We start from the raw sequence: 113,939 nt of genomic DNA, 5'->3' as shown, positions 1-113,939 counted from the left end.
CCGAGGTGTTGGCGCGGGCGCGCGACTGCGCTGCTTCGGCCTGGGCGGTGGTCATCTGCTGCGACAATTCGCTCAGCTGCGCCTGTTCGATATCGAACCGGCCGGCACCGACCAGCCCGCGCGCCTGCTGAAAACCGCTGAGGCGACGCTGCGCCTGTTCGAGCCGATCGCGCGCCTCGTTGATCTGCGACTGGAACCATTGCGAATAGACGCGGGCCGGGTCGATGCGCAGCTGCAGCTGCGTCTGGACATAGGCTTCGGCAAAGGCGGTGGCGAGCTGCGCCGCCTTTTCCGGGTCGGCGCTCTTGTAGTTCAGCGACAGCACGTTGGTCGACCGCGTCGTCACGACCTCGAGCGGGGCGACCAGCCGGCGGCCGATCCATTCGCGCAGGCCGATGCGCTGTTCGCCCGATTCGCGATAGCGCTGGATCAGGTCGGGATCCTTGTCATAGCCGAGCTTCTCGGCGACGCGCTGGGCGACGACGCCCGACCGGATGATGTCGACCTGCGTACCGAGCACCGATGCCGATGCCTTCGCAGCGCCACCGCCGCCCGCGACCGGATCGGCCTGTTGCAGGTCGAACAGCAGCGTCGACGACGCGGTGTAGGTGCGCGGCGACTGCCACGTCCAGATCGCGACGGCGAGGATGCACGCCAGCGCGACCAGCGCGATCAGCCGCCAGCGGCTCTTCAGCGACTCGAGATAGTCCCAGACGTTCATTGCATGGTTCCTTCGTCGGCGGCCGGCACGGGGGCAGCGCCCGTCCGCGTCGTCACGCACATCGACAGCAGCAATTGCGGCGCGAGCACGTCGTCGAACGCCAGGCGCTGCGACCCTTGCTGCATACGGCCGAGGGCAGGCGAAAAGCTGTCGATCAGGTCGGGCACCAGCGCCGGATCATGGCCGTCGCGGATCAGGGCGTCGGTCAGGTCGGCGACGGTGAATTCGAGATGGGTGGCACAGGCCCGCGCGAAGCTTTCAAGCAACGCGATCGGATAGCGGCGTGCGGCGAGCAGTTGCGAGAACAGTTCGTCGTCGCGCGGATTGGTCGTGCGCCAGATCGCCTGCGCGCGGCGCAGCCCCTCGGTCATCGCCGCATCGTCGACCTCCTGCTGTCCGCGGTCGATCGCGACCAGGCACGCCTGCAGGCTGAACAACCGCATATGATAGGGCGAACCGCAGGCGGCCCAGCGCAACGCTTCCAAGGCGTTCGGGGCGATGGTCAGGCCGATGGCGTTGCTGGTCAGGCGGATGAAGTTCTTCACCTCGGCATCGGCGATCGGCTTCAGACCGACCGCGGTCAGGTGGCGGCGGACCGAGGCGTGGACGTCGATCAGTTCGCTGACGTCGCCGGAAATGCCGACGAACAGCAGCCGCACGCGCGAGCGCATGTCGGACAGCAGTTTCAGCAGCAGCGCGAGCTGCGCCTTGGTCTCGGTGTCGTCGAGGCGGTCGAATTCGTCGAGGATGAAGACGACGTCGTCGCGGTCGGCACGGGCCAGCAGCGCGGCGACCGCACGCGGCGTCGGTGCCGCCGACAACAGGTCGATCGCCTTGCTATATTCGTCGCCGCGTAGCCCGAACGGGGCGGGGCCGAGTTCGTGGAGATAGGGCAGGATGACCTGTCCGAAATCGCCGGTGCCCGCGCACGACAGATAGATGATGGTGGCGCCGCGCGCATCGGCCATGTCGCCGAACACGCGGACCAGCGACGTCTTGCCGCTGCCGCGCGGGCCATGGATGACGGCGTGCATGCCCGATTCGAGCACCGCTTCGCGCAGCGTCCGCAATTCGGCTTCGCGCCCGAACAGGTCGCGCGGATTGTCGACCGGCTGATTCGCGCCGAACAGGCGGACGGCGAGCGCGCGGGTACGCTCGATCCGGCGTTCGGGCGACAATTCGGGGGCGGCGGTCCGGACCGGCGGCGTCGGCGCGCGCGGAACCGGCGGGCGCGACGCCTGTGCCGCGACCTTCAGCGGGCTGGGCAGCATCCGTCCGGTATCGCCATTGATCCTGCGCAGCAGCAGGCGGACATGCGCCATCAACCGATCGAACATTCCGCCTCCTTCCCCACGGGCCGGCCCCGGCCTGCCCGAACCTTGCATCGCATAAACGTCATCAATTGCCTATCGGTTCGAATGCGGTAGCGCGTGCCCCGGCAGAGCGGTGTCCGGATAGCGTTCGGGGTGCAGCAGCCGTTCGCCGATCCCGTCCCATGTGGGAAAGGCGCGCGGTGCCACGCTCCCCGCTGCCGCCAGCGCATCGCGTATTGCCGCGTGGATCGATACCGGGTCGTCGTTACGATATCCGAAACGCGATGCGATATCGCCTTGCGCGAAGTCGGGGCAAACCGCTGGCCGGCCCAGATATTCATACTGGGCGAGCTTCAGGCTCGACTCCGCCAGATATTCGACCCCTGCGGCACGGTGATAGGGCGCGAGGCCGATCGTCGCATGGCGCAGATAGGGCAGCGTCGCGCGGAACGGCATTTCGTCATGCAGGATCACGTTGGGCGGGCAATCGAACTTCGCGCCGCTGCCGATGACGTGGAACTGCACGTCGGGAAAGGCGGGGGCGGCGATGCGAAAGAAATTCTGGTCGAACAGCATCGCCCCGACCGACACGGCGTTGATCGTGCCGGGTGCATAGGGATTGGTGCCGTCGTCGACGAAATCGTCGGGATCGATGCCGAAGCCGATCCGGGTCAGCCGGTCGGTCGCCCAGCCGAAATCCTCGGCCATCACGCTGGAACGCAGGCTGACATGATGGACCAGCGCGCCATCCACCTCCAGCCGCTGCCGGACATAGGGGTGGGCGCCGACGGTATCGAGCCGGTCGGTCGCATAATAGATGATGCGCGCGGTGGGGTTGAGCCGGCGCATCCGCCGCAGCATGACCGCCGCGACCGTCGCCTCGACCACCAGATAATCGGCCTCGGCGAACATGCGGTCGACGTCGCGGTTGGGCAGTTCCGCATAGAGCGGGAACAGCGTCCCCATCACCTTGTCGCCGAGCGCCGAGCCGGTCGCGAAGGGGTGGAAGGCGGTACGCCACAGATAGCAGCGAATATTGTCGACCGTTTCGAACCGGTTGGCCCGATCCCACAGGAACAGCCGCGAATCACCCTTGCGCCGCGACAGCCGGCTGAACCGCGTCGACAGGAAGGTGACGTCATAGCCGGTATTGGCCAGCGCCTTGGCGATGGGGTGGATGCTCGCCCGCTTGGCGGTGCGATAATCGTGAAAGGCGGACACGAACACGACCCGTCCCTTGCTCATGTCGCGCTCCTTGTAGCGTGCTGCGCCTGTCATCGACCCGCGCCTCTGGCCACGCAATGGCTTGCCATTTGCGCGGGGTCAATGGTGCGGAGGCGAAATGATGCCGCAATGCAGCATAGGGATATACTTGTCGAGCCGCCGTGGTTAGTTACCCCCGTTCGTCGTGGTGACGGGACGCGGTCCGGCAGCGCCGGCAGGCGGATCGTAACGGGTGCGTCCGGGTTTTGACCGGGCCGCCGGAAAGTCATAGAGCAGAGGGCCGGATGCGCCGCATCCGACAGGGAGTTCGGGGAATGAAGGGTCCAGTCGCCATCGCCGCGACCGCTGGCGCAGTCGGCCTTGTCGTGGCCGCGGCCCCCGCACGGGCGCAGGAGAACAAGTTCGACCTGTCGCTGGCGGTGGTCGAAACCTATGACACCAACATCCTGCGTCTGGGCGAACAGCGCACCAACGGGCCGACCGACAATCTGTCGATGGCGCCGCGCGTGACGCTGGATTACAGCCGGCAACTGGCACGGCAGCGGATTTTCGCCAACGGCTATGCCGGCTATGTCTGGAACGACCGCTTCCGCTTTCTGAATCGGCAGGATATCGCGCTGATCGGCGGCGCGGACGTGCGGGTCGGGCCGAAATGCCGTGCGACGATCCAGGGCGGCTTTTTCCAGGCGCAGTCCGATCTCGAGGATCTGGGCGTCGTCATCAGCAACGTCGCGACGACCCAGGATTATTCGATCAACGCCAGCTGCCCGCGTCCGGCCGGCTTCTATCCGCTCGCCTCGGCCGGATATTTCAAGGTCGATAACCAGCGCCGGCAGGAGCGGAACCAGAACACCGTCGATGGTCGCGTCGGCATCGGGTACAGCCGCCCCAGCCTCGGCACGGCGCAACTGTTCGGTGCGTTCTCCACGATCCGGCGCGCGCGTGTGTTCACCACGCCGGAAGGGCCGATCCGCGACGTGACGCAGGTCCGCTCGGCCGGCCTGCGCCTCGCCCGCGACGTCGGTACCCGGATCAAGGCGAGTGCCGAGGTCGGCTACACCTCGGCAGATCCGGCATCGCCACAGGCGTCGCCCTTCAGCGGCATCACCTATGCGATCGACGCATCCTATACGCCGATCTCGCGATTCGTGCTGTCGGCGGGCTATGGCCGGTTGGTTTCGGCGCGCGGCAATCTGGGCACCAGCTATATCTTGCGCCGGCAGGCCGATTTCGGCGCGCGGCTGACGGTCAGCCGGAAGACGTCGTTCGGCGCCGGCGTCCAGTTGTCGGAGCGCGATTACCGGGGCGAGGATCCGCTGTTCCTGACGCAGCCGCGCGGCTCGGATACCCAGCTTACCGCGCAGGCCGATGTCCGCTACCGACTGGCACAGCCGATCACGCTGGAACTGGCGACCCGCTACCGGCAGCGTACCGCCGAGAATGATTTTTACGATTATGACAGCTTCTCCACGACATTACGGGCGTTGCTGCGCATTTGATGGGAAAGGATAAGGGGATGAAGGCGTTCGTCAGTCTGGCCATCGCGATCGCGATGCCGTGCGCCCTCGTGCAGCCCGCGGCGGCGCAGGCGACATGGGATGGATATCGGCTGGGGGCCGAGGACCAGATCGAGGTGTCGATCTATGGTCAGGGCGGTTCGGTGACCAAGACCCGGATCAAGTCCGACGGATCGATCACCCTGCCGCTGGTCGGCCGGGTCGAGGCATCGAATCGCACGACGCAGGCACTGGCCAGCGCGATCCAGGAACAGCTGCGCCGCGGCGGGTACGTCAACGATCCGATCGTCAACGTCGAGATCGTCGATTACGCCAGCCGCACCGTCACCGTGCTCGGCGAGTTCGCCAAGCCGGGGATCGTGCCGCTCGACCGTCCGACCCAGTTGAGCGAACTGGCGGCACGCGCCGGCGGCCTGCGCGAAGGTGGCTCGGACATCGTCGAGTTGCGGCGCGGCGGCAAGGTCACGACCTACAGCCTGACGCAGATCGCGCGCGGACAGCAGGCCGATATCGCGATGCAGCCGGGCGATGCGGTCTATGCGATCGCGGCGCCGCAATATTATGTCTACGGCCAGATCGGCAATGCCGGGGCGTTCGCGATCGCGCCGGGCATGACCATCCGCCAGGCACTGGCCCGCGCGGGCGGCCCGACGCTGTCGGGGTCGGAGCGCAAGGTGACGCTGTATCGCGGCGGGCGCGAGCTGGAGGCCGAACTGGCCGCGCCGGTCCTGCCTGACGACGTGCTGTTCGTCCGCGAGCGCATTTTCTGACCGGGACGGCGGACGTTCCCGGGGAGCGTCCGCCGGTTGGTTCGTACCGGCGCGGCGATCGATGAGCGACGACAGCCGCATCGAGGATCGCGATCCGGTGGCACGTGCCGGCCCGCCGGGGTCGATGAAGCGCACCCTCGCCGCCGGGGCAGGGTGGACCACCGCGCTGCAACTGACGTCGAAGGCGATCGAGCTGGGCTTCACCGCCGTGCTCGCCCGCATCCTGTTCCCGCATGATTTCGGCGTGATCGCCGGCGCCACGATCTTCATCGAACTGGCATTGCTGCTGGCCGAGGTCGGGATCGGCGCGACGATCGTACAGATGCCGGGGCTGACGCGCGACGATCTGCGCGTCGCCGGCACGCTCGTCGTCCTGAGCGGCATCGGCTATTTCCTGCTTGCCCAGCTTCTGGCGCCGCTGGCGGGCGATTTCCTCGATATCGACGGGGTGACCGACGTCCTGCGCGTGCTGGCGCTGGTATTCGTCATCCAGTCGTTCGGCATCGTGCCCGAAAATCTGCTGGTGCGGCAGCTCGATGTGCGGCGGGTGATGATCGCGCAGGTGCTGGGCCGAATCGTCGGCACCGGCGGGGTCGGCATCCTGCTCGCGTGGCGCGGCTGGGGCTATTGGGCTCTGGTGGCGGCGGCGCTGGTCGAAACCGCGTTCAAGGCGGGATGGCTGGTCGCGATCGTCCGCCCGCCGATGCGGCCGCTGCTGACGCGGGCGGGGTTCCGGCGATTGATGGGGCGCGGGGCCGGCTTTTCGCTGGCGCGCATCCTGAATTTCTTTGCGCTGCGCTCCAACAATCTGGTCGTCGGCCGGACGATGGATGCCGCCGCGCTCGGCATCTATTCGCGCGCCTTCAACCTGATGAGCGTGCCGTCCGAACTCTATACCCGCATCGCCGAACGGCTGGTGTTTCCCGCCATGGCACAGGTGCAGGACGATGCCGTGCGGCTGCGCGCCGCCTTTCTGCGCGGGACCGAACTGACCGCGGCGATCGGCATGCCGATGTCGGCGCTGCTGGCGGTGCTGGCCCCGGAGGTGATCGACATCATCCTCGGATCGCGCTGGGCGGCGGTGATCGGGCCGTTTGCGATCCTGTGTTCGGCAAGCTATTTTCGGCTGGGGTCGAAGATCGGCGGGTCGTTGCAGCGGGCGAGAGCGGCGACGGGGGCGATGATCTTCAACCAGATCGTGTATCTCGGCATGGTCGTCGGCGGGGCGTTGATCGCCTATCCTTATGGTATCGAGGCGGTTGCGCTGGCAGGGAGTATCGCGGTGGTGGCGTCCTATTGCATCATCAACGTCAACGCCTGTCGCATCGCCGGCGTCGACCTGCGCGCGTTCGCCGCCAGCCACGGCCATGGCCTGTTGCTGGCGGCGTTGAGCGTCGCGGTCGTGCTGCCGGTCGTGACGCTGTTGCGAAACGCGGCGGCGCCGGCGCTAGTGACGGTCAGCGTCTCGGGGGCGGCGCTGCTGGTCGTCGGGCTGATCCTGCTATGGCGGCGGCCGCGCTGGTTGCTGGGAGAATTTCTGGTGTCGCTGATCGATTCTGCCGCGCGCGCGATCGCCCGGCGGCGGGGGGCGGCGTCGTGAGGCGCGCGCCATGGCTGCTGGCCGAGATGCTGCTGGTCGCCGGGTGCAGCGGGCAGAGCGACGCCGAACCGAAGGACCCACCGCGCCGGCCGGCCCCGCCGCCGAAGTTCGGCGTCAACCTGTCGGGTGCGGAGGGCCGCGAGAATGACGCGGCGCGCCCGACGCTGGCGGATGTCCGCAACGCCGTCGATCGCCTGCGCTTCGGCCTGATCCGCTATCCGTTCCGACCCAGCCGGATGACCGCCGACCGGGTCGACGAACTGAAGGCGATCGCCGCCTTCACCCGCTCGCGCGGCGTGCCGCTGATCCTCGACAACCACAATTCGCGCTGGAACCCGGTGAGCGAGCAGATCGCCTTCTGGACCGATCTGGCGCGACAGTTCCCCGATGACGGGTCGGTGATGATCGATCTGGTCAACGAACCCGGCAACGTCGAATGGATGCAGTGGGCGAGCGAGGCCAAGGCGGTGATCGCCGGGCTGCGGCGGGCGGGCATCCGCCATCCGATCCTGCTGCAATGGCCCGGCTGGTCGGGCATCCAGCGCTTCGACAAGCATGAGTCGGCCGACGGCGCATGTCAAAGCGCCGGCTGCGCGCTCGACCGGACGCCGGGGCCGCTCGATCCGATCGACCGCACCTTCCTGAACGGCCATCGCTATTTCGATTCGGACAATTCGGGTACCAAGCGCGACTGCACCAACGACAAGGGCGAGCCGCGTACCGACAGCGGGTTCGACCGGTTCGCCCGACAACTGCGGCGGCGCGGCCTGCGCGGGTACATCACCGAATCGGCGTTCGGCAGCTATGCGGCGATCCCGACGGGCTGCATGGCCGTGGGCGCCGATGCCGTCGCGCAGCTACGCGCCAATAGCGACGTACTGCTTGGCGTCACCTGGTGGGGTGGGGGCCGGATGTGGCCCGACCGCTATCTGTTCAAGATCGAATGTCCCAAGGACCTTCGGTTCACCTGTCCTCCATCGGAGTATCAACGAATGCTGAATCCGGCCCTTTCGACCAGCCCCGGACCCATTGCCGGCCCCGACCCCCGCACCGGTCCGGTGGAGTCGCGCCCATGAGCGCCGACCGGCCGCTGTCGATCGTGCATGTCGTCCGCCAGTTCCATCCGGGGATCGGCGGCATGGAGGAATGCGTGCTGCAACTGGCGCGCTATCAGCAGCGCGACGGACATGGCGTGCGCGTGGTGACGCTCGACACCATCTTCGACGAAGCTACCGCGACCAAATTGCCGCACCACGATGCGATCGACGGGATCGAGATACGTCGCGTCGGCTGGAAGGGGTCGAAGCGCTACCCGGTCGCCCCCGGCGTGCTGCGCCACCTGCACGGCGCGGACATCGTCCATGTCCATGGCGTCGATTTCCTGTTCGATTACCTCGCGCTGACCAGGCCGATCCATGGCCGCACACTGGTGCTGTCGACGCATGGCGGATTCTTCCACACCCAGTTCGCCGGCAAGATGAAGCTGCGCTATTTCGCGACGGTCACCCGCACCGCGATGCGCGCCTATGCCGGGACCGGGGCGTCGAGCCAGCAGGATTATGACCGGTTCCTGCAAATCCGTCCGCGCAATTTGCGGCTGATCGAAAATGGCGTCAGCCTCGACAAGTTTCGCGGGCTGGCCGATCCGTCGGCGCGCACGATGCTGTATTTCGGGCGGCTCGCGCCGAACAAGGGCCTGTTCGACCTGCTGCCATGGTTCGCGCAGGCGCGTTCGATCGATCCGGCATGGCGGCTGGTGATCGCCGGCAAACCGATGGGCGTGGAGACGGGCGAATTGCGCGACCGTGCCGCCGCCGCCGGCATTGCCGACGCGGTCGAGGTGGTGGTGACGCCGAGCGACTCCGAAATTGCCGATATCGTCCGGCGCTCGTCGGTCTATGTGTCGGCATCGAGCTATGAAGGCTTCGGTCTGGCGGCGATCGAGGGGGCGTCGGCGCATCTCTATCCGGTGTTGAACGCCATTCCCGCCTTCGAACGGACGATCGAGACGATGGGGTTCGGCCGCATCGTCGATTTCACCGATCCCGCCTCGGGCGCGGCGTTCGCGCGCGACTGGCCGACGATCGCGCGGCCCGATTCGGCGGCACTGGACAGCCTGCTCGACGCGCGCTTTGGCTGGCGCGGGCATGTCGATGCGTTTTATGACTTGTATCGCGCTGCAGCGAAGTAAAGATGTGGTAACGCTTTTACCGTATCGCCGCTCGAACGGTCGCATCGCCCCGGACTTGCGCCGCAAGCGCAACTGATCCATGGACGCGCGGCGCACGTACGGGCTTCAAGACCAAGACCAACTATAGCCGTTACCGGCATATAACGGACATCGGGGATCAGGGTGACAGGAATACCAGCCGATTCCGGAACGGATATTGCTGGCGCGGCCAGAAGTTCGCGATTCTGGCTGACCCCGCATGCGCTGCGCCTGCGGCTTTATGTCACGTTGCTCGTGCTCGACATTACCGCGATCGCGTTCGGGTTCCTGTTGCCCAGCCATTTGCTGAAGTCCGACTTCAAACTGTTCGAGCTGCTGACGGTGACCGCGATCGTCTATACCGGCATCGCGTTCAATTCCGGCGCCTTCTCGCTGCGCTCGACGCAGGATGTGTCGGTGGACACCGCGCCAGCCGTCCGCGCGCTGCTGTTCACCTATGGCGTGCTGTTCCTGCTATCCTATTTCCTGAAGCTGGAACGCGATCTGTCGCGCCTGCTGATCGGCATCGCGATGGTCGTCGGCACGCTGACGCTGGTCGTGTTCCGGCAGATCGTCGCCATCTATGTCGAATCGAAGCTGCGCGACCGGTTGCTGGTGCAGATGCTGATCCTCGACGGTGCCGACATGGCGCCGCCGCCGGGATTCCGTGCGGTCCGCGCCAGCGATATCGGCCTCGTTCCCGACCTGCGCGACCCGGCGATGCTCAACGCCTTCGGCTCGCTGATCCGCGAATGCGAACGCGTGGTGGTCGCCTGTTCCGAAGCGCGCTGCCAGGACTGGGCGATGTTGCTGAAGGGGGCAAATGTTCGCGGAGACGTGGTCGTCGACACCATCGCCCACTTCGGCGCCCTCGGCGTGTCGCAGATCGGTGAACGCCCGACACTGACCGTGTCGGTCGGGCCGTTGTCGTTGCGCGATGCCTTTGCCAAGCGCGCCTTCGATCTTGCGGTGTGCGTGCCGGCACTGATCGCGCTGGCGCCGGCGCTGCTGCTGACGGCGCTGCTGATCAAGCTCGACAGCCCGGGGCCGGTGCTGTTCCGCCAGCGGCGCGTCGGGCGGGGCAACGAGTTCTTCGACATCCTCAAGTTCCGCAGCATGCGCGTCGAGCAATGCGATGCCGATGGCAACGTCTCGACCAGCCGCGACGACGACCGCATCACCCGCGTCGGCTATTTCATCCGCCGCACCAGCATCGACGAATTGCCGCAGCTGCTGAACGTGTTCTTCGGCCAGATGAGCATCGTCGGGCCGCGTCCGCACGCACTCGGCTCGCTGGCGGGCAATCACCTGTTCTGGGACGTCGACACCCGTTACTGGCACCGGCATGCGCTCAAGCCCGGCATTACCGGTCTGGCGCAGGTCCGTGGCTATCGCGGCGCGACCAACCATGTCGAGGACCTGACCCGCCGGCTGCAGGCCGATCTGGAATATGCAGCCAACTGGTCGTTCTGGCGCGACGTCACGATCCTGGCGATGACGGTGAAGGTCGTCGTCCACAAAAATACTTATTGAACCAATTCGGAGTAAATTCGTTCGTCGCCGATCGACGAAGGAATTGATTTGGGTTTGTTTTCTCGCGCGAAGCCGATCCTGCGGTTGTTGCTGCGGCTACGGCCGCTGGCGACGCTGTTCGCCAATCTCAGGACGCCGTTCCGGGTCATCCTTTACCGCCGGGCGCGCCTGTCGATCGCCGGGCCGCTGAGCGGCAAGGGACGGCTGGCGATCGGCAAATGCTGGCCGGGGCAGGTGTCGCGCGGAACCGAGGTCGCGGTGCGGCCGGGCGGCGCGATGTGCGTCGACGGCATCTTCGCGTTGCATCGCGGGGTCGAGATTCGCGTGAGCAAGGGCGGACAGCTCACGCTGGGCAGCGGCTATCTGGCCGACGATGTCCGCATCGATTGTCATCAGGCGGTGACGATCGGCCACCGCGTCGCGATCGCCGCGCGGACCGTCATCATGGACACCGATCATCACGACCTGACCGGCGCGCGGGCACGGACCGCACCGGTGGTGATCGGCGACGATGTCTGGATCGGCATGGGGGCGATGATCCTGAAGGGCGTGACGATCGGATCAGGTGCGGTGATCGCGGCCGGATCGATCGTGGTACGCGACGTCGCCCCGGGTATGCTGGTCGCCGGCAGTCCTGCACGCGATATTCGCGCGGTAACCTGGTCGATCTGATGGTTGCGAGATTTGGTGAACAATAAAGGCGCAATCATTTACCGCGCGTTTACCAACCATCCTTTAGTAACCATCATTCCGGTAGCTGCAGAAAAGCTTTGGTAAGACCTGATCCGCTATCTGGTGTGCAGCCAGATGGAGGATGCCATGAGTCTTCAGGCACGCATAATTGAAGAACAGCTTGTCGGTCGCCGCGAAGACGACCGTGTTTCGGTCGGTCGCGCGTGCGTGTTGCGCGTGTCGGGACGGCCGCCGGTGCATAGCGCGCTGCTCGACCTGACCCGGCATGGCTGCCGGATCCGGACCGGGCATCCCCTGGCCGTCGGCGAGGCGGTGCTGCTCGGCCTTGCCGGGGTCGGTACGGTCGAGGCGACGGTGGTGTGGGGCGAGGGCACCCAATATGGCTGCGAATTCATCACCACGCTGCGATCGGGCGCCGTGTCGGATGCCACGCGCGGCAACGTCGTCAGCTTCGACGTCACCCCCGCCGATCAGCCGTTCAAATGGTCGCCGCGCCAGCGGTTGCTGACCATGGCCGTCTATGCGGTGACGCCGTGGCTGGCGATCATGGCGGCGATCCACCTGTTCAGCGCGAACTGACCGGTCAACTGGCCGCGACCTGTCGTCGGGCCATGCGCTCGCGCGGGGTCAGCCGGTGCGCCTCCGCCTGCCGGCGCGCGGGGTCGTCGCGTGCCGGCATATAGGTCGCCCGGCAATAGCCGAGCAGTAGCCAAAGCAGCGGCGCCGACTTCATCGAGAAGGTGCCGGTGCCGCCGACCAGCAGCCAGACATAGACGTACAGCGCGGCGGCCCATGCTGCCCGGCGCGACGTGTCCGAATTCTGCGGCACGACGATGATGAAATAGGCCCAGTAGACGAACGCGCCGGCCAGTCCCATCGACGCGATGACGAAGCCATAGCCGGTATCGCCGGTCCGCGAGATCAGCGAGGGCACGCCGAACAGATAGTCGCCGGCATCATATTCGGTCAGATAGCGATAGGTCGTGCCCAGCCGCCCCACCGGATCGTCGCCGGTCCGCCACGGGATGAAGGCGAACAGCAGGAAGGTCGCGCCCAGCGACACGACCGGGACCAGCCCCTGCCAATAGCGCGGCAGGCGCGGGAACAGGAAATAGCCGATCAGGAACAGCGGCGCGAGCAGCGACGACATGCGCGCATTGTTGGTGACGACGATCAGGAACACGGTGGCCAGCGCCAATACCCGCTCGGCGATGCTCAGCCGCTGCCACAGGGTGCACAGATACACCATGATGACGATCGAGAAGCAGTTGATGCTGACCTGTTCGAGGAAGATCGACGAGGTGCGCGGCCCGTCATACAGACCGAAGGTGAAGCGCCCGCTGTATGAAATCGTCCCGATTGCCAGCGAGTTTTCGTCCATGAACTCCTTGGCGACGAAGCCGCGCGTCTTGATGAGATAGTTGGCCGGCTGGAAGATCGAGGCATAGGTGTCGACGCTGCTGATCTCCAGCAGCAACACGCCGAGCGCGATGACGCAGCTGACCGCGAAGGCGATGCGCACCATGCGTTCGTCGCAACGTATGCCGAGGATGGTGAAGGCGGCGATGATGAGCGCGTTGCGCACCCCTTCGATCATCGGCCGTTCGAACACCAGCGACCCGATCACCGCGACCACCACGATGCCGGCGACGAGCAGCAACGGCGCCACGTCCTCGCGGCGGATGCCGTCGCGAAGGAAGGACATGCCCATCGCGCCGAGGATGATCGCCAGTTCGGCGGCGATCACGATCACGTTGTTCATCGGCGCGCCGGCGGCGGCAGCGGCGGCGAAGATGCCGTTATAGGCGATGGCGACCGGCGGCAGCAGCGTCATCGCCCAGCGCAGCGCGGCCGAGTCGCGGCTGGTGCCGGCCTGAAGTGCGGCGCGGTTCACCGCGCCGCCGCGTGCTTGAGGCCAAACGTCACGGCGATCATTCCCTTCCCAGCGAAGCCCCGCCAATAGCAGAGCCTTGGCCGCTTTGCGAAGGGGGGAGGCACGATCCGTCCGTTCGACGCACCGTGCCTCCCGCAGCGATTATACGTCGACGCTGCCCAGCCCGACGCTCGATCCGACGGCGCTGTAGATATAGAAGCGCATGCCGTTCTGTTCGATCATCCCGTCGAACTCGAGCGCGCGCGTACCGGTGATCGTGACGGTGCCGCCCGCACCCGACAGGTCGAGGACGCCGTCGTTGAAGCGGATGATGCCGTCGTCATTGCCATCGAACAGTGCCGTGGTGGTGACGATCATGTCGCGCGCGGTGAAGGTCAGCGAATCATTGCCGAGGCCCGCGACCGGATTGGCGGTGTCGAAGAAGAAGATGTCGCTGATCTTGCTGTTGCTCGACGATTTGAGCACATCGTTGCCAAAGCCGCTTTCGGCGACCTGCTGGTTGCGGCCGGCGACCGGGCGGACGCGGGCGTCGCCATAATAGAAGACGCCGTCGACGCTGCCCAGCAGCCGCAGTCCGGCCGCGCCGTTCGCGCCGGCCAGCACGACCGCATCGCCATCGGTGGTGTCGAGTGCCACCGTGCTGCCACGCCAGGTGATGATGCCGTCGTTGTTGTTGTCGCGGATCGCCCGGTCGACCGCCAGCACGTCGCCGCGCTGCCAATCGGTGACGGTATCGACACCCGAAACACCCGAGGTGCGAAGTTCGAAGATATCGCGCCCCGCACCGCCGGTCAGCTTGTTGGCGACCTGGTTGCCGATCAGCCGGTCGTTGCCGCCGCCGCCGATCGCATTCTCGATCGTGACGCCATAGGCGATCGAGATATTGTCCTTGTACAGCCCGTTGGTCAGGCCCAGTTCCTCGCGCAGCGCGGTATAGGCGTCGAACGTCGCCTGGCTGCGCGGGGCGAGCCCCTGCGCCGCGCGATTGGCGTTGACCTGTTCGAGCGTCAGGAACGATTCGATCCCGCCGCCCGACGAGAAGGCGCCGGCGTTCAGGTCGATGACCGACGGCGTGTTCCAGCCCGAGAAATCGAGCGTGTCGTTGCCGCCCGCGTCATAGATGGCGACGATCGGCGCGGCATTCTTGGTAAAGTCCAGTTCGGCGCGATTGGCGGTCGAATTGAAGCCGTACACGGTGTCGCCGGTGCGGGTCGTCTTGTCAGCGCCATAGAGTTTCTGGATGGCGACGATGTCATGCACCATCGGCGTCGATGCATAGCCGAAGCGCAGATTGGCCCAGTCGATATGCTGCGCGCCGGTTTCGTACGCGTCGAAATAGCTCATGATCGAATATTGCGCCGAATCCTGCGCATAGGCGGCGTCGTTGGCATAGGTGATCGGATCGGGCACGCCGTCGCCGTCATCGTCGTCGAGCGCGTCGTAATCGCCCGGATGGCTGAGGCCCAGCGAGTGGCCCAGTTCGTGGACGATCGTCGTCTTGGCGTAGAAGCTGTCGCGTACCGGGAAGAAGTTGGAGCTGACGAAGCCGTCGATCCACACGTCGCCGCTCAGCCGGCCGTAATCCTCGAGATCGTAGAATTTGGCGAAAGCCGAATCGTCGAAGATGTTACCGAACGGCAGATAGGCATAGGCCTGCGCCCCGCCGGTGTTGGTGTTGCCGAAGGTGATGTCGGCATTGTACGACTTGGTTTCCTTGAACGTGATGGCGATCAGATCGTCCCACAGCGCGATCCCGGCGCGGGCCATCGCGCGCTGATCGGCATTGAACGCCGAAAAGGCGTCGGCATAAAAGGCTTCGTCGAGGGCGATGGTGCCGGTCGCGTTGACGTAATAGCTGTTGGCCAGCTCGGCATAGCTGTTCCAGAAGCCGAAGTTCAGGACGCCGTCGTTCAGTTCGCCATAGTTGTTGATATTCCAGCTGTAACCCGAACGCGTCAGGATGTTGCCGGCCTGGGTCGCCGTGGCGATCGGCTTGTTCGCATAGGTCTGCCCGGCGAACGGATCGAGCGACAGCGACTCGACGATGTCGTCGGCACCCCCCAACGGCCAGTCGCGTTCCACCGGCGTGCCGGGTACCAAAGTGCTGAGTTCCATATTCAATTCTCCCCTGTAAGTCGGTTGTTCGGTCGTGCGCCGCGCCATGGCAGCGCCTGGTCCAGCGCGCGTTCGGCAAGGGTCGCGAAATCCTCGCCCCTGCCGGCGATGACTGCCGGACCGATCCATTCCCCCTGTGCATCGTCCATCACGATCGATGGGCGCGCGGATAGTGCGATCGCCGGTCGCCCATCGACCGGCGCCAAATCGGCGGTGATCTGTACGCGCGCCCGATCGGCAGCGTCGAAGCCGTCGACCGGCACCGGCGCGCCCCGCTGCAGGATGGAAAGCAGCGTCGCGCATTGATCGGGCGTCGCGGCGATGCAGGTCAGCCCGACCGACCGGACTCCACGCCATAGCGGCGCGGCGATCGTGCGTTGCGACATGGTGGCGGCGAAGCTGGTCAGGGCGGGCGGCGGGGCATTCGGCAGATCGGGCATGCTACGCTCCCTGGACAACTGTCGCGATGATGCGCACGCCAAGAAAAAGCGCCAGACAATATTACCAAATTTTAACTAACCTGCCGCAACCGTTGCGAAAATGGCACAGGGCGTCCCAATGCGGGAATGAAGGCACATAATTCATGTCGCACTGCCGCAATCCAACTTGCATCGATACGCGTTTGTCGTAGATGCGAGCGAAGGGGAGCGGGGGGATTTCAATGTCCGAGAGGATCAACCGGCGAAACTGCGTAGCACGCTGCTGATGCCGAGGGCGGGGGCGATCCCGCCGGATATCGACCAAAAATCTGCGGAACAGGATGGCAGGCTTCTCGCAAAGCCGATCTGGCCATTCGCTCCGTCGCGTCCCGACGCGCCGATTCTAAAGTAACGGTATAATATTGATTCGCCCTCGTGTGCGCTCGATCCTCCGATCGTCGCTCCTCGGGGGCGGATCGTCGTGGGCCGTCCTAAAATACTTCATCCGCAGTAGAAAAAATCCGGGGACGGACGCGGGTTCCACTGCGGTCAACGGGTTTTGATGGTTAACGGCTGTCCTATTGCTGGAAAACATGGACGTCCGTTCATGATGGCTAATTGAGAATTCCTTGACGGTTCAAGAAATTGAACGTAAATGCCGCTTTAAGCATAGTGCGCCAGCAACGGCGGGCGTGCTGACGGAATGTTTTTCAATATTTTAGGAAGGAACGACGATGGCCGATCCGATTTTTCGCGATAACAGCAACCTGATCACCACCGCTTCGCGCGTTGACATCGCGCTGAACAACACCTCGGACGTCTATGACGCCAGCGGCGCGTCGACCGCGTTCGTGTTCAAGGAAGGCGATGCCGGCGACGACACGCTGACCGGCTTCGGCAGCAATGATTCGATCCTGAACTACAAGAAGATCTTCGACGGTAACGGCGACGGCTTCATCCAGTTCGGCGCGAACGGCGAACTCGACATCGACCGCACCAGCCGCAAGAAGGCCGGCAACGACCAGATCCAGGTCACCGGTGAAAACGGTCCGGTCACCGAACTGCGCTATCTCGGCAGCAAGGGCGCTCCGGGCGACCTGCACGTCTATGCCAACTCGGCGACGCTGAAGAATCTGTGGATTTCCGAGTTCGGCGGCCGTGCTAACGTCATGGAAGGCACCGTCGGCAACGACACGATCGATTTCGGCGGCGGTAACAAGACCCTGCTGATCGACAACGCGCTCGGCCTGAACCTCGGTCAGGACACCTTCACCAACTTCGGCGCCGGCGACAAGATCGTCACCACCGCGAAGCTGTTCGACAACACGATGAACAACGTCGTCGGCTTCGGCAAGAACTTCGTCCTCGACGTTTCGGGTGCGGCCGGCCCGCTGCCGACCGATCCGAAGACCGGCCCGGGTGGCCAGATCGACTTCGCGACCCCGGACGTTCAGCAGATCAAGTTCGTCGGTTCGGAAGTCCATGGCGGCGTGACCTACTACATCTACGAAGCGCCCGACGCTTCGACCCCGCCGCTCTAAGCTGACGGCAAACGGTCGCTTCTATTGCGATCGGAACGGGAGGCGCTGGCGAAAGCCGGCGCCTCTTTTTTTGTCCGTCGTGCCGAGCGATCGGGCGTTGGCCGACCCGTGCGGCCGCGGCTGGCCGGTCTGCCGGCCGGGCATTCCGACGTCGCCAGGTGCCTTCGGCCGGACGCGCCGGTGGATCGCGCCGTAGCTTGCGGCGCTCGGACTGGACGCAGCGGGCGACTGTCGGAGCGGCAGTACCCGCCGCCCCTCGAACGACCATAGTGGCGTAACGACCAATCTATCTTCGCGGTGAATGACGGCGGGTAGAGCCGTTGGTGTCGGGTAGGGGGAGCGTGTCGAAGACCCGCAGCGAAATACCTGCCTGTGACAATCCGTCGATCCGGCATTTCGACATGCGCAATGCCTGTCTCTGGCGACTGCCGCAGCCGGGCAGTCCAAGGGATTATTCAGGACGAACGGGGCAGACGCCATGTCGTCGTGCGCCGGACACGAAAAAGGGGACGGAACCGGCAATCCGGTCCCGCCCCCTCGATCATCGGCGAAGGCCGATCAGAGTAGCGTAAGCGCCTCGGCCGGATCGGTTGCCGACCCGACCATGCTGTAGATGTAATAGGCGACGCCGTTCTTCATCAGCATGCCGTCATATTCGATCTTCCGTACGCTCGATCCGTCGGCCGCCTCGATCGCGATCGAACCGCCCCCCGACAGGTCGAAGACCTTGTTGGAGCCGGCACCGATCAGCCCGTTCTTGTTATTGTCGCGCAGGCGGACGGTGGTGACGAGGAAATCCTCGGCCGAAAAGTCCTTGATCCGGTCCTTTCCGCCCGCGCCCGTCGCGTCGTAGAAAAATACGTCGCTGCCCGCGCCGCCCCACATGGTGTCGCTGCCCGCACCGCCGATCAACAGGTCGTTGCCGTCGCCCCCGAACAGCTGGTCGTTGCCGGCCAGCCCCTCGATCCGGTCGTTGCCGCCAAGCCCCTCGATCCGGTCGATGGCGGCGGTGCCGCGCAGCCGTTCGCCGAAATTGCGGAAATTGAACTGCGCGAGCGCAGGGTCATGGTCCGACAGCGCCGGGTTGGTGCCGCCTTGCGTGTTATAGCCGGTGTTGATGTGGACGACGTCATAGCTGGCGACCGCGCCCAGTTGCTGGTCGACGATGACATGGTCGATCGCCTGCGACCGTCCGTCGAACATATAGGTATAGCGTTCGGCCTCGGACAGTTTCGTCACGGTCAGATTGTCGAACCGCGCGCCGCCGGTGCGGGCATCGCCGTTCGCATCGACATAGCCGGTCGCTGCTTCCAGCGCCCGGTTGAAGTAGAATTCGTTCCAGTCGCCGCCCGCGACGATCCGGTTGTCGGCCGATGCCGACTGGATCGTGTCGAGCATGTGCCACACGTCTTCGGCGATGGCGTTGCGCTTCGCCCAGCCGTTATTGAGCGGCTGGCCGTTGTCGATATTCTGATCGAGCTGCCAGAAGCTGCCGGAACCGCCCTTCGACGGCAGATGGTTGGCGGCGACATAGACGCTGTTGCCGGCAAAGGTGAACTCGCCGAGCAGCGACTTGCGGGTATTGTCCCAGTCGGCGGCACTGATCTGGCCGGCGATTTCGCTGTCGTCATGGCCGATCCGGTCGCCGGCGTCGCGCACGCCGTCGCCGATCCGGTCGGTAAAGGCGCGGCGCTGTTCGATCGTCGCATCGGCGGCGAGGTCGCCGAGCTGCACGCGGTTGGTGTTGTAGAGGAAACCGACGCGGATATTGCCGCTCTGCTGCCCGCCCTCGGCATTATAGACCGGCAGTTCGTCGACCCATTGATAGCGCTGCCCGGTGGCGGCGTTGACCGCATCGACCAGCTTCTGCCACGTCAGCGACGCATCGGTCCCGGTCGACGAAGCGCCGTCGCCCGCCGCCGCGCCGTTATTGTCCTGTATTTCCTCGATCGTCAGGATGTCGGGCGCCTTCAGATTGACGGCGATGGCATCGGCGATCGCGGTGAAGCGGGCCGCCGGATCGGTCGCGGCCAGATTCTCGACGTTGAACGTGCCGATGGTCAGCGCACGCGAATCGGCGACGATGGTCGTCACCTCGCGCACCGGGGTCGTGTCCTCCTCGATCGTCACCGGATCGGTCACGAACAGCTTGAGGTCGGTGAAATCGAATTCGACGATGCCGGTCACGTCGCCCAGTCTGTCGCCGGCCGACGCCGAATCGATCAGTCCGGCCGGGGCCGCGGTCGCGAAATCGGTGAAGTCGAGTTCGAGAATGTCGGGATTGGTGTCGCCATCATGGATATAGCGGCCGCCGGCATGGACATCGTCGCGCGTATCGGCGGTGTCGGGCGGTGACAGCGCGGGATCGCCGGCGATCGTATAGCCGCCACGGCTGTTGATCTGGTCGGCATCGGCGTGGACGGTCGAATAGGCTTTCACGAACGGCTTGCCGCCCGACACGCCGACGAATCCGTCGGCGACGACCATGTCGGGCACGGTGACCCGCATCCCTTCGATCGTCTCGAAGAAGTCGAGCGCGTCATTGGCCGGGTCGAAGCCCGCGCCGCCGACCGAATCGAAATAATTGGGCACTTCGTCGGTCAGGATCGCGCTGGGAATGGCACGACCGGGCGCGCCGTCGAGGATCAGCGTCGGCAGGTCCTGGTTGCTAGCATCGATGGTGATGCCGCTGACGCCGGTCAGCACGGTGCGCGGCATGTTGGTGAACGCCTGATATTCCATCACCTGCGCGGTGACGGTCACGAGGTCGCCGACGCGCAGGTTCGGGGCGAGCGCCGCCAGCGTCGTGCCGGCGTTGCGATCGTCGCGAGTCATCACGAAGATGCCTTCGGAGGTCAGCGCGCTCGAATCCCAGTCGGCGGTTTCCTCGGTCAGGTAGAAGCCCTGGCGCGCGCCGCTGCCGTCGAGTGCGGTGACCACCGCCTGCACGGTTACGGTGGTGGTCGAGCGGATATTGAAGCCGCTGACGCCGTCGGCTGCCAGTACCGGGCTGAAGAAGGCGGCGCCCTGCACGTCGTGGATGCGGTACAGGTCGTCGTTGACGATCGTCGCCTCTCCCAGCGAATCGGTCAGCGTCGCGCCGTTGGTGGCATCGGACAGCGCGACATAGAATTTCTCGTTGCCCTCGCGGACGGTATCGCCGTTGACCGCGATCGAGACCGTCGCCGTTTCCTGGCCGGCGGCGAATTCCACCCGGCCGCTGGCGCCGACGAAATCGCTGCCGGCGGTGGCGGTGTTGCTCATCGTTTCATAGGCGACCGAGAAGGCATCGCTGCCGCCGGTGCGGGTGATGGTGAAGGTCGCCAGCATCTGGCCCGAATCGCCCTCGACCACCGAAACGTCGCCGATCGACACCGATGGCGGGGTGCCGTCGTCGTTCAGGATCGTGCCCGTAGCTTCCGCATCCGCGATGGTCGCGCCGCCGGTGGCGTTGGTCAACGTCAGCGCGATCGTCTCGTCCGATTCGCGCACGGTGTCGCCGGCCACGGTGATCGTCACCGTCTTGGCGGTCTCGCCCGCGGCAAAGGTCAGCGTACCGCTCGGCAGCGTGCCGACGATGTCGTCGGCATCGGCGGTGCCGAAGGTCGCGGCGAAATCGACGGTCGCCTCGCCGGTGCTGCCGCCGTCGCGGGTGATGGTGAAGGCCAGGTCAGCGGTGCCGGCATCGCCTTCGTCGACCGTCACGTCGTCGACGCTGAACGCACCGGCATTGCCGCCGCCGCCACCGACCGTGAAGCCCTTCGCATAGGCGACGCCGGCGGAATCGTCGTTGGTCCAGTTCGCCCTGTTGGCGATCGCGTCGAGGATTTCGGCGCGCGTGCCGGTGGTCGGGCCGGTATAGGCGCCGTTATCCTCGGCAAAGGCCAGCGCATCCTTGCCGGCGGTCAGGCCGGTCGGCACCGCGCTGGTGTTCGAATTGGTCGCATCGCCCGCGAACGCCGTCTTGCCGTCGGCGAAATTGAGCGCGAACAGGAAGGTCGGATTGGCGGCGGTGCCGCTATAGGCGAGGATCTGGTCGCCGCTGGTCGACGGATTGAACTGTCCGGTCAGGCCGGTGATCTCGAACACCGTCCCGATCTTCGCATCGGCGGGAATGGTATAGGCGACGGTGCCTTCATTGGCGCGGAACCCGCCCGCCGCCAGCCAGCCATTATCGGTGAAATAGATGGTCTGCCCGGCCAGATCGGCGAGCAATACGAACGCGAACGACTTCACCCCGGTATCGGCACCATAGCCGATCAACGCGATATCCCCAGCAACTGCCACGCTATTTCCCCTTTTCCGGTTTGATCGCCGGCTAGGGTGGTAACATGACAGCTATATTAATTACCCGTAACCATATCGTACGATCGCCCCTGGGTCGGTATGGTACCATCGTGTCGGCCGGTCCGGTCGATGTTCGTTGCGACTGCCCCGAACGACGACGACCGGATACGCGATCGCGCACCCGGTCGTCCTTCGTCGATCATCGCCGGGCCGATCTCGGTCGCCGCGGTTACGCGCTGAAACAGTCGTGCATGAATGGCGGGATCGTCTGCATCCACAGCTTCGCTGCGGGCGTCGCCGCCTCGCCATGTGCCGGGGCGATCGCGCCGAGCGCGAGCACCGCTTCGGCTATGGCGCGGACTTCGCTGGGCGCGAGGATTTCGCTGACCGGGTCGCCGCCCATCAGTTCGACCTCGGCAATGATGGCGCAAAGATTATCGAGATGCATGGCTTACCTCCCACCGATTCCCCATCGATAGCCTGTAAAGATGAAGAAAGGATGTGCCAAACTTGGGCGAGGCGTTTCGAAAAATTTTTAGCGACCGCAACATCGCCTGAACGACGAAACGCCGGCCCCGTCGGGACCGGCGTTCGTTTTCGGCGACAGGCTGGATCAGAAGCTCAGATCGCTCGCGTCGGTGCCGACCGAGCCGACCAGCGAGTAGACATAGTAGGTCAGTCCGCCGCGGACGACCGATCCGTCGAATTCGAGCGAGTCAATCGCGGCACCCTTGGTATCGCTGACCAGCAGCGAGCCGGTATCGCCGGGCAGCGCGAACTTGCCGTCGCTGGTGGTGATGATGCCGTCGTTATTGTCGTCGGCCAGCTTGGTGGTGGTCACGACCAGGTCGTGCTTGCCGAAATTGCCGATCGTGTCGTTGCCGAGGTCGAGCCCGTGGGCGGTGTCGAAGAAGAACACGTTCTTCGACTTGTTGCGGGCGTCGCCCATGAACGCGTCGTCGGCGGTGGTGCCTTCCTTCGCGCTCTTCGGCCGGGCGCTGGCATCGGCATAGACCGCATGGCCCGCATCGTCGGTGCCGAGGAAGCGCAGCTTCGACACACCTTCGATCACGACCGTGTCGCCGCCCTTGCCGCCATCGATCGACACCTTGCTCTTCGACAGGGCGATGATGCCGTCATTGTTGCCGTCATACAGCTTGGCATCGGTGACGAAGAGGTCGGTCTTGTCGAAGCCGACGATACGGTCCTGCCCGGTGCGTGCTGCGTTCGAGAAGTAGAAGACGTCCGAGCCGGCGGTGCCCTTCAGGATTTCGTTGGCGCTGTCATTGCCGTTGATGACCGATGCGGCCTGCAGCAGGTCGAGGAACGGATCGGCGGTTACCGGCGGGACGACGACCGGGCCAACGACCGGCGGCTGTTCGACGACCGGTTCCTCGACGACCGGGGCGGCCTCGATCGACAGATCGACGGTGGCGTTGGTCAGATGGACGCCATCCGATGCGGCATAGGTGAAGCTGTCCTCGCCGCTCCAGCCGGCATTCGGCGTGTAGATGAACGAACCGTCGTCCGAGAACTTGATGGTGCCGTGATCCGGGCCGTCGACCAGGCTCGCGGTCAGCTTCTTGCCCTCGGGGTCCTTGTCGTTCGACAGGACGTTGCCGGTCACCGCATTGTCCTGGTCGCCGTCGAACGCGTCGTCCACCGCCTCGGGGGCGAGGTTGACGACCGGCGGGGCGACGACCACCGGCGCCTTGCCGGCGTCGATTTCGCTGATGGTCGCCTTCAGATTGTCGGTGACGCCCATGTACAGCGTGATCTTGGTCGATTCGCCGGCCTTCAGCGTGCCGAGGCTAAAGGTCAGGTTCAGCGTCTGGTCGACGGTCTTGGCATAGCCCTTTGCCTGCGACGTATTGGCCGCGGCGAACGGATCGAGGTTGACGAAGCCGTAGAAGGAAGCGGTCGCCCGTTCGTCCTGCGAATAGAGGAAGAAGGGGGTGTCCTTCTGCAGCATCGCCGTCACCAGCGCGCCTTCGCCCTGTTCGATCTTGTTGGCGGTGTCGTACTTGCCAGCCTGATCGGGATCGGCGGTCCGCATGTAGCGGACGTCGTTCATCGTGGTCGACGAATTGTTGGTCAGGACCACGTCGATCTTGATGTACTTCGCGTCATCGGCCAGCGTGATGGTCTGCGCGATGCCCAGCTTGTCCTTGGTCGCACCGACCCACTCGGCCTTGCCTTCGGCGGCGTTGCTGGCATCGGTCAGCTCGCCCTTGATCTGGCGATAGCCGGTCAGCAGCTGGTTGCTCTGGACGACCTTGTTCGAACCGATCGTGTAGCCGACGTTGAAGCCTTCGATCGAGCGGCCCTGCAGCAGCACGTCGTCGAGGGTCGTTTCCTTGCCCTGGCCGAAGCCGTCGAGGTCGGCGACCATGCCGAGGCGCAGGAAGCCGCTGTCGGCGTCGGTGGCGAAGCCCTTGGGCGCGTTCTTCGTCGTGCCCAGATTGCCGTCGGCATTGATGCCGATGCTGAGATAGGTGCCCTGCAGATGAAGTTCGCCGTTGGCGATCGCGCTGTTGATGGTCATCGTTTTTCCCCGCCGAAAAGAACTGTAAAATCTCGTCGGAACTCGCGGCCTGCAGTGTTCGTCTGCTTCGCAAATCCTGGGACCATAAACACCGATTCCCTTTTCCGATGTTCTAAAGTACTAGGTTATAAGGATGTTTACCGAAGTTTGGCGGCCGGCTCGGTCGTGCCGAACCATCGGAGATTTGCGGGGAAGCTGGCAAGATTGCTCTTGTTTGCAGTCTATCCTGCGTCCCGCATCGAAACGGGAAATGGTAATTCGCCCGTTTACCCTGTTGCCAAAGTATAGCGATCGATGTCGTTCGTCGATGACACGACACTATTGATCGGCAGCGTAACGAAAACCGTGCGATCACGGGACGCGCGTCCCCTTATGGGACCGGCCGGCGCGGGCGATGCAATGCCCGCGCCGGGCGCCCGATTACAACGGATAGGATAGCAGTCGATTTCGTGCGGGATTGCCCGAATTCGTCGCGCCGTCATTCGCAACCAGCAGCGAATCGCCAAGAATTTGAACGCCTTCGATCGAATCGGCCCCGGTCAGCACGTCGATGCCGATCTGATTCGGCCCGCCATAATCACCGCTGCGCAGCCGCAGCACCGATCCGTTCGCGCCATTCGTACCGAAGCTTATCAGCAGGTCGCCGACGGCATGGTCGCCCTGCGCCGATTCGACGACAAAGCCATGGTCGCTATTCGCCGGCAATTCGATCGCGCCAGTACGCGGCCGGCCCTGCCGATCGTAAAGCACCAGCTCGTTCTGGTCGCGCACGATCCAGAAACCGTCGCGGCGCGCATCATAGGCGATGCCATTGTCGCCCGGCAGGACCTGGATCGGCGTGCCCGACAGCGCCCCGGCCGCCGGATCGAAACTTGCCAGATAGGTCTTGTCGCCGCCGCTGCCCGCCTGCTTCAGCAGGAACCAGATCCGCCCCGTCGTCCGGTCGCAGGTCATGCCCTGCACCGATCCCGCGAAATCGGCCGACAGGCCGAGGCGGGTCAGGTCGAACTCTTCGTCGATCGCCGACAGATCGGGCTTCATCCGCGTGAACAGCAACGTCGTTCGCGCCGCTCGGCCATTGCCCAGATACCAGCGCCCGGCAAGATCGCGGGTGACGCCGCTGACCGCCATGCCGCTGCCCACAGCGATCGGCGCCGACCCGTCGGGCAGGGCGGTCGCCTGCACCGGCGCCAGTGTCCGGCTGGTGACCGCGGGCAGGGGGGCGACGCCGACATCGCGCATATAGGTCGCGAGCGCGCCCGCCAGCGTCTGATGCTGCGCATCGGACAGCGTGCCGCCGGCGACGAAGGCGCAGAACTGCCCCTCTGCATAGATGTCGTTGGTCAGTCCCATGCCGACCGTCGCCGAAGCCGGAGCGGTCGATGATGCCGAATTGGTCGTGCCCGCCACCCGTCCGTTGATGATCTGGCGCAGCCGCGACGAACTGCTGCGGTCGACGGCGGTAAAGCCATAGCCGGAATCGACGGTACCGCCGCCGACCAGCGTCGATCCGTTCAGCCGGCCGGTGCTGGCGTTGCCGGTATTGCGCGGGTTGATCAGCAGCGAGCCGCCGGTGATCGTGCCGATCGGTGCGGCCGGGTTGCGCGCGTCCTTGCGCACCCACGCGCCGATCATCGCCGCGTTGCGCTGGAACTGCGTGGCCGAGACCGGCACCAATGCGGTGTCGATCCAGTCGTCCAGTCCGTCGCACCAATAGCCGCGATCGGCGACGAACACCGGCGCCCCGCCGCCGATCGCCGCGTCGCGCCGTCCGGTCCAGTTCAGCAGCGCCACCTTCGGCCCATGCGCGGCCAGAAGCAGCAGCGTATCGAGCCGGCTCCAGATATCGGCATCGATCAGCGCCCCGATCAGCCGGTCGATCTGCGCCGTTCGCTCGAACGACGGCGGCGGGTCCATTCGCGCGACCAGGTCGCGGGTCGGGCCGCGCCACGATGGCGTCGCCCTGCGCCGGGGGCGTATCCCGGCGATGTTCAATGCGAACCCCAGCATCAGCCGAGCGCCACGATCGCGGTGGCGGTGGTGCCGGTCGCCCGAACGAACTGCGCCCGCACCGGCAGCACGCTTCCCGCCGGCACCGCGCTCAATACCACATCGGCGGCACTGTCGACGCACCGCAACGTCACGTCACCGCCGCCGCCGATATAGAGCGCCTTGGGCAGACGGGGCAGGGCTGTGCTGTCGCTCGGCACTACCGCACTGGCGGTGCGCGCCGGACCGACCGGCGAATCGGTGAAGGACTGGAACGGATCGGACATGTACTTTCTCCCGCTGGCGATCCGGCTGGACCGTTCATGTTTCGTTCCATAAACGGCGGGCTGTAGGAAAGTGCTTTGTTGGGTGGCGGCGTGGGCGCGACGTTGGCACGTTTGTTCGGCGCGCGACCTTCTACACAGGCGCCTCTTGCCTCTCCCGCCGGGAGAGGGGGAGCGGCGTAGCCTCGGATGGGTGCGGGTGATCAACGGTCGTCGCGGGCATTGAAGAACCGATCGACCTTCGCGGCCCGAGCGGTGTCAACATACGTACCGTCGCCCGGTTCACGCCCGCATTGTAAATCAGATAAGCCAAGATTCCCCTCGCCCCTCGAAGAGGGGAGAGGGTTGCGCAGACTTGGTCTTTGCGGAGCAAAGGCTTATTCGGAGCTGGGTGAGGGGTGTTGCGCTCGCCGAAGCGAGCGCGCGAGCCTTTGGCTCGCCCCAGCCTCAGTCAAGCTGTACTAGCCAGCACGCTGGCAAGGTCCGCCTAGCGCTTTCCTACTGCCAACCCCAACGCCCGGTCAAACCCGCGACCGGACCCGAAGCCCGGGCGCGAACCGACCTCAATCCTCCTTGCGCACCGCCGCCGGGTTGCGCCGCGTCGAGGGCGGCGCGGCATCTTCGGGCGGCAGCGCGACCGCGCCCGGATCGCCGAGCATCGGCAGTCCGGTGCCGAGCGGACGGCCGGGCAGCGGGGCGGTCGGCGGCAGCAGGTTCGGCGGGCCGGCGACCGGCACTTCCGGCGGCGCCTTGGGATCGTCGGGCGCGCGCGCCAGCTTGTCGAGCACGCTGACGAAGGGCTGGAAGGGATCGATCTGCATCGCCTTCTGCTTCTTCAGGTTGCGCTCCATGTCATAGGTCGCGGCACCCGGATTGAGCAGCGCGGTTTCCAGCCGGCCGATATAGGTCAGCAGCGTCGCCTGCGAGCTGTAGCGCTGATATTCGGCATTCGCGACCAGCTGCTGCGCGTTCAGGAGCCGCTGTTCCGAATCGAGCACTTCGAAGTTCGACCGGAAGCCTTCCTGGAACCCGCGCCGGACACCCTCCAGCGCGCGGGCCGCCGCCTCGACGCTGCGCAGGCCGATGCTTTGCTGTTCGCCCGACGAGATCGTCTGGTTCCATGCCTGTTGCACCTGCGACGTCACGCCGCGCCGGGTCGCCTCGACGGTGAAGGCCTGTGCCTGCTGGTTGGCCAGCGCCGCCCGGACGCGCGAATCGACGACGCCACCGGTCAGCAGCGGCACGGTCAGCGTCGCCGATGCGCTCGCGCCGCGCCGCAGATTGTCGAATCCGATGCCGTTCGGGTCGTTGATCCCGATCGACGCATCGGCGCTGAGCACCGGATTGCGCTCCGCACGCTCGGCGGCGACGCGCGCCCGCGCACCGCGTTCGTTCAGGATCGCCTGCCACAGCGCCGGGCTTTCCTGTTCCGCACCGCGATAGGCGAGGTCGATCGAGGCCGGAATACCCGGCAGGATCGGCGGCGGAGTAAGATTGCCCGGATTGCGGCCGACCGCCGCGGCAAAACGTGCGCGGCTGCGCTGCAGATTCGCCTCGCCCTGCGCCAGCTGCGCCTGCACGAGGCCGAGTTGTGCCTGTGCCTGGTTGATGTCGGTCTGGGTCAGGTCGCCGGCACGTTCGCGCGCCTGTGCCTGATCGACCTGCCGCTGGTACGAATCGACCGAGCGGCGCTGGATCGCGATCAGCGTCTGGTCGCGCAGCACCGATGCATAGGCATCGACGACCTCGAACAGGATGAAGCTTTCGACCTCGCGCAGCCGTTCGCGCGCCGACAGCACGTCGGCTTCCGCCGCCGAGACCTGCGCGGCGGTGCGCCCGCCATTGAACAGGATCTGCGACGCGGTCAGCGACGCACCGGTCGCACGATTCCGGTTGGTGACGAGGTCGTTGAAGAAGATCTGGCGCTGGACCTGTTCCTGATAGCGTACCGTGCCGACCACGCTCGAGCGCAGGCGGTAGGGCGAGCTTGCCTGGATCACGGTCTCGTCGATCGCCCGCAGCTGGGCACGTTGTGCCTCGAGCTGGGGATTGTGGCGATAGGCATCGGCGACCGCCTCGGCCAGCGTCTCGGTCCGCGCAGTCGGGTCGGCCGGCAGCGTCGGCATTTCCAGCGATACCGGATCCGACCGCATCGCGGCCGGGGCGGGCGGCGTCGGCCGGGTGACCGGCCGCGTCGTCGGGCGCGCGACCTGCGCCATCGCCGGCGTGACTCCGGTCAGCGCGACCGACAGCAGCAGCATTGCTCGCGAACCAAATCCCGCCGGCATAAAATCCCCCTTGTCAGGACCATCCCCCGGCTTCCCTGTCCGGGCGGGCGGTCGTGTCGATGCCGCGATCCTTATCGCAGCGCCCGACGGATGTAACCATGATAAGTGCCGGACGCGGCGCGTTTGCGCGCGTCCGGCACGGTCGATCAACGCTCGTGCAGCGACCGGCGGAATGCCTCGGTCAGCGGATCGAGCATATATTGCAGCGCGGTGCGCGGACGCAGCTTGACCAGCACGCTGACCGGCACACCGGCGCGGATGCCGGTGTCGGCGCCACGCACTTCCTTCAGCATCGCGATCTGCGACTGCGGTACGACGATTTCGGCGGTGAAGTAGCTGCGGCCCGACTTTTCATCGACCAGGCTGTCCGCCGACACGTTGCGGATATTGCCGAGCAGGATCGGCAGATCGCGTTCGTGCAGGTTCAGGAACTTCACTTCGGCCTGACGCCCTTCATAGACGCCGTCGATGTCGCTCGGGTCGAAATTGGCGCGCACGACCAGCGGCGCGGCATCGGGAACGATGTCGAGGATCGGTTGCCCCGCCTGCACCACGCCGCCTTCGGAAAACACGCGCAGTTCAACGACGCGCCCCGATACCGGCGCGCGGATGACGGTGCGTTCCAGCTGTTCCTTGGCGGCCAGCCATTTCGGCATGACCTCGTTCAGCTGGAACTGCGTGTCGCGCAGCAGGGGCGCCGCGTCCTCGACATAGCGGCGCGACGTCGCGATCGACGATTCGCGGGCCTGCCCGACCTGTTCGCGCGCCGCGGCGGCACGCGATGCATAATCGGCATCGGCACCCTGCAACTGCTGGATCGAGCGTTCGATCTGGCGGACCGAGTTGCGCGACACATAGCCTTCATCGGCCAGCCGCTTGGTGCTGGCCAGCTGTTCCTCGAGCGAGCGACGCTGTTCGGCGGTGGCACGTGCCTGCGCCGAAAAACCGCCGATGCTCTGCGATGCTTCGGCCTGTTGCTGGCGGATCACGGCGCGGTTGGCCGCCAGCGCATTGTTGCGGGCGTTCTGCTGGGCAAGCTGCAACGTCTTGGCGCGTTCGACAAGGATGCGGTCGTCCCCGGTCGCCTGCGCGAAGCTCGCCGGCCACTGGATCGGCGTGCCGCGAATCTCCGATTCCAGCCGTGCGCGCTGCGCCTGCAGGTCGATCACGCTGCCCGCCAGCGCGCGCTCGGTCGCCTGGACCTCGGCACCGCGCAGGCGGATGATGACCTGCCCCTGCTTGACGTGCTGACCCTCGCGGACGTCGAGATGCTCGACATAGCCGCCGTCGCGATGCTGTACCGTCTGGCGGTTGCCCGACACCACGACCCGGCCATCGCCCGCCGCCGCCGCGTCGAGTCGGGCGAACGATGCCCAACCCAGCAGCACGACGAAGAACAGCACGGCGATGATGATGCCGGTGCGCAGCGCCTTGTTGGGCGAATCGTCGATTTCCAGCCGTTCGCGGATCGCTTGCGACACCGGTATGATATTCTGCCCCGACTGGGGGGCATTGACCAATTCGCCGCTCACGCTTCACCTCCATTGGCGCGGTTGCCGCCGGCCGCGGCATCCGTCCCGTCATTGCCCGGCAGCGGCGGGGCGGGCGGCGGGGTCGCCGGTCCCTTGCCTGCCGGGGGCGGGGTTGCGCCGCCCGGCGCACCCGCGCCCTGCTGTTCCATCTGCGGTGCCGCCGGGCGGATCACCTTGCTGCGATCGTCATAGATCTGGATCACGCCGTCGCGCAGCAGCATCACCTTGTCGACCGCCTGCAACAGGCCGGTGCGGTGCGTCGACACGACCACCGTCGCGCCGCGTTCGCGCAGATGGGCGAGCGTTTCCATCAACCGCCCCTCGGCACTGATGTCGAGATGCGCATTGGGTTCGTCGAGGAACAGGATGCGCGGCGACCCGAACAGCGCGCGCGCCAGCGCCACGACCTGCCGCTGCCCGGCGGACAGGCCGCCGCCCTCGCGCATCGCCAGCTGCGTGTCGTACCCGCGTTCGAACCGCAGGATCAGGTCGTGCGCCCCGGCCAGCTGCGCGGCGGTCACCACCTGCGCGTCCAGCTCCTGGCCGCTCAATCCTTCGAACTGGCGGAAGCGCGAGATGTTCGAATGGACCGTCGCCGGGAACAGTGTCGGCGTCTGCGGCATATAGCCCAGATGCCGGCCCAGCTCCTCGCGGTTCCAGTCGTTCAGGCTGGCGCCGTCGACGCGGATCTCGCCCTCGTCGGGGTCGATCGCTCCGGCCAGCGCGCGCAGCAGCGTCGACTTGCCGGCGCCCGACGGCCCGACCAGCGCGACGATCGTGCCCGGTTCGATGGTGAAGCTCAGCTTGTTGAGCAGCACCCGGTCCGATCCGGGAACGCGGACGGTCAGGTTGTCGACCTCGATCCGCCCGAGCGGATCGGGCAGCGACGTGCGCTGCACCGTCACGTCGGGCAGGCGGCAGAACTCGTTCAGACCCTTATAGGCGTTCTGCGCGCTGATGACGTTCTTCAGCGCGTTGAGGATCTGTTCGACCGGCTGCAGCGCGCGGCCGAGGATCAGCGACGCCGCAAAGATCGCGCCGCCCGAAATCTGCTGGTTGATCGCCAGATAGGCACCCAGCGCCAGCGCCATCGACTGCAGGAACAGGCGGAAGAATTTGGTGATCGCGAGGAAGATGCCCGACGTGCCGGCGATATCGCCCTGCGCCCGGACCAGATCGGCGCGTTCGACCAGATGGCGAGTGACCAGCGCGCTGCGCATGCCCAGCGCGCGGGCGACTTCGGACGCCTGGATCGAATAATCCTGCGAACGATACGCCATGTTGGTCCGCTGCCCGACCTCGTTCAGCCGCCCCTTGGTCGTCTTGTCGCTGAGCACCGCCAGCGTGATGAGCAGCGCCGAGCTGAGCAGCGCCAGCAATCCGATCAGCGGGTGGAGCAGGTACGAGATGATGATGTAGATCGGCGCCCATGGCGCGTCGAACATCGCGATGATCGCCGGCCCGGTCAGCGTGCCGCGCAGCGTGTCGAAATCGCGCATCGCCTGCGCCCGCTGCGCCGGCGTCGCGCCGTTGGCGCCGAGAATGCGGTGCAGGATGTTGCCCGCCGCCATCTTTTCCAGCCGCATGCTTGCCTGGAGCAGCAGCTTCATACGCACCGTGTCGAGTGCTGCGAAGACGATCAGCGATATCGCGAGGATCAGCGACAGGACCAGCAACGTCGCCGTGCCGCGCGTCGGCACGACCCGGTCGTACACCTGCAACATGAAGATCGAGGGCACGAGGTACAGGATGTTGATCAGCCCTGAAAAGATGCCGGTGGCGATGAAATGCCGCCGGCATTTGCGCAGGGCTGCCTGCAACGGGTTCGATTCGTAGGACATGGGAAGAAGCCGAATCCCTTTAAAACGGGCCAGTTATGTGCGCGCGTTATGAACCATGATAGGCAAGCGTAGCGTTAAGACTGCGCGCCTTCTCGAGAAATTTATCATAGCCGCGTTCGATCTGCCACGCATCGCTGATCCGTGTCTGTCCCGCGGCTTTCATACCAAGTAATGCCAGTGCCGCACCCGCGCGTAGATCGGCGGCGCGGACATCGGCCCCGACCAGCGTCTGCGTGCCGATGATATGCGCGGTGCCGTCGCGTACGAAGCTCTCGACCCCCATCCGCCCGAAATCGGGAAGATAGGCATAGCGCCCGGCGAACCGCAGGTCGACGATCCGCGATTCGCCGCGCGCACAGGCGCCGAGCGCCGCGAACAGCGGCTGCATGTCCGAATTGATCCCCGGATAGGGGCCGGTGCTGATTTCGACCGGATAGGGCCGGCCCGACCGGACGATCGCGACATTGCCGTCGCGAAAGATCCGCGCGCCGCTTTCGCGCAGGAAGATCAGTGGCACTTCGAGATCCTCGAACGGAAAGTCGCGGATCTCGACGTCGCCGCCGGTGATGACCGACCCGACCAGCCACGTCATCGCTTCCATATTGTCGGGCATCACCCGCCAACCGGTCCCGGCGAGGTCGGGCGCGCCGGTGATCTCGATGCTCTCCTGCCCGAATACCGTGATCGTCGCCCCCATCGTGCGCAGGAACGCGCACAGGTCGAGGATTTCGGGCCGGATATGCGGGTTCCACAACCGCGTCGTGCCCTTTGCCAGCGACGCGACCAGCAGCGCATTCTCGGTCGCGCCGGTCGATCGCAGCGGCAGCACGATTTCCGCGCCGGTCAGCCCGTCCGGCGCCTCGGCAAAGAGCCGACCATCCTTGCCCCACACCCGCGCGCCTAGCCGGGTCAGCACCAGTTCGTGCAGGTCATAGCCGCGCCCGCCCAGATCGCATCCGCCGGGCAGGGGGACGCTGCCGGCCCCGGTCCGTGCGACCAGCGCGCCGAGGATCAGCAATGTGTTGCGGATCGACCGCCCGTCCCACACCAGTTCGCTCGGCGGCGGCGCGGCTTCCTCGATGGTCAGCGCGCCGTGCGCGACGGTGCAGCGTTTGCCCAGCGCCTCCAGCATTCCGACATGAACCTGCGCGTCGAGCAGTCCTTGCGGATAATTGTCGAGCACGATCCGCTCGGGCGTCAGCAGCGACGCCGCCATCAGCCGCAACACGCTGTTCTTGGCGCCGCTCACCGTGACGATGCCTTCGAGCTGCGACGGCTCGACGGTCAGGATGCGGTCGGTCGGCTGGGCGGCGTCGAAAGGCTGGTCGGTCATGCAATGGCTCCCGGCAGCGCCCGGTCGCCGAGCAGTTCGGCCACTTCATGCGCGGGACGCATGACGCCGTCGGGGGCGAGGTGGCGGACTTCGGCGTCCATGGCAATGCCCGACAGGTCGGCGACCGATCGCCGTGCCAGCCGGATCAGCTGCAACACGTCCTCGGCCCGCGCGCCGCCGTTATTGACGATGAAATTGGCGTGGTCGGGCGAAATCTGCGCGCCGCCCGCCGCTACGCCCTTCAATCCCGCGCGTTCGATGGCGAGTCCGGGCGGGCCGATCTGCGCATAGAGCGCGGGATCGCTGACGAACACCGAACCGCAATTGGCGCGCACCCGCGGGAATTTGGCCCGCCGCGCGGCCAGGATCGACAACGCCTCGCGCCGCATTTCACGAGCGTCGCCGGGCGTGAAGCGCAACTGTGCCGACACGACGATCAGATCGCCGCGCTGCAATCGCGACGCGCGATAGCGATAGTCGAGCTGCTCCTGTGTCAGCCGGTGCATGCGACCCTGATGGTCGATCGCATCGACATGCACGACATTCTCGCCGATGCCCCGGCGCTGGCTGCCGCCGTTCATGGTGACGAGGCCGCCCAGGGTGCCCGGAATGCCGATCGCATGGACCGCGCCGGCCATGCCCCAATCGATCACCTGCCGTACGAACGCCGGCACCCACATGCCCGCGCCCGCCTCGACCGTCGCTTCGTCCAGCCGGCGGATGCCGCCCAGTCCGCGACCGATGCGCAGCACGACGCCGCGAAACCCGGCATCGTCGAACAACAGGTTCGACCCGTCGCCGATCACGATATGGCGTGCGTCGTGCGCGGCGATCATCGCCAATGCGGCGGCCAGCGTGTCGACCGATTGCGGCGTGACGACGATATCGGCCGGCCCACCGATCCCCCAGCGGCCGAGCGACGCCAGCGGCACGTCGGTCGCGACCGCAGCAGCGGGAAGCGCGTGCCGCAATGCGGCGAGGACGTCGGCATCGGGCGCATGGCCCCGCGGGGCGAGATCGGCAGCGAAAGTCATCCGTCCCTGTTCCCCGTTGGCCCGACGATCCCGGCACCTGCCGCGTTCGCCTTGTGCCGGCCCAGATCCCCTGGCGTTGCGGTGCCGGGCAAGGTCGTTGACCGGCAGTGCATTAGATCGTCCGGTCCGACAGGTCCAGCCCCGCCGCTCCGACCGCCCAAGTCCATGGAAAGGCGATAGCAAGACGACCATGCCAATTTATTAACGGCCCCCGGCATAGCTCGCTGTCCTGGCGACCATGCGACTTGCATGGCGGGGGATGGCCGATATGCTACGTGCTCCATTGTGTCTTCATGCGTATGCCGATGTTGCACCGCGGCACGATATCAACATGTTGCGGTAAAGGAAACGGACGATGCGCAACCTTGGACCGGGTCCGGCGACCCCGATCGTTCCATCGGCTCGCCTCGTGACGGGGCGCTGCTGATGTCAGTACCGATTCTGGTGACCGGCGCTGCCGGCTTTATCGGCCATGCCGTCGCCCATCGTCTGCTCGCGCGCGGCGAACGGGTGCTCGGCATCGACATCGTCAACGACTATTACGACGTGACGCTGAAGGAAGCGCGCCTCGCGACGTTCGACGGGGTCGACGGCTTCGCCTTTCACCGGATCGACGTCGCCGATGCCGATGCGGTCGCCGCGCTGGTCCGCGATCATGGCGTGCGCCGCGTCGTCCATCTGGCGGCGCAGGCGGGGGTCCGGCACAGCATCGACAACCCCTTCGCCTATGAACGCTCGAACGTCGGCGGCCATCTCGCCATCCTCGAGGCGTGCCGTCACGCCCCCGGCTTCGAACATCTGGTCTATGCCTCGTCCAGTTCGGTCTATGGCGACAAGCCGATGGGCGGGGAGGGGTTTCGCGAGGATGAACCGGCCAATCGCCCGGTCTCGCTCTATGCCGCGACCAAGCGCGCCTGCGAATTGATGAGCCAGTCGTACGCGCATCTGTATCGCATGCCGCAGACCGGCCTGCGCTTCTTCACCGTCTATGGCCCATGGGGCCGGCCCGACATGGCCTATTTCAGCTTCACGAACAAAATCGTCGCGGGAGCACCGATCGAGGTGTTCGGCGAAGGCCGCATGGCCCGCGATTTCACCTATATCGACGACATCGTCGACGGCATTGTCGGCGCGCTCGACCATCCGCCCGAGCCGGGCGGCCACCGCGTCCTCAATATCGGCGGCAGCCAGCCGGTCGGGCTGATGGACATGATCGAAACGCTCGAACACGCGATCGGGCGCGAGGCGGTGAAGATCATGAAGCCGATGCAACCCGGTGACGTCACCTCGACCTATGCCGATGTGTCGCAACTCCACGCGCTGACCGGCTATGAACCGAAAGTGCGGCTGGCCGAGGGGCTCGGCCGTTTCGCGCAGTGGTACAAGGGCTATTACAAGGTCAACTGACCGGGCTTCGTCACTCCCGCGCAGTCGAGACCTATATAACTGTCCGCTTTATCGTATCCCCGCGAAGGCGGGGATCCAGAGTCACACTCGCAAACCGTTGTCTTGCTTGGCCCTGGACCCCCGCCTGCGCGGGGGTACGGAAGGGTTTCAGGATGGGTGGAAAATTTTGGCAAAGGTCTCGGCTGCGCAGGAATGACGACGAGCGGGCCTACTCCCCCGCCAACGCCGCCCGCACGATATCGACATACACCGCCTCCAGCAGCCGCAAATCGTCGATCGCCACCGCCTCGTCCACCTTGTGCATCGTCGCGTTGAGCAGCCCGAACTCGACCGTCGGGCACAGCGCCGACAGGAAGCGTGCGTCGGACGTGCCCCCGGTCGTCGACAATTCCGGCGCCAGCCCGGTATGCTTGCCGATCGCATCGGCGATCAGCGTCGAGAACGCGCCCGGCGCGGTCAGGAACGCCTCGCCCGATACCCGTCCGACCACCTGCGCGTCCGGCGCATGCGACCGCACGATGCCTGTGATCCGCTCGACCAGCGCGTCGCCGCGCTGTTCGTCGTTGAACCGGATCGACAGCCGCGCCGCCGCATGGCCGGGAATGACATTGGTCGCCGGGTTGCCGACGGTCAGGTCGGTGATCTCGATGTTCGACGGCTGGAACCACGCATTGCCGCCATCGAGCACGATGCCCTCGATCTCGTGCAGCGCCGCGATCAACGGGGTGATCGGGTTGTCGGCCAGATGCGGATAGGCGACATGCCCCTGCCGCCCGGGCACGTCGATCCAGATATTGACCGACCCGCGCCGCCCAATCTTTATCATGTCGCCCAGCTGGTGCTGCGACGTCGGCTCGCCGACCAGGCACAAATCGGGTCTGATGCCACGCGTGGCCATGTGATCGATCAGCGCGCGGGTGCCATAGACCGCCGGTCCTTCCTCGTCGCCGGTGATGATCAGGCTGATCGTGCCCGCATCGACCGGTACTCGCGCCGCCGCCGCGACGAACGCCGCGACCGCGCCCTTCATGTCGACCGCGCCGCGCCCGAACACCAGCCCGTCGCGGATCGTGCCGCCGAACGGATCGCCCTGCCATCCGGTACCGGCGGGCACGACATCGACATGGCCGGCAAAGGCGAAATGCCGGCCGCCTGTCCCGCGTACCGCCAGCAAATTTTCGACCGGCCCGTCGGGCGCCTCGCCGACCGTGAACCGGTCGACCGCAAAGCCGATCGCCGTCAGTTCGGTCTCCAGCACGTCGAAGACGCTGCCGGTCGCCGGGGTCACGCTGTCACAGGCGATCAGGCGGCAGGTCAGGTCGACGACATCGGCAGGCATAACGGTCTCCACGCACATTTCGTCGCGGCTGTAGCGTCTGCGCGGGCAAACGCCACTGGCGCTTGGGGCATGGGACGCTACAGCCGGGGCGATGCGGGTTCTCTTCGTCCTATTCGCGGTGCTGCTGCTGGTCCCCGGCTGGAGCGGGTCCGAACGCCTGCCGCTCTATGCGAAGGTGCCGACGATCACCGCCGAACGGGTCGCGCTCTATCCCAAAAACTCGAAGCGGCGCGATCTGGGGCCGTTCACCTATCTCGGCGGCGTGGTCCTGCGCGGCAACGATCCGGCATTTGGCGGCTTTTCGTCGATGCATGTCGATGGCGACCGGTTCAGCCTGTTGTCCGACGGCGGATCGCTGGTGCAGTTCACCATGGGCGCCGACTGGACCCCGCGCGACGTCGCGGTGCGCGAGATCGCCGGGCCCGGCACCGGCTGGGAAAAACGCGACCGCGACACCGAATCGCTCGCGGTCCGCCCCGACGGGTCGGTGCTGGTCGGCTATGAACGCCATAACCAGATCTGGCGCTTCAACGCCGACCTGTCGCGTCCGCTATCGCATGCCGCCCCGCGCCTCATGGCCGAATGGTCGGCGAACAGCGGTGCGGAGGCGATGGCGCAACTGCACGACGGCAGCGTGATCGTGCTTAGCGAAAGCAACGGCAAGAAGGGGCGGCGCGGCTACAGCGCGATCCGCTTCCTCGGCGATCCTACCGATCCGCGGACGCCGCGCTACGGCTTCCGCTACGCGCCGCCCGCCAGTTTCGTGAACACCGACGCGGTGCAATTGCCCGACGGGCGGCTGCTGGTGCTGACCCGCCGGACGCGGCTGAAGGACTTCTTCACCACCGGCATCGAACTCGTCGACATCCGCGGCGTCCGTCCCGACCAGTCGCTACGCGGCCGTACGCTCGCCCGGCTCGCTCCGCCGACGTTGCACGACAATTTCGAGGCGATGGCTCTCACCCGCGAAAACGGCCGCCTGATCCTGTGGCTGGCGACCGACGACAACCAATCGATGCTGCAACGCTCGCTGCTGCTGAAATTCGCGGTCGGCCCGCTGCCCGAGTCGTGGAAGCCGAAGCCGAAGCGGAACCGCCGCTGACCCCATAGTGCCCGCGCGCAGGCGGGGGCCCGGAGCCAAGCGAAGCAACGGTCTAAGCCGATGACCTCGGCCCCGGCGTGTCAGGCGCACCTTGACGGCCATTCCCGAACGCGCCCCGCCGTCATCGACGACAAAACCCCCGGCGCCGCTGGGGCGCCGGGGGCATATCTCGCGTCACCCGAACCGCTTATGCGGCGGTGGCAACCTTCTTCGCGACGTCGCGCTTCAGGCGACGGGCGCGCAGCGACAGGTCGTCGTCGCGGGTCTTGAGCAGCCAGTTGTCGAGGCCGCCGACATGCTCGACCGAGCGCAGGCCGTGCGTCGACACGCGCAGGCGGATCGACCGCTCCAGCGCTTCCGACATCAGCGTCACATTCTGCAGGTTCGGCAGGAAGGTGCGCTTGGTCTTGTTGTTGGCGTGGGAAACATTGTGACCCACCTGCCGGCCCTTGCCGGTCAGCTCGCAGATGCGCGACATGATGTTGATCCTGATTCTGTGTCGGGACACATGCCCCGGAAAGACGGCGCGGATAGCGTCGAACGGCGCGGACGTCAACCGTCCGCCGCGCGTGCAACCCTCGCCGCCGCCGCCGCGTTGTTACGCCATCGATTCGGATAGTGGCAAGTCGCAAGGGAGTGGCGGAATGCGCGCAATATTGGTTCTGCTGGGCGTCGCGGCGCTGATCGTTGCCGCCCTGATGGCCTTTGGTTTCATCGGCATCGACCAGACGCGCCCGGCCTCGATGCCGCAGGTCAGGCTCGAGGGCGGGCAGGCGCCGAAGTTCGACGTCGATGTCGGCCGGGTCGATGTCGGCACCGTCAACCGCACGGTCGAGGTGCCCGCGATCAAGGTCGAGCGTCCCGCCAACGCGCAATAACCCGCTGGCCGCCGCCGGTCCCGGCTGGCAAGGGGATGCGCGATGTTCGACGCATCCCCCATGCAGGCGGCGCTCGCCGCCGCCCGTGCCGCGGCCGACGCCGGCGAGGTGCCGGTCGGCGCGGTCGTGCTGCGACAGGGCAGGGTGATCGCGACCGCCGCCAACGCGCCGCGCACGCTGAACGACCCGACCGCCCATGCCGAGATGCTCGCAATCCGCGCGGCTGCGCAGGCGCTGGGACGCGACCGGTTGGAAGACTGCGACCTTTGGGTCACGCTCGAACCCTGTGCGATGTGCGCCGGGGCCATCGCCCATGCTCGCATCGCCCGGCTCTATTATGGCGCCGATGATCCGAAGGGCGGGGCGGTCGCCCATGGCCCGCGCTTCTTCGGGCAGCCGACCTGCCACCACCGCCCCGACATCTATTCGGGGATCGGCGAGGTCGAGGCCGCGGCGCTGCTCCGCGACTTTTTCGGGCAGCGGCGATGCTGAGGCGGATCCAGCAAGGCTGGATCAATGCGGTGCCGGCCCGCTCCCCCACCCGGCCACCCATTCAGGATACACTGTGGGTGGTCGGGAGGGGGAGCGGGCCGGCACCGCTCCTATCCGGCTTTGCCGGATCAGGATCTAGCGCAGGTCGTTCTGCGCGATCGGCACGATCTTGATCTCGACCCGCCGGTTTTCCGACCGGCCTTCCTCGGTTTCGTTCGACGCGATCGGCTGCGTCTCGCCGAAGCCGCGCGTGCCGATCCGCGCCGATTGCACGCCCTGGCTGGTCAGATAGCTCGCGACGGCTCCCGCACGACGTTCCGACAGCGTCTGGTTGTACGCGTCCGATCCCGTCGAATCGGTATGGCCGTACACGTCGATATAGGTCTGGTTATATTCCTTCAGCACGTCCGCCACCTGATCCAGCGTCGGCCGGAACTGCGGCTGCACATTGGCACTGTCGGTCGCGAAGGTGATGCCCGAGGGCATGTTCAGCACCAGATCGTCGCCACGCCGCGTCACTTCGACATCGGTGCCGGCGGTGCGGGCGCGCAGGTCGCGCTCCTGCTTGTCCATATAGGCGCCGATGCCGGCCCCGGCCAAACCGCCGATGCCCGCACCGAGGATCTTTTCGGTGCGGTCGCGCCGGCCGCCGACGAGGTCGCCGAGCAGATAGCCGCCGACCGCGCCGCCGATGCCGCCGATCGCCGCGCGCGAGATGCTGCGCTGCCCGGTTTCGGGGTCGGTGACGCAGGCCGAGGTCAGCATCGCCGCCGACAGCGCGCCGGCCACCCACATTTTCGAACGAGCCGCCATCATATCCTCCATGGTATTCGATTTCATCGTCGCCCGGGAAAACCGGGCAGGCGGGTCGTTGTTCCGCAACCGTTTTGAACGGACGCTGACCGATGCGTTCATCAAATCGTGTCGCGGGCACGACTCGCCGGTTGTGCCGGACGCGGCATTGCGGCATGGGTGGGTCAGTTCGATGGAACCTCTCTCACCCTTCCCCTGGTTCGACGTCGTCATCATCCTCGCGCTGGTGGCGTTGAACGGCGTGTTCGCCATGTCCGAACTCGCCATCGTGTCCGCGCGCAAGGCCCGGCTGGAGGGACTGGCGCGCGCCGGCGGGCGCGGTGCCGCCACCGCGATGCGACTGGCCGACGATCCCGGCAAGTTCCTGTCGACCGTCCAGATCGGCATCACCCTCATCGGCATCCTGTCGGGCGCCTATTCGGGGGCCAGCCTCGGCGGGCCGGTCGGCGAACGGATGGTGCTGCTCGGCCTGCCGCCCTCGCTGGCCGAGAATGTCGGCTTCGGCGTGGTGATCGGCGTGACCACCTTCGCCAGCCTCGTCATCGGCGAACTGGTGCCCAAGCAGTTCGCATTGCGCAGCCCGGAGCCGATCGCGGTGCTGGTCGCACTGCCGATGCTGTGGCTGTCGCGGATCACCGCGCCGTTCGTCTGGCTGCTCGACACGACGTCGTCGCTGATCTTCAAGCTGCTGCGCATGAACCGTGAGTCCGAAAACCGGGTGACGGCGGAGGAACTGCACCTGCTGGTCGCCGAAGCCAGCAAATCGGGCGTGATCGAGGAACATGAACGCTCGATCATCTCGGGCGTCGTCCGCCTCGCCGACCGCCCGGTGCGCGAGGTCATGACGCCACGCACCGAGGTCGAATGGCTCGACGTCACCCTCGACGAAGCCGGCATCCGCGCGGCGATGGCGGCGACGCCGCACACCCGCCTGCCGATTGCCGAAGGATCGGTCGACGCGGTGATCGGCGTGGTGCAGGCGCGCGATATCGTCGCGGCGCTGTGCCGGGGCGAACCGCTCGACCTGCGCACGTTGCTCCACGAAGCGCCGGTGCTGCCCGATCAGGTCGACGCGATGGACGCGCTGCAGGCGATCCGCCGCGCCGCCGTGCCGATGGGCCTTGTCCACGACGAATATGGCCATTTCGAAGGGATCGTGACCCCCGCCGACCTGCTGCGCGCGATCGCCGGCGATTTCGCATCGGACGCGGAGGAGGGCGATCACCCGCATATCGTGCGCCGTGACGACGGGTCGCTGCTGGTCTCGGGCCAGACCCCGGCCGACCAGCTTGCCGAACGCATCGGCATCGACCTGCCCGAGGACCGCGACTATGCGACCGTCGCCGGCCTCGCGCTCGCCATCCTCAAGCATCTTCCGACCGAGGGCGAGCATTTCACCGAACAGGGCTGGCGCTTCGAAATCGTCGACATGGACGGGCGCAAGATCGACAAGCTGTTGGTCGAACAGGTCGAGTAGCGGATGTGGGTTGCGCGATCCTCACCTCTGCGATTGCTCGGCCTTCTAATTCTGCCACTCCTGTTCGCCGCGATCGGCGTTCTGATGATCATAGACGGCGACGTGATATTCGGCGTGGTCGGGCTGGTGGCCATTCTGGGGTTCGGAGCGGTCGGCCTGATCGTCCTCGGCCGCTTGCGCCGCGGTCGCGGAATCGAGATCGAGGTTTCGGGACACGGTATATGCTGGCGCGCGTGGAGCGACGACCTGATCGCATGGCAGGAGATACGCCATGCCGAAGTGCTTCGGCAGGGACGGCAACGGTATCTGTGTCTCTGGCTAAACCGGCAACCGGAATTCCGCACCCGCTTCGCCGTGCGCGGCGCAGCGCTGTCCAAATCCATGGGCTATGGCGACGTCGCACTGAACACGATTGGAACGGACCGAACGCTCGACGATCTGGTTGATGCCGTCAGGCGGCATATCCCCGTTCACTAAAACCCCTTGGGCGCGATTTGCCGCTTTCCATCGTGAGCCGGTTTTCCGTAGTGGGATTAGCCAGTTACGATCATCGATATCGACGGGAGCAAGATCGGCAAGCTGTTGGCCGAACAAGGCAAGTCGACCTTTGGACGATGCTGCGACGCGATGCGGATGTTGCGTTGCAATATGGCCGGATGGTAGTTTCCGGTCATGCAGATTTCATCGGAATATGCGGCGCTGGTACAGTGGATCCGCGACAACACCGATGCGTCGGACCCGGTGTTGCACATTCATGCCGGCATGGCCGTGCTGATTCTCGCGCGGCTCATTACCCGCTATCCGCTGTCGCATCCGGTCCCGTTGCTGATCGTCGTCCTCGTCGCGACGGCGAACGAGGTGCTGAACCGGCTGAATTTCGGGTCGTGGCGCTGGCCCGATACCATGGCCGACTTTACCTATTCGGTGTTCTGGCCGGCGATATTGTTCGTCGTGCTGGCGGCGAAACGGCGGCTGGAACGGCGACCGTCTCGGCGCAAGCCGGCATTCGCACGATCGCGCTGACGAATCGTCACGATCTGTCGCGCTCCCCCGTCACAATTTCCCGAACACCGCCTCGAACCCGGCGATATCGCCCGCCGCCAGATAGCGCGCTTGTTCGACCCAGCGATCCTTCGCCAAGCGCGGCGCGAAGGTCCCGAGCCGTGCCGCCACCGCGTCCGCCTCGCCCGGCTGCAACCGTGCCAGCGTCGCGATATCGGGAATGCCCTGTTCGACCAGCATCGCCGCGACCTTCGGACCCAGCCCCTTCAATCGCGTCAGATCGGTACCCGCCGGCGTGGCCGGCACCACCGGCGCGGCGGTCTCGACGAAGGGCGCCCGGGCGGGTTCGGCGGCAACGATGGGCGGTTCCGGCGGGACGACCGATTGTTCCAGCGGCGTCGTGACGGGTTCCGGCATGCCCTGCGCGACCGGTTCCTCTACGACCGGCGCGACCGGTTCCTGCACGACCGGCGCCACCGGTTCGACCCGCGTCGGCGCGGGCGGCGCAACCGGTTCGCTCGGCGCATCGCCGGTCCGCTCCAGATGCCCCGCATCCTCCAGTTCGCGCGTCGCCGCCCGTCGTTCGCGCGACAGCTTCATGCCATACAGGATGCCGATGATCGCCAGCACCGCCAGGATGGCGATGATGACGAAATGCACCGTGGTCAGCGCGCCCAGAAATCCCGGCGATTGCAACGGGGTCGTACCGCTATCCTGCATGGTTCAATCCTGCCTGTTCTCATTCTCACGTGCGACTTCGCGCCAGCCGATGTCGCGGCGGCAGAAGCCCGGAAAGTCGAGCGCATCGACACCGCGATACGCCGCGGCCTGTGCGGTGGTGACGGTCGCCCCGCGCGCGGTGACGGCCAGCACCCGGCCTCCGGCGGTGACAACGCCCGCATCGCCCATCCGGGTTCCGGCATGGAACACGGTCGTGCCCGCCGCTTCCGCCGCATCGATGCCGCCGATCGGACGGCCGGTCTCGGGCGTGCCGGGATATCCCGGCGCGGCCATGACCACCGTCAGCGCGCTATCGCTCGAAAAGACCGGCGCTTCCGCCTCGGCCAGCCGCCCTTCGGCCACCGCCAGCAACAGCGGCAACAGGTCGCTGTCGAGCCGCGCCATCAGCACCTGGCATTCGGGATCGCCGAACCGCGCATTATATTCGATCAGCTTGGGGCCGCGCTCGGTCAGCATCAGCCCGGCATAAAGCACCCCCGAATAGGGCGTGCCGCGCGCCGCCATCGCCGCGACGGTCGGGCGGACGATGGTATCGATCGCCAGCCGCTCCAGTTCGGGGGTTAGCACCGGCGCGGGCGAATAGGCGCCCATGCCGCCGGTATTCGGACCGGTATCGCCGTCGCCGACGCGCTTATGGTCCTGCGCCGATCCGAACGGCATCAGCGACACGCCATCGGTCAGCACGAACAGGCTGGCTTCCTCACCCGCCAGGAATTCCTCGATCACCGCCTCGCCGCCGGGCTTCTCGAAGATCGCGGCCAGTGCGTCCTCCGCTTCGGTCCGGTCCATGGCGATCGTCACGCCCTTGCCCGCCGCCAGCCCGTCGGCCTTGATGACGACGGGAAGCGAAAAGGGGGAGAGGGCGGCGATCGCGCTATCGAGATCGGTGACGCGGACATAGCCGGCGGTCGGGATATCGGCCTCGCGGCACAAATCCTTGGTGTACCCCTTCGATCCTTCGAGCTGCGCCGCCGCGGCCGACGGGCCGAAGGTCGCGATGCCGCTGCTGCGCAGATCGTCGGCCAGCCCCGCAACCAGCGGCGCTTCCGGTCCGACCACCACCAGCTTGACCGCCCGTTCGACGCAGAAGCGCACCACCGCGGCGTGATCGGCGACGTCGAGCGGCACCAGCGTGGCGACTTGCGCGATGCCGGGGTTGCCCGGTGCGGCATAAAGCGTACCTAGGAGCGGCGAACGCGCCAGCTTCCACGCCAGCGCATGTTCGCGCCCACCCGATCCGATCAACAGGACATTCATGGACGATCGCTTCCCCGGTTTTCAGTCGAGCCGGCTCGTAGCCGAGCAACAGCCCGGCGACAACGCCGCGCCCGAAAGCGTGTCCGAACTGGCCGGTCGCCTCAAACGCATGGTCGAGGGCGAATTCGGCCGCGTCCGCCTGCGCGGCGAGATTTCGGGCTATAAGCGCGCATCGTCGGGCCATGTCTATCTGTGCCTGAAGGACGATTCGGCGCTGATCGACGGGGTGATGTGGCGCGGATCGGCGGGCAGCCTGCCGTTCACCCCGCAGGACGGGGTCGAGGTGATCGCCAGCGGCAAGCTGACCACCTATCCCGGCCGTTCGCGCTACCAGATCGTGATCGACCGGATGGAACTGGCGGGCGAAGGCGCGCTGATGGCGCTGCTCGAGAAATTGAAGGCGAAGCTGGCGGGGGAGGGGCTGTTCGACCCGGCGAAGAAACGCCGCCTGCCATTCCTGCCGCGCACCATCGGCATCGTCACCTCGCCGACCGGCGCAGTGATCCGCGACATCTTGCACCGGCTGGAGGATCGCTGCCCGACCCATGTCATCGTCTGGCCGGTCAAGGTCCAGGGCGAAGGCTCGGCCGCGGAGATCGCGCGGGCGGTCCAAGGGTTCGGGACGTTGCCGGAGGACGGTCCGGTCCGCCGCCCCGACCTGCTGATCGTCGCGCGCGGCGGCGGGTCGATCGAGGATCTGTGGTCGTTCAACGAGGAGATCGTCGTCCGCGCCGTCGCCGCCTCGCCGATCCCGGTCATCTCGGCGGTCGGTCACGAAACCGATACGACGCTGTGCGATCACGCCGCCGACCTGCGCGCGCCGACCCCGACCGCCGCCGCCGAGATCGCGGTGCCGGTCCGCGCCGAACTGGCCCACAATATCGCTACCCTGTCGCTGCGCACCCAGCGCATCGTCCGCCGCTATCACCAGCGCGGCAGCGAGCAACTGGCGGCGCTGGTCCGCGTGATGCCCCGCCGCGACGCGTTGCTTGGGCCGCAGCGTCAGCGGCTCGACGACGTCGCCGCCCGCCTGTCGCTGGCGCTCGAACGCCGCGTCGCGACCGCGCGCCGCAATCTCGACCGCCACGGCCATGCGCTCCGCCCAGCGATGCTTACCCAGCGGCTGGCACAGGCGCGCGCGCAGTTCGAGGGGACGGCGCGGATGCTGGCGCAGGTCGATCCCGACAATCTGCTGCAGAAAGGCTATGTCCGCGTCACCGCCCGCACCAGCGGCAAGACGGTCACCTCCGCCGCCGAAGCCCGCTCGGCAGGCGCGCTGCAGCTCCATTTCGGCGACGGCATGCTCGAGGCGAAGGTTGAGCGCACCCCCGGCCGCGCCTATGTCGAACCGACCCAACCCACCTTGCTGTAGAACCGGACCCGATGCTGAAATCCGAAAGCCGCCCCGCGAAGCTGCAATATCTAACCAATAATTTCCGGGTGCTGGTCGATGGCGACTTCGTGACCTGCGCGGTCACCGGCGCGCGCATCCCGCTCGACGAACTGCGCTACTGGAGCGCGGATCGGCAGGAAGCCTATGTCGACGCCGAAGCATCGACAAAGGCGCTGGCCCCGCTGTGATCGCGCTCGCCGCCGCGCTGCTGCTGGCGGCGCAGCCCGCGATCACACTCGACGGCACGCCGGGGCAGGGCGCGGCGATGACCGGACGGGTCCCGCCCGGCACGACGCTGACCCTGAACGGACAGCCGGTCGCCGTCGCCCCCGACGGCGCGTTCCTGATCGCGTTCGATCGCGACGCCGGCCCCGCCGCCACGCTCCTCGCGACGTTGCCCGATGGCCGCCCGCTGGTCCGCACTCTCGCCATCGCCCCGCGCGCATGGCGGATCGAGCGGCTGCCGACCCTGCCGCGCGTGTCGCAACCCTCCGCCGAATTTCAGCGCCGCCGCGCCCCCGAACTGGCGCAGATCGCCGCCGCCCGTGACAAGGCGAGCGACGCGCAGGGCTGGCGGCAGCGCTTCGTCTGGCCCGCCAGCGGCCGCATCTCCGGCCTGTTCGGGTCGCAGCGCATCTATGCCGGCGAACCCGGCGCCTATCATTCCGGCGTCGACGTCGCCCGTCCGACCGGCACCCCCGTTGCCGCGCCCGCCGATGGCGTCGTCATCCTCGCTGCGTCCACGCCCTTCACCCTCGAAGGCAATTTGCTGATGATCGACCACGGCATGGGGTTGAACAGCGCCTTCCTCCACCTCTCGCGCATCGACGTGAAGCCCGGCGACCGCGTCGCCCAGGGCCAGGTCGTCGGCGCCATCGGCGCCACCGGCCGCGCCACCGGCCCGCATCTCCACTGGGGCATGAAGTGGCACGACGCGCGCATCGACCCGCTGCTGCTCGCCGGCGCGATGCCGCAATAAAGGAACCGCCGACCATCTCCGATCATTCCGTCACCAGATCAAAGGGGACTGCGACCATGCTGCGTGCCACCATCCTGACCGCCCTTGCCGCCACCGCGCTCGCCGGCTGCACCACCACCACCGGAGCCGGCGCCACCGCCGGCCGCAGCGCCACCGCACCGCTGCGCACCGCGACCGGCGCCGATGTCGGCACCGTCACCGCGACCGAAATGAATGGCGGCATCCAGATCCGCATCGATGCGCGCGGCATGCCCGTCGGCATCCACGGCGCGCATGTCCACACCACCGGCCGCTGCGACGCGCCCGATTTCACCACCGCCGGCGGCCATTGGAACCCCACGTCCAAGCAGCACGGCACGAGCAATCCGGCAGGCCCCCATGCCGGCGACGCACCCAATCTGACCATCGGCGCCGACGGCACCGGATCGGTCACGATCATGCTGCCCGCCGGCACGATCGACGGGATGCTCGACGCCGATGGTTCGGCCTTCGTCATCCATGCCAATGCCGATGACTATAAGACCGACCCGTCGGGCAATTCGGGCGGTCGCATCGCCTGCGGCGTGTTCGCCGCCGCCTGATTGCGCGCACGACCGGCCACGGGCATAGCGTCGGGATGACCACCCGACGCACGCTCCTGGCCGGCATGGCCGCCACCGCCACGCTCGCCGCCGTCCCCGCCCGCGCCCAGCGGGGCGGGATGGATCTGATCGCCGGCACCTATGCCCGGCCGGGCGGGCAGGGGCTCTACAAGCTGCCCGCGCGCGGTCGCGGCTGGAGCGTCGGCGCCGCCGACCCCGCGCTCAAGGACATCTCGTTCGGCGTCGGCCGCGGGTCGATGCGCTATCTGGTCCGTGAATCGGCGGCCGGGCGGCTGATCGCCACCGATCGCGACGGTCGCATCCTCGCCGATCTGCCGAGCGGCGGTGACGATCCCTGCCATGTCGCGCTCAACCATCGCGGCAACCTGCTCGCCGTCGCAAACTATTCTTCCGGAACCGTCGCGCTCTATCCGCTCGCCGCCGGCCTGCCCCAACCGCCGATCGTCCGCCAGCACAAGGGCACCGGCCCCAACAAGGATCGGCAGAGCGCCCCCCACGCGCATTGGGTCGGCTTCACCCCGAACGATCGCTTCTGCCATTCGGTCGACCTCGGCGCCGACACGATCTTCGCCTATCCGCTCGAGAGCGGCGAGATCGGCGATCCGGTCGTCGCGTGGCGCGCCCCCGCCGGGGCCGGCCCGCGCCACATGGCCTATCACCCGACGCTGCCGATCGGTTACGTCGTCACCGAACTCGCCAACACGCTGGTCACGCTCGACGCGCAGGCCGATGGCAGCTTCACCACCCGCGCCACCACCTCGCTGCTCCCGCCCGGCTGGGAAGGTCAGTCGCAGGCCGCGCATATCGCGATCGACAGCGCCGGCCGCCGCCTCTACGCCTCGAACCGCGGTCACAACAGCATCGCCATGTTCGACCTTGCCGAGGACGGCACCGCGACGCTCGCCCAGCATATCGACTGCGGCGGCAACTGGCCGCGCTTCTTCCTGCTGATCGAGGATAGCGGCCAGTTGCTGGTCGCCAACGAACGCAGCGGCGACGTGGCGGTGTTCACCGTCACCGTCGACGGCCCGATCCGCCCGACCCCGGCGCGGCTGAAGGTGCCAGGCGTGGTGTTCCTCGACCGGGCTTAGGCGCGAAGAAGGTTTTCGCGCAGAGGCGCGGAGGCGCAGAGGAGTTGCACCCGGGGCAAAGCGGCTGCGATCGGGAGGCGCTTCTCTCGGGAGCGGCAGGCTCAAAGGCCCGCTGGCGCGGGTGCTCTCTCCGGAAACACAACCTCTCCGCGCCTCCGCGCCTCTGCGCGAACCAATTTTCTTCTCTTCCTACCCCAACCGATCCACCGCCACCGCCAGCCGTTCGTCGAGCACCCCCAGCATCGCCGTCCACCCGCCCAGCGCCTCCAACTCGCCCGGCCCATCGGACACGCCGCGCAGCCCCATCACCGGCACCCCGAAACGCTGGCACGCGCGCAGCACCGCGAACGTCTCCATGTCGACCATATCCGCGTCGATCGCATCATAGTAGCTGCCGCCGACGATATTCGCCCCCGTCGACAGTCGCGCCACCGGCCAGTCGAGCGGCGTCGCCAGTGGCATCTCGGCGGGATGATCCGAAAACGGCGTCACGCCCTTCGCCACGCCGATCCGCGTCGCATCCATGTCGCGCCACGACACGCTGGCCACCTGCCAGATCGACCCGAGCGGCAGTCGCCGCGACCCCGCCGATCCGATCGACACGACCAGCTCGGGCAACTCCGCCATTCCCGCCAGCGCCTGCGTGGTCCCGATCGCCGCCTCGACCGGCCCGACCCCGGTGATGAGCGGCACGAAGCGTTCAGCCAGACAGGGTCCATATTCGTGGTCCGTCGCCATGACGAACGCGACCCGCCGCCCCCCGATCCGCGTCACCTGCATCGCCATTCCCCTGCTGTTCCGCGCCGCTGGTGGCGGCAGGGGCGGGCGCAGGCAAGGCTTTCCGTACGGCTTCGGCCTCCATCCGACGTCTCGCTGCCTTGATGTTGGCAATCAACATGGCGTCGGTTTCCGCCTGTGTCGCCATATGCGCGATAACCGGCTCCCCGTCGTCCCGCCGCCCATCGCCGATGCCGCGCGTCACCAGTAACCGCAACAGGCTGTCCGAATAGCGCCGCCGATGCCCGACGACCTTGCCGCCATGCCACACCGGCTCCTCCCACCCCAGCACGGCGCGTTCATATGCCGCCTGTTCGATCGTCGGCGCGACCTTGGCCAGCGCGCGCCGCCACGCCCGATCGAACGCCACCGACCGGTCGCGCATCCGATAGGCGGACGTCGTCGAAATCTGCGCCCGCGCACAAGCATCGCGCACCGACCCTGTCTCGCTCAACGCCCGCAGGAACGCCCGCTGCCGCTGTGGCGTCCACCCGTCATGCCGTACCCGATATGCCGTCATCCCCCGACCTCCCTGATGATGATGGAACGTTACGGGAACATGCAGCTTGTAGGAAAGCGGAAACCACTGGCAACGTCCTTCCCGCGCGAGACCTTTGCAAAAGTCCCCTGCGTCAGAGTACATTTGCCGTACCCCCGCGTAGGCGGGGGTCCAGAGCCACGCAAAACAAGGGCTTGCGTTTGAGGTCCTGGACCCCCGCCTGCGCGGGGGTACGCAATGAGGCTGATGATCGGGACCTGCGCAGGGGGCTCGCCTGCGCGTTAGGATGGCCGCTTGCGATCGCAAACCCCGCTCTACCCCGACAAAAACGGGTATTATCGCTATTGCAAAGCGAAAGCATTTATGTTGCACTAAAAGTCGGCGATCGTCCGGCCCGGAACCGGATTCACCCACTTCCCCCGGCTTTATACGGTTGCTAAGGCGCACCGGTACAGCTCGATAACCTCCCGCGGCGGCATGCACGTCGACGGCCCCCGGCCGATCGATCCCGCCCGCGACCAACTGGGAAGGATCCGCATGACCGCTATCGGCCAGGACACGCTCGGCACCCGCGACACGCTCGATGTCGGCGGCAAGACCTATTCTTACTATTCGCTGGCAAAGGCGTCGGCAAAGCTCGGCGACGTGTCGCGGCTGCCCTTCTCGATGAAGGTGCTGCTCGAGAACATGCTCCGCTTCGAGGACGGCGTGACCGTTACGCCCGAGGATGCGCAGGCGATCGTCGACTGGCAGAAGGATGCCCGCTCGGACCGCGAGATCCAGTATCGCCCGGCACGTGTGCTGATGCAGGACTTCACCGGCGTTCCCTGCGTCGTCGATCTGGCGGCGATGCGCGATGCGATCACCAAGCTCGGCGGCGACGCGGGCAAGATCAACCCGCAGGTTCCCGTCCACCTCGTCATCGACCACTCGGTCATGGTCGACGAATTCGGCACGCCGACCGCTGCCGAAGAGAATGTCGAGCTGGAATATCAGCGCAACATCGAACGCTATGAATTCCTGAAATGGGGTTCGAAGGCGCTCGACAATTTCTCGGTCGTTCCCCCTGGCACCGGCATCTGCCACCAGGTGAACCTCGAATATGTCGCGCAGGCGGTGTGGTCGTCGGAATCGACCGACGGTTCGGGCACGATCGCCTATCCCGACACGCTGGTCGGTACCGACAGCCACACGACGATGGTCAACGGCCTCGGCGTTCTCGGCTGGGGCGTGGGCGGCATCGAGGCGGAAGCGGCGATGCTGGGTCAGCCGGTGTCGATGCTCATCCCCGAAGTCGTCGGATTCAAGCTGACCGGCAAGCTGCAGGAAGGCATCACCGCCACCGACCTCGTGCTCACCGTCACGCAGATGCTGCGCGCGAAGGGCGTGGTCGGCCGCTTCGTCGAATTTTACGGTCCGGGCCTGTCGTCGATGACGCTCGCCGATCGCGCGACGATCGCCAACATGGCGCCCGAATATGGCGCGACCTGCGGTTTCTTCCCGATCGACGACAAGACGATCGACTATATGCGCCTGACCGCGCGTCCGGCCGAAGTGATCGCGCTGACCGAAGCCTATGCCAAGGCCAATGGCTTCTGGCGCGACGAGAATGCCGTCGACCCGATCTTCACCGACACGCTCGAACTCGACATGTCGACCGTCGTGCCGTCGCTCGCCGGGCCGAAGCGTCCGCAGGACCGCGTCGAACTGCCGAACGTCGACGACGTGTTCAACGGCGACCTGACCAAGGTCTACAAGAAGGACGCGCCGAAGCGCGTCGCGGTCGAAGGTGAAAATCACGACATCGGCGACGGCGACGTCGTCATCGCCGCGATCACCAGCTGCACCAACACGTCGAACCCGTCGGTGCTGGTCGCCGCCGGCCTCGTCGCGCGCAAGGCGAACAAGCTGGGCCTCAAGCCCAAGCCGTGGGTCAAGACCTCGCTGGCGCCCGGTTCGCAGGTCGTCACCGACTATCTCGACAAGGCGGGTCTGACCCAGGATCTCGACGCGGTCGGCTTCAACCTCGTCGGCTATGGCTGCACCACCTGCATCGGCAATTCGGGTCCGCTGGCGGCACCGATTTCGGCGGCGATCAACGGCAACGACATCGTCGCCGCCTCGGTCCTGTCGGGCAACCGCAACTTCGAAGGCCGCGTGTCGGCCGACGTCCGCGCCAACTTCCTCGCCTCGCCGCCGCTCGTCGTCGCCTATGCGCTGAAGGGCACCGTGACCGAGGATATGGTGTCGACCCCGATCGGGCAGGGCTCGGACGGGCAGGACGTGTATCTCAAGGACATCTGGCCGTCGAACGAGGAGGTCGCCGACCTCATGGCCGCCAACATCGACGACGGCATGTTCCGTTCGCGCTATGGCAACGTCTATGCCGGCGACAAGCATTGGGCCGGCATCTCGGTCGAGGGGTCGGATACCTACAACTGGCCGACGTCGAGCACCTACATCGCTAATCCGCCCTATTTCGAAGGGCTTACGATGACGCCGAACCCGACTGCGGACATTATCGAGGCGAAGCCGCTGGCGATCCTCGGCGACTCGATCACCACCGACCACATTTCGCCGGCCGGTTCGATCAAGGCGGACAGCCCGGCCGGAACTTTCCTGCAAGAACATCAGGTTAGCCGCCGCGACTTCAACAGCTACGGCGCCCGCCGCGGCAATCACGATGTCATGATGCGTGGCACCTTCGCCAACATCCGCATCAAGAACGAAATGGTCCCCGGCGTCGAAGGCGGCATGAGCCGCTACGACGGCGAAGTCATGCCGATCTATGACGCCGCCATGCGCCACAAGGCCGACGGCACGCCGCTGGTCGTCATCGCCGGCAAGGAATATGGCACCGGCTCGTCGCGTGACTGGGCGGCGAAGGGCACCAACCTGCTCGGCGTCCGCGCGGTCATCACCGAAAGCTTCGAGCGTATCCACCGTTCGAACCTTGTCGGCATGGGCGTGCTGCCACTGCAGTTCGCCGAAGGCGTGACCCGCCAGACGCTCGGCCTGACCGGCGACGAAACCTTCACGATCCAGGGCGTTGCCGGCCTGCGCCCGCGTCAGGACGTCGAGGTCATCATGGTCCGCGCCGACGGCACGACCGAAACCTTCCTGACCAAGTGTCGCATCGATACCGTCAACGAACTGGAATATTTCCTGAACGGCGGCATCCTGCAATATGTGCTGCGCAAGCTGGCCGCATAAGCGCGCCGCTTGATGGCTAGGGCGGGCCGCGTCTCCGACCGGAGGCGCGGCCCGTTTCGTTTGGAGGGGGCGGACCATGGCGAGCATCACGGTCATCACGGTGTTCCACAACCGCGCCCACCGGGTGCGCCCGTCGATCGAATCGCTGCTCGCGCAGGATTGCGAGGACGTGCGGATCGTCGCCATCGACGACGGATCGCGCGACGACACGCTCGCCGAACTGCGCGCGCTGTCGGCGCCGAACCTGACCGTCGTCGCCCAACCGAACCGGGGCTTCACCGCGACGATGGCGGCGGCCTGCGCGGCGGCCGACACCGACTTCATCGCGGTCCATGGTGCAGGCGACGAAAGCCTGCCCGGCCGACTCCGCGCGCAACGCGACTTCCTGCTCGCCCACCTGGACGTCGTCGCGGTCGGCTGCGCGATCGAGAATGTCGAGGAGGGCGGCAAGGGCTATGTCATTCGGCCGGCCGAGGCGATCCGCAAGGGGCCGATGATCGCCGGCTTCGGCATCTCGCACGGCGAAGTGATGTTCCGCCGCTCGGCCTATCTGGCCGCCGGCGGCTATCGCCCGTTCTTCCGCGTGGCACAGGCCACCGACCTGTTCCGGCGGATGAGCCGGATCGGCGACTTCGGCTATGTCGACCGGCTATTGTACCGCCGTTTCCTGTTCCGCGACGGCGTCAACGCCTCCGCGGCCAAGTTTGCCGAACACGAACTTTATTCGGCGATCGGCCATGACGCCTTTGTCGACGCCTTGGCACGCGACGCATCGGCCGACGTCATCGACCGGCATGGCGTGCTTGCGCCCTATTACATGCCGCGTTCGAAGAAGATCGCCGGCGGTCTCGCCCGCGCCGCGGTCGTCCACTGGCTGCAGGGCGACGACCGCATCGCCCGGCACCTCGCCCGCCGCTCGCTCGCCGAGAAACTGACGCTACGCGGCGGGATCGTCGCTGCGCAGTTGCTGCTATCGACCATCGGCCTGCGCGATGCGATGCAGCGGCTGGCGGTGAAGACCAATCGCGGGCGCAACGAATATGCGCTCTCCCGCTTCTACCGCCCGCCCGCCGGGAAATAGCGGATCAGCCGCCCCCGCTACGCAGCTTTCCTACAGCGAACGGCTCATCCTATCGTCGACGGCGCTCTTTCAAAGGTCCGTTCAAACCTCGGTCGACAGGGGGAAAGCGCCTCGCCGCGCAATGCTGCACGAGTGTGAACTTTGTGAACTTTGGGCCGCCAACCCCGCCCCGCGCGCGGCGGGGCAGGGGAGCGCGGTTACTTCTGACAGGCGACGATCGCCTCGATCACCGCCAGCGTTTCCTGCGGGTCGCGGATCTTGACCGTGTCCATGCCCGCCGCCTTCGGCGCATAATCATTGCCGCCGGGGAAGATCGCGTCGCCGATGAACAGCATGTCGTCGGTGGCGATGCCGCTGATATCGGCCAGCTTGGCAAGGCCGGTCGCCTTGTCGACGCCTTCCTTGGTGATGTCGATCGACGTCGCGCCGCCCATGTTGATCGACAGCTCGGGCAGGCGCTGCTTCAGATCGGCCTGGATGATCTTGCGCTTCTCGAACTTGGGGTCCCAATGTTCCTTGGCGTCGATCGGCGCCTGCTGGCCGAGCGCCGAGAAGGTGATCTGGCTGCCGCGATCCTCGATCCGCTCGCCCCAGGTCTGTTCGGGGACGAAGCCGGTCGCTTCTAGCGCCGCGTCGAACGCTGCGAGGATCTTCGCCTTGGTCGCGTCGTCGAACAGGTCGGCATAGACCGTGTTCCAGCGGCCATCGCCATGGGTGTAGAGCTTGGTCCCGCTGGTCGGCATCATCCACAGCCGCGACAGGTCGGCGCGTTCGGGCAGGCGGCTGGCGACCTGCTTTTCGAATTGCGGCCAGTCGCCGCCGGAGATGATCGCGACATGCGCGACGCCCAGCAGATCGGCCAGCGCTTCGCCCATCGCCTCGGTCAGTTGCTGTTTGCTTTCGGCCAGGGTTCCGTCGAGGTCGAAGGCTACGAGTTGCTTCATATTGTCACTCCGGCAGGGGGCGAGCGCCGGCGGGCGCCGGCGCGGGAAAGGTTGGCAGGATGGTCAGCGGCCGCCCTCGCGACGGGTCAGCGCGGCGACGCAGCTCGCCCGGTCGATCGGCGCGCCGTTGCGCTGGCGCGAATCGATATGGCGGACCACCGGCACGCCCCCGTCCTGCGGCGGGTAGAGATAGGCGTCGAGCACGCAGATGTTCGATCCGAATTGCAGCTTGCGGCCTGCCCCTTCGGTCAGGTCGAGCTGCGGCTGGCCGAACAGGCCGGTCAGCGCATTGGCGTTCTGCCCTAGCACGCGTTCGAGGCCGACGGTGCCATAGGTCGGTCTGGGCGGGACGGGCAGGGCGTTCTGGCGGACGACCGGCGCGGTCGACCCGGCACAGGCCGACAGGGTCAGCCCTGCGGCGACCGCGATGAAACCGCTACGCATGTCCGTCCCCCCTTGGGCGCCGCCGGTGAAACCGATGCGTCGCCATCGCCGCGCCGATCAGGGGCGCAACGAAATTCACAAACGGCACAAGCAGCAATCCGGTTCCGGCCAGCCCCAGCACGAAGCGCCGCCCGCCCGTGGCGGACCGTTCGGCGCGCATCGCGGATGGCGGCAGGTGCCGGGCGGCGACCATGTCGAACAGGTCGCGACCCAATAGCCAGCCATTGACGACGAAGAACACCGCCGCCGTCCCAATCCCGGTCGCCAGCAGCACGAGATAGAGCGGCAGGAAGAACAGATTGACCGCCAGCGCGCGCAGCGCCGACGTCGCGCTCATGCGCAACGACCGGCCGAGCGGTACCGGCCGTGCGGTGGCGAGGGCGGCGGGATAATGTTTCGCCTCGACCGCTTCGACCACTTCGTCGGCGAACAGGCCGATGACCGCGATCGCCACGATGCGGAACAACAGCCACGCGATTCCGATCGCGGCGATCGCCGCCGCCACCGCCGCCAGCGTACCGGCATCGTCGCCCAGCAGCAGGAAGTCGGCGGTCAGCCAGTGCGCTGCCCATGCCAGCACCGCCGCCAATGCGGCGAGGAGCACAAGGGTCAGCGTCAGCGACTTGGCCAGCACGCGCAGGAACGCGCGGTCGCCGAGTTGGCCTACGGACAGAAGAAAGCTCTCGATCATCGTCCGGGACGATGCGGGGCGCGCCGCCCGCCGTCAACGCCTTGCCTGCCCCCGCGCCGCTGGCTAACGCCGCTGGCAACGTCCGCGCCTATGCTGGCGGCGGATCGCTTGTTCGGAGACCTTATTTGACCCAACCCACGCTCGACGTCGTCGCGATCGGCAACGCCATCGTCGATATTCTCGCGCAGTCCGACGACGCCTTCCTGGCCAGCCAGGGCATGACCAAGGGGTCGATGCAGCTCGTCTTTTCTCCCGCCGATGCCGATGCGCTCTATGCGAAAATGGGTCCGGGCCGCGAAGTGTCGGGCGGGTCGGCGGCGAACACCGTCGCGGGCATCGCGGCGCTGGGCGGCAAGACCGGCTTTATCGGGCAGGTCGCCGATGATCAGCTGGGCGCGGTGTTCGCGCACGACATCCGCGCGGCGGGCGTCCGCTTCGACACGGCGGCACGCGCCGGCGAGCCGACCACCGCGCGCTGCCTGATCTTCGTCACGCCCGATGGGCAGCGGACGATGAACACCTTTCTCGGCGCGTCGCAATTCCTGCCCGAAGCCGCGCTCGACGCCGAACTGATCGCCAGCGGCGCGATCCTGTATCTCGAAGGCTATTTGTGGGATCCGGAGGAGCCGCGCGCCGCGATGCGTGCCGGCATCCGCATCGCCCGCGATGCGGGGCGCAAGGTCGCCTTCACCCTGTCGGACACCTTCTGCATTTCGCGCCACGGCGACGACTTCCGCGCGCTGATCGCCGAGGGGCAGGTGGACATCCTCTTCGCCAACGAGAGCGAGTTGCTGGCGCTGGCTATGCAGGAGGATTTTGACGCGGCGGTCGATCAGGTCAGCGCGCAGGTGCCGGTGTTGGTCGTGACCCGCGGCGAACATGGTGCGATCGCGGTGACCGGGGGTCAGCGCACCAGCGTTCCCGCCCAGCCGATCGAACGTGTCGTCGACACGACCGGCGCGGGCGACCTGTTCGCCGCCGGCTTTCTGCACGGCCAGTCGCATGGCTATGACATCGAACGCTCGCTGAAGCTCGGCGCGCTGTGTGCGGCCGAGATCATCTCGCACTATGGCGCGCGGCCCGAAGTCGACCTGACCAAGCTGATGGTCGAAAAGCTCGGCTGAACGCCGCGAACCCCTACACAATGAAAAGGGGGGAGGCCGACTGGTTCGGCCTCCCCCCTCTTTGTTTGCATCCGGTTCGATCAGTGCGAACCGGGCGTGCTGCGATGATCGTCCATTTCCGCGACCTCGACGATCCCGCGACCCAGATGGCTGCGGCGATAGCCATAGACGAAATAGATGATTAGACCGATCGCGCCCCATACCGGCAGCACCAGCTTGGCGTCTGGCGGCAGTGCCAGGAACAGGCCGACGCACCCGATCATCGTCGCTGGTGCGACCAGCCAAACGGCGGGGGTGCGGAACGGGCGATGGCGATGCGGATCGCGCTTGCGCAGCACCAGCACGCCGACCGCGACCATGAAGAAGGCGAACAACGTGCCCGCATTGGCAATGTCGGCCAGCTTGCCCACTGGCAGGAACGCCGCAGCGAAGGTCACGCCGATACCGGTGATCGCGGTGATGACGTGCGGCGTCTTCCACTTGGGGTGGATCGCCGACAGCTTCTCGGGCAGCAGGCCGTCACGCGACATGGTGAAGAAGATGCGGGTCTGGCCGAACAGCATCACGAGGATGACCGACGGCAGCGCGAGGAAGGCAGCGAGGCCGATCAGGTTGCCGATGTTCAGATAGCCGATCTCGCGCAGGACGTGCGCCAACGCTTCCTTCGAACAGGCCAGTGGTTCGCTGCCCATGCCGGCCAGTTCGGTGCAGCGTGCGCCGAGTGCCGTCGAACCGGGGGCCAGCCATTCGCCAAGCGCCGATGTCACCGGCTGCGACCCGAGCGGCGAACCGATCGCGCCCGCCGCTACCAGCATGTAGAACAGGGTGCAGATGCCGAGGCTGCCGATAAGGCCCAGCGGTACGTTGCGTTGCGGGTTCTTGGTCTCCTCCGCTGCGGTCGAAACCGCGTCGAAGCCGACATAGGCGAAGAAGATTGACGCCGCTGCACCGACAATGCCCTGCCCTTCGCTGCCGACCCAGCCATTGGGGGCGAAGGGTTCGAAATTCTCCATCCGCATGACCGGCAGCGCAAGGATGATGAACGCGGTCAGTGCCGTCACCTTGATCGCGACAAGCACCGCATTGACCTTCGCGCTCTCGCTGGTGCCGAGCATCAACAGCCCGGTGATGAGCAGCGCGATGGCAACGGCGGGCAGGTTGATGAAGCCGCCGGGCACGTACGGCCCGGTAATCAGCGCAGTCGGCAGCGTTATGCCGAACCATCCCTGCAACTGCCCGACGAAATAGCCGGACCAGCCGACCGACACCGCCGATGCGGCGACGGCATATTCGAGGACCAGCGCCCAGCCGACCATCCATGCCAGCAGTTCGCCGAGCACCGCATAGGTGTAGGTATAGGCCGATCCCGACACCGGGACCATCGATGCGAATTCGGAATAGCACAGCGCCGCGACCGCGCAGACGACTGCGGCGATGATGAACGAGACCATCATGCCCGGTCCCGCCTTTTGCGCGGCTTCGGACGTCAGCACGAAGATGCCGGTGCCGATAATGGCACCGACGCCGAGCATGGTCAGCTGAAACGCACCAAGGGTGCGGGTTAGCGATTTCTTTTCAGCGGTCGCGAGAATCGCGTCCAGTGGCTTGATACGGCCGAAAATCATGCAGGCCCCCCAAACACGGCGCCTTCTACCGAGGGCCGCGGATTACAAAGGCGTAAACCTACCCGCAAATCCGGCCCGTGCAATTCCTTTCGTGCAACAAAGCTGTCCTATCGTGAAGGCATCGGTCCGAGCGGCGCTCCGCCGAACAGGTGGACGTGCAGGTGCGGGACCTCCTGTCCGCCGTGCCCGCCGATGTTCGCCAGCAGGCGATAGCCGGGTTCGACCAGACCGTTGTCGCGCGCGATCCGTCCGACCGCACGCACGAAACCGGCGATTTCGACGTCGCTGCCGTGCGCGGAAAAATCGTCCCACGAGACATAGGCACCCTTGGGAATGACGAGGATATGGACCGGTGCCTGCGGGGCGATGTCGTGGAAGGCGAGGGCGAATTCGTCCTCATAGACCCGCTTGGCCGGAATCTCGCCGCGCAGGATCCGGGCGAAGATATTGTCGGGGTCGTAAGCCTGGGTGGCGTCGATCGGCATCAAATCACTCCTTGGGGCGGGCGGCCTTCTCGGCGATGCCGGAGCGGCCTTCGCGGGCGGTCAGTTCGGCGCGGACGTCGTCCAGCGTGATGCCGCGATCGGCGAGCAGCACGGTCAGGTGAAACATCAGGTCGGCTGCTTCGCCGATCAGACCGCTGCGGTCGTCCTGGCAAGCGGCGATGACGCATTCGACCGCTTCCTCGCCGACCTTCTGCGCGATCTTGGCCGTGCCGCGGGCGTGAAGCTTCGCGACATAGGATGAGGCGGGGTCGCCGCCGATGCGGCTGGCGATTACCGATTCGAGCCGGTCGAACGCGTCCATGTCAGTCCTTGCGCTTACGGTTGCGGATCGCGCGCCGTGCCAGCACCACCATGAACACGAACGCGGCGAAGGTCGCGACGTCGGACAGGGCAAAGCCTTCGCGGGGAGGAGCGACACCCGAATGGGCGGCGAGGGCGGCGGTCGGCATGGCGATGCTCTAGGCGGTTTGCCGGTCGCCGGGCAAGCACCGTACCGGGCGGAGCCTGACAGGAACCGCTGGCAACGCGCGATCGTTTTGTTCCATCATCCATCATCGGGCACTGCGACGTCGTCGCGTCGTTCAGCGACCCGCAGGAGCAATCGCATGTTCTATCGGCTGCGCGCGATCGTGCTGGCACTGGCGGCGGGGGCGGGCGTATCGGCCTGCGCCTATGGCGATTTCGGCTATGGCGGCGTGGGGGTCGGCGTCGGGTCGGGCTATTATGGCGGGGGCGGCTATGGCGGCTATGGCGGCTATTACGACCCGTACACCACCGGCTTCGGCGACCCCTATTGGGGATGGTTCGGCGACTATTATTATCCGGGTACCGGCTATTACGTCTATGACCGCTATCGTCGGCCGTTCCGCTGGAACGATCGCCAGCGTTATTACTGGCAGCAGCGGCGCGGCCAGTGGCGCGGCGGATGGGGCGACAACCGGCCGCGCTGGGACGGATGGGACCGGCCGGGATTCGACCGGCGTCCGGGTTTCGAGAATGTGCCGCGCGGCTCCAGCCAGTCGCCACTGCCCGGGCGTCCGGGTGGCTGGCGCGGGCGGAGCGATGCCCTGCCGGGTAACCCGCCGCGCCAGGGGTTCGAACGGCGCGGCTTCCAATATGTCCCCCGCGGCTCGACCCAGTCGCCCGTTCCGGGCCAGGCCGACGCTGCACCGGGCAGTGCGACGCGTCCGGGGTTCGAGCGGCGACGCGGGTTCGAAAATGTCCCGCGCGGGTCGAGCCAGTCGCCGCGACAGGGGGCAGGGGCGGTGCGGGGCTTCGATCGGCCGGAAGGGGTTCGGCCGGGCGGTGGCCGGTTCCGTGGTGCGGAAGGACGCGGACCAGGTCGGGGCGGACGACGCCCGGATTGAGGCGGCTGTCGCAGGAATCCGAAAGGCCCGTGACCTGGACGAACGGCGAACCTTCCTTGATATCGGAACCGGGTCCAGCCCCTTGCCGTGACTCGGCGAAGGCGGTCGAGAGGCTTCGGCGATAGCGTGGTGGTGGCAGCGCCTGCGGTTTCGGCCCGGCTGGCCGGCGATCCTAACCGGCGTCCTTACCGGACCGGGTCGCGATCAGCGCCTGCGAAATGAACGTCAGCACGACCTGATCGTCCTGATTGCGCACCGTCACCTGGCTCGCGACGCTGCCCATTTCGGGACGGCTGGTCGAAGGTCGCACCGACAGCACTTCGGTTTCGCACGACAGCGTGTCGCCCGGATAAACCGGTCGCCGCCAGCGCAGTTCGTCGATCCCTGCCGCTCCCAGGCTGGCGATGGGGTGCGCGGTCCAATGCTCGACCAGCATCGCCATCGTCATCGCACAGCTATGCCAGCCGCTCGCCGCCAATCGCCCGAAATGGGTCCGCGCGGCGGCGTCGTCGGACAGGTGGAAGGGCTGCGGATCATATTGCCGGGCGAAATCGATCACCGCGTCGCGATCGACCGGGTAGGAGCCGAAACGGGCGGTGTCGCCGACCGCGATGTCCTCGAAATAGCGCATCGCGCGGATTTCAGGCCGAAACCGGCCCGCTGGCAAGCGTTATCGCAACGCACGTCCCGCCATACCGTCATCGCCGTCAAGCGACGGGTCTGCGGGCAGGCCGAGCATGCGGCGCAACAGGGGGTGAATGGCAATGTTGCGGAATGGTGGCAGCGTCACACCCGAGCGAAAGGCAGGGCCGCCCGCGACGAACAGCGCCTGCATGTCGGGCGCGGCGTTGTCATAGCCGTGCGCCCCGCCGGTGACCGGGCGGGTCGGAGCGGTCGGTGCGATCATCCAGCCAATCTCCGCAAGGCACAGGAAGGACGGCGCGCGCGGGTTGGTGCCGTAGCGGAGCCGCGCCGGGACCTGCGCCTTGGGCCAGCATTGCATGTGCTGTTGCGGCTCGGCGAGGGCGGCGGCGAGTGCGGCTTGCTGCCCCGGCATCGGCTCGACCGCGGCATAGGGGCCGGTTTCGATCAGGCGGTAGCTGCCGGCGGGCGCGATGCGGTCGAACGGAATGACCCGGTCGGTGGCGATCGCGGCCATGCCATGGTCGGCGACGACGACGAGGTTGGCGGGCTGACCCAGCGCCGACAGGTCGCGCTGCAACCGGCCGATTGCGGCATCGACGCGGGTCATCGCCGCCAGCGTCTCGGGCGCGCCGGGGCCATGGTCATGGCCGGCGACGTCGACATCGTCGAAATAGACGGTGACGAAGCGCGGGCGGGTCGCCGCCGGGCGCCGCAGCCAGTCGATAACGCCGTCGACGCGCTGTTCGGCGGTGATCGCCTGATTGAATGCCTGCCAGTCCGATGCGTGACGTCCGCCGGCATAGACGCCGTGATCGGCCTTCCCGGTGCCGCCCCACGCGACCTCGCTGCCCGGCCAGAACAGCGTCGCGCTACGCACCCCGCCTTCCTCGGCAGCGAGCCAGATTGGCTTGGCGGTGTTCCACCAGAAAGGGTCGTCGCTGTCCATGGTGAAGGTTTCACCGGGGCGAGCGGCGTCCTCCATCCTGTTGCCGACGATGCCCGACTTGTCGGGGCGGACGCCGGTAGCGATCGTCCAGAAATTCGGGAAGGTCTTGGTCGGGAAACTCGGCTGCATCGACGCCGACACGCCGTCCGCCGCCAGCCGCGACAAGTTGGGCGCGATGGCGGGTGACAGATAGTCGGGACGGGCGCCGTCGACGCCGATCAGGATCGTGACCGGCGCCTTTGCCTCGGTGACCGCCGCGGCCGGCGGTGGGGCGACCGCCTCGCTATGGACGACGCAGCCCGACAGGCCGGCCAAGGCGACGAACAGGGTCGGGATACGCATGTCTAGCTCCCTATCGCCGGCGCGTGACGGGAATGCGGAGGGCGATCAGACGTTGAAACGGAACAGCATCACGTCGCCGTCCTGCACGACATATTCCTTGCCCTCGGCGCGCAGCTTGCCGGCATCGCGGGCGCCGCTTTCGCCCTTGCAGGCGATATAGTCGGCGAAGGCGATGGTCTCGGCGCGGATGAAGCCGCGTTCGAAATCGCTGTGGATCTCGCCCGCCGCCTGCGGTGCCTTGGCCCCGACCGACACGGTCCAGGCGCGGGCTTCCTTCGGGCCAACCGTGAAGAAGGTGAGCAGGTGGAGCAGCGAATAGCCGGCGCGGATGACGCGGGCGAGGCCGGTTTCCTCGAGGCCGAGGTCGGACAGGAATTCGGCGCGGTCGGCGGGGTCCATCGTCGCGATATCGGCCTCGATCGCGGCAGAGACGACGACCGCCTCGGCCCCTTCCGCCTTGGCCTTGGCAAAGACCTTGGCCGACAGTTCGTTGCCCTCGGCAGCGTCTTCCTCGTTGACGTTGCAGACGTAGAGGACCGGCTTGGCGGTCAGCAACTGTGCCTGCGCGAACAGCCGCTCCTCTTCCTCGTCCTTGATTTCGGTCAGGCGGGCGGGCTTGCCTTCGCGCAGCAGGTCGAGCGCACGGCCGAGCACGGCGGCGGCGACCTTCGCTTCCTTGTCGCCCTGCTGCCCCTTCTTGGCGAGGTTGGGGACGCGCTTTTCGAGGCTTTCGAGGTCGGAGAGCATCAGCTCGGTCTCGACCGTATCGGCGTCGGCGATCGGATCGACCCGGTCGTCGACATGCTGGATATCATCGTTTTCGAAACACCGCAGCACATGCACGATCGCATCGACCTCGCGGATATTGCCGAGGAACTGGTTGCCCAACCCTTCACCCTTCGACGCGCCACGGACCAGCCCGGCAATATCGACGAAGGCGAGCTGCGTTTCGATCTTCTTGGCCGATCCGGCGATCTCGGCCAGCTGGTCGAGGCGCGGGTCGGGGACCGCGACGTTGCCGACATTCGGTTCGATCGTGCAGAAGGGATAATTGGCCGCCTGCGCCGCCTGTGTCTGCGTCAATGCGTTGAACAGGGTGGACTTGCCGACATTCGGCAGGCCGACGATACCGCAGCGAAAACCCACTTGGCGCAATCCCGGTGATGATGGAAAGTCCGCCCCTTAGCGGCTGCGGCCGGGCTTTGCAAAAGCTACCAGCGATAGTTGAAGCTTACGCTGATCCGTTCGCCCTTGCCGGCGTGCGGCATGACCTCGTGCCGCAGCCAGCTTTCCCACAGCAGCAGCGTGCCGGGCCGGGGCGCGACCGTTTCGAACGTGCCGGGGCGGGTGGGGGCGGCCATCAGCATCGGCAGGCGCGGGTCCTCGAACCGGATGCCGCCCGCGCCGTCGGGCACCGCGACATAGACGGTGCCCGACACCACGCTGTGCGGGTGGAGATGCCCCGAATGGCCGCCGCCGGGCTTGAGCAGGTTGACCCACAGGCTGTCGAGCTTGAGCTTGCGTCCACCCAGTTCCATGCCGCAGGCGGCGGCGAACTTCGCGACATGGCGGTCGAGCACGCGCTTCAGATCGGCGAAGACCGGGTCGCGCAAGGGCAGATCGTTCAAGGAGGCGTAGGAGGTATAGCCGCGATAGCCATGCTCCTTCGACCAGCGGCGGCCGGCCAGGTCTTCTTCCGCTAGCGCGCGGACCGAGGCGTCGAGATCGGCGACCAGCGCTTCGTCGCCAAGGGCGGCTTCGTAGAGCTGGGTCGGGAAAAGGGTGCGGACGGTCATGGTGGCGGCTTGGCCGATCGGGCGCGCTTTGGGAAGGGTCAGCGGCGATGCCGCGACAGGAACGCCCAGAGCGCGTCGTTGTCGACGACCCAGCTATGCCCGCCGCCGACGGTCACCCGCCCTACCACGTCCGCGCCGTTCCTGCAGGCGGTGTAGCGTTCCTCATAGACCTTTGCCGCGACCCAGCGGGTTATGGGAGCGGCGGTGCAGCGGTTGAGCGCGGCCCAGCGCTGTTCGGCGGCGTGCATGGTGTAGGACCAGTATTTCGCGCCGCCGCCCTGGATCGGGTTGGTGGTGTCGGCGTCGCCGGCAAAGGCAATGACCGGCACGGGGCGCGAGGGGCGGCAGCTAGCCGGATCGGGACGGCTAGGGTCGCTGGCCAGCGGATTGCCGGCGCGCAGCCCGACGACCGGGGCGATGGCAGCGAAGCGGTCGGCGGCGACGCAGCCGAGCCACGACGTCATCCGCCCGCCGCCAGACAGGCCGGTGGCATAGACCCGGCTGGGATCGATGCAGCCGGCGCTTGCAAGCTGGTCGATCAGGGCGCCGATGAAGGCGACATCGTCGGGGGCATCGGGGCCGGGGATGGTGCCGGCGACGGTCGGCACGCCGGGAATGTTCCAGACGAAGCCCTTGTCATGCGGGATGCCGGCATCGGGGGCGGCGATGACGAAGCCGTGCTGGTCCGAAGCCGTGGCGAGATTCGAGTCGCGCAGCATCGCCGCGCCGGTGCCGCCGCTGCCGTGGAGGAGGATGACCAGCGGGGCGGGGCGTGCCGGATCGAAGCTCCGTGGCAGGTGCAGCAGCGCCGAGCGCGTGCCGCCCCCGATCGGGATCGTCTGTGTCGTTCCCGATGGACCGGCGACGCAGCGCGGCGCCGCCTGCGCAACGGTGCCGGTCAGCAGCAGGAACAAGAATGCGAGCCATTGCAACGGTTTGGGCATGGTCATTCTCTTACCGGACCGGCCGGCGACGGGGCAAGTCGGGCCCAAAGTTCACGAAGTTCACACTCGTACCATGTTTGTCGCCTTTCTATTCCATCTCCTCCGGACGACAGTGACGGGATGGGCGAAGAGACTGGCGACCGGAAAGCATGACGACCGCACTGTGTGTAGGAAAGCGGTTTCGCCGGCATCGGTGCGGTCGCTCCTGCGACCCTGCGCGTGCTAGCGTAACGGGAGGAACAGGTCGGTGATCGCTTCGGCCTCCGGCACGTCGGGGAAGAAGCTGATACGCTGGCAGAATAAAGGGAAGTCGCGCAGTTCCTCTCCGCTGTCCGGCAGCCAGTCTCGGTAGAGGTGGAGGGCGGCGGCCTCCAGATCGTCGCTGCGCTCGGTCACGCGCAGCACTGCGCAGCGACCGCCGGGGATGACCGACCGGGTCACGCCGTCGCCTTCGGGAAAGGTGCGATCAGTGCCGACGCACAGGTCGATGCGGACTGGCCCCGCCGCCGGGTCGGCGGGATCGCTGTGGAAGATATTGAAGGTTGGGCTGTCGGCGGGCGACAGGCGGTTGGCGCGACGCCAGACGATGAAGCGGCGGATGGTGTCGCCGATCGCCGCCATGTCGCCGTCATGCGGCATGACTGCGATCGGGGTGGCGGGGAAGGCGCGGACGGTGACGGAGGCGAAATGCTGCATCGTTCGGTTCCTCAGATCGTTGAGCGGCAGGAGCGCCGCGCGCCATGGCGCCCAGTCGGGCGCGGAACGGAAATCGGATGGAGACTGGCCGAAGCGCTTGCGGAAGGCGCGGGCAAAGGCGTCGGGCGCGTCATAGCCCGCGTCGATCGCGACGTCGGTGATCCGGTCGGCATCGCGATACACGAGTCGATACGAAGCGCGCTTCAACCGGGCGAGTTGGACATAGCGATGCACCGACAGGCCGAAGCACGCGGTGAATTGCCGGTGGAAATGATATTTGGAGAAGGCCGCGACCGCGCTGACGGTCGCAAGGTCGAGTTCGTCGTCGAGATGCCGGTCGATATGGTCGAGCGCGCGGCGCATGCGGTCGTGATAGTTTCGCTGTGCCGGCGTCATGTCCGTTCCTTGTGTGGCACTTGTGTATGCGCACGGGAAGGGTGGGGGTGCTCGACCGATCTTGCGGAAGTGGGTGCTCCCGGTGTCGCTCGTCGCTCCCGCGAAGGCGAGACCTTTGCGAATGTCGCTTGGTCGCCCGAACAATGCCGTACCCCGGCGAAGGCCGAGTTCCAGTTGGGAAGGCTTTTCCGTACCTTACCGACGTCCCCCAACTGGGCCCCGGCCTTCGCCGGGGTAGGAGGAGGAACTTTTGCAGAGGTCTCGCGAAGGCGGGCGTCTATAGACGCTGGCGTCGGCGATGACGCCGCGGCGTTGGCGTAAATGGATTCCCGCCTTCGCGGGAGTGACGAGGCGGCGGCAGCGCCCCTCACCCCATCCGCCGTGCGACCTCGTTCATGAAGCGGACGTCGTCGCCCGCCGCCAGCCATGGCGCCTCGGCAGCGACCGCGCCGAGCAGGTCGGTCAGGTCGTCCAGTTCGGCCTTGGCGAAATTGCCGAGAACATAGGGGCTGACCCGGTCCTTGTGCCCCGGATGGCCGATGCCGAGGCGGATGCGGCGGAAGTCGGGGCCGATATGCGCGTCGGTCGAGCGCAGGCCGTTATGCCCGGCATGGCCGCCGCCGGTCTTCACCTTCAGCTTGAACGGCGCGAGGTCGAGTTCGTCGTGGAAGACGGTGACGTCGGCGGGCGTCAGCTTGTAGAAGCGCATCGCTTCGCCGACCGAACGGCCGCTCTCGTTCATGTAGGTGCCGGGTTTCAGCAGCAGGATCTTCTGCGTGCCGATGCGCCCTTCCTGTATCCAGCCCTGGAAGGCGCGTTTCGGCGCGGCGAAGCCGTGGACCTCGGCAATGGCGTCGACAGCCATGAAGCCGATATTGTGGCGGTGCATCGCATATTGCGGGCCGGGATTGCCGAGGCCGGTCCAGAGTTGCATCGCTTGGGTCCTTCGGGATTGGTGGTGTCGGCGCTATAAAAGTCATTCGGGCGTAGGCGAGACCTCTGCGAAAGTCGCTCGATCGCCTGAAATTTGCCGTACCCCGGCGAAGGCCGGGGTCCAGTTGGGAAGGCTTTTCCATACCTTGCCGACGTCCCCCCAACTGGGCCCCGACCTTCGCCGGGGCACAAGAAGGGACTTTCGCAGAGGTCTCGCGCATGGGGGAATCCATATGCGCCGGCGTCGGGAAAAGAAGCGCAGGCGTTGCGTCTATGGATCCCCGCCTGCGTGGGGACGACGATGGGGAGGAGCGGGAAAGCCCCCAAACGCAAAGGAGCGGGACGACCTCGGCCATCCCGCTCCTTCGTAACGCCGGACAGGCGGGGCGGATCAGCCCTCGGCCTTGTCCCCGGCTTCGTCGGCCTCGGCAGCGGCTTCGGCCGACTGCGCTTCGGCGACTTCGGCGTCGAGCGCCTCGTCCTCGGCGGTCAGCGTGGTCGGCTGGGTGATGGTCGCGACGGTGACGCTGTCCTCGGCAGTCGCTTCGGCGCCGTTCGGCAGCGTCACGTCCGACAGGTGGATCGATTCGCCGACTTCGCGGCCGGTCAGGTCGACGACGATCTCGGTCGGAATGTTCGACGCTTCGACGGTCAGTTCGATCTCGTGGGTCACGACGTTGAGCACGCCGCCGTCACGCTTGATGCCGGGCGCGTCGTCTTCGTTGGTGAACACCACCGGCACGGCGACGGTCACGGTCGCGTCCTTGGCGATGCGCAGGAAGTCGACATGGATCGGCTGGTCGGTGACGACGTCGAACGCGACGTCCTTGGCCAGCGTGCGCACCTTGGTACCACCGACGTCGACCATGATGACCGAATTCATGAAGTGGCCGGTCATCAGCTGCTTCATGAGTTCACGGGCGTTCAGGTGGATGCCCTGCGGATCCTGCTTGTTGCCATAGATCACGGCGGGGACGCGGCCATCGCGACGCAGGGCACGGGAGGCTCCCTTGCCTGCCCGATCGCGCGTCTCGGCCGACAGGTGCAGCGTGTCGCTCATCATGTCTTCCTTAGAAACGGTGTTTGTGTGTCTTGCGCGGCCGGGCCTCCAGGGATGACCCCGGCACGAGCAAGCGCGGGCCCTTAGGGGAGTTCGGGGGGAAAGGCAAGGTGGGGGGGTAATTCCCGTTAGCCGATCCCGTTTGCTTCTTTCCCTATCCGTTTGCTTCGAGCGCAGGTTCGAGCTTGTCGAGAACCGTAGTCGAGAAGGGGGTGGCACGAACGAGGCGTTGTCGACGAGGGACAGGTGAACCATGCGGGGCATGGTTCACCTGTCCCTCTTCTCGACTTCGCTCGAAGCTGCTCGAACCAAACGGGATGAGTTGGGGGTGGGGGCGTCATTGAACTCGCTGCACCTCTACCCCCATCGCCTGCAACCGCGCCTGCACGCTGTCCGGCCCGGCCAGATGCCCCGCGCCGACCGCGACGAAGCGGGTGCCGGGCTGGCGCGTCCACTTGCCGATCGTCCGTGCCCATGCCGCATTGCGCCGGTCGAGAAGCGCGCCGCGCACCGCGGGACCGGCTGCATCCATGTCGTTCGCCAGCAACCGGTCGAGCGCGGTGACGTCCCCTCGGCCCCATGCCGCGACGATGCGGTCCATCGTCGGCACCGGATCAGGATCGTCGAGCACGCGCGTGAGCATCGCGCGCTGCGCCGGTTGCGGCAGCGCGGCGAAGATGCCGAGCTGGCCGTCGAGCGTCTCCAGCGGCTCGATCGCGGTGCCGCTGCGATCGGCGAGCCGTGCCAGCAGCGTTTCGGGGGCGGGGGCGGGGCTGTAGCCGGCGCGGGCGAGCGGCTGTGCGGCCAGCGTGGTGGCGGCGAACCAAGGATCGGTCGCGTCGAACGCTTGTGCCGGAAAGCCGAGTTCGTGCGCGCGCTTGCGCAGCCGCCTGTCGAGTTCGGGCGGCAGCGGGGCCGGTTTGACCGGGGTGACCGCGACCAGCGCCTGCGTCACTGCCTCGGGCGTGACCGGCGCGATTTCGAGGGTCAGCACGTCGCTTTCGGCGAACGCCTTCGCGACCGGACCGGTCAGCCATGGCGTACCCGCACGCAACTGATGCACCGTGCCGAACAGCCAGATGGTCGTGTCGCCATCGCGCGCGACCCACAAAGCCGGGGCGAGCGCGGCCGGGGCCGCGATCGGACTGGCCAGCAGCAGCCAGCACAGGAGGGCGAGGAGCGGGCGGGCGAACATTCCGTCGGCTTAGCGGGGCGGAGCGCCCGGCGGCAACCTTGACCCGCGCTCCACCCAAGGGCTAGGCGCGGTGGCTCTTGCACCGATAGGCGAAACCATGTCCGCCCCGCTCAGCTTCCAGAAAATGATCCTGACGCTCCATGACTATTGGAGCGATCGGGGCTGCGTCATCCTGCAACCCTATGACATGCGAATGGGGGCGGGGACGTTCCACCCGGCGACTACGCTGCGCGCGTTGGGGCCGGAGCCGTGGAATGCCGCGTTCGTCCAGCCTTCGCGCCGGCCGACCGACGGGCGCTATGGCGAGAACCCCAACCGGCTGCAGCATTATTACCAGTATCAGGTGATCCTGAAGCCATCGCCGCCCGATTTGCAGGAACTGTATCTGGGGTCGCTGGCGGCGATCGGGATCGACTTCACGCAGCACGACATCCGCTTCGTCGAGGATGACTGGGAATCGCCGACGCTGGGGGCATGGGGCCTTGGCTGGGAAGTATGGTGCGACGGGATGGAAGTCACCCAGTTCACTTACTTTCAGCAGATGGGCGGGTATGACTGCAAGCCGGTTGCGGGCGAGCTGACCTACGGGTTGGAGCGGCTGGCCATGTATATCCAGGACAAGGACAGCGTGTACGACCTGGCGTTCAACGATGCCGGCGTCACCTATGGCGACGTGTTCCTCGAAAACGAGCGGCAAATGTCGAAATGGAATTTCGAGGTCGCCGATACCGACGCTCTGTTCGACCTGTTCAAAAAGGCGGCGGCCGAGTGCGAGAATGCGCTGGCCAATGACGTGCCGATTGCGGCTTATGAACAGGCGATCGAGGCGAGCCATGTCTTCAACCTTCTGAACGCGCGCGGGGTGATCTCCGTCGCCGAGCGGCAGGCTTATATCGGGCGGGTGCGCGACCTGGCGAAGGCCAGTTGCGCGAAGTTCATCGAGACGCAGACGCCCCAGTGGCAGGCGAAGTATCCGGGGTGGGTGGCATGACCGATTTCCTGCTCGAACTGCGGTCGGAGGAAATTCCGGCGCGGATGCAGGCCCGCGCGCGGGAAGATTTGCAGAAACTGTTCGCGGGCGAACTGGGCAAGGCGGGAATCGCGGCGGGGCGGATCACGACCTATGCGACGCCCCGGCGGCTGGTGCTGATCGCGCATGACCTGCCCGAGCGGACCGAACCGGTGCGCGAAGAGGTGAAGGGGCCGCGCGCCTCCGCCCCGCCGCAGGCGCTGGAAGGGTTTTTGCGCAAGACCGGGCTGACGCGCGAGGCGTTGACCGAGCGTGACGGCGTGTTGTTCGCGGTGACCGAGGTGCCAGGGCGCGAGACGGCGGCGGTGCTGGCCGCTGCGATCCCGGCGATCGTGCGGGCGTTCCCGTGGCCCAAGTCGATGCGCTGGGGCGCGGCGTCGCTCAGCCCGGAGTCCCCACGTTGGGTACGGCCGTTGCAGGGCATCGTCGCGCTGTTCGGCAGCGACGTGGTGCCGTGCGATGTCGCGGGGGTGACGAGCGGGGCGGTGACGCTGGGCCATCGCTTCCATCATCCGGGTGCGATCACCATCGGGTCGGCGGCGGACTATGTCGAGAAGCTGCGCGCATGCCATGTGATCGTCGATCAGGACGAACGTGCGGCGATCATCGCGGTCGGCGCCAAGATGGCGGCGCAGGGTGCCGGCCTGACGCTGGTCGAGGATGAGGGGTTGCTGGCGGAGAATGCCGGGCTGACCGAATGGCCGGTACCGTTGATCGGTCGCTTCGACGAAGCATTCCTGGCGGTGCCGCCCGAGGTGATCCAGCTGACCGCGCGGGTGAACCAGAAATATTTCGTGTGCCGCGATGGCGATGGCAAGCTGGCGAACGCGTTCGTTTGTACCGCGAACATCGATGCGGCGGATGGCGGCGAGCGGATCGTCGCGGGCAATGCCAAGGTGCTGGCGGCGCGGCTGTCGGATGCGAAATTCTTCTACGAGACCGATTTGAAGACGCGACTGGAGGACCAGCTGCCGAAGCTCGAGAAGATCGTGTTTCACGAGAAGTTGGGCACGGTCGCCGACAAGGTGGAGCGGGTCGCGAAGCTGGCGCGGTGGTTGGTCGAGAGCGGAATTATCCTCCCCGGTACGGGGAGGGGGACCGCCGGCGCAGCCGGTGGTGGAGGGGGGCTTCCTTCTCCCGAAACGGCAGCGAATGCCGACACCCCCCTCCACCATCCTGCGGATGGTCCCCCTCCCCGTGCCGGGGAGGATATGGCGCTCGCCGACATGGCCGAGCGTGCCGCAAGGCTCGCCAAGGCCGATCTGGTAACCGGCATGGTCGGCGAGTTCCCCGAATTGCAGGGGCTGATGGGCGGCTATTACGCCGCCGCGCAGGGCGAGCGGGCAGAAGTCGCCGAGGCGGTGCGCGATCATTACAAGCCGGTCGGGCAGGGCGACGACGTGCCCACCGCCCCGGTGACGGTTGCGGTGGCGCTGGCCGACAAGCTGGACAGCATCGTCCAGTTCTTTGCGGTTGGGTTGAAGCCGAGCGGATCGAAGGACCCGTTCGCGCTGCGCCGGTCGGCACTGGGCGTGTTGGCCCTGCTGCTCGACAATGGCATTCGTGTGTCGTTGTCGAAGGCGACGGCGGCAGCGGGCGCGACGGCGCATGAGGATGTCCTCGACTTCTTCGCCGACCGGCTGAAGGTCCAGCAGCGCGAGGCGGGCGTGCGCCACGACCTGATCGACGCGGTGTTCGCGCTGGGTGGCGAGGATGATCTCGTCCGCCTGCTTTCCCGCGTCCATGCGTTGCAGGCGTTCGTCACGACCGAGGACGGGGCGAACCTGCTCGCCGGGTACAAGCGCGCGGCGAACATCCTCAAGAAGGAAGCACCCGGCACCAGCAAGCACATCCCCGAAACCGGCGAGGAGGATCCGCTGGCCGAGGTCGAGGATCCCGATTTCGCGCCGATCGTCGCCGAATATGCCCGGACCGAGCGTGAGAAGCGCGACTATGACCGCGAGCCGGCGGAAGCGGCGCTGATCACGGCGCTCGACGCGGCCGAACCGCAGGCTGCGGCGGCGATCGCGGCGGAGGATTTCGCCGGGGCGATGGCGGCGCTGGCGTCGCTGCGCGCGCCGATCGACGCGTTCTTTACCGACGTGACGGTCAACGATGCCGACCCGCACAAGCGCACCGCGCGCCTGTCGCTGCTGGCGCGGGTGCGCGATGCGGTACACCGGGTCGCCGATTTCTCGAAAATTGAGGGCTGACCTGTCGGTTTAACCCGTTTAACGGGACGTAAGGGCGATGCCCGATCGAATCAGATACCCCGACGCGGGACCACCCGCGCGGAGAGCATGGGGAACGAGCAATGACGCAATATGTCTATCGCTTCGGCGGCGGGGTTTCGGACGGCGGATCGGGCGACAAGGTGTTGCTGGGCGGCAAGGGCGCGAACCTCGCCGAAATGGCGTCGATCGGGTTGCCGGTGCCGCCGGGCTTCACCATCGCGACGACCATGTGCACGCGCTATTACGAGGAGGGCGAGACCTTTCCGGAGAGCGTCCGCGACGAGGTGAAGACCGGCATCGCTCATATCGAGGGTGTGACCGGCAAGCGTTTCGGTGACGCCACCGATCCGCTGCTGGTATCGGTCCGCTCGGGCGCGCGCATCTCGATGCCGGGCATGATGGACACGGTGCTGAACCTCGGCCTGAACGATCAGACGGTCGAGGGGCTGGCGACCGTGTCGGACGATGCGCGCTTCGCATGGGACAGCTATCGCCGTTTCATCCAGATGTATTCGGACGTGGTGCTCGAACTCGACCATGGCCGGTTCGAGGAAGCACTGGAAATCGCGAAGGAAGATCGCGGCTATTATCTCGACACCGACCTGACCGCCGATGACTGGCGCGCGCTGGTCGCGCAATACAAGGACATTGTCGTCGAACTGTGGGGCAAGCCGTTCCCGCAGGACGTCCATGACCAGCTATGGGGCGCGATCGGTGCGGTGTTCGGATCGTGGCAGGCGGACCGCGCGAAGGTCTATCGCCGGTTGAATGACATTCCGGGCGACTGGGGCACCGCGGTCAACGTGCAGGCGATGGTGTTCGGCAATATGGGCGACACGTCGGCCACCGGCGTCGCGTTCACGCGCGATCCGTCGACCGGCGACAATGCCTATTATGGCGAATTCCTCATCAACGCGCAGGGCGAGGACGTGGTCGCGGGCATCCGCACGCCGCAGTACCTGACCACCGCGGCGCGTGCGGCAGCGAACGCCAAGCCGCTGTCGATGGAAGAGGCGATGCCCGACGCGTACGCCGAACTGGCGGCGGTGTTCGACCGGCTGGAGCGGCATTACCGCGACATGCAGGACATCGAATTCACGGTGCAGCAGGGCAAGCTGTGGATGCTGCAGACCCGGTCGGGCAAGCGCACCGCCAAGGCCGCGCTGAAGATCGCGGTCGACATGGCCGAGGAAGGGCTGATTTCGCGCGAGGAAGCGATCGCCCGCGTCGATCCGCAGGCGCTCGACCAGTTGCTCCACCCGACGCTCGATCCCAAGGCGGCGCGCGACGTGCTGACCAAGGGGCTGCCGGCCTCGCCGGGTGCGGCCAGCGGCATCGCGGTGTTCGACAGCGATACGGCGGAACGGCGCGCCAATGCCGGCGACGCGGTGATCCTGATCCGCACCGAAACTTCGCCGGAGGATATTCACGGCATGCATGCGGCGCGCGGCATCCTGACCGCGCGCGGCGGCATGACCAGCCACGCGGCGGTCGTGGCGCGCGGCATGGGCCGCCCGTGCGTATCGGGCGCGGGCAGCATCTCGATCGATGCCAAGGCAGGCGTGATGAAGGTCGCCGGCCGCGAAATTCGCGAGGGCGATATCGTCACCATCGATGGTGCCACCGGTGAGGTGATGGCGGGTGCCGTCGCCACGGTGCAGCCCGAACTGGCCGGCGATTTCGGCACGCTGATGGAATGGGCCGATGGCGTCCGCCGCCTGAAGGTGCGGACCAACGCCGAAACCCCGCTCGACTGCCGCACCGCGCGCGATTTTGGCGCGGAAGGCATCGGGCTGTGTCGCACCGAGCATATGTTCTTCGAACAGTCGCGGATCACCGCCGTGCGGCAGATGATCCTGGCGGAGGATGAGGCCGGGCGGCGGGTGGCGCTCGACAAGCTGCTGCCCGAACAGCGCAGCGATTTCGTCGAGATTTTCGAGGTGATGGTCGGGCTGCCCTGCACCATCCGCCTGCTCGATCCGCCGCTTCACGAATTCCTGCCGCATGAAGAGGCCGAGTTCGCCGAAGTGGCGCAGGCGGCGGGGATCGAGGTCGAGCAGTTGAAGCGCCGCGCGGCCGAACTGCACGAATTCAACCCGATGCTCGGCCATCGCGGTTGCCGGCTGGGCGTGACCTATCCCGAAATCTACGAGATGCAGGCACGCGCGATCTTCGAAGCGGCGGTGATCGTCGCCGAGAAGTCGGGCGAGGCGCCGATCCCGGAGGTGATGATCCCGCTGGTCGGCACCAAGCGCGAGCTGGAACTGATGAAGACGGTCGTCGACAAGGCGGCGCAGGCGGTGTTCGCCGACAAGGGGCGGACGATCGAATATCTGGTCGGCACGATGATCGAACTGCCGCGCGCCGCGCTGAAGGCCGGGGAAATCGCCGAGGCCGGGCAGTTCTTCTCGTTCGGGACCAACGATTTGACCCAGACGACGCTGGGCGTCAGCCGCGACGATGCCAGCCGCTTCCTCGGCGCCTATGTCGAAAAGGGCATCTACGCGCGCGACCCGTTCGTCTCGCTCGATGTCGAGGGCGTGGGCGAACTGATCGAACTGGCCGCCGAGCGCGGGCGCAAGACGCGGCCCGAGATCAAGCTGGGGATTTGCGGCGAGCATGGCGGCGATCCGGCGTCGATCGCCTTCTGCGAAAAGGTCGGGCTCGACTATGTATCGGCCAGCCCGTACCGCGTGCCGATCGCCCGATTGGCGGCGGCACAGGCCGCATTGCAGAAGTGAGAAGCGTATGACGAACGATGCGGCACGGGTGACGAAGGACGGCTATGACCGGATCGGCCCGTTCCACCCGGCGTTCGTCTGGGGCGCGGTGATCGTGTTCGACCTGATCGTCGTGCTCGCGCTGCTGCTGGCACTCACCAAGATCGGCGACAAGGTCGAGGATGTGGTGTTCCCCGGCGGTCCGGAGTGGGTGACGTTCTGATCGCTACCCGCCCCGGCCGGAACCGGGGCGGGTGGCAACTTCAATAGGCGGCGGTGAAGCGGGCGCGGGGGTGGCGATGCGCCTCTAGTTCGTCGACCATTGCGATGGCATAGTCGGCGAAGCTGATCCGGCTGACCCCGGCATCGTCGGTGAGCAGCCTGTCGGTACCGAGCCGGTACTGGCCGGTGCGCTCGCCAGCCTCGAACAGCGCGGCGGGCGAGAAGAAGGTCCAGTCAATATCCTCGACCGACCGCAGCGCGTCGAGAAAGGCGATGCCGCCCATCGCGAACGTGCGCCATTCGGCCGGGAAGTCGGGCGAGTCGATCAGGCGAACGCCGGGTGCGACTTCGAGGCTGGCGGCGCCGCCGGTAACGAGCAGCCGACCGACCCCCGCCTGCCGCAACGCCGTAAGCAAGGTGTCGGCGGTGACGTCGAAATGCAGCGCACTGATGACGGCATCGGTGCCGGAGAGCAGCACCGCAAGCGCCGCGGGATCGTGCGCATCGCCCGCCATTCGCGTCACCTGCGGCAGATCGGGGATCGCGTCCGGCTTGCGCGCGATCGCGCGGACGTCATGCCCCCGACGCGCCAGTTCGCGGACGATTTCGGATCCCGCATTGCCGCTCGCGCCCAGTACCACAACTCTCATCTCTAGTCTCCTATGGTAACCGATGGATACTAGGTGCTATGTCGATACCAATGACGCAAGACGGTACTTTTCCGATACCCGGTATCCTGACGGAAACCGCCTTTCCGAAGGGCGACGTGTTCGCCGCCGATTGTCCGACGCGGCTGTTGCTCGACCGGGTCGGCGACAAATGGAGCGTGCTGGTACTGTTGTTGCTGGGCGAGCGGCCGTGGCGGTTCAACGACCTGAAGCGGCGGATTGCAGGCGTTTCGCAGAAGATGCTGAGCCAGACGTTGCGGACGCTGGAACGCGACGGGCTGGTGACGCGGCATGTCGTCGCCACCAAACCGGTCAGTGTCAGCTATGCGATCGCGCCGCTGGGCGGCGAACTGATCGATGCGTTGCGGGCGTTGATGACCTGGTCCGAACAACGCATCGGCGCAGTGACGGCTGCCCAGCAGGCCTATGACGCGCGTGAGGCGATGGCCGCGCAAAACTGCGCGGCACCGGACCAGTCGTAAAGGTACCGATGAATTCGGGTCGCTGGGCCTCAGCCCCAGCGGCCATGGTGATCGTCGTCGCGTCCTTCGCGCAGCATCGCCGCCTGTTCGCGCCAATGCTCGGCGTCGATGGTGCCGGGGCGCAGGCGTAGATCATCCTCCAGCGCGCGTTCGTCGGCTTCGCTCAAGCCCTCGATCGCGCGATAGGTCTTGATGCCGCGCTGGCCGAGGGCGTGTTCGAGGTCGGCGTCGATGCCGCGGATGCGCGACAGATTGTCGCGACCCCAGCCGAAGAAGCCGCTGCCATGGCCGGTGCTCGCTGCCGCCGCCCCGGTCGCCGCGGCTGCGGTGGAGGCGGTCGTCGCGGTGGTGCGGTCCTTGAGCAGACGGTCGCGTTCGGCCTCGACTTCCTGCAACCGCGCATCGCGGGTCTTGAGGTCGCTCGCGACCTCGGCGCGATACGCCTTGTGCGCTGCTTCCTCGTCGCGGAAGCGCTGCTTCCATTTCTTGCCGCCCGAAGAGGAGGCGAGGCCGAAGAACCAGCCGGCGAGAAGGACGAGCGCGAGAACCGCGAATTGGGTCGGCGTCTGGAACAGCATGTGCGGGCCCCTTCGGTGATTACGGGGCGACAACGGTCGGGCGGGGGCGGCGTTCCGCAGCTGCCCGGCCGCGCTATTTGCTGAACGCGTCGCTGATGCTGCAGGCGGCGGGGCCGAGGATGACGACGAACAGCGTCGGCAGGATGAACAGGATCAGCGGCACGGTCATGATCGCGGGCAGTCGAGCCGCCTTCTCCTCGGCGCGCATCATGCGTTCGTTGCGGAATTCGGCGGAGAGGACGCGTAGCGCGCTGGCGAGCGGGGTGCCGTATTTCTCGGTCTGGATCATGGTCGTCACCACGCCCTTCACCGCATCCAGATTGATGCGCAGCGCGAGGTTTTCGAACGCCTGGCGCCGTTCGGTCAGGAACCCCAGCTCGATTGCGGTGAGGGAGAATTCCTCGCCCAGTTCGGGATAGGCGCGACCCAGTTCGCGCGAGACGCGGGTGAAGGCGGCATCGACGGTCAACCCGGCCTCGGCACAGATGACCAGCAGGTCGAGCGCGTCGGGCAGCCCCTTGCGGATCGCGTCCGAGCGTTTGGTGATGCGGTTCTTGAGATAGATATCGGGCGCCTTGTAGGCGAGGATCAGCGTGCCGGCGACAAGGGCATAGGCCTTGAGCGGCGACCAGTCGGCGAAACTGTCGGTGCCATAGACGATATAGGTCATCGGCAGCCCGAACAGGATCGGCAGCATCAGCCGGCCGAAGATGACGGCGACCGCCCAGTCCTTCGACCGGATGCCGGCCTGCATCAGTTTGAGCTGCGCCGCCTTGAGCTGCGAATCCTGCAACACCTTCATCGAGACGAGCAGGTCGCGAATGCGATCGGTCGCCTCGTTCTTCTGCACCAGCTTGGCGCGACGCTTGCTGGTCGAGGCGGTGATGCCGGCCTTCAGCTGTTCGCGGCGGTCGTTCAGCGCCTTGACCCGGCGCGCCATCGGATCGCGGACCGATGTCGCGACATAGAGGGCGACCAGCATCGACAGGACGGCGATGCCCGACAGGATCGTCGCGACGCTGGCGGCGTCGAAACCCAACAGGGACGGGGCGGGGCCAGTCAGCATCGCATCAAATCTCGAAATTGACCATTCTGGACATGATGAACGCGCCGATCGCCATCCACAGCACGCCGCCGGCGCCGATCATCATCAGCCGCGGATCGACGAAGAAACTCTGCATGTAGCGGCCGTTGATGGTCCAGATCAGTGCGAAGACGATGAACGGCAGCGACCCGACGATATAGGCCGAAGCCTTGGATTCGGACGACATCGCCTTGATCTTCAGCTTCATCTGCGCGCGCTTGCGCAGCACGTCGGCGAGATTGGCGAGCGTTTCGGCAAGATTGCCGCCGGTTTCGCGCTGGATGGCGATGGTTATCATGAAGAACTGGAATTCGGGGGTGCCGAGCCGATCGGCGGTTTCCTGCAACGCGGCGTCGAGCGTGCGGCCAATCTTCATCCGGTCGCTGACCATGCGGAATTCCTCGCCGACCGGGCCATCGATCTCCTGACCGACGACGGTGATCGTCTCGGTGATCGGCAGGCCGGAGCGAAGTCCCCGGACCAGCAGTTCGATCGCATCGGGGAATTTCGCGGTGAAACGCGCGATGCGGCGCTTGATGAAATAGCTGACGACCAGATGCGGCAGGCCGAGCCCGACCGACAGCGCCATCAGCAACGCCATCAGGACCGGCAGTCCCTGGAACCACAGATAACCGAACAGGACGATGGTCACGCCCAGCGTCGCCTGTCCATATTGGGCGAGGGTCCAGTTGCGACCGGTGCGTTGCAGCCGCAGTTGCAGCCGTTCGACATTGGGGAGCAGTCGGGCGGCGGCGCGGTCGCCACGCGTGGCGTTGCGGTTGCCGATGCGGCGCATCTGCGCCTCCATCGCCGTCGTACTGGCGGAGGAGGAATGGCGTTCGCGCACGGCGAGCAGCCGGCGGTTGCGGGCGCGTTCGCCCGACGGACCGGAAAAGGCGAGCGCGAGCATCGCCAGCGCGAGCAGCGCGCCCATGCCCAGTAGCAGGATCGGCAGGATCGCCATCGCCGCGCCCGCGCCCCTATTTCTTCGCCTTGACCGGCAGGCGCGCGCGCAACTTGGCGAGCTTGCCGACCAGCGACGTACCACCCTTGCCCGGATCGGCGGCGGCGCCGTCGTCCTGGTCCTCGGTCAGGCGGCACAGATGTCGCGCCAGATCGGCCAGCGGCGCGATGGCGCGATTGCCCTTCGCCGCCTCGGCCAGCGGCTTGCCGAGCTTGGCCGACTGTGCCGCCAGCTTGCCGTCGAACGCCATGGCGAAGTCGAGCTTGCGTTCGATCGACCCCTCGAAATCCTTGCGGCTGATCTCCTGCGCGCCTGCGGGGTGGACGCGGTTGGCGAACAGCACGACCTTTACGTGCGGAGCGTTGGAGCGGAACCACGACAGCAACCGGATGGTGTCGCGCGCCGCCGCCAGCGTCATTTCGGTAACGATGACCGCGGTCTGCACTTCCTCGATCAGATGCGGATGGTTGACCAGCATCGTCCGCGGCAGATCGACGATCGTGCATTCGAACGCGTTCCGCATCTCCTCCTGCAACTGGTAGAAGGCGCTGCCGTCGGTTTCGATCGGGGCGTTGATCGGCGCTTCGGCCGACAGCACCGACAGCCGTTCGCCGGCGCGCACCATCGCGCGCTCGATGAACAGCCCGTCGATGCGGCTGGGATTTTCGATCGCGTCGGTGAGACCCCGACCGGGTTCGAGGTCGAGCGCCAGCGCGCCGGTGCCGAAGTGGACGTCGAGGTCGAGAAGCGCGGTGCTCCGCTTTTCCTGTTCGCCCATCAGCCACGCGAGCGAGGTCGCCACGGTCGATGCGCCCGCACCGCCCCGCGTGCCGATGACCGCCGTCGCGCAGTGCGGGCGTTCGACGGTCGCTTCGACGGCCTTCGGCGCGTTGAGCAGCGCATGCGCCTGCAGGATCGAATCGCGCACCATGTCGGGATGCAGCGGCTTCAGCAGATAATCATGAATGCCGCTGGCGACGAGGTCGCGGTACAGGCGGACGTCGTTGACCTGCCCGGTGGCGATCACGATCGTGCCGGGTTCGCACACTTCGGCCAGACCGTTGATGTCGTTCAGCGGATCGCCCGATTCGGACAGGTCGACGAACAGGACGTTGGGGCTGGTCGACACCGCCAGCGTCTGCACCGCGTTGCGCAGCCCGCCTTTCAGGACCTTTTCGATCGGCCAGCCATGTTCGGTGGCGACGGAGCGCAGCGTGTCGGCGGAGAATTCGTCGCAGACAAAGGCGACGAACGGCTCGCGCTGTGTCGTCTTGCCGAGGGAGAAGGGTGCGTTCATCAGTTGCTGCTCCCGCCCGATCCGCCGCTGCCGCCGCTGCCGCTAGCGCTGTTGGCGCTGCCGACGCTGTTGGTGACCTGTCCGCCATTGCCGCTGGGCGCGGCGCGGCGCAGTGCGCCCACCGCCTTGCTGTTGACCATCGTGTCGGTGGTGCCCGGCGCCGATTGACCGAGGACGAGGTCGCCGGGGCGGGCGACCATCGCCGCGAGGTTGGCATTGATGGCGCAGCCGAAATCGGACGAGGTATGGGCGTCGAAATTCGGCTGATAGGTACGCGAGTTGTCGGGGCAACCCGGTACCGATGCGGTCATGCGCGACACGACGACGCGCACGGTGCCCGGCGCAATCGCGCCCGGCGTCGGGGGAACGCTGTCGGCCAGCAACAGCCCGACCCGCGCGGCCTCCGCCGCGACATCGGCCTGTACCGCGCCATCGCCGCCATCGATGCCGATCTCGTCGCCATAGCGCAGCCGCATCGTTTCGAGCCAGCCGGCGAGGCGGGCACGTTCGCCAGGGGCGAGGCCGCCGGGACCGGCGGCGACGTCGAAGGCATAGGCGGCGCGAGTCACCACCGGCTGATGCACCGATTCGACGCCGCGATTGACGGTGCCGGAACAGCCGGCGACGGCGATGGCGGTGCCGAGTGCGAGGATGCGGAGGAGGGTCATCGAAGCGTGCCTCACTGGATGCTGAAGCCGGGGGCGACCGGTTCGGCCTTGCGGCTGCCCTTGCGCGGGGCGGGCGGGACGGGGTCGCCGGTTTCGGCGGCGGGCGTCACCGGCACCGGCGCGGTCAGGCCGATCGACGGCCGCGCCGCCGGCTGTGGCGCCATGGTCGGCACCGGACGCGGATCCGGGCGGCGCTGCCCCTGCAACTGGCCCACCAATACGCGTTCGATATCGCCGGGGGCGGAATAGGCATCGGTAGGCAGCGCGATGCGCGACTGGCTGTCGACCGGCTTCACCAGATAGGGGGTGATGACGATGACGAGTTCAGTTTCGTTGCGGCTGAAGCCGTTCGAACGGAACAGCGAGCCCAAGATCGGCAGATCGCCGAGGCCCGGCGCCTTCTCGATCGAATTGTCATGGCTGTTCGACAGCAGGCCGCCGATCATCATGCTCTGCCCCGATCCCAGTTCGACCGTGGTTTCGGCGCGGCGGGTGCTGAGCGCCGGGATGGTCGTACCGTTCAGCTGCACCGATCCGGCGGCCGAGAGCTGCGACACTTCGGGCCGGACGCGCAGCGAGATGCGGCCATCGGACAGGACGGTCGGGGTGTAGGCGAGGCTGACGCCATATTGCTTGTATTCGACCGATACCGCGCCCAGTCCCTGCGCGATCGGGATGGGGATTTCCCCGCCGGCGAGGAACGACCCGGTTTCCCCCGACAGGGCGGTCAGGTTCGGATTGGCGAGCGTCGTCACCTGTCCGATCCGTTCGCCGAGGTCGAGCGCACCGAGCAGTTCGAGACCGAGGAGGCGGCCGGCGAGGTTCAGGGTGGTGCCGGTCGCACCCTTGCTCGGGAAGCCGAACAGCGTGCTGCCTGGACGCGCGCCGTTGACGTCGACCGGTCCGGTGTTGGTCGGCGTGCCCGGAACGGTCGTGATCGTGCCCTGCCGCCCCTGGGCAACGCCGAACAGGAACCCGCCCGAACTGTCGCGCGAGGTCAGGTTGACGCCGATATTCTTAACGAAGCTGCGGCTGACCTCGGCGATGCGGACCTGCAGATTGACCTGCAACGGGGTCGCCAGCTTCAGCCGGTTGACGACGCCGATCTTCAGGAGCGCGTTCGGATCGGTGGTCGATACGCCCGGGTTGAGCAGGGTGAGCACTAGCCGCTCGGCCTGTGCGCTGTCGGCGGGCGAGGCGATGGTGCCGTTGAGCACCGCCAGCTGGCCGACGGTGGTCACGCGGATATCGGCCTCGGGCATCGCCGCCTTGAGCATCCGGTCGAGCGAGGTCAGGTTCTGGCCGACGCGGACATTGGCCGAATAGACGACCGCACCGCTGGCGTTGGTGGCGAAGACCGTCGCCTCGCCATCGGCCTTGCCGAACAGATGGATCTGTCGCGGGTTGCCGACATAGACGTCCGCGACCGCCGGATTCGATACCCACACATCGACGACGCTACCGGGAAGGGTAATGAGTTCACCCTGGCCGATCGAGAGCTGCACGTCGGTGGTCGGCCGCTGCGTGCCGGCGGCGGGCGTGCCGATGCGGGCGGCGCGGACGCCGCGCGCCTCGGGTGCCGGAGCGGCAGCGGCGGGCAGCGCGGGTCCGGCGACCAGCGCGATCGACAGCGTCGCCGCCAGCGATCGCTGGAACAGGCAGATGGCAGGCATTACTTGTTCCCCCCGACCGACACGTCGGTCACATCGTTGCCGCGGGTGATCCGCACCGTGGGACCGCGCGATATCGGCGCCGCGGATGGAGCGCCGGACGCGGGGCCGGCCGCGACGGTCATGGTGCCGCCCCCCGCGCTGTTGGCGTTGTCGGTGCCCTTGCCGGGAACCGAGCTGCGCTGGAACCGCGATACGTCGGCACCGGTCGAGAAGGTCGACGGGCCATCGAGCGGACGGCTGGCGATCCGGTCGAGCGCGGCCTTTTCCGCTTTCGCATCGCCATTGGCGGGCAGCTGGACGTCGCCGCTGGCGATCGCTTCCTCGAGTTCGGACTTGTTGTCGGCGATCGAGCGCAGCGACAGCGACAGCGTGCCCACGGTCTGCGCGACCGCGATCTTTTCGGCGATGCGCGGTGTCGCTTCGACGGTGACGGTCGAATAGGTCGATACGACAGTTTGGCCCTGATCGTCGCTGTTCTTGTCGGTGCGCTGGTCGGTCGCCAGCACGCGCAGGTTGCGCAGGAACGTCTCCGACGCCTTCAGCGGCGGGCCGTCGCCGCCGCCCTCCACCGTCTGGGTCAGTACGAGGTCGACCCGGTCGCCCGGAAAGACGAAGCCCGCGACCGCGCTTTGCGCCGATACCGGGACGGTCACCGCGCGCATGCCCGGCCCGAGTGCCGCCGCCAGGAACCCGCGGTCGCCGGGCTTCACCAGCGAACCCTGGGTGATCGGCTGTCCGGCGGGGATCGCGAAGCGGACGACGGTGCCGACCAGGCTGCGCGAGTCGGGCGAGGATTCGAGGAAATAGGCGTTCTCGACCAGTTCCTTCGGCCAAGGCTGAAACCGCAGCGCGGCGGCATCGATGATCGTGCCGACCGGCAGCGCCTTGGTCGCGACCAGTACGCGGGGACCATCGATCGGCGCTTCGGCAGGCGTGTTCGCAGCCGCGACCGGTGCCGCTGCCCCGGCCATCAGGCTGCGCGCCATCAACGCCGTCATCGCGGCGATGACCAGTGCGCCGGCCAACAGGAACAATTTGCGTGAGTCCATGACCTCGTTGGCCTTTCAGTTCGTCTGGCCGGTTTGATTCGTGGTCAAAGATGACCGGAATGGGTTAAGATCGGGTTCGCAACTGCCAGCATGCCCGCAAGGGCGATGGCGATACCGTAGGGAATTTCCGGTAGTTGGCGGTCGCGACGCCACCAGCGATCGATCAGGAACAGGATCGTCAGCGCACCGCCCAGCAGCGACATGACCAGCAGCATCGACAGCACGGCACCCGGCGGCAGCCACAGCGCCAGCGCGCCGATGAGCTTCACGTCGCCGCCGCCCATCTGTCCGGCGGCATAGGCCGCGACGAACAGGGCGAAGACGGCGAGCGCTACGCCCGCCTGCCACGCCATGTCGATGCCCGACAGGTCGTTGGCCCACCACCACAGGGGCGCGAGCAGCGCGATCGCCGCATTCTTCCAGTTGGCGATTTCGCGGGTGCGCGCATCCTCGATCCCCGCCGCTGCCAGCAGCAGGACGAGCGCGAAGGCCAGCCACGGAACGAGATTTCCCTCCATGTCGTTAAGACTAGACGTAAGGGGTTGCGAAACCGTAACCGAACCCATGGCCGCCCACGCCCTGTATCGTCGCGCGATTCCCGCCGCCGCCGCCATTACGACATGGCATGCCCCCGATGGCTGGGCGCATCGCCGGTTCGACTGGGGGGCGCCCCCCAATGTCCGGCCGCGCGGAGCCTTGCTGTTCCAGACGGGGCGCGGCGACGTGTTCGAGAAATATCTCGAGGCCTTCGCCCATTGGCATGTCCGCGGATGGAGCGTCACTGCCTTCGACTGGCGCGGGCAGGGTGGGTCGGGCCGCTGCACCCCGGCGGGCGATTGCGGCGATATCGACCGGTTCGAAACCTATCTCGACGACCTGACCGCCTTTTGGAACCAGTGGGATGCCACCGGGCCGCGCGCGATCATCGGCCATTCGATGGGCGGGCATCTGGCGCTGCGTGCCGTGGTCGAACGGCGGATCGATCCGGCGGCGTGCGTGCTGGTGGCGCCGATGCTGGGGCTGCGCTCGCCGATTGGGCCGCGCTTCGGCGAGCGGATGGCGCGGGTGCTGGGCGCGATGGGCAGCCCGTTCAGGCCGGCATGGAAGGGCAATGAACGCCCGCACACCATGCGTCCGCGCGAGGCGATGCTGACCCACGACCCGGCGCGCTATGCCGACGAATTGTGGTGGCACAGCGCCAATCCGTCGCACCATACCGGCCCGCCGAGCTGGCGTTGGGTGATCGATGCGTTCCGGTCGACCCGCGAACTGCGCAGCGACCCGCGGCTGGCGGAGACGCGGGTGCCGGTGCAGATGCTGGTCGCCGACACCGATGCGCTGGTCGATCCGCGCGCCGCGATCGAGATTGCCGGGCGACTGGCCGATATCGAACTGCTGCGCTTCGGTGCGGAGTCGGCGCACGAGATTTTGCGCGAGGCCGATCCGGTGCGCAGCAAAGCCATTGCGGCGATCGACACCTTCCTCGACGCCCGCGCGCCCGCGCCGCACCGGACGCATGCATGACGCGGCGGCGGGTGGCGATCATCGGCGCGGGGATGGCGGGAGCGAGCCTTGCTGCCGAACTGGCGCCGCACGACGATGTGGTGTTGCTGGAGGCGGAGGCACAGCCGGGTTATCACGCGACCGGACGTTCGGCGGCATTCTGGTCGGAAACCTATGGCGGGCCGCTGGTCCAGCCGCTGACGACCGCATCGGGGCCGCTGCTGCACGCCCCGCCCGCCGATTTCGCCGAACGGAGTTTCCTGCGAACGCGGGGCGAGTTGCTGCTGGCGCGCGATCCGGCGGTGCTGGACGCTCTGGCGCAGGATTTCGCGAACAGCGGCGTGCCGATCGAGCGGCGCGATCCGCACGGCGTGGTGCCGGGACTGCGCGGCCTGTGGCATGGGCTATGGTCGCCGGGCTGCGCCGATATCGATGTCGGCGCGTTGCACGCCGCCTATCTTGCCAAGGCGCGGCGCGGTGGCGTGAAGCTACGGTGCGATGCGCGGCTGACCGGGACGCGGAGGACCGGGGACGGCTGGGAACTCGACACGGCGGCGGGCGCGATCATTTCCGATATCGTTGTCAACGCCGCAGGGGCATGGGCGGACGAGGTTGCCGCGTTGTTCGGGGCGGTGCCGCTGGGCATCCGGCCCTATCGCCGGACGGTGGTGCAGGTGCGGGTCGATCCGCCGGCATCGCCGGACCTGCCGCTGGTGATCGACGCGGCGGGCGGTTTTTATTTCAAGCCCGAGCCGGGCGGGCGACTTTGGTTGTCGCCGCACGACGAGACGCCCGACCGTCCGCACGACGTCGCACCCGAAGAGATCGACGTCGCACTGGCGATCGACCGGTTCGAGGCAGCGGTCGACTGGCGGGTCGAGGCGGTCGAACGGCGCTGGGCCGGCTTGCGCAGCTTCGCGCCCGACCGGTTGCCGGTCTATGGCTTCGACAGGGACATTCCCGGCTTTTTCTGGTGCGCAGGGCAGGGCGGCTTCGGCATTCAGACCGCGCCCGCCGCCGCGCAGCTTTGCGCGGCGCTGCTCGGACGCGGCAATGTGCCGCAAGGGGTCGACCCGGCCGCTTATTCGCCGCATAGATTGTCGGAGTAATATGCGAGTCGCCTTTACGTTAGCGCTATCAATCCCTATCTCCCGCGCCAACGCTATCAGCCCAAGAGGATGCACATGACGATCACCGGCGAACTGTTCCTGGGATCCAAGCGGGTTGCCCGCGACGATCTGTTCCAGGCCTATGACCCCGCGACCGGCGCGCTGTTCGGCGAAGGTTTTTCGAAGGGTACCAAGGAAGACGCGGAAGAGGCCTGCGCCCGCGCGGCCGAAGCGTTCCCGATCTATGCCGCGCTGCCGCTCGAAGCGCGTGCCGGCTTCCTCGACGCGATCGCCGACGAGATCGAGGCGCTGGGCGACGAGCTGATCGAACGTGGCAGCCGCGAAACCGGCCTGCCGACCGCGCGCCTGACCGGCGAGCGTGGCCGTACCTGTGGCCAGCTCCGCCTGTTCGCCAAGGAAGTGCGCGACGGCGCGTGGCAGCAGCTGCGCATCGATCATGCCGACCCGGCGCGTGCCCCGGTGCCCAAGCCCGACCTGCGGCTGCGCACCATTCCGGTCGGCCCGGTGGTGGTGTTCGGCGCGTCGAACTTCCCGCTCGCCTTCTCGACCGCCGGTGGTGACACCGCGTCGGCACTGGCGGCCGGCTGTCCGGTGATCGTGAAGGCGCATCAGGCGCATCCGGGCACCGCCGAACTGGTCGCGCTGGCGATCATCCGCGCGGCGGAAAAGACCGGCATGCCCGATGGCGTGTTCTCGATGGTGTCGGGGTCGGGCCAGGTGATCGGCACGACGCTGGTCGCCGATCCGCGGGTGCAGGCGGTCGGCTTCACCGGCTCGCGCAGCGGCGGCACCGCGCTGATGAAGGTCGCGCAGGAACGCCCGCAGCCGATCCCGGTCTATGCCGAGATGTCCTCGATCAACCCGGTCGTGCTGATGCCCGAGGCGCTCAAGAACCGCGGCGAAGCATTGGCCAAGGGCTATGTCGGGTCGCTCAGCATGGGTGCGGGCCAGTTCTGCACCAATCCGGGCCTGGTGCTCGGCATCGACGGGCCGGAACTCGACGCGTTCCTCGACATCGCGGGTGACGCGCTGCTCGGCACGCCGGCACAGGTGATGCTGAGCGACGGCATCCACAAGGCGTTCGAGGAAGGCCGCGCCAAGCTGGCGTCGAGCCCGGCGGTGACGCTGGTCGGCGAAGGTCAGGCACCGGAAGGCCCGACCCGTGGCCGCGCGGCGATCTTCGCCGTGTCGGGCAAGGACTTCATCGCCGATCCGGCGCATGCGCACGAAGTGTTCGGCATGTCGTCGATGGTCGTGAAGTGCGCGAGCGCCGACGAACTGGTCGAGGTGCTGTCGAAGCTGGAAGGGCAGCTGACCGCGACGCTGCAGATCGACGAGGGCGATTATGAGGATGCGCGCAAGCTGATCCCGGTGCTGGAACGCACCGTCGGCCGCATCCTGTGCAATGGCTGGCCGACCGGCGTCGAAGTGGGCCATGCGATGGTCCATGGCGGGCCGTTCCCGGCGACGTCGGACGGGCGCACGACCTCGGTCGGCACGCTCGCCATCCACCGCTTCCTGCGGCCGGTGTCGTATCAGGACTTCCCGGAAGCGCTGCTGCCGGAAACCCTGCGCGAAGGGAACCAGCAGGGCGCGCTGGCACGGATCGACGGGGCGTGGACGGTCGGCTGATCGTTTCCGAGCTGGAAAGAACGGGGCGGCGGGTCGTTGATCCGCCGCCCCTTTTCGTTTTGGATAGCGTGATGGACGACGATACGATCATCGATACCCCCGAAGGCCCGAAGCGCTGGGGGGACTGGAAGAAGAAGAACCCGGTGCAGGTGCCTTCGCGGCGGACCAAGGGGAAGGACTTGCCGAACAAGGTGAAGATACGGACGGACGAGTGATCTGTTTTTGCGGTGCGGTCCGTTCGTCCTCAGTAACCATTGAGCTGTCGAAAGGGCGTATCGAAGGACGGTGTGGGGTCGGTGCTTCGATACGGGCCTTCGACTTCGCTTAGTCTATACTCAGCACGAACGGGTGAGGGTGTCGCTACCTCAACCCATTCCGTTCGGTTCGAGCAGCTTCGAGCTTGTCGAGAAGCGTCTGTCGAGAACGGGTTGCCTGGGACAGGCGGGTTCTCAACAGGCTCGGACCGAACGGAATTTGGTGTGGTAGAGAAAGCTTCTACCGCCGCCCGGCCAACCAGATCACATGCCGCGCGCCCTTGGTCCCCCGCGCCCGCACGACCTGTTCGTCCACCGCATAGCCGCTGTCCTTCAACCGCTTGGTGAACGCCGCATCGGCATAGGCCGACCAGATCGCCAGCACGCCACCGGCCCGGAGCGAACGCTGCGTGACCTGCAACCCACGCGCCGAATAGAGCTTGTCGTTGCCGGCATGGGTCAGCCCGTCGGGACCGTTGTCGACGTCGAGCAGGATCGCATCCCAGCCGCCATCCTCGATCGCCCACGCCACGTCGCCCACCGCGATCCGCACGCGCGGGTCGTCGAGACAGCCGTCGAAGATGTGCGCCAAGGGGCCTCGCGCCCATTCGACGATCTTGGGGACCAGTTCGGCGACGGCGACTTCGGCATCGGCGGGCAGTATCTTCAACGCCCGGCGCAGGGTAAAGCCCATGCCGAGGCCGCCGATCAGCACGCGTGCGCCTTTCCGTCCCTTCAGATGCGCGCAGCCGAGATCGGCCAGCGCCTCCTCCGACGCCGACATGCGGCTGCTCATCAATTCGTTGCGGTCGAGGACGATCATGAAATCGTCGCCGCGCTGGACGAGGCGCAGTTCGACATTGTCGCCGGGCACCTGCGCGGTGTCGATCAGGACGCGTGGGATCATTGCGCTAAGGCCGCGTCGCTGGCGAGCCGGTCGGCGCGCTCGTTATCGGGGTGGCCGGCATGGCCCTTGACCCACACCCATTCGATGCGGTGGGGCTTGGCGGCGGAAAGCAGTTCCTGCCACAATTCGGCGTTCTTGACCGGCTGTTTGGCGGCGGTCTTCCAGCCATTCTTCTGCCAGCCTTTGATCCATTTGGTCAGGCCGTCCATGACATAGCGGCTGTCGGTCGACAGGATCACGCGGCACGGGCGCTTGAGGGCCTTGAGCCCTTCGATCGCGGCCATCAATTCCATGCGGTTATTGGTGGTGACCTTTTCCCCGCCCGACAATTCGCGTTCGCGGCCGTCGGCTGCGCGCAGCACTGCGCCCCAGCCGCCGCGCCCGGGATTGCCCTTGCACGCGCCATCGGTCGCGATTTCGACGCGGGGGAGTTCGGGGGTGTCGGTCATGCGAAGGCGGTCGGGTTCGCGTCGTACCAGTCGAGCCGACGCAGATAGGCAAGCGGGTCCTTGCGCGTCACCAGCGCGTCGGCGGGCGTGTTGATCCAGTCCCATGCGCGGGTCAGCAGGAAGCGGATACAGGCACCCTTGGCAAGCAGCGGCAGCGCGGCGACCTCCGTGTCGGAGAGCGTCGCCTGCGTCCGGTACCCCGCCAGCAGCGCCTGGCCGATCGCGGGATCGAGCGGTTCGCCCTTCGCGTCGAAGCTCCATGCCGAATGGGTGATCGCGACGTCATAGGCGGTGATGTCGGTGCAGGCGAAATAGAAGTCGATCAGCCCGGTGACGCGGTCACCGAGCATCAGGACATTGTCGGGAAAGAGATCGGCATGGATCGCGCCGGTCGGCAGGCCGGTGGGCCATGCCGCGACGACCGCGTTGAGCGCCGACCCCACCCGTGCGCGCAGGCCCGTCTGGATCGAATCGAGTTGGGGGGCACAGTCGGCAAACAGTTTCGGCCACGCAGCGACGCCCATCGAATTGGCGCGCGTCGGTGCAAAGCCGGTCAGGCTGCGGTGCAGCGCGCCAAGCGCGGCCCCTGCAGCGTGCGCCTGTTCGACGGTCGGATGGCTGACCGACACGCCCGACAGGAACTCGATCAGACAGGCGGGGCGCCCCTCCAGCGTCTGGATCACCTGTCCCGCGCGATCGGGCAGCGCGCGGGGCACGGGATTGCCCGCGTCCGCCAACGCGTCGGTCATCGCGAAGAAGAAGGGGAGGTCGGCGAGATTTACCCGCTTCTCGTACAGCGTCAGGATGAAGCGGCCGGTGGTGGTATCGACCAGATAGTTGCTGTTCTCGACCCCTTCGGCAATGCCCTTGGCCGAGATCAGTTCGCCATGGTCGTAAGCAGACAGGAAGCGCGCGAGCGCCTCCGCCGACACCTGCGTATAGACGGCCATCAGGCGGCTTCGAGACCGCGCGGCAGTTTGAACGCGATCGTCTCGCGCGTCATCTCGACCTCGCGCTCGCTGACCTCGAACCGCTCGGCGATGCGGTCGACCAGTTCGCGGACGAGGATTTCGGGGGCGGAGGCACCGGCGGTGATGCCGAGCGTGCCGACTCCTTCGAGCCATGCGAAATCGAGCTCGGCGGCGCGCTGAATCAAGCGCGCACGGGTGCCCTCGCGCTCGGCGACCTCGACCAAGCGGACCGAGTTGGACGAATTGGGCGCGCCGATCACCAGCATCATGTCGCAGCTCTGCGCGATCGCCTTCACCGCATTCTGCCGGTTCGACGTGGCATAGCAGATATCGTCGGCCTTGGGCGCGACGATGGTCGGGAAACGGGCGATCGTCGCCTCGACGATGGCGCGGGTATCGTCGACCGACAGCGTCGTCTGGGTCAGGAAGGCGAGGTTGTCGGGGTCTTCGGGCTGGAGCGCGGCGACATCCTCGACCGTCTCGATCAGCGTCATCTGGCCTGGCGGAACCTGTCCGAAGGTGCCGATCACCTCCGGGTGGCCGGCATGGCCGACGAACAGGATGTGGCGGCCGCTGGCCACCAGCCGTTCGGCCTGACGATGGACCTTCGATACCAGCGGGCATGTCGCATCGAGATATTCGAGCCCGCGCTGGCTGGCCGCGGCAGGCACCGACTTGGGCACGCCGTGCGCGGAGAAGACGACCGGCACGCCGTCGGGCACCTGATCCAGTTCCTCGACGAACACCGCGCCCTTGGCACGCAGCGAGTCGACCACGAACTTGTTGTGGACGATCTCATGCCGGACATAGACCGGGGCGCCGTGCTTCTGGATCGCCAGCTCGACGATCTGGATGGCGCGGTCGACGCCGGCGCAGAAGCCGCGCGGGGCCGCGATCAGCAGTTCGATGACGGGGCGGTGGGTGTCGGTCATAGCCCAAGCGCTTACAGCTTGTTTGAAGGCACGCCAAGCCGTGCGCGGTTTGAGGAGCGGGCTGGTGTTGCCCACCTCGAAAGCGACTCGATTGCTTGCGCGCGCGAAAGCCGGTTCCTATGAAGCGTGCGATCAGGAGGCGCGGCATCGCCGCACCCGTGCATAAGGTATCGTGTTCCCGTGACCCTCCGCAAAACTGCCGCCATCGCCGCCGTCGCCGTCCTGGCCTTGAGCGGATGCAAGCGCACCGGCGAACTCGACGTGACGCAGGGCGTCGGCATTTCGGCGGTGCGATCGGCCTGTCCGGTGGCGGGCATACCGGCGGGGACCGGTGACATCACCCTGTTCGACCCGCCCGCCAGCCGCGAGGCGAAGGCGATCGACGTCGTCGCGACGCTGACCAATGTGCGCGCCAACTGCGCCGAGGGCACCGACACCATCAACAGCACGCTGACCTTCGACGTGCAGGCACGCCGCAACAATACGCAGGGCGCGCGGACGGTGACGCTGCCCTATTTCGTCTCGGTCGTGCGCGGCGGCACGCAGGTCGTGTCGAAGCGGGTGGGGCAGGTGACGCTGAACTTCGCCGATGGGCAGGCGCGCGCGCAGGCGCAGGGGCAGGGGAGCGCGATCGTCGACCGCGCCGCCGCGACGCTGCCGCAGGAGACCCGCAACCAGATCAACCGCCGGCGCAAGCCCGGGGATCAGGACGCGGCGGTCGACCCGCTGTCCGATCCGGCGGTGCGGCAGGCGGTACTCGCCGCGACCTTCGAAGCACTGGTCGGCTTCCAGCTGACCGACGAGCAGCTGAAGTACAACGTTACGCGGTGAATTCCGCACGGGCGGGCCGCCGCTTCGCCTTCGTCGTTCCCGCGCCGGCGGGAACCCATACACGCTGACGTCGCGGTAAAAGTCGCTGCCGTTGCGTCTATGGATTCCCGCCTGCGCGGGAATGACGGGGGTAAAGGTCTGACACGCCGGGTGCCGATAGCGCACCATCCCCGCTTTCCCGATTGACTAATCCCGGCCCCCGAGCCAGAGCTTTCGCCATCGACAGGCTTACAGCCGACGCCATGCGCGGGAGAGTGCGGAGCAGTCCGCCGCCGAAGGAGCAACCGCCCCGGAATCTCTCAGGCAACAGGGACCGCGCGGTGGCACAAGATACTCTGGAAAGCGTCGCGGCCGTAACGGCCGGACCACCGAAGGGGTAAGCCGGGCCAATCGTCCGTGCGAAAGCTCTCAGGTTCCGTGACAGAGGGGGCGACGAGCGAGCCGGCACAGTCGTGCCGTCCGGCGTCGTTGAACCGATTCACGAAGGACCTGGCGCATATGAGCGATACCGCCCCGAACAGCGAACCCGCCCACGAACTGCGCGCCGACGGCAGCGATCCCGTCGAGGAACTGCCGCCGCAGGCCCTGCCGCTCGATGCGTGGCACCGGGCGAAGGGCGGGCGGATGGTCCCGTTCGCGGGCTATACGATGCCGGTCCAGTATGAAGGCATCATGGCCGAGCATCTGTGGACGCGCGACAGCGCCGGGTTGTTCGACGTCAGCCATATGGGCCAGTTGCTGATCCACGGACCGGATGTGATCGCCGCGCTCGAAGCGTTGCTGCCCGGCGACCTGAAGATACTGAAGCCCGCCAAGATGCGCTATTCGCTGCTGCTCGACGAACAGGGCGGCATCCTCGACGATTTGATGGTCACGCGGCTGGGCACCGAGCAGCCGTTCGGCGAGGTTGAGAGCGGGGACGCCTTTTACATGGTCGTCAACGGCGCGACCAAATATGACGATATCGGCCATCTGCGCGAGCACCTCGCCGATGAGATCACGCTCAACCATCTCGACGACCGCGCGCTGCTGGCGTTGCAGGGGCCGAAGGCGGTCGATGCGCTCGATCGCCTCCTGCCGGGCGTCGCGGCGCTGACCTTCATGACCGCGGGCGCGTTCGACTGGAACGGCCATGCTTTGTGGGTCAGCCGCTCGGGCTATACCGGCGAGGACGGCTATGAGATTTCGCTGCCCGAGGATGCCGCCACCGCCTTTGCCGACGCGATCTGCGCCGAGCCGGAGGTGAAGCCGATCGGCCTTGGCGCGCGCGACTCGCTACGGCTGGAGGCGGGGTTGCCGCTCTATGGCCACGACCTTGGCCCCGATACCACGCCGGTCGCCGCCGATCTCGGCTTCGCGCTGTCGAAGCGCCGTCGCGAAGAGGGTGGCTTCCCCGGTGCCGAGCGCATCCTTGCCGAGCGCGCCGCCGGACCGGAATCGAAGCGGATCGGCCTGATCGTCGAAGGTCGCCAGCCGGTGCGCGAGGGTGCCGAGGTGATCGACGCGGATGGCAATGCCGTCGGCCGCGTCACCTCGGGCGGGTTCGCGCCGAGCGTGCAGGCGCCGATCGCCATGGCCTATTGTCCGCCGGCGCTGGCCGAGGCTGGTACCGTGATGCTGCGCCAGCGTGGCAAGGTGCATGCGGCACGCGTCGTGCCGATGCCCTTCGTCCCCCATCGTTACGTCCGCTAAAGGGAGCTTGTCGGATGAGCCGTTATTTCACGCAGGAACATGAATGGATCGAGGTCGACGGTGAAGTCGCGACCGTCGGCATCACCGAATATGCCGCCGGGCAGCTGGGCGACATCGTGTTCGTGGACGTGCCCGAAGAGGGCAAGCAGCTGACCAAGGGCGACGACGCCGCCGTCGTCGAATCGGTCAAGGCCGCGTCGGACGTCTACACCCCGGCATCGGGCACGGTCCTCGAGGGCAATGCCGCGCTGGCCGACAACCCTGCGCTGGTCAACGAGGACCCCGAAGGCGAGGGCTGGTTCTTCAAGCTGACGCTGCGCGACGACAGCGAGCTCGAAGAACTGATGGATGAGGACAAATACGCCGCCTACGTCGCGCGGCTGTAAGGACTGGCTGGTTCGACGGGAGACGTCGCCCCAGCGCAGGCTGGGGCATCATGCGGCTCCTGTCTCCCGGCTATTACCGAGAGATCCCAGCCTTCGCTGGGATGACGCAGGTTCCGGTGGCGGATCAGTCTCCAGCTTCCCGCGGACCAACAAGGACCATCATGCGCTATCTTCCCCTGACCCCGACCGACCGCGCCGACATGCTGGCCACGATCGGTGCCGACAGCATCGACGCCTTGTTCGTCGACGTCCCCGAATCCGCGCGGCTCGATGGGCCGGTGCCGGGGCTGCCCAACCATGCCAGCGAACTGGCGGTCGAGCGGCATCTGTCGGCGCTGGCCGCGAAGAATGTCGCGGCGGGGTCGGTGCCGTTCTTCCTCGGCTGTGGCGCGTACCGCCACCATGTGCCCGCTAGCGTCGATCACCTGATCCAGCGCGGCGAGTATCTGACCGCTTACACGCCGTACCAGCCGGAAATCGCGCAGGGCACGTTGCAGATGCTCTTCGAATTCCAGAGCCAGGTCGCGCGCATGCTCGGCTGCGACGTCGCCAACGCGTCGATGTACGACGGGTCGACCGCCTGCTGGGAAGCGGTGACGATGGCCCGCCGCGTGACGCGCAAGGTGAAGGCGGTGTTTTCGGGCGGCGTGCATCCGCACTATGTCTCGGTCGCGAAGACCATGGCGAAGTTCACCGGCGACGTGCTCGACACGACCCAGCCATGGCTGGTCGCCGAGACCGATGACGATCGGCTGATCGAGAAGATCGATGCCGATACCTCGTGCGTCGTCGTCCAGTATCCCGATATCCTCGGCCGCATTCCCGACCTGCAGCGCATCGCCGATGCGGCGCATGCGGTGAAAGCGCTGCTGATCGCGGTGGTGACCGAACCCGTCGCGTTGGGCGCGATCGAGGCGCCGGGCAATCTCGGCGCCGATATCGTGGTGGGCGAGGGCCAGTCGCTGGGCGTCGGGCTGCAATTCGGCGGTCCCTATGTCGGGCTGTTCGCCTGTTCGGAAAAGCTGGTGCGGCAGATGCCGGGCCGGCTGTGCGGCGAAACGGTCGATGCCGAGGGCAAGCGCGGCTTCGTGCTGACGCTTTCGACGCGCGAACAACATATCCGCCGCGAAAAGGCGACGTCGAACATCTGCACCAATTCGGGGCTGTGCGCGCTCGCCTTTTCGATCCACCTGACGCTGTTGGGGGAAAAGGGGCTGCGGCAGCTGGCCGAGGTCAACCATGCCAAGGCATGTGCAGCGGCCGAACGGCTGGCGCAAGTTCCGGGCGTCGAGCTGGTCAATGACAGCTTCTTCAACGAATTCACGCTGAAGCTGCCGACCGAGGCGCGGCCGGTGGTGCGCGAACTCGCCGATCGTGGCGTGCTGGCGGGCGTGTCGCTCGGCCGGCTCTATCCAGGCGAGGATGGCCTTGCCAACGGGCTGGTCGTGGCGGTGACCGAGACGGTGACCGAGGAAGATATCGAAGCGCTCGCCGCAGCGCTCACGGAGGTACTGGCATGAGCGTGAACCAGAGCGGCTGGCGTCCGGCCATGGGTGAGGCAACGGGCGGTGCGCAGGCGACCTTCACCGGCAACCGTGCGCTGATGCTCGAAGAAGCGCTGATCTTCGAGATCGGGTCGGCGGAAACGACCGGCGTCGATATCGACGAGGCACCGAAGGTTGCCTCGCGCCTCGGCAACCATGCGCGCAAGAGCGCAATCGGCCTGCCCGGCCTTTCGGAGCCGGAAGCGGTGCGCCACTATACGCGCCTGTCGCGGCAGAACTACGCGATCGACCTTGGCCTGTTCCCGCTGGGTTCGTGCACGATGAAGCACAATCCGCGCCTGAACGAGCGGATGGCGCGGCTGCCCGGGTTCGCCGATCTTCACCCGCTGGGTCCGATCGACACGGTGCAGGGTGCGCTGGAGGTGATCCATCAGTTGGCGCACTGGCTGGTCACGCTGACCAACATGGATTCGGTGGCGATGAGCCCGAAGGCCGGGGCGCATGGCGAGCTGTGCGGCATCCTCGCGATCAAGGCGGCGCTCGAGAAGCGCGGCGAGGGGCATCGCAAGGTCATCCTCGTCCCCGAAAGCGCGCACGGCACCAACCCTGCCACCGCCGCCTTCGCGGGCTTCACGGTCAAGGACATTCCGGCGACCGCCGACGGCCGCGTCGATACGCAGGCGCTGAAGGACCGGCTGGGACCCGACGTCGCGGGCGTGATGATTACCAACCCGAACACCTGCGGGCTGTTCGAGCGCGACCTGAAGGAAATCTCCGACGCGGTCCATGCGGCGGGTGGTTACGTCTATTGCGACGGCGCAAACTTCAACGCCATCGTCGGCCGGGTGCGGCCGGGTGACCTCGGCGTCGATGCGATGCACATCAACCTGCACAAGACCTTCTCGACCCCGCATGGCGGCGGCGGTCCGGGCTCGGGGCCGGTGGTGTTCTCGAAGGCGCTGACCCCGTTCGCGCCGCTGCCCTTCGTCGAGCAGCAGGACGGCCGCTTCGTCCTGGTCGAGGAAGAGACGGCGGGCGAGCATCATGCCGACAGCTTCGGCCGCATGGTCGCCTTCCACGGTCAGATGGGCATGTTCACCCGCGCGCTGTCGTACATCCTCAGCCATGGCGCGGACGGACTGAAGCAGGTGTCGGAAGATGCGGTGCTGAATGCCAATTACGTCCTGCGCAGCCTCGAGGGCACGCTTGACGCGCCGTTCGGCAGCAGCGGCCCGTGCATGCACGAGGCGCTGTTCAGCGATGCGAACCTGGCGCAAGGCTTCTCGACGCTCGACGTGGCCAAGGGGCTGATCGACGAGGGCTATCACCCGATGACAGTCTATTTCCCGCTGGTCGTTCACGGCGCGATGCTGGTCGAACCGACCGAGACCGAGAGCAAGGCGGCGCTCGACCAGTTCATCGGTGCTTTGAAGTCGGTCGGCGAACGCGCCAAGGCGGGCGACACCGCACTGAAATCCGCTCCGCATTTCGCACCGCGCCGTCGCCTCGACGAGACATTGGCTGCGCGCAAGCCGGTGCTGGCGTGGAAGGAACCGGTGGCTCCCGTCGCGGAAGCGGCGGAGTAGCCGGTCGGCATCGGGAACCGCCGCAACGACCGGCGGTTCCCAATGACCTATGGCCGACCCACAACCCGCTGCACCCGATACCGACGACGAAGAACAGAAGGTCGCGCTGAATCCCGAACAGGAGGAGGTGGTCGACGATCGCCGTGCCGCCTCTGCCCTGATCGTCCACGAAGTCGTGCGGCGACAGGGGATCGAGGAACTGGAACGCCCCGCCGCCTCACTCATGTGGTCGGGCATCACCGCGGGCATCGCGATCGGCCTGTCGCTGCTGGGCAAGGCGGTGATGGAAACCGCCGTTCCCGCCGGACCATGGACGCCGCTGCTCCAGTCGCTGGGCTATGCGATCGGGTTCGTCGTCGTGATCCTCGGGCGGATGCAGCTGTTCACCGAAAGCACCTTGTCGGCAGTCCTGCCGCTGGCGACCGATCCGTCGGCCCGCAATCTCGTACGGACGCTCCGGCTATGGGGTATCGTGCTGCTCGCCAACCTGATCGGCACCTTCGCCTTTGCCGGCTTCGCGATGCTCGGCGGTCTTGGCGTGGAACAGGCGCGCGAACTGGTCGAGGTCAGCGGCGTCGTGCTGGAGCATGTCGGGATGGAGGGCTTTCTGGCAGGCATCCCGTCGGGCATCCTGCTGGCAAGCGTCGTATGGTGCCTGCCCAGCGTCGAGGGGCAGAAAGTCACGCTGATCGTGCTGCTTACCGGGCTGATCGATCTTGGCGGCTTTGCGCATGTCGTCGCCGGATCGGCGGAAATGTGGGTGCTGGTGTTGCATGGCGACATGGGCGCCGGACAGGCGATGGCCTTTTTCCTTCCGGTGCTGTTCGGTAATATCGTCGGTGGCAGCGTGCTGTTCGCGTTGCTCGCCCATGCCCAGGTGCGTGGTGAGATCGAGGAGGGTTAATCCTCCTCGACCATCGATCGCACCTTCTGCCGGCCGAGGCGATGTTCGCGCCATACGATGAACAGCCCGCTCATGATGATGATCGGCGCGCCGGCCCAGGTCATCGGCGTCGGCAATACGCCGAACAGCAACCAGCCATAGACCGTCGCCCAGAGCAGCCCCGAATAGTCCATCGGCACCACCGCCGCGACGGGGGCCGAGCGCGATGCGGCGGTCAGCGCGATCTGTCCCATGCCGCCGACCATGCCGATCGCTATCAGGTTCGCCCAGGTAAGCCAGTCGTGCGAGCGGATGTTGAAGGCATAGGCCGTGGCGATGAACGGCAGCGTCAGCGTCGAGAACCAGAACACCGTGGTCCCCGCCGGTTCGTCACGCAACTGACGCAGCGCGATCGCAACCAGCGCGACGAACAGCGCCGCCATCAACCCGACAAACGCGCCGAACAACGGCACATGGGAACTGCCTGGCTGCGCCACGACCAGCACGCCGACAAAGCCCAGCAGCACCGCGCTCCACCGCTGCCACCCCGTCGGTTCGCGCAGGACCAGCGCCCCCAGCAGCGTCGCGAAGATCGGCACGGTGAACTGGAACGTCGTCGCTTCGGCAAGCGGCAGCAGCAGCACCGCGCCGAAGGTGAAGACCATGCCGACCAGCCCGATCATCGACCGGGTCAAATGCCCCTTGATCCGCGTCGTGCGCAGCGATCGCAACCCCGGTCCGGCGGCGACGAAGCCCAGCACGATCGGCAGCGCGCATAGCTGGCGATAGAACATCGTCTCGGGCAGCGAGGCGCCGCGCGTCTCGGCCAGCTTCACCAGTGCGGACATGGTGGACAGGAAGAAGATTGCGAGCAGGCGGAGCGCCAGCCCCTTGAGGATGCGGTCGCCGGGCATGAACGGGCACGTACAGACTGTGTCGCGCCGACGCCACCCCATGCGCACGCGCATGGAGTTTGCAGGGTATCTGCCTTCGCTGGGTGAGACAATTCGCTAACCATGGCGCGGATGCGGAGGGACCGGTGCCTGTACGTCGTCACCGGCGGCTGCGGTGGCTACGCGATTTGGCCGGTACACCCGTGCGCAGCGTAGCAAGGAACGCGGCGCTAAACGGATGGGACAGGATAGGATCGTCGGAGCGTAACCCATGAAGTACGAGAAGAATATCGATCGTTTGGCGGAAATCGAAGTCTTCCCGATCGAACGGATCGTGCGCCGCGCCGGCCGCGATCGCCTGCAACCGCGAACGACCTTGATGTTCTGGCTGGCCATCGCCATCGTGCCATGGATCGTCATCGTCGCCTTGGCATTGCGCCGCGGCTGAGCCGCGTATCGCCGCTTGGCGAACGGCCCCCTTTGCCGCTATCGCGCGCTGCATGAAGCACGCTCTCAACGTCACGCGCGAACAGGATTTCGCCGCCTGGTATCAAGCCGTCATCACCGAGGCCGATCTTGCCGAGGAATCCGGGGTACGCGGGTGCATGGTCATCCGGCCATGGGGCTATGGCATCTGGGAGCGGATCCAGCGGCTGCTCGACGACCGGATCAAGGCGACGGGGCACGAGAATTGCTATTTCCCGCTCTTCATCCCCTTGAGCTATTTCGAGAAGGAGGCCGAGCATGTCGACGGCTTCGCCAAGGAAATGGCGGTCGTCACGCACCATCGGCTGGTCGCGGACGGCAAGGGCGGGCTGGTGCCCGATCCGGAAGCGAAGCTTGAGGAACCGCTGGTCGTGCGTCCGACCAGCGAGACGGTGATCGGCACCGCCTTTTCGCGCTGGGTCCAGTCGTGGCGCGACCTGCCGGTGCTCATCAACCAATGGGCGAACGTCGTCCGCTGGGAAATGCGCACCCGCATGTTCCTGCGCACCGCCGAATTCCTGTGGCAGGAGGGACATACCGCGCACGCCACGGCGGAAGAGGCGCAGGGCGAGACGCTCAAGATGCTCGAAGTGTATCGCGAGTTCGCCGAGACCTGTCTCGGCCTGCACGTGATCGCGGGCGAGAAGCCGGAGAATGAACGCTTCCCCGGCGCGGTCGCGACCTACAGCATCGAAGCGATGATGCAGGACGGCAAGGCGCTGCAGGCCGGCACCTCGCACTTCCTCGGCACCAATTTCGCGCACGCGCAGAATATCCGCTTCCAGAATGCCGAAGGGCAGTTCGAGCACGCCAACACGACCAGCTGGGGCGTGTCGACGCGGATGATCGGCGGGGTCATCATGGTCCATGGCGACGATGACGGACTGCGCGTACCGCCCGCGATCGCGCCGTGGCAGGTGGTGATCGTGCCGATGCTGCGCGACGCGCCCGAGGACGAACCGCTGATCGCTTATTGCCGCGAATTGCAGGCGACACTGGCGCAGCAGAGTGCGCTGGGCGAGCCGGTCCGCGCGCTGCTCGACCTGAAACCCGCCAAGGCGGCGACCAAGCGCTGGGGCTGGGTCAAGAAGGGCGCGCCGGTGATCGTCGAGGTCGGCGGACGCGACATGGCGGGCGGCAATGTCTCGGTCGTGCGCCGCGACCGGCTGTACCGCGCTGATGGCAAGCTGGATTCGCAGGTAGTTGCGCGGGACGATTTCGCCGCTGCCATCGGCGAGACGCTGGCCGATATCCAGGCGACGCTGCTGGCACAGTCGACCGAGCGGCTGCGGGCGCAAATCGTGCCGGTCGACGACTGGGCGGGCGTCGAGGCACATTTCGCCGAGGGCATCAAGAACCCCGGCTGGGTCGATGTCCGCTGGTCGAAGCCGACCGGCGACGCACTCGAGAAGGTCGTGCAGCGGCTGAAGGCGTTGAAGCTCACGATCCGCAACGCCCCGCTCGGCCAGACCGGATGCGACGACGGACCGTGCGTGTTCACCGGAGAGCCTGCGGTCGAGCGCGTCCTGATCGGCCGGGCGTATTGAGAATACCGGTCCCTCTCCCCTGCAGGGGAGAGGGATGCGGAGATTTGGTCTTTGCCAAGCAAAGGCCTAGTCGCAGCTGGGGGAGGGCAGCGCTCGCCTGCGAGCGCGCGAGCCACAGGTTCGCTCTACCCACCCCCCCAAAAAAGCGTCAGTCCTTCAACGACCCCGGCACCTGCCCACCGGCCTTGCCGAGTTCCTGCAACACCGCGCGGTGCAGCCAGATGTTCATCTCGGCGCTGCCGTCCTTGGCGCCGGTATAGCCCAGTTCGGTCGCCAGTTCCTTGCGGTTGTCGAGGCTGGAATCGAGATCGAGCAGCTTCATCAAATCGACGATCGACGTCCGCCAGTTGAGCGCGGGATTGCCCTTCTGCTGTGCGATCCGCTCAATGGCGGTCATCGGATCAACCGGTTGCGGCGCGGCGGGCGCAGCGGGTGCCGGAGCGGCGGGGACTGCCGGTGCAGGGGCGGGGGCGGGGGCATGCTGCTGCGGCGCCGGAGCGGGGGCGGGCACCGGCTGCGGCGCGGGCGCTTCCTTCTTCTTGCCCAGATAGTTGTCGCCGAACGGGCCACCATCCTTGCCGAAGATCTGCGTCTTGATGCGTTCGAAGATTCCCATGGCCGTCTCCTCCTGTCCGATAGGGTTGGCGGCCCAACGGACGGCGGGCGGTTCGGGTCCGCCGACGATACGCCATTGGTCTGACGCCCCGCACACCCTATGTCGTGAGCGATGGTACGCACCAAGACGCCGCCCGGCCTGCCCACCCGCGAGCAGATTCTCGACTTCATCCAGACGTCCGACACCCCGGCGGGCAAGCGCGAGATCGCGCGCGCCTTTGGCCTGTCGGCGCAGCAGAAAATTACGTTAAAGGCGCTGCTGAAGGACATGGCCGATGAAGGGCTGATCGACAGCGCCCCCGGCCGCGCCTTCCACAAGATGGGCGGGCTGCCCAAGGTGACGGTGCTGCGCGTGGCGGACGTCGATGACGGGGGCAATGTCTGGGCCGTACCGGAGCGGTGGGAGGCGGAGACGCCGCCGCCGCGTGTCCGGGTGCGCGAACGCGGGCGGCGCAGCGCGTTGGGCGTCGGCGATCGCATCCTTGCGCGGACCGAGGAGGCCGGCAGCGGCTGGGCTGCCTATCCGATGAAGAAGCTCGACCGCGCCGCCGAAGCGGTGCTGGGCGTGTTGCGTGCCGAGGGCGACAAGCTGTGGCTGCAGGGTGTCGACAAGAGGGAGCGCCGCGAGGTGCCGGTGACCGATGCCGGCGGTGCCGCGCCCGGCGATCTGGTGCTGGCGGCGCTGGGCGGCCGTCCCCCGCGCATCACCGCGCGCGTGGTGGAACGGCTGGGCGATCCGTTCGAGGCGCGCAGCTTCTCGCTGATCGCGATCCACAAGCACGGCATTCCGGACGTGTTTTCGGAAGAAGTGCTGGCCGAGGCGAAGAAGGTTGCCGGGTATCCGCTCGGTGACGACCGCGAGGACCTGCGGCACCTGCCGATCGTCGCGATCGACCCGATCGACGCGCGCGACCATGACGATGCGGTCTGGGCCAGCCCCGACGACCGCGCCGACAATGAGGGCGGCTGGCGGGCGATCGTTGCGATCGCCGACGTGTCCTTCTATGTCCGCCCCGGGTCGGAGCTCGACAAATCGGCACGGTCGCGCGGCAACAGCGTCTATTTCCCCGACCGGGTCGTGCCGATGCTGCCCGAGATCCTGTCGGCCGACGTGTGTTCGCTGAAGGCCGGGCAGGACCGTGCGGCGCTGGTGTGTCACCTGACCGTCGCGAAGGACGGGAAGCTCAAGGATTGGCGCTTCACCCGCGCAGTGATCCGCGTTGCCGCCAACATCGCCTACGAACATGCGCAGGCGGCGATCGACGGCGTCGCCGACGCACCGGTAGTGCCGGAACTGATCGACGGCGCGCTCAAACCGCTCTGGGGCTGCTGGGCGGCGCTGGCCAAGGCGCGGGCGCATCGCGAGCCGCTCGACCTCGATCTGCCCGAACGGCGGATCGTACTCGACGAGAAGGGGCGCATCCTGTCGGTTGCGCCGCGCGAACGGTTGGATTCGATGCGGCTGATCGAGGATTTCATGATCGCCGCCAACGTAGCCGCCGCGAAAGCGCTGGAGGCGAAGAAGGCGCCGGTCATGTACCGGGTCCACGAACCGCCGACGCGCGAAAAGCTGATGGCGTTGAAGGACTATCTGGAGACGTTCGACGTGCCGTTCGCGCTGGGGCAGGTGATCCGGCCGGCGACGTTCAATCATGTGCTCGAACGCATCGGCGAGGCCGACTTCAAACCGCAGGTGATGGAGCAGATCCTCCGCACCCAGACCCAGGCATTCTACGGCCCGCAGAACCACGGCCATTTCGGCCTGAGCCTCGGCAGCTATGCGCATTTCACCTCGCCGATCCGCCGCTATGCCGATTTGATCGTCCATCGCTCGCTGGTCGGCAGCTATGGCCTTGGCGAAGGGGCGCTGCCGGCCGACGATGCCGCGAATATGGAGCGGGTCGGCGAAGCGATCAGCGGCCTCGAACGCCGCGCGATGGAGGCGGAGCGTGAGACGGTCGACCGTTATGTCGCCGCCTATCTCGCCGAACATGTCGGCACGGTGATGGAGGCGCGGATCACCGGCGTCGCCAGCTTCGGCTTCTTCGCGACGGTCGAGGGCGTGGGCGGCGACGGGCTGGTCCCGGCCCGCGACCTCGGCACCGAATATTTCCGGTTCGACGAAGCGTCGCAGTCGTTGATCGGCGATCATAGCGGCGAGACGTTCAGCGCCGGCCAGCGCCTGTCGCTCCGCCTTGCCGAAGCGAACCCGGTATCGGGCGCGCTCCGCTTCGAACTTCCCGATGGCAAGGGATCGGCGACCGGCAGCGGCCACGACCGGCGCAAGGGGTCGCCGCCGCGCGTGCTCAAGCGTCGCGGCCGACCCGCCAATATCCGTCATCAGGGGCGCAAGCGCTGACGACCGGAGAATTGCAAGAAAACCGGGCGTGTCATCACACTGTCACGCCCGGTTAGCTGCCGGTTTACCCTGTGGCACCTAGGTCGGGCGCGCAATGACCCGTCCTTCCCGCCTCGACCCCGGCATCACCGCCGACCACCTGACCATCGGGCAGGATGCGACGCTGACCGCGGTCGTCGAGCGGTTTCGGGCGCATCATGACCTGCGGCTGCTGGCGGTACTCGATCCGCAGCGCCGGCCGGTGGGGGTGTTGCGCGAGATCGATGTTCGCGAACTGCTGTTCAATCCGTTCGGTCACGCGCTGCTCGGCAATCCCAGCTTCGGCAACGGTATCGGGCGGTTGCTCCGCCGGGCGACGATCGCCGATTTCGATACGACGGTCCCCGAACTGGTCGGGTTGCACAGCGACGATGGCGTCGTACTGGTGCGCGGCGGCCAATTTGCCGGGCTGCTCGACGCGACACGGCTGCTGCGGATGGCGGCAGGCTGGCACGGCGATATGGCGGTGGCGGCACGCCGCCGTGCCGAGCGGATCGGGCAGGCGGCCAATGCCTTCGAAACCGGGATCACCCGGCTGTCGGGCGATATTGCCGCAGCCTGTACCGCGATCGGGCGGATGGCGGGCGATCTCGACCAGCGTGCCGCAGCGGCGCGGGGCGGGGCGATGTCGGTCGCGGCCGCCGCGCATCAGACCGCACGCGGCATGGTCGATATCGAACAGCGTGGCCACGCGCTTGCCGCGTCGTTCGAACGCATCACCCGCGATACCGAGCGCGCCGACCGGCTGCGCCGCGACGCCGGCGATCTGGTCGACCGCAATCGCGATCATGTCCAGTCGCTGTCCGACGTCGCCGCGACGATCGAAGCGATGCTCGACCTGATCCGCGGCCTTGCCAAACGGACCAACCTGCTGGCGCTCAATGCCGGGATCGAGGCGGCACGTGCCGGCGCGGCGGGGCAGGGCTTCGCCGTCGTCGCGGGCGAGGTAAAGTCCCTCGCGCGGCAGACCGAGCACGCGGCAAGCGATATCGCCGGTCGCGTCGACGCCGTCCGGGCGCTGCTGGACGACGTGGCCGGCGGTCAGCGTGCGGTCCAGTCGGCCATCGCCGCGATCGGATCGATCACCACGACCATCGCCACCGCCATCGCCGCCGAACGCGACACGATCCACGCCGTCGCGATCCGGGTCGAGGAGGCCCGCAGCGCCGGCGCCGATATCGATGCGCGCGCCAGCGGCATCGCGGCGGCCGCCGACGGCATCGGCGATCAGGCGGGTGCGCTGGCGCGACTGGTCGATGGATTGGGTGCCCTCAACACGCAGTTACAGGGGCGGGCGACCGAACTGGTCGCGGCGGTGGCGTAGGTTAGGAGCGCCAATCCGCCCCAGCCCTCGTCGAGAACGCGGGCGTTTTTGGCACCCCGTTCTCGACTGTGGCTCTCGGCAAGCTCGAACCTGCGCTCGAAGCGAACGGACGGGAAAGCCCCCTCAACCCGCTTCGTGAAACTGCAAATTCGCCAGCCGCGCATACAGCCCGCCCTGCGCGATCAACTCGCCATGCCGTCCGGTCTCGACGATCCGGCCATGGTCCATGACGATGATCCGCGACGCCGCGCGCACCGTCGCCAGCCGATGGGCGATGACCAGCGTCGTACGATCGGCCATCAACCGGTCGAGCGCGTCCTGCACCAGCCGCTCGCTCTCCGCATCCAGTGCCGAGGTCGCCTCGTCGAGCAGCAGGATCGGCGCGTCGCGCAACAGCGCGCGCGCGATCGCCACCCGCTGCCGCTGCCCGCCCGACAGCCGCGCCCCGCCTTCGCCGAGGAACGTGTCGAGCCCGTCTGGCAGTGCGCGCAGGAAGCTGGTGGCATTGGCTGCCTCGGCCGCCGTCCATAGCTGTTCGTCGCTCGCGTCCCAGCGGCCATAGCGCAGATTGTCGCGGGCCGAGGCGGCGAAGATCACCGTTTCCTGCGGCACCATCGCGATCCGCGCGCGCACCGCTTCGGGATCGGCATCGCGGACATCGACGCCGTCGACCGCGACCACGCCCGTTGCCGGATCGTAGAACCGCTCAACCAGCTGGAACAGCGTCGACTTTCCGGCGCCCGACGGACCGACCACCGCCACCGTTTCCCCCGGCGTGACGTCGAGCGTGAAGTCGGCCAGCGCCGCTACCTCCGGCCGGGTCGGATAGTGGAAGGTGACGCCCCGGAACGATACCGCGCCGCGCGCCGGTTCGGGCAGCGCCACCGGGCGGGCGGGCGCGGCGATCACCGGCCGCTGCGCCAGCAATTCGGCCAGCCGCCCGGCGGCACCGCTGGCGCGGATCAGGTCGCCATAGACTTCGGTCAGCGCGCCGAACGACCCGGTGACCAGCGCCGCGGTCAGGACGAAGGCGGTGATCGCGCCCCCCGTCGTCCGCCCCGCCGCCACGTCGCTGACCGCATCCCACATGATGAGGGTGATCGCGGCGAACAACATGCCGATGACGAATGCGGTCATGACCGCGCGGGTGGCGAAGCGCTTCTTGGCGGTTTCAAAGCCGCGATCGACGGCGGCCTCGAACCGGTCGCCTTCGCGGCCCTGCTGTCCGAACGCCTGCACGATCTTCATCGCGCCCAGTGTTTCCGATGCCACCGATCCGATATCGGCGATCCGGTCCTGGCTCGACCGCGACAATTTGCGCACCCGCCCGCCCAGCCACATGATCGGCAGCACGATCACCGGAATCCCGACGATCAGGTACAGCGTCAGCTTGGGCTGCAGCGTGAACAGGTACAGCACCCCGCCGATGCCGACCAGCAGGTTGCGCAGCGCGACCGATACCGTCGTGCTCACGATCCCCTCGACGATCGCGGTATCGGCGGTCAGTCGCGACGCGATTTCCGACGGGCGGTTCTCCTCGAAATAGCCCGGCGACAGCGTCAGAAGGTTGCGATGCACCGCCAGTCGCAGGTCGGCGACGGTCCGTTCGCCCAGCCACGACACGAAGTAGAAGCGCCCGGCGGTCGCGACCGCGAGGATCACGACCACGCCCAGCAGCCCTTCGAAATAGGTGCCGATCCGATCGGGGTTCGCGCCCATGGCGAAGCCGTTGTCGACGACCTTCTGAAAGGTTCGCGGAATCCACAGCGTCGCGAGCGCTGCGGTGATCAGCGACACCAGGGCGCCGACCAGTTGCAGCTTGTAGCGAATGGTGAATCGCCAGACCAGCCGGAGCGCCGGCAGCATCTTCGAACGGTCGGGGGCGGGGGCCGGATCTGCCATGGCGCGCGGCTTAGCGGTTGTGCGAACCGACCGCAAAGGGAACCTCTGTACCGCTTCGTTGCTTACACGTATCGAAGGATGCGGTGCTCCGTATCATCCATGCGCTTTCAGCGCAGGGTAATCTATGGCGTACGACGTTCGGAGCGTTGCTGACCGCAACGAATCGCTATATTTTTGCTGGTACGGGTGTTCCCCGTCAGACCAGGTTCGGGGTGCCCATGTTGTACGACACTTATGAATGGCAACGCTCGTTGCTCGCCGGCGCCAGCGCGATGGCCAATTTCGGCGCGGGCCTGCTGCAGAACCCGAGCAACCCCTTCGCCTATTTTGGCGGCGGTCCGGTGCTCGGATCGGCGCTGGCGGTGTTCGCCCATGCCGCTGCCCCGCGCGGCAAGCCGGCCTTCGGCCTTACCAGCACGACGGTCGATGGCAAGCAGGTGGCGGTGCGGGAGGAGATCGTGCTGCGGCGTCCCTTCGGTCAGCTCAAGCGCTTCGTTCGGGAAGGGGTCGAGGGCGGGCCGAAGCTGCTGATCGTCGCGCCGATGAGCGGCCATTATGCGACGTTGCTGCGCGGTACCGTCGAACGGATGTTGCCGACCGCCGATGTGTACATCACCGACTGGCGCGATGCGAAGCTGGTGCCGCTGTCGGCGGGGCGGTTCGACCTTGACGACTATATCGACTATGTCACGGCCTTCCTCGAAAAGATCGGCGAGGACGGCGACGCGCGTGCCCATGTGCTGGCGGTGTGCCAGCCCTCGGTCCCGGTCTATGCCGCGACCGCGCTGATGGGGGCGGACCGCCATCCCAACCGTCCGCGCACGCTGACCATGATGGGCGGACCGATCGATACGCGCGAGGCTCCGACCGCGGTCAACACGCTGGCGACCGAACGGCCGCATGCGTGGTTCGAACAGAATGTCATCGCCACCGTGCCGATGACCTATCCCGGCGCCGGCCGCCGCGTCTATCCGGGCTTCCTGCAACTTGCCGGTTTCATGAGCATGAACCTCGGCAGCCACATGATCTCTCACTGGGAGATGTTCAAGCATCTGGTGCAGGGCGATGGCGAAGGGGCGGGGACGACCCAGCGCTTCTACGAAGAATATCGCGCGGTGTGCGACATGACCGCCGAATTCTATCTGCAGACGATCGATCTGGTGTTCCAGACCCACGCACTGCCCGAGGGCACGATGAAGCATCGCGGGTGCCCGGTCGATCCGGGTGCGATCACCGATACGGCGGTTCTCGCGATCGAAGGGGAGCGCGACGATATTTCGGGGCTGGGGCAGACCCGCGCCGCGCTGACGCTGGCGACCGGCCTGTCGGACGAACTGAAGCAGTATCACATGGCGCCCGAAGTCGGCCATTACGGCATCTTCAACGGGTCGAAATGGCGCAATCGCATCGCGCCGGTGCTGGAGGAATGGATCGCGCGCCACGCCGGTTGACCGGACGGTTAGCGGAAAGGAAGAGGGCGGGGCGCGAACCCCCGCCCTCTTTCATATCAGACGTCGACCCTGGCGTGGCTACCGGCTTCGTCGCCGCCCTTGATCGTCTGGCCGGTGAACATCTTCAGCTTGCCGAGCAGCGACTGATCGGTTTCCCAGATTTCGGCGCTGTCGAGGTCGAACCGCAGCATCAGCAGCGACGGGTCCTGCCGGCCCTGTTCATACCAGGCTTCGACCTGCTTCGACCAATATTTGTCGATAATGGCGGGGTCGCTTTCCTCGGTCAGCCTGCCGGCGATGCAGGCGAACAGGTCATGGCCCTTGGCGACGAACTGCACCATCGCCGGACCGCCCTCGGCCGCGCGGTTGTCGCGCTTGGTGTAGAACCAGAATTCGCTGTCGGCTTCTTCGTCGAGCACGGCATACATCGGTTCGGAATGCTGGTGCTTGCCGGTCAGCCCGAGCATCACATAGGGGCTGGCGGCCATCGCCTTCCACATGGCTTCGCGGATTTCGGCGGGACTCTTGGTCGACATGCATGTTCCTTCCTGGCTGTGTTCCGCCTCAACGACCCAGCGCGTACAGGTTTCCCCACAAACCCGGTTGCACAACAACGACAATCCCCCTAGTGCCCCACCACCGCGCAACGCGCGGTTGCTGGGGCGTCGCCAAGCGGTAAGGCACCGGTTTTTGGTACCGGCATTCGTAGGTTCGAATCCTGCCGCCCCAGCCAATTCCTCGCCAAGTAATTGACTTCGCTGGCTAACCCCAGTCCGGTGACGCCCCAGTGTGCAGGTGACTGTGCCATGTGGCTGTCCGGGGAGGTCGTCCTTGGCGTCGCTTCAGCATGTTTTCCGCCGCGGCCACATTTTCTGGTGGCGCCGGGTTCATTATTCGTTCCATACTAAGCCCCTTGATGTCCGCCTGTCGCTCGGAACCCCCGACCGGCTGCAGGCGCGTAACCGTGGCGCGGTCCTGACCGCGTCCTATGATCGGGTGGTGTCCATGTTGAACGACCGTATCCGCGCCAATGGCGGCATGACCGAACGCGAGCTTCAGGCGATCGCCAGAGCGATGTACGAGGAGCGGCTGGCCGAGGTCTGCTTCGAGCAGCGTGCCACGCCCGACGACGCCGAATATCATTCGGCTACCAACCGCGCCTTCGTCGACTATTTCCAGCGCCTGACGTCGCGGGGCGGACATATGTCGTTTCTGCCGGAGGAGCAGAGCGCGCTCGAAGCGGACGGCTGGGACGCGCAGCGCATCGCCGACCTGAAGACCGTCATCGCGTTGCGCGAGAACAAGGGTGTCAGCCCGATCCGCAAAGACGAGATCGACCGCCATCTCGCCGCGGCCGGTTTCGCGATCGATGACCGGTTGCGCTGGATGGTCGAACTCGCGCTCTACCCGACGTATCGTGACGTCTATGCGGACGCGGAGAAGCAGTTGCGCACGCTGGCTGAGCCGAGCGATCCTATGGCGTGCGCCTCGTCACCGCCGCCTCCGTCCGCAGCCCCAACAGCTGCCAACGATGCATCGCCGGCGGATTCGCCCGCTGTTTCTGGTGTGCCGAAGGCGTGGCTGCACTGCGGTCCCGTTGAGGCCGCGGAGCGGATGATCGCGGAAACGCCTAGGCTGCTCGACCACCGGCGTCAGGGCAAGCGCGCTAGGGAAAGTGTCGATGAACACACCCTGCGGCAGATCCTGTGGGCGGCAACCTTGCTGCAAAAGTCGTTGCCGCCGGGGACGCCGCTCTGGAAGGTGACCAAGGAGGACATCCTCAAGCTTGACAAATATTTCGACAAACTGCCGATCCATTACGGCAAGTCCCCCCGTCATCGCGGGATGGCACAGACGCTTGAAGAGGCCGTGGCGCTGGCGGCAAAGGATGTCGCCGACGATAAGCTGAAGGCAGACCGCATCGGCTTTTCCACCGGAACGACAAACAAGCACTTTCACAAGCTGGCTCAGGTTCATGCCTTCGTGCGCAGCCAGGTCCCGTCCGCGCCTGTCATCGACTTTTCGGAGTTCACCACCGCGATCGACGAGGACGAACGCGAAGCCCGGAAGCGCTACACGCGCGAGCAGGGCGAGGCGTTGTTCAGCCTGCCGCCCTGGACCGGCTGTGCCGGCACCGGCGACAGGCTGAAGCCGGGCAAAAGTATCATCCACGACGGTCTTTTCTATCTGCTGCTGCTGGTCTGGTATACGGGCGCCCGCCGCGAGGAGTTGTGCAAGCTGATGATCGAAGATGTCGAACACCGGCACGGCATCGACTATCTGCTGATCCGCGCCACCGACACGGGACGCGTGAAGAACAAGTCGGCCCGCCGGGTGAACGTAATCGCGGACGAACTCGTCCGCCTCGGTTTTCTGCGCTATGTGGACGCCATGCGGGCGGCGGGCGAGCGGCTGCCCTTCCCCGAATTGGTGCCGGGCGGCGATACCAAGCGGAAGCTGGGCGACGTTTTCTACAAGCTGTGGTGGGTCTACATCGCGCCATTGGTCCCGGATCTGGCGCCGGGGCAGGCAATGCATTCGGCCCGTCACATGGTGTCGGACGAGTTGAAGGATCAGGAAGTCTTTCTCGAGTTCCGCAACGATCATCTTGGGCACCGGGGCAAGGGCGGGGAAGGCGAGACGCGCTATCCGTCGGCGGCATCGCTTCAGAAGCTCAAGTCCGTGGTCGAGAAGATCCCGGTCGTCACCGGCCATCTGCTGGAGCAGCGCGTCATCACACTGCTTCCAGTTGGCCTGCGGAAGCCCCGTCCCACGCGGCGTAAAGGTCAGTGTGACAACACGGTGACGTGACAGATGCGCTCAATTCCAGGCGTAGGGCGAAGCATGGCACGCCGAGCGGCAACGCCGCTCGCATATCCTGCTGGGCATGGTCGCCGAATACCCATAGGCCATTATGGCCGATGGCGGTGACTTCGCGGAAACCGATGCCGTCGCATTGAGCCACCTCCAGCAGAACATGGGCCGCTTCGCGGCGCGGATCGGTTGATGGGTGATGGCCATACCGGCGGAAGGCATTCGCGCCGTCCGTGATCTGCTGGACGAACGCGGTTGGCCTAGGTTCAGGACCCATTGATGGGAGGCGTGCGATCTGATTCAGGCTCCGAGAGGAGACTGAAATGAGCGACCTGTACTGGTTGACGGACGAGCAGATGGAACGGCTTCGGCCGTTCTTTCCCAAGAGCCACGGTAAGCCACGCGTGGACGATCGTCGGGTGCTGAGCGGTATCGTGTTCGTCAATCGAAACGGGCTGCGCTGGCGAGACGCGCCGAGTGCCTACGGCCCGCACAAGACGTTGTATAACCGTTGGAAGCGCTGGGGCGAGGCAGGCGTGTTCACGCGGATGATGGAGGGCTTGGCTGCGGCGGACGCCGAGCCGAAGACGGTCATGATCGACGCGACTTACCTGAAGGTGCACCGCACGGCATCGAGCCTGCGGGTTAAAAAGGGGATTTCGGCCGCCTGATCGGGCGCACCAAGGGCGGCATGAACACC

102 protein-coding genes, 1 tRNA gene, 1 pseudogene and 1 riboswitch (1 of these 105 running past the window's edge) are annotated in these 113,939 nt (G+C 66.7%); of the genes and pseudogenes, 48 read left to right on the top strand and 56 right to left on the bottom strand.

Annotated elements, in window-relative coordinates:
• From MF607_RS10085 to MF607_RS10075, 3 genes are all read right to left on the bottom strand, one after another.
• Positions 1-721: the 5' portion of a GNVR domain-containing protein gene (locus tag MF607_RS10085; protein ID WP_242118193.1), read on the bottom strand. 650 nt of this gene lie to the left of the window's left edge; only the first 721 of its 1,371 coding nucleotides appear in the window; the start codon lies at positions 719-721; its stop codon lies off the left edge, out of view.
• A complete protein-coding gene (locus MF607_RS10080) occupies positions 718-2,058 on the bottom strand; it encodes an AAA family ATPase (protein WP_242118191.1) in 1,341 nt (446 codons plus the stop codon). The genes MF607_RS10085 and MF607_RS10080 overlap by 4 nt, the downstream gene beginning before the upstream one ends.
• Before the next feature lie 69 nt (positions 2,059-2,127).
• Positions 2,128-3,279 carry a GumK N-terminal domain-containing glycosyltransferase gene (locus MF607_RS10075; protein WP_242118189.1) on the bottom strand — a complete coding sequence of 384 codons (1,152 nt, stop codon included), beginning with the start codon at positions 3,277-3,279 and terminating at the stop codon, positions 2,128-2,130.
• Positions 3,280-3,572: 293 nt separating this feature from the next.
• Here MF607_RS10075 and MF607_RS10070 point away from each other — a divergent pair, with 293 nt between their 5' ends.
• From MF607_RS10070 to MF607_RS10035, 8 genes are all read left to right on the top strand, one after another.
• The gene (locus tag MF607_RS10070; RefSeq protein ID WP_242118187.1) at positions 3,573-4,757 is read left to right on the top strand and encodes an outer membrane beta-barrel protein; all 1,185 of its coding nucleotides are present in this window, start codon (positions 3,573-3,575) and stop codon (positions 4,755-4,757) included.
• Between the two features lie 17 nt (positions 4,758-4,774).
• Positions 4,775-5,545, top strand: coding sequence for an SLBB domain-containing protein (locus MF607_RS10065; protein ID WP_242118185.1), 771 nt, complete (start codon positions 4,775-4,777; stop codon positions 5,543-5,545).
• A gap of 61 nt (positions 5,546-5,606) precedes the next feature.
• The gene (locus MF607_RS10060; RefSeq protein WP_242118182.1) at positions 5,607-7,145 is read left to right on the top strand and encodes a lipopolysaccharide biosynthesis protein; all 1,539 of its coding nucleotides are present in this window, start codon (positions 5,607-5,609) and stop codon (positions 7,143-7,145) included.
• On the top strand, positions 7,142-8,221 hold the full coding sequence (locus MF607_RS10055; RefSeq protein WP_242118180.1) for a cellulase family glycosylhydrolase: 1,080 nt from the start codon (positions 7,142-7,144) through the stop codon (positions 8,219-8,221). Before MF607_RS10060 ends, MF607_RS10055 begins: the two co-directional genes overlap by 4 nt.
• On the top strand, positions 8,218-9,336 hold the full coding sequence (locus MF607_RS10050) for a glycosyltransferase family 4 protein (RefSeq protein ID WP_242118177.1): 1,119 nt from the start codon (positions 8,218-8,220) through the stop codon (positions 9,334-9,336). Before MF607_RS10055 ends, MF607_RS10050 begins: the two co-directional genes overlap by 4 nt.
• A 273-nt stretch (positions 9,337-9,609) precedes the next feature.
• Positions 9,610-10,887 (top strand): exopolysaccharide biosynthesis polyprenyl glycosylphosphotransferase, encoded by a 1,278-nt coding sequence (locus MF607_RS10045; protein ID WP_242118174.1) that lies wholly within the window; start codon positions 9,610-9,612, stop codon positions 10,885-10,887.
• 48 nt (positions 10,888-10,935) lie between these two features.
• Positions 10,936-11,559 carry an acyltransferase gene (locus MF607_RS22705; protein WP_277925844.1) on the top strand — a complete coding sequence of 208 codons (624 nt, stop codon included), beginning with the start codon at positions 10,936-10,938 and terminating at the stop codon, positions 11,557-11,559.
• A 147-nt stretch (positions 11,560-11,706) separates the two neighbouring features.
• Positions 11,707-12,159: a PilZ domain-containing protein gene (locus MF607_RS10035; protein ID WP_242118172.1), complete on the top strand. Its 453-nt coding sequence runs from the start codon at positions 11,707-11,709 to the stop codon at positions 12,157-12,159.
• A 4-nt stretch (positions 12,160-12,163) separates the two neighbouring features.
• Here MF607_RS10035 and MF607_RS10030 read toward each other — a convergent pair whose 3' ends face one another.
• The 3 genes from MF607_RS10030 to MF607_RS10020 form a co-directional block, all read right to left on the bottom strand.
• Positions 12,164-13,474, bottom strand: a complete 1,311-nt coding sequence (locus MF607_RS10030; protein ID WP_242118170.1) for a hypothetical protein — start codon at positions 13,472-13,474, stop codon at positions 12,164-12,166.
• A 141-nt stretch (positions 13,475-13,615) separates the two neighbouring features.
• Positions 13,616-15,589 carry a M10 family metallopeptidase gene (locus MF607_RS10025; protein WP_242118168.1) on the bottom strand — a complete coding sequence of 658 codons (1,974 nt, stop codon included), beginning with the start codon at positions 15,587-15,589 and terminating at the stop codon, positions 13,616-13,618.
• Positions 15,590-15,591: 2 nt separating this feature from the next.
• The gene (locus tag MF607_RS10020; protein ID WP_242118165.1) at positions 15,592-16,029 is read right to left on the bottom strand and encodes a hypothetical protein; all 438 of its coding nucleotides are present in this window, start codon (positions 16,027-16,029) and stop codon (positions 15,592-15,594) included.
• 713 nt (positions 16,030-16,742) lie between these two features.
• Between MF607_RS10020 and MF607_RS10015 the strand changes: the two genes are divergently transcribed.
• Positions 16,743-17,549 (top strand): hypothetical protein, encoded by an 807-nt coding sequence (locus MF607_RS10015; RefSeq protein ID WP_242118163.1) that lies wholly within the window; start codon positions 16,743-16,745, stop codon positions 17,547-17,549.
• A gap of 558 nt (positions 17,550-18,107) precedes the next feature.
• Here MF607_RS10015 and MF607_RS10010 read toward each other — a convergent pair.
• The 10 genes from MF607_RS10010 to murB all read right to left on the bottom strand — a co-directional run bounded on the left by MF607_RS10010 (position 18,108) and on the right by murB (position 34,682).
• A complete protein-coding gene (locus MF607_RS10010) occupies positions 18,108-21,836 on the bottom strand; it encodes a Calx-beta domain-containing protein (protein WP_242118161.1) in 3,729 nt (1,242 codons plus the stop codon).
• A gap of 229 nt (positions 21,837-22,065) precedes the next feature.
• Entirely contained in the window at positions 22,066-22,284 is a 219-nt protein-coding gene (locus tag MF607_RS10005) for a hypothetical protein (RefSeq protein WP_242118159.1), read from the bottom strand.
• Between the two features lie 165 nt (positions 22,285-22,449).
• Positions 22,450-24,381: an Ig-like domain-containing protein gene (locus MF607_RS10000; protein WP_242118157.1), complete on the bottom strand. Its 1,932-nt coding sequence runs from the start codon at positions 24,379-24,381 to the stop codon at positions 22,450-22,452.
• A 420-nt stretch (positions 24,382-24,801) separates the two neighbouring features.
• The gene (locus MF607_RS09995; protein ID WP_242118154.1) at positions 24,802-26,391 is read right to left on the bottom strand and encodes a hypothetical protein; all 1,590 of its coding nucleotides are present in this window, start codon (positions 26,389-26,391) and stop codon (positions 24,802-24,804) included.
• Complete coding sequence (locus tag MF607_RS09990; RefSeq protein WP_242118152.1) at positions 26,391-26,657, bottom strand: spike base protein, RCAP_Rcc01079 family; 267 nt, start codon at positions 26,655-26,657, stop codon at positions 26,391-26,393. Before MF607_RS09990 ends, MF607_RS09995 begins: the two co-directional genes overlap by 1 nt.
• A gap of 560 nt (positions 26,658-27,217) precedes the next feature.
• Positions 27,218-28,915 (bottom strand): TolC family outer membrane protein, encoded by a 1,698-nt coding sequence (locus tag MF607_RS09985; RefSeq protein WP_242118150.1) that lies wholly within the window; start codon positions 28,913-28,915, stop codon positions 27,218-27,220.
• Between the two features lie 173 nt (positions 28,916-29,088).
• Positions 29,089-30,474: an HlyD family type I secretion periplasmic adaptor subunit gene (locus MF607_RS09980; protein ID WP_242118147.1), complete on the bottom strand. Its 1,386-nt coding sequence runs from the start codon at positions 30,472-30,474 to the stop codon at positions 29,089-29,091.
• On the bottom strand, positions 30,471-32,315 hold the full coding sequence (locus tag MF607_RS09975) for a type I secretion system permease/ATPase (RefSeq protein ID WP_242118145.1): 1,845 nt from the start codon (positions 32,313-32,315) through the stop codon (positions 30,471-30,473). Before MF607_RS09975 ends, MF607_RS09980 begins: the two co-directional genes overlap by 4 nt.
• A 46-nt stretch (positions 32,316-32,361) precedes the next feature.
• The gene (locus tag MF607_RS09970; RefSeq protein WP_242118143.1) at positions 32,362-33,648 is read right to left on the bottom strand and encodes a UDP-N-acetylglucosamine 1-carboxyvinyltransferase; all 1,287 of its coding nucleotides are present in this window, start codon (positions 33,646-33,648) and stop codon (positions 32,362-32,364) included.
• Entirely contained in the window at positions 33,645-34,682 is a 1,038-nt protein-coding gene (murB, locus tag MF607_RS09965) for a UDP-N-acetylmuramate dehydrogenase (protein WP_242118140.1), read from the bottom strand. The genes MF607_RS09970 and murB overlap by 4 nt, the downstream gene beginning before the upstream one ends.
• A gap of 426 nt (positions 34,683-35,108) precedes the next feature.
• Between murB and MF607_RS09960 the strand changes: the two genes are divergently transcribed.
• Positions 35,109-36,089, top strand: a complete 981-nt coding sequence (locus MF607_RS09960; protein ID WP_242118138.1) for an SDR family NAD(P)-dependent oxidoreductase — start codon at positions 35,109-35,111, stop codon at positions 36,087-36,089.
• Between the two features lie 208 nt (positions 36,090-36,297).
• Here MF607_RS09960 and dapE read toward each other — a convergent pair whose 3' ends face one another.
• Positions 36,298-37,428, bottom strand: coding sequence for a succinyl-diaminopimelate desuccinylase (dapE, locus tag MF607_RS09955; RefSeq protein ID WP_242118135.1), 1,131 nt, complete (start codon positions 37,426-37,428; stop codon positions 36,298-36,300).
• 91 nt (positions 37,429-37,519) lie between these two features.
• On the opposite strand from dapE, the gene MF607_RS09950 reads away from it, so the two are divergent.
• Positions 37,520-38,530 (top strand): esterase-like activity of phytase family protein, encoded by a 1,011-nt coding sequence (locus tag MF607_RS09950; RefSeq protein ID WP_242118132.1) that lies wholly within the window; start codon positions 37,520-37,522, stop codon positions 38,528-38,530.
• A gap of 187 nt (positions 38,531-38,717) precedes the next feature.
• On the opposite strand, the gene rpmB is transcribed toward MF607_RS09950, so the two are convergent.
• Complete coding sequence (rpmB, locus tag MF607_RS09945) at positions 38,718-39,008, bottom strand: 50S ribosomal protein L28 (protein ID WP_242118130.1); 291 nt, start codon at positions 39,006-39,008, stop codon at positions 38,718-38,720.
• On the opposite strand from rpmB, the gene MF607_RS09940 reads away from it, so the two are divergent.
• Together MF607_RS09940 and MF607_RS09935 are read left to right on the top strand one after the other, a co-directional pair.
• On the top strand, positions 38,998-39,408 hold the full coding sequence (locus MF607_RS09940; protein ID WP_242118128.1) for a hypothetical protein: 411 nt from the start codon (positions 38,998-39,000) through the stop codon (positions 39,406-39,408). The two genes, rpmB and MF607_RS09940, sit on opposite strands and share 11 nt — an antisense overlap.
• A gap of 60 nt (positions 39,409-39,468) precedes the next feature.
• A complete protein-coding gene (locus MF607_RS09935) occupies positions 39,469-39,900 on the top strand; it encodes a nucleoside deaminase (protein ID WP_242118484.1) in 432 nt (143 codons plus the stop codon).
• A 135-nt stretch (positions 39,901-40,035) separates the two neighbouring features.
• On the opposite strand, the gene MF607_RS09930 is transcribed toward MF607_RS09935, so the two are convergent.
• Entirely contained in the window at positions 40,036-40,713 is a 678-nt protein-coding gene (locus MF607_RS09930; RefSeq protein WP_242118125.1) for a YiaD family glycine zipper/OmpA-like lipoprotein, read from the bottom strand.
• A 172-nt stretch (positions 40,714-40,885) separates the two neighbouring features.
• Between MF607_RS09930 and MF607_RS09925 the strand changes: the two genes are divergently transcribed.
• From MF607_RS09925 to MF607_RS09915, 3 genes are all read left to right on the top strand, one after another.
• Positions 40,886-42,190, top strand: coding sequence for a hemolysin family protein (locus MF607_RS09925; protein WP_242118481.1), 1,305 nt, complete (start codon positions 40,886-40,888; stop codon positions 42,188-42,190).
• Between the two features lie 3 nt (positions 42,191-42,193).
• The gene (locus tag MF607_RS09920; RefSeq protein ID WP_347340878.1) at positions 42,194-42,667 is read left to right on the top strand and encodes an STM3941 family protein; all 474 of its coding nucleotides are present in this window, start codon (positions 42,194-42,196) and stop codon (positions 42,665-42,667) included.
• 195 nt (positions 42,668-42,862) lie between these two features.
• Entirely contained in the window at positions 42,863-43,213 is a 351-nt protein-coding gene (locus tag MF607_RS09915; protein WP_242118121.1) for a hypothetical protein, read from the top strand.
• A gap of 30 nt (positions 43,214-43,243) precedes the next feature.
• Here MF607_RS09915 and MF607_RS09910 read toward each other — a convergent pair whose 3' ends face one another.
• Positions 43,244-43,912 carry an NADH-quinone oxidoreductase subunit E gene (locus MF607_RS09910; protein WP_242118119.1) on the bottom strand — a complete coding sequence of 223 codons (669 nt, stop codon included), beginning with the start codon at positions 43,910-43,912 and terminating at the stop codon, positions 43,244-43,246.
• A gap of 3 nt (positions 43,913-43,915) precedes the next feature.
• Positions 43,916-45,190 carry a phosphoribosylamine--glycine ligase gene (gene purD, locus MF607_RS09905; protein ID WP_242118117.1) on the bottom strand — a complete coding sequence of 425 codons (1,275 nt, stop codon included), beginning with the start codon at positions 45,188-45,190 and terminating at the stop codon, positions 43,916-43,918.
• Here purD and xseA point away from each other — a divergent pair.
• Genes xseA through MF607_RS09880 form a run of 5 tightly spaced genes read left to right on the top strand, consistent with a single transcriptional unit; the run spans position 45,189 to position 49,255 of the window.
• Positions 45,189-46,562 carry an exodeoxyribonuclease VII large subunit gene (xseA, locus tag MF607_RS09900; RefSeq protein ID WP_242118114.1) on the top strand — a complete coding sequence of 458 codons (1,374 nt, stop codon included), beginning with the start codon at positions 45,189-45,191 and terminating at the stop codon, positions 46,560-46,562. The genes purD and xseA overlap by 2 nt on opposite strands.
• Positions 46,563-46,573: 11 nt before the next feature.
• On the top strand, positions 46,574-46,771 hold the full coding sequence (locus MF607_RS09895) for a DUF2093 domain-containing protein (RefSeq protein ID WP_242118111.1): 198 nt from the start codon (positions 46,574-46,576) through the stop codon (positions 46,769-46,771).
• Entirely contained in the window at positions 46,768-47,562 is a 795-nt protein-coding gene (locus tag MF607_RS09890) for a M23 family metallopeptidase (protein ID WP_431311925.1), read from the top strand. Before MF607_RS09895 ends, MF607_RS09890 begins: the two co-directional genes overlap by 4 nt.
• Positions 47,563-47,618: 56 nt before the next feature.
• On the top strand, positions 47,619-48,143 hold the full coding sequence (locus MF607_RS09885; protein ID WP_242118108.1) for a superoxide dismutase family protein: 525 nt from the start codon (positions 47,619-47,621) through the stop codon (positions 48,141-48,143).
• 35 nt (positions 48,144-48,178) lie between these two features.
• Complete coding sequence (locus MF607_RS09880; RefSeq protein WP_242118105.1) at positions 48,179-49,255, top strand: lactonase family protein; 1,077 nt, start codon at positions 48,179-48,181, stop codon at positions 49,253-49,255.
• A gap of 189 nt (positions 49,256-49,444) precedes the next feature.
• On the opposite strand, the gene MF607_RS09875 is transcribed toward MF607_RS09880, so the two are convergent.
• Both MF607_RS09875 and MF607_RS09870 read right to left on the bottom strand, forming a co-directional pair.
• On the bottom strand, positions 49,445-50,041 hold the full coding sequence (locus tag MF607_RS09875; protein ID WP_431311924.1) for a 5'-methylthioadenosine/S-adenosylhomocysteine nucleosidase: 597 nt from the start codon (positions 50,039-50,041) through the stop codon (positions 49,445-49,447).
• The gene (locus MF607_RS09870; RefSeq protein WP_242118098.1) at positions 49,956-50,552 is read right to left on the bottom strand and encodes a hypothetical protein; all 597 of its coding nucleotides are present in this window, start codon (positions 50,550-50,552) and stop codon (positions 49,956-49,958) included. The genes MF607_RS09875 and MF607_RS09870 overlap by 86 nt, the downstream gene beginning before the upstream one ends.
• A 516-nt stretch (positions 50,553-51,068) precedes the next feature.
• Here MF607_RS09870 and acnA point away from each other — a divergent pair.
• Both acnA and MF607_RS09860 read left to right on the top strand, forming a co-directional pair.
• The gene (gene acnA / locus MF607_RS09865; protein ID WP_242118096.1) at positions 51,069-53,744 is read left to right on the top strand and encodes an aconitate hydratase AcnA; all 2,676 of its coding nucleotides are present in this window, start codon (positions 51,069-51,071) and stop codon (positions 53,742-53,744) included.
• A gap of 76 nt (positions 53,745-53,820) precedes the next feature.
• Positions 53,821-54,825, top strand: a complete 1,005-nt coding sequence (locus MF607_RS09860) for a glycosyltransferase (protein ID WP_242118093.1) — start codon at positions 53,821-53,823, stop codon at positions 54,823-54,825.
• 197 nt (positions 54,826-55,022) lie between these two features.
• Here MF607_RS09860 and MF607_RS09855 read toward each other — a convergent pair whose 3' ends face one another.
• The 3 genes from MF607_RS09855 to MF607_RS09845 form a co-directional block, all read right to left on the bottom strand.
• Complete coding sequence (locus MF607_RS09855) at positions 55,023-55,769, bottom strand: HAD-IIB family hydrolase (RefSeq protein WP_242118091.1); 747 nt, start codon at positions 55,767-55,769, stop codon at positions 55,023-55,025.
• A gap of 63 nt (positions 55,770-55,832) precedes the next feature.
• Positions 55,833-56,213, bottom strand: a complete 381-nt coding sequence (locus tag MF607_RS09850) for a hypothetical protein (protein ID WP_056459369.1) — start codon at positions 56,211-56,213, stop codon at positions 55,833-55,835.
• Positions 56,206-56,904, bottom strand: a complete 699-nt coding sequence (locus MF607_RS09845; protein WP_242118089.1) for an EI24 domain-containing protein — start codon at positions 56,902-56,904, stop codon at positions 56,206-56,208. Before MF607_RS09845 ends, MF607_RS09850 begins: the two co-directional genes overlap by 8 nt.
• A gap of 125 nt (positions 56,905-57,029) precedes the next feature.
• Here MF607_RS09845 and MF607_RS09840 point away from each other — a divergent pair, with 125 nt between their 5' ends.
• On the top strand, positions 57,030-58,028 hold the full coding sequence (locus MF607_RS09840; protein ID WP_242118087.1) for an adenosine kinase: 999 nt from the start codon (positions 57,030-57,032) through the stop codon (positions 58,026-58,028).
• Between the two features lie 80 nt (positions 58,029-58,108).
• Here MF607_RS09840 and MF607_RS09835 read toward each other — a convergent pair whose 3' ends face one another.
• The 4 genes from MF607_RS09835 to MF607_RS09820 all read right to left on the bottom strand — a co-directional run bounded on the left by MF607_RS09835 (position 58,109) and on the right by MF607_RS09820 (position 60,608).
• Positions 58,109-59,653, bottom strand: coding sequence for an amino acid permease (locus MF607_RS09835; RefSeq protein ID WP_242118085.1), 1,545 nt, complete (start codon positions 59,651-59,653; stop codon positions 58,109-58,111).
• 107 nt (positions 59,654-59,760) lie between these two features.
• A complete protein-coding gene (locus MF607_RS09830; protein ID WP_242118082.1) occupies positions 59,761-60,138 on the bottom strand; it encodes a histidine triad nucleotide-binding protein in 378 nt (125 codons plus the stop codon).
• A 4-nt stretch (positions 60,139-60,142) separates the two neighbouring features.
• Positions 60,143-60,460, bottom strand: a complete 318-nt coding sequence (locus MF607_RS09825; protein ID WP_242118081.1) for a phosphoribosyl-ATP diphosphatase — start codon at positions 60,458-60,460, stop codon at positions 60,143-60,145.
• A 1-nt stretch (position 60,461) separates the two neighbouring features.
• A complete protein-coding gene (locus tag MF607_RS09820; protein WP_242118080.1) occupies positions 60,462-60,608 on the bottom strand; it encodes a hypothetical protein in 147 nt (48 codons plus the stop codon).
• 156 nt (positions 60,609-60,764) lie between these two features.
• Here MF607_RS09820 and MF607_RS09815 point away from each other — a divergent pair, with 156 nt between their 5' ends.
• The gene (locus MF607_RS09815; protein WP_242118079.1) at positions 60,765-61,526 is read left to right on the top strand and encodes a peptidase; all 762 of its coding nucleotides are present in this window, start codon (positions 60,765-60,767) and stop codon (positions 61,524-61,526) included.
• A 172-nt stretch (positions 61,527-61,698) separates the two neighbouring features.
• On the opposite strand, the gene MF607_RS09810 is transcribed toward MF607_RS09815, so the two are convergent.
• The 9 genes from MF607_RS09810 to MF607_RS09770 all read right to left on the bottom strand — a co-directional run bounded on the left by MF607_RS09810 (position 61,699) and on the right by MF607_RS09770 (position 70,479).
• Positions 61,699-62,157 carry a MaoC family dehydratase gene (locus MF607_RS09810; RefSeq protein WP_242118078.1) on the bottom strand — a complete coding sequence of 153 codons (459 nt, stop codon included), beginning with the start codon at positions 62,155-62,157 and terminating at the stop codon, positions 61,699-61,701.
• Positions 62,158-62,196: 39 nt separating this feature from the next.
• On the bottom strand, positions 62,197-63,459 hold the full coding sequence (locus tag MF607_RS09805) for an alkaline phosphatase family protein (protein WP_242118076.1): 1,263 nt from the start codon (positions 63,457-63,459) through the stop codon (positions 62,197-62,199).
• 45 nt (positions 63,460-63,504) lie between these two features.
• The gene (gene ychF, locus MF607_RS09800; RefSeq protein ID WP_242118073.1) at positions 63,505-64,605 is read right to left on the bottom strand and encodes a redox-regulated ATPase YchF; all 1,101 of its coding nucleotides are present in this window, start codon (positions 64,603-64,605) and stop codon (positions 63,505-63,507) included.
• A gap of 65 nt (positions 64,606-64,670) precedes the next feature.
• Complete coding sequence (locus tag MF607_RS09795) at positions 64,671-65,255, bottom strand: TIGR02466 family protein (RefSeq protein ID WP_242118070.1); 585 nt, start codon at positions 65,253-65,255, stop codon at positions 64,671-64,673.
• Between the two features lie 38 nt (positions 65,256-65,293).
• Positions 65,294-66,205 carry a CE1 family esterase gene (locus MF607_RS09790; protein WP_242118068.1) on the bottom strand — a complete coding sequence of 304 codons (912 nt, stop codon included), beginning with the start codon at positions 66,203-66,205 and terminating at the stop codon, positions 65,294-65,296.
• A 216-nt stretch (positions 66,206-66,421) separates the two neighbouring features.
• Positions 66,422-67,291, bottom strand: a complete 870-nt coding sequence (locus tag MF607_RS09785) for an AraC family transcriptional regulator (RefSeq protein WP_242118065.1) — start codon at positions 67,289-67,291, stop codon at positions 66,422-66,424.
• A gap of 367 nt (positions 67,292-67,658) precedes the next feature.
• Entirely contained in the window at positions 67,659-68,225 is a 567-nt protein-coding gene (gene pth / locus MF607_RS09780; RefSeq protein WP_242118063.1) for an aminoacyl-tRNA hydrolase, read from the bottom strand.
• Between the two features lie 390 nt (positions 68,226-68,615).
• Positions 68,616-69,284 carry a 50S ribosomal protein L25/general stress protein Ctc gene (locus MF607_RS09775; RefSeq protein WP_242118059.1) on the bottom strand — a complete coding sequence of 223 codons (669 nt, stop codon included), beginning with the start codon at positions 69,282-69,284 and terminating at the stop codon, positions 68,616-68,618.
• Positions 69,285-69,621: 337 nt separating this feature from the next.
• Entirely contained in the window at positions 69,622-70,479 is an 858-nt protein-coding gene (locus MF607_RS09770; protein ID WP_242118057.1) for a TraB/GumN family protein, read from the bottom strand.
• Between the two features lie 124 nt (positions 70,480-70,603).
• Between MF607_RS09770 and MF607_RS09765 the strand changes: the two genes are divergently transcribed.
• The 4 genes from MF607_RS09765 to MF607_RS09750 all read left to right on the top strand — a co-directional run bounded on the left by MF607_RS09765 (position 70,604) and on the right by MF607_RS09750 (position 76,686).
• Positions 70,604-71,470: a glycine--tRNA ligase subunit alpha gene (locus tag MF607_RS09765; protein ID WP_242118478.1), complete on the top strand. Its 867-nt coding sequence runs from the start codon at positions 70,604-70,606 to the stop codon at positions 71,468-71,470.
• The gene (gene glyS / locus MF607_RS09760; protein WP_242118054.1) at positions 71,467-73,722 is read left to right on the top strand and encodes a glycine--tRNA ligase subunit beta; all 2,256 of its coding nucleotides are present in this window, start codon (positions 71,467-71,469) and stop codon (positions 73,720-73,722) included. Before MF607_RS09765 ends, glyS begins: the two co-directional genes overlap by 4 nt.
• 101 nt (positions 73,723-73,823) lie before the next feature.
• Positions 73,824-76,484 (top strand): pyruvate, phosphate dikinase, encoded by a 2,661-nt coding sequence (ppdK, locus tag MF607_RS09755; protein WP_242118051.1) that lies wholly within the window; start codon positions 73,824-73,826, stop codon positions 76,482-76,484.
• 7 nt (positions 76,485-76,491) lie between these two features.
• Complete coding sequence (locus MF607_RS09750; protein WP_242118049.1) at positions 76,492-76,686, top strand: hypothetical protein; 195 nt, start codon at positions 76,492-76,494, stop codon at positions 76,684-76,686.
• Between the two features lie 40 nt (positions 76,687-76,726).
• Here MF607_RS09750 and MF607_RS09745 read toward each other — a convergent pair whose 3' ends face one another.
• Entirely contained in the window at positions 76,727-77,335 is a 609-nt protein-coding gene (locus MF607_RS09745; protein ID WP_242118047.1) for an NAD(P)-dependent oxidoreductase, read from the bottom strand.
• 50 nt (positions 77,336-77,385) lie between these two features.
• Here MF607_RS09745 and MF607_RS09740 point away from each other — a divergent pair, with 50 nt between their 5' ends.
• A complete protein-coding gene (locus MF607_RS09740; RefSeq protein WP_242118044.1) occupies positions 77,386-77,835 on the top strand; it encodes a winged helix-turn-helix transcriptional regulator in 450 nt (149 codons plus the stop codon).
• Positions 77,836-77,864: 29 nt separating this feature from the next.
• Here the strand turns inward: MF607_RS09740 and MF607_RS09735 are convergent, their stop codons facing one another.
• From MF607_RS09735 to MF607_RS09700, 8 genes are all read right to left on the bottom strand, one after another.
• Positions 77,865-78,413, bottom strand: a complete 549-nt coding sequence (locus MF607_RS09735) for a hypothetical protein (protein WP_242118042.1) — start codon at positions 78,411-78,413, stop codon at positions 77,865-77,867.
• A 73-nt stretch (positions 78,414-78,486) separates the two neighbouring features.
• Positions 78,487-79,479, bottom strand: a complete 993-nt coding sequence (locus MF607_RS09730) for a type II secretion system F family protein (RefSeq protein WP_242118040.1) — start codon at positions 79,477-79,479, stop codon at positions 78,487-78,489.
• Between the two features lie 4 nt (positions 79,480-79,483).
• Positions 79,484-80,461 carry a type II secretion system F family protein gene (locus tag MF607_RS09725; protein WP_242118039.1) on the bottom strand — a complete coding sequence of 326 codons (978 nt, stop codon included), beginning with the start codon at positions 80,459-80,461 and terminating at the stop codon, positions 79,484-79,486.
• Between the two features lie 16 nt (positions 80,462-80,477).
• Positions 80,478-81,758 (bottom strand): P-loop NTPase family protein, encoded by a 1,281-nt coding sequence (locus MF607_RS09720; RefSeq protein WP_242118036.1) that lies wholly within the window; start codon positions 81,756-81,758, stop codon positions 80,478-80,480.
• Positions 81,758-82,426 (bottom strand): CpaD family pilus assembly lipoprotein, encoded by a 669-nt coding sequence (locus MF607_RS09715; protein WP_242118035.1) that lies wholly within the window; start codon positions 82,424-82,426, stop codon positions 81,758-81,760. Before MF607_RS09715 ends, MF607_RS09720 begins: the two co-directional genes overlap by 1 nt.
• Before the next feature lie 11 nt (positions 82,427-82,437).
• Positions 82,438-84,099, bottom strand: coding sequence for a type II and III secretion system protein family protein (locus MF607_RS09710; RefSeq protein WP_242118033.1), 1,662 nt, complete (start codon positions 84,097-84,099; stop codon positions 82,438-82,440).
• A complete protein-coding gene (gene cpaB / locus MF607_RS09705; RefSeq protein WP_242118031.1) occupies positions 84,099-85,148 on the bottom strand; it encodes a Flp pilus assembly protein CpaB in 1,050 nt (349 codons plus the stop codon). Before cpaB ends, MF607_RS09710 begins: the two co-directional genes overlap by 1 nt.
• 44 nt (positions 85,149-85,192) lie before the next feature.
• Positions 85,193-85,666 (bottom strand): A24 family peptidase, encoded by a 474-nt coding sequence (locus MF607_RS09700; protein WP_242118028.1) that lies wholly within the window; start codon positions 85,664-85,666, stop codon positions 85,193-85,195.
• 46 nt (positions 85,667-85,712) lie between these two features.
• On the opposite strand from MF607_RS09700, the gene MF607_RS09695 reads away from it, so the two are divergent.
• From MF607_RS09695 to MF607_RS09680, 4 genes are all read left to right on the top strand, one after another.
• Entirely contained in the window at positions 85,713-86,672 is a 960-nt protein-coding gene (locus MF607_RS09695; RefSeq protein WP_242118025.1) for an alpha/beta fold hydrolase, read from the top strand.
• Positions 86,669-87,760: an NAD(P)/FAD-dependent oxidoreductase gene (locus tag MF607_RS09690; RefSeq protein WP_242118023.1), complete on the top strand. Its 1,092-nt coding sequence runs from the start codon at positions 86,669-86,671 to the stop codon at positions 87,758-87,760. The genes MF607_RS09695 and MF607_RS09690 overlap by 4 nt, the downstream gene beginning before the upstream one ends.
• A 75-nt stretch (positions 87,761-87,835) precedes the next feature.
• Positions 87,836-89,413: an aldehyde dehydrogenase (NADP(+)) gene (locus MF607_RS09685; protein WP_242118475.1), complete on the top strand. Its 1,578-nt coding sequence runs from the start codon at positions 87,836-87,838 to the stop codon at positions 89,411-89,413.
• On the top strand, positions 89,398-89,628 hold the full coding sequence (locus MF607_RS09680) for a hypothetical protein (RefSeq protein ID WP_242118021.1): 231 nt from the start codon (positions 89,398-89,400) through the stop codon (positions 89,626-89,628). Before MF607_RS09685 ends, MF607_RS09680 begins: the two co-directional genes overlap by 16 nt.
• 280 nt (positions 89,629-89,908) lie before the next feature.
• Here the strand turns inward: MF607_RS09680 and MF607_RS09675 are convergent, their stop codons facing one another.
• Genes MF607_RS09675 through ispH form a run of 4 tightly spaced genes read right to left on the bottom strand, consistent with a single transcriptional unit; the run spans position 89,909 to position 92,926 of the window.
• Entirely contained in the window at positions 89,909-90,574 is a 666-nt protein-coding gene (locus MF607_RS09675; RefSeq protein WP_242118020.1) for a spermidine synthase family protein, read from the bottom strand.
• Positions 90,571-91,023: a ribonuclease HI gene (rnhA, locus tag MF607_RS09670; RefSeq protein WP_242118018.1), complete on the bottom strand. Its 453-nt coding sequence runs from the start codon at positions 91,021-91,023 to the stop codon at positions 90,571-90,573. The genes MF607_RS09675 and rnhA overlap by 4 nt, the downstream gene beginning before the upstream one ends.
• Positions 91,020-91,973: a homoserine kinase gene (thrB, locus tag MF607_RS09665; protein ID WP_242118015.1), complete on the bottom strand. Its 954-nt coding sequence runs from the start codon at positions 91,971-91,973 to the stop codon at positions 91,020-91,022. Before thrB ends, rnhA begins: the two co-directional genes overlap by 4 nt.
• Positions 91,973-92,926: a 4-hydroxy-3-methylbut-2-enyl diphosphate reductase gene (ispH, locus tag MF607_RS09660; RefSeq protein WP_242118012.1), complete on the bottom strand. Its 954-nt coding sequence runs from the start codon at positions 92,924-92,926 to the stop codon at positions 91,973-91,975. Before ispH ends, thrB begins: the two co-directional genes overlap by 1 nt.
• A gap of 180 nt (positions 92,927-93,106) precedes the next feature.
• On the opposite strand from ispH, the gene MF607_RS09655 reads away from it, so the two are divergent.
• From MF607_RS09655 to MF607_RS09630, 6 genes are all read left to right on the top strand, one after another.
• On the top strand, positions 93,107-93,757 hold the full coding sequence (locus MF607_RS09655) for a hypothetical protein (RefSeq protein ID WP_242118009.1): 651 nt from the start codon (positions 93,107-93,109) through the stop codon (positions 93,755-93,757).
• A 237-nt stretch (positions 93,758-93,994) separates the two neighbouring features.
• A riboswitch (glycine riboswitch) is annotated at positions 93,995-94,083 on the top strand.
• Between the two features lie 172 nt (positions 94,084-94,255).
• Positions 94,256-95,449, top strand: coding sequence for a glycine cleavage system aminomethyltransferase GcvT (gcvT, locus tag MF607_RS09650; protein ID WP_242118007.1), 1,194 nt, complete (start codon positions 94,256-94,258; stop codon positions 95,447-95,449).
• A gap of 14 nt (positions 95,450-95,463) precedes the next feature.
• The gene (gene gcvH / locus MF607_RS09645; RefSeq protein ID WP_242118005.1) at positions 95,464-95,835 is read left to right on the top strand and encodes a glycine cleavage system protein GcvH; all 372 of its coding nucleotides are present in this window, start codon (positions 95,464-95,466) and stop codon (positions 95,833-95,835) included.
• A 161-nt stretch (positions 95,836-95,996) separates the two neighbouring features.
• Positions 95,997-97,355 (top strand): aminomethyl-transferring glycine dehydrogenase subunit GcvPA, encoded by a 1,359-nt coding sequence (gene gcvPA / locus MF607_RS09640; protein WP_242118002.1) that lies wholly within the window; start codon positions 95,997-95,999, stop codon positions 97,353-97,355.
• Positions 97,352-98,926 (top strand): aminomethyl-transferring glycine dehydrogenase subunit GcvPB, encoded by a 1,575-nt coding sequence (gene gcvPB / locus MF607_RS09635; RefSeq protein WP_242118000.1) that lies wholly within the window; start codon positions 97,352-97,354, stop codon positions 98,924-98,926. Before gcvPA ends, gcvPB begins: the two co-directional genes overlap by 4 nt.
• Before the next feature lie 49 nt (positions 98,927-98,975).
• Positions 98,976-99,830 carry a formate/nitrite transporter family protein gene (locus tag MF607_RS09630; protein ID WP_242117997.1) on the top strand — a complete coding sequence of 285 codons (855 nt, stop codon included), beginning with the start codon at positions 98,976-98,978 and terminating at the stop codon, positions 99,828-99,830.
• Here MF607_RS09630 and MF607_RS09625 read toward each other — a convergent pair.
• Positions 99,827-100,723 (bottom strand): DMT family transporter, encoded by an 897-nt coding sequence (locus MF607_RS09625; protein WP_242117995.1) that lies wholly within the window; start codon positions 100,721-100,723, stop codon positions 99,827-99,829. The genes MF607_RS09630 and MF607_RS09625 overlap by 4 nt on opposite strands.
• A 250-nt stretch (positions 100,724-100,973) precedes the next feature.
• On the opposite strand from MF607_RS09625, the gene MF607_RS09620 reads away from it, so the two are divergent.
• Both MF607_RS09620 and MF607_RS09615 read left to right on the top strand, forming a co-directional pair.
• A complete protein-coding gene (locus tag MF607_RS09620; protein ID WP_242117992.1) occupies positions 100,974-101,150 on the top strand; it encodes a hypothetical protein in 177 nt (58 codons plus the stop codon).
• 319 nt (positions 101,151-101,469) lie between these two features.
• Positions 101,470-102,735, top strand: coding sequence for an aminoacyl--tRNA ligase-related protein (locus MF607_RS09615; protein WP_431311935.1), 1,266 nt, complete (start codon positions 101,470-101,472; stop codon positions 102,733-102,735).
• 148 nt (positions 102,736-102,883) lie between these two features.
• Here the strand turns inward: MF607_RS09615 and MF607_RS09610 are convergent, their stop codons facing one another.
• On the bottom strand, positions 102,884-103,351 hold the full coding sequence (locus tag MF607_RS09610) for a DUF3597 domain-containing protein (protein WP_242117987.1): 468 nt from the start codon (positions 103,349-103,351) through the stop codon (positions 102,884-102,886).
• A 111-nt stretch (positions 103,352-103,462) separates the two neighbouring features.
• Between MF607_RS09610 and MF607_RS09605 the strand changes: the two genes are divergently transcribed.
• Both MF607_RS09605 and MF607_RS09600 read left to right on the top strand, forming a co-directional pair.
• The gene (locus tag MF607_RS09605) at positions 103,463-105,709 is read left to right on the top strand and encodes a ribonuclease R family protein (RefSeq protein ID WP_242117985.1); all 2,247 of its coding nucleotides are present in this window, start codon (positions 103,463-103,465) and stop codon (positions 105,707-105,709) included.
• Between the two features lie 94 nt (positions 105,710-105,803).
• Positions 105,804-107,072, top strand: a complete 1,269-nt coding sequence (locus tag MF607_RS09600; RefSeq protein ID WP_242117982.1) for a methyl-accepting chemotaxis protein — start codon at positions 105,804-105,806, stop codon at positions 107,070-107,072.
• Between the two features lie 123 nt (positions 107,073-107,195).
• Here MF607_RS09600 and MF607_RS09595 read toward each other — a convergent pair whose 3' ends face one another.
• Positions 107,196-108,974: an ABC transporter transmembrane domain-containing protein gene (locus MF607_RS09595; RefSeq protein ID WP_242117980.1), complete on the bottom strand. Its 1,779-nt coding sequence runs from the start codon at positions 108,972-108,974 to the stop codon at positions 107,196-107,198.
• 218 nt (positions 108,975-109,192) lie between these two features.
• Here MF607_RS09595 and MF607_RS09590 point away from each other — a divergent pair, with 218 nt between their 5' ends.
• A complete protein-coding gene (locus MF607_RS09590) occupies positions 109,193-110,425 on the top strand; it encodes a polyhydroxyalkanoate depolymerase (protein ID WP_242117977.1) in 1,233 nt (410 codons plus the stop codon).
• 56 nt (positions 110,426-110,481) lie between these two features.
• Here MF607_RS09590 and MF607_RS09585 read toward each other — a convergent pair whose 3' ends face one another.
• Positions 110,482-110,961: a pyridoxamine 5'-phosphate oxidase family protein gene (locus MF607_RS09585; RefSeq protein WP_242117975.1), complete on the bottom strand. Its 480-nt coding sequence runs from the start codon at positions 110,959-110,961 to the stop codon at positions 110,482-110,484.
• A 122-nt stretch (positions 110,962-111,083) separates the two neighbouring features.
• Between MF607_RS09585 and MF607_RS09580 the strand changes: the two genes are divergently transcribed.
• The 3 genes and pseudogenes from MF607_RS09580 to MF607_RS09570 form a co-directional block, all read left to right on the top strand.
• Positions 111,084-111,158, top strand: a tRNA-Gln gene (locus MF607_RS09580).
• A 98-nt stretch (positions 111,159-111,256) separates the two neighbouring features.
• Positions 111,257-113,236, top strand: coding sequence for a site-specific integrase (locus tag MF607_RS09575; protein WP_242117972.1), 1,980 nt, complete (start codon positions 111,257-111,259; stop codon positions 113,234-113,236).
• Positions 113,237-113,562: 326 nt separating this feature from the next.
• Positions 113,563-113,939: pseudogene (locus MF607_RS09570) on the top strand (IS5 family transposase); the annotation flags it as partial.

It is taken from the genome of Sphingomonas lacusdianchii (genome assembly GCF_022664395.1).
GTDB classification, from domain to species: domain Bacteria; phylum Pseudomonadota; class Alphaproteobacteria; order Sphingomonadales; family Sphingomonadaceae; genus Sphingomonas; species Sphingomonas lacusdianchii.
Note: the sequence above shows the minus strand (reverse complement) of the source record. Positions and strands in the feature narration are given on the sequence as shown.

What these genes read in the sequence shown, in the direction of transcription:
- MF607_RS10080 (WP_242118191.1), bottom strand. Translation starts at nt 2,058, where the DNA reads ATGTTCGATCGGTTGATGGCGCATGTCCGCCTGCTGCTGCGCAGGATC.
- MF607_RS10075 (WP_242118189.1), bottom strand. Translation starts at nt 3,279, where the DNA reads ATGAGCAAGGGACGGGTCGTGTTCGTGTCCGCCTTTCACGATTATCGC.
- MF607_RS10070 (WP_242118187.1), top strand. Translation starts at nt 3,573, where the DNA reads ATGAAGGGTCCAGTCGCCATCGCCGCGACCGCTGGCGCAGTCGGCCTT.
- MF607_RS10065 (WP_242118185.1), top strand. Translation starts at nt 4,775, where the DNA reads ATGAAGGCGTTCGTCAGTCTGGCCATCGCGATCGCGATGCCGTGCGCC.
- MF607_RS10060 (WP_242118182.1), top strand. Translation starts at nt 5,607, where the DNA reads ATGAGCGACGACAGCCGCATCGAGGATCGCGATCCGGTGGCACGTGCC.
- MF607_RS10050 (WP_242118177.1), top strand. Translation starts at nt 8,218, where the DNA reads ATGAGCGCCGACCGGCCGCTGTCGATCGTGCATGTCGTCCGCCAGTTC.
- MF607_RS10035 (WP_242118172.1), top strand. Translation starts at nt 11,707, where the DNA reads ATGAGTCTTCAGGCACGCATAATTGAAGAACAGCTTGTCGGTCGCCGC.
- MF607_RS10025 (WP_242118168.1), bottom strand. Translation starts at nt 15,589, where the DNA reads ATGGAACTCAGCACTTTGGTACCCGGCACGCCGGTGGAACGCGACTGG.
- MF607_RS10020 (WP_242118165.1), bottom strand. Translation starts at nt 16,029, where the DNA reads ATGCCCGATCTGCCGAATGCCCCGCCGCCCGCCCTGACCAGCTTCGCC.
- MF607_RS10015 (WP_242118163.1), top strand. Translation starts at nt 16,743, where the DNA reads ATGGCCGATCCGATTTTTCGCGATAACAGCAACCTGATCACCACCGCT.
- MF607_RS10005 (WP_242118159.1), bottom strand. Translation starts at nt 22,284, where the DNA reads ATGCATCTCGATAATCTTTGCGCCATCATTGCCGAGGTCGAACTGATG.
- MF607_RS10000 (WP_242118157.1), bottom strand. Translation starts at nt 24,381, where the DNA reads ATGACCATCAACAGCGCGATCGCCAACGGCGAACTTCATCTGCAGGGC.
- MF607_RS09995 (WP_242118154.1), bottom strand. Translation starts at nt 26,391, where the DNA reads ATGCTGGGGTTCGCATTGAACATCGCCGGGATACGCCCCCGGCGCAGG.
- MF607_RS09990 (WP_242118152.1), bottom strand. Translation starts at nt 26,657, where the DNA reads ATGTCCGATCCGTTCCAGTCCTTCACCGATTCGCCGGTCGGTCCGGCG.
- MF607_RS09985 (WP_242118150.1), bottom strand. Translation starts at nt 28,915, where the DNA reads ATGCTGCTGCTGTCGGTCGCGCTGACCGGAGTCACGCCGGCGATGGCG.
- MF607_RS09975 (WP_242118145.1), bottom strand. Translation starts at nt 32,315, where the DNA reads ATGTCCTACGAATCGAACCCGTTGCAGGCAGCCCTGCGCAAATGCCGG.
- MF607_RS09970 (WP_242118143.1), bottom strand. Translation starts at nt 33,648, where the DNA reads ATGACCGACCAGCCTTTCGACGCCGCCCAGCCGACCGACCGCATCCTG.
- murB (WP_242118140.1), bottom strand. Translation starts at nt 34,682, where the DNA reads ATGACTTTCGCTGCCGATCTCGCCCCGCGGGGCCATGCGCCCGATGCC.
- MF607_RS09960 (WP_242118138.1), top strand. Translation starts at nt 35,109, where the DNA reads ATGTCAGTACCGATTCTGGTGACCGGCGCTGCCGGCTTTATCGGCCAT.
- dapE (WP_242118135.1), bottom strand. Translation starts at nt 37,428, where the DNA reads ATGCCTGCCGATGTCGTCGACCTGACCTGCCGCCTGATCGCCTGTGAC.
- MF607_RS09950 (WP_242118132.1), top strand. Translation starts at nt 37,520, where the DNA reads ATGCGGGTTCTCTTCGTCCTATTCGCGGTGCTGCTGCTGGTCCCCGGC.
- MF607_RS09940 (WP_242118128.1), top strand. Translation starts at nt 38,998, where the DNA reads ATGCGCGACATGATGTTGATCCTGATTCTGTGTCGGGACACATGCCCC.
- rpmB (WP_242118130.1), bottom strand. Translation starts at nt 39,008, where the DNA reads ATGTCGCGCATCTGCGAGCTGACCGGCAAGGGCCGGCAGGTGGGTCAC.
- MF607_RS09935 (WP_242118484.1), top strand. Translation starts at nt 39,469, where the DNA reads ATGCAGGCGGCGCTCGCCGCCGCCCGTGCCGCGGCCGACGCCGGCGAG.
- MF607_RS09930 (WP_242118125.1), bottom strand. Translation starts at nt 40,713, where the DNA reads ATGGCGGCTCGTTCGAAAATGTGGGTGGCCGGCGCGCTGTCGGCGGCG.
- MF607_RS09925 (WP_242118481.1), top strand. Translation starts at nt 40,886, where the DNA reads ATGGAACCTCTCTCACCCTTCCCCTGGTTCGACGTCGTCATCATCCTC.
- MF607_RS09920 (WP_347340878.1), top strand. Translation starts at nt 42,194, where the DNA reads ATGTGGGTTGCGCGATCCTCACCTCTGCGATTGCTCGGCCTTCTAATT.
- MF607_RS09915 (WP_242118121.1), top strand. Translation starts at nt 42,863, where the DNA reads ATGCAGATTTCATCGGAATATGCGGCGCTGGTACAGTGGATCCGCGAC.
- MF607_RS09910 (WP_242118119.1), bottom strand. Translation starts at nt 43,912, where the DNA reads ATGCAGGATAGCGGTACGACCCCGTTGCAATCGCCGGGATTTCTGGGC.
- xseA (WP_242118114.1), top strand. Translation starts at nt 45,189, where the DNA reads ATGGACGATCGCTTCCCCGGTTTTCAGTCGAGCCGGCTCGTAGCCGAG.
- purD (WP_242118117.1), bottom strand. Translation starts at nt 45,190, where the DNA reads ATGAATGTCCTGTTGATCGGATCGGGTGGGCGCGAACATGCGCTGGCG.
- MF607_RS09895 (WP_242118111.1), top strand. Translation starts at nt 46,574, where the DNA reads ATGCTGAAATCCGAAAGCCGCCCCGCGAAGCTGCAATATCTAACCAAT.
- MF607_RS09885 (WP_242118108.1), top strand. Translation starts at nt 47,619, where the DNA reads ATGCTGCGTGCCACCATCCTGACCGCCCTTGCCGCCACCGCGCTCGCC.
- MF607_RS09880 (WP_242118105.1), top strand. Translation starts at nt 48,179, where the DNA reads ATGACCACCCGACGCACGCTCCTGGCCGGCATGGCCGCCACCGCCACG.
- MF607_RS09875 (WP_431311924.1), bottom strand. Translation starts at nt 50,041, where the DNA reads ATGGCGATGCAGGTGACGCGGATCGGGGGGCGGCGGGTCGCGTTCGTC.
- MF607_RS09870 (WP_242118098.1), bottom strand. Translation starts at nt 50,552, where the DNA reads ATGACGGCATATCGGGTACGGCATGACGGGTGGACGCCACAGCGGCAG.
- acnA (WP_242118096.1), top strand. Translation starts at nt 51,069, where the DNA reads ATGACCGCTATCGGCCAGGACACGCTCGGCACCCGCGACACGCTCGAT.
- MF607_RS09860 (WP_242118093.1), top strand. Translation starts at nt 53,821, where the DNA reads ATGGCGAGCATCACGGTCATCACGGTGTTCCACAACCGCGCCCACCGG.
- MF607_RS09855 (WP_242118091.1), bottom strand. Translation starts at nt 55,769, where the DNA reads ATGAAGCAACTCGTAGCCTTCGACCTCGACGGAACCCTGGCCGAAAGC.
- MF607_RS09850 (WP_056459369.1), bottom strand. Translation starts at nt 56,213, where the DNA reads ATGCGTAGCGGTTTCATCGCGGTCGCCGCAGGGCTGACCCTGTCGGCC.
- MF607_RS09845 (WP_242118089.1), bottom strand. Translation starts at nt 56,904, where the DNA reads ATGATCGAGAGCTTTCTTCTGTCCGTAGGCCAACTCGGCGACCGCGCG.
- MF607_RS09835 (WP_242118085.1), bottom strand. Translation starts at nt 59,653, where the DNA reads ATGATTTTCGGCCGTATCAAGCCACTGGACGCGATTCTCGCGACCGCT.
- MF607_RS09830 (WP_242118082.1), bottom strand. Translation starts at nt 60,138, where the DNA reads ATGCCGATCGACGCCACCCAGGCTTACGACCCCGACAATATCTTCGCC.
- MF607_RS09825 (WP_242118081.1), bottom strand. Translation starts at nt 60,460, where the DNA reads ATGGACGCGTTCGACCGGCTCGAATCGGTAATCGCCAGCCGCATCGGC.
- MF607_RS09820 (WP_242118080.1), bottom strand. Translation starts at nt 60,608, where the DNA reads ATGCCGACCGCCGCCCTCGCCGCCCATTCGGGTGTCGCTCCTCCCCGC.
- MF607_RS09815 (WP_242118079.1), top strand. Translation starts at nt 60,765, where the DNA reads ATGTTCTATCGGCTGCGCGCGATCGTGCTGGCACTGGCGGCGGGGGCG.
- MF607_RS09810 (WP_242118078.1), bottom strand. Translation starts at nt 62,157, where the DNA reads ATGCGCTATTTCGAGGACATCGCGGTCGGCGACACCGCCCGTTTCGGC.
- MF607_RS09805 (WP_242118076.1), bottom strand. Translation starts at nt 63,459, where the DNA reads ATGCGTATCCCGACCCTGTTCGTCGCCTTGGCCGGCCTGTCGGGCTGC.
- MF607_RS09795 (WP_242118070.1), bottom strand. Translation starts at nt 65,255, where the DNA reads ATGACCGTCCGCACCCTTTTCCCGACCCAGCTCTACGAAGCCGCCCTT.
- MF607_RS09790 (WP_242118068.1), bottom strand. Translation starts at nt 66,205, where the DNA reads ATGACCATGCCCAAACCGTTGCAATGGCTCGCATTCTTGTTCCTGCTG.
- MF607_RS09785 (WP_242118065.1), bottom strand. Translation starts at nt 67,291, where the DNA reads ATGACGCCGGCACAGCGAAACTATCACGACCGCATGCGCCGCGCGCTC.
- pth (WP_242118063.1), bottom strand. Translation starts at nt 68,225, where the DNA reads ATGCAACTCTGGACCGGCCTCGGCAATCCCGGCCCGCAATATGCGATG.
- MF607_RS09775 (WP_242118059.1), bottom strand. Translation starts at nt 69,284, where the DNA reads ATGAGCGACACGCTGCACCTGTCGGCCGAGACGCGCGATCGGGCAGGC.
- MF607_RS09770 (WP_242118057.1), bottom strand. Translation starts at nt 70,479, where the DNA reads ATGTTCGCCCGCCCGCTCCTCGCCCTCCTGTGCTGGCTGCTGCTGGCC.
- MF607_RS09765 (WP_242118478.1), top strand. Translation starts at nt 70,604, where the DNA reads ATGATCCTGACGCTCCATGACTATTGGAGCGATCGGGGCTGCGTCATC.
- glyS (WP_242118054.1), top strand. Translation starts at nt 71,467, where the DNA reads ATGACCGATTTCCTGCTCGAACTGCGGTCGGAGGAAATTCCGGCGCGG.
- ppdK (WP_242118051.1), top strand. Translation starts at nt 73,824, where the DNA reads ATGACGCAATATGTCTATCGCTTCGGCGGCGGGGTTTCGGACGGCGGA.
- MF607_RS09750 (WP_242118049.1), top strand. Translation starts at nt 76,492, where the DNA reads ATGACGAACGATGCGGCACGGGTGACGAAGGACGGCTATGACCGGATC.
- MF607_RS09745 (WP_242118047.1), bottom strand. Translation starts at nt 77,335, where the DNA reads ATGAGAGTTGTGGTACTGGGCGCGAGCGGCAATGCGGGATCCGAAATC.
- MF607_RS09740 (WP_242118044.1), top strand. Translation starts at nt 77,386, where the DNA reads ATGACGCAAGACGGTACTTTTCCGATACCCGGTATCCTGACGGAAACC.
- MF607_RS09735 (WP_242118042.1), bottom strand. Translation starts at nt 78,413, where the DNA reads ATGCTGTTCCAGACGCCGACCCAATTCGCGGTTCTCGCGCTCGTCCTT.
- MF607_RS09730 (WP_242118040.1), bottom strand. Translation starts at nt 79,479, where the DNA reads ATGCTGACTGGCCCCGCCCCGTCCCTGTTGGGTTTCGACGCCGCCAGC.
- MF607_RS09725 (WP_242118039.1), bottom strand. Translation starts at nt 80,461, where the DNA reads ATGGCGATCCTGCCGATCCTGCTACTGGGCATGGGCGCGCTGCTCGCG.
- MF607_RS09720 (WP_242118036.1), bottom strand. Translation starts at nt 81,758, where the DNA reads ATGAACGCACCCTTCTCCCTCGGCAAGACGACACAGCGCGAGCCGTTC.
- MF607_RS09715 (WP_242118035.1), bottom strand. Translation starts at nt 82,426, where the DNA reads ATGACCCTCCTCCGCATCCTCGCACTCGGCACCGCCATCGCCGTCGCC.
- MF607_RS09710 (WP_242118033.1), bottom strand. Translation starts at nt 84,099, where the DNA reads ATGCCTGCCATCTGCCTGTTCCAGCGATCGCTGGCGGCGACGCTGTCG.
- cpaB (WP_242118031.1), bottom strand. Translation starts at nt 85,148, where the DNA reads ATGGACTCACGCAAATTGTTCCTGTTGGCCGGCGCACTGGTCATCGCC.
- MF607_RS09700 (WP_242118028.1), bottom strand. Translation starts at nt 85,666, where the DNA reads ATGGAGGGAAATCTCGTTCCGTGGCTGGCCTTCGCGCTCGTCCTGCTG.
- MF607_RS09695 (WP_242118025.1), top strand. Translation starts at nt 85,713, where the DNA reads ATGGCCGCCCACGCCCTGTATCGTCGCGCGATTCCCGCCGCCGCCGCC.
- MF607_RS09690 (WP_242118023.1), top strand. Translation starts at nt 86,669, where the DNA reads ATGACGCGGCGGCGGGTGGCGATCATCGGCGCGGGGATGGCGGGAGCG.
- MF607_RS09685 (WP_242118475.1), top strand. Translation starts at nt 87,836, where the DNA reads ATGACGATCACCGGCGAACTGTTCCTGGGATCCAAGCGGGTTGCCCGC.
- MF607_RS09675 (WP_242118020.1), bottom strand. Translation starts at nt 90,574, where the DNA reads ATGATCCCACGCGTCCTGATCGACACCGCGCAGGTGCCCGGCGACAAT.
- rnhA (WP_242118018.1), bottom strand. Translation starts at nt 91,023, where the DNA reads ATGACCGACACCCCCGAACTCCCCCGCGTCGAAATCGCGACCGATGGC.
- thrB (WP_242118015.1), bottom strand. Translation starts at nt 91,973, where the DNA reads ATGGCCGTCTATACGCAGGTGTCGGCGGAGGCGCTCGCGCGCTTCCTG.
- ispH (WP_242118012.1), bottom strand. Translation starts at nt 92,926, where the DNA reads ATGACCGACACCCACCGCCCCGTCATCGAACTGCTGATCGCGGCCCCG.
- gcvT (WP_242118007.1), top strand. Translation starts at nt 94,256, where the DNA reads ATGAGCGATACCGCCCCGAACAGCGAACCCGCCCACGAACTGCGCGCC.
- gcvH (WP_242118005.1), top strand. Translation starts at nt 95,464, where the DNA reads ATGAGCCGTTATTTCACGCAGGAACATGAATGGATCGAGGTCGACGGT.
- gcvPA (WP_242118002.1), top strand. Translation starts at nt 95,997, where the DNA reads ATGCGCTATCTTCCCCTGACCCCGACCGACCGCGCCGACATGCTGGCC.
- gcvPB (WP_242118000.1), top strand. Translation starts at nt 97,352, where the DNA reads ATGAGCGTGAACCAGAGCGGCTGGCGTCCGGCCATGGGTGAGGCAACG.
- MF607_RS09630 (WP_242117997.1), top strand. Translation starts at nt 98,976, where the DNA reads ATGGCCGACCCACAACCCGCTGCACCCGATACCGACGACGAAGAACAG.
- MF607_RS09625 (WP_242117995.1), bottom strand. Translation starts at nt 100,723, where the DNA reads ATGCCCGGCGACCGCATCCTCAAGGGGCTGGCGCTCCGCCTGCTCGCA.
- MF607_RS09620 (WP_242117992.1), top strand. Translation starts at nt 100,974, where the DNA reads ATGAAGTACGAGAAGAATATCGATCGTTTGGCGGAAATCGAAGTCTTC.
- MF607_RS09615 (WP_431311935.1), top strand. Translation starts at nt 101,470, where the DNA reads ATGGCGGTCGTCACGCACCATCGGCTGGTCGCGGACGGCAAGGGCGGG.
- MF607_RS09610 (WP_242117987.1), bottom strand. Translation starts at nt 103,351, where the DNA reads ATGGGAATCTTCGAACGCATCAAGACGCAGATCTTCGGCAAGGATGGT.
- MF607_RS09605 (WP_242117985.1), top strand. Translation starts at nt 103,463, where the DNA reads ATGGTACGCACCAAGACGCCGCCCGGCCTGCCCACCCGCGAGCAGATT.
- MF607_RS09600 (WP_242117982.1), top strand. Translation starts at nt 105,804, where the DNA reads ATGACCCGTCCTTCCCGCCTCGACCCCGGCATCACCGCCGACCACCTG.
- MF607_RS09595 (WP_242117980.1), bottom strand. Translation starts at nt 108,974, where the DNA reads ATGGCAGATCCGGCCCCCGCCCCCGACCGTTCGAAGATGCTGCCGGCG.
- MF607_RS09590 (WP_242117977.1), top strand. Translation starts at nt 109,193, where the DNA reads ATGTTGTACGACACTTATGAATGGCAACGCTCGTTGCTCGCCGGCGCC.
- MF607_RS09585 (WP_242117975.1), bottom strand. Translation starts at nt 110,961, where the DNA reads ATGTCGACCAAGAGTCCCGCCGAAATCCGCGAAGCCATGTGGAAGGCG.